This window comes from Brevibacillus sp. NPDC058079 (genome assembly GCF_042885155.1).
Taxonomy (GTDB): domain Bacteria; phylum Bacillota; class Bacilli; order Brevibacillales; family Brevibacillaceae; genus Brevibacillus.
The window spans coordinates 1-110019 of record NZ_JBHVSO010000010.1; the positions used below are offsets into that span (position 1 = coordinate 1).

At 37.3% G+C, this 110019-nt stretch carries 149 protein-coding genes and 1 pseudogene (1 of these 150 only partly in view); 122 read left to right on the forward strand and 28 right to left on the reverse strand.

Annotated features, from left to right (window positions below):
• Nucleotides 1-52 precede the first annotated feature (52 nt).
• The gene (locus tag ACFVS2_RS25015) at nucleotides 53-283 is read right to left on the reverse strand and encodes a hypothetical protein (protein ID WP_390238757.1); all 231 of its coding nucleotides are present in this window, start codon (nucleotides 281-283) and stop codon (nucleotides 53-55) included.
• Between the two features lie 172 nt (nucleotides 284-455).
• Here ACFVS2_RS25015 and ACFVS2_RS25020 point away from each other — a divergent pair, with 172 nt between their 5' ends.
• The 52 genes from ACFVS2_RS25020 (at nucleotide 456) to ACFVS2_RS25275 (ending at nucleotide 40231) form a co-directional block, all read left to right on the forward strand.
• A complete protein-coding gene (locus ACFVS2_RS25020; protein ID WP_390238759.1) occupies nucleotides 456-1439 on the forward strand; it encodes a thymidylate synthase in 984 nt (327 codons plus the stop codon).
• Between the two features lie 30 nt (nucleotides 1440-1469).
• Nucleotides 1470-2432, forward strand: coding sequence for a hypothetical protein (locus tag ACFVS2_RS25025; RefSeq protein ID WP_390238762.1), 963 nt, complete (start codon nucleotides 1470-1472; stop codon nucleotides 2430-2432).
• A 160-nt stretch (nucleotides 2433-2592) separates the two neighbouring features.
• Entirely contained in the window at nucleotides 2593-3600 is a 1008-nt protein-coding gene (locus ACFVS2_RS25030; protein ID WP_390238764.1) for a stalk domain-containing protein, read from the forward strand.
• Nucleotides 3601-3769: 169 nt separating this feature from the next.
• Nucleotides 3770-6313, forward strand: coding sequence for an AAA family ATPase (locus ACFVS2_RS25035; RefSeq protein WP_390238767.1), 2544 nt, complete (start codon nucleotides 3770-3772; stop codon nucleotides 6311-6313).
• A 57-nt stretch (nucleotides 6314-6370) separates the two neighbouring features.
• On the forward strand, nucleotides 6371-6928 hold the full coding sequence (locus tag ACFVS2_RS25040) for a hypothetical protein (RefSeq protein ID WP_390238768.1): 558 nt from the start codon (nucleotides 6371-6373) through the stop codon (nucleotides 6926-6928).
• 83 nt (nucleotides 6929-7011) lie between these two features.
• The gene (locus ACFVS2_RS25045) at nucleotides 7012-7989 is read left to right on the forward strand and encodes a DarT1-associated NADAR antitoxin family protein (protein ID WP_390238771.1); all 978 of its coding nucleotides are present in this window, start codon (nucleotides 7012-7014) and stop codon (nucleotides 7987-7989) included.
• A gap of 133 nt (nucleotides 7990-8122) precedes the next feature.
• On the forward strand, nucleotides 8123-8365 hold the full coding sequence (locus ACFVS2_RS25050; RefSeq protein WP_390238773.1) for a hypothetical protein: 243 nt from the start codon (nucleotides 8123-8125) through the stop codon (nucleotides 8363-8365).
• Nucleotides 8366-8477: 112 nt separating this feature from the next.
• On the forward strand, nucleotides 8478-9890 hold the full coding sequence (gene radA / locus ACFVS2_RS25055; protein ID WP_390238776.1) for a DNA repair protein RadA: 1413 nt from the start codon (nucleotides 8478-8480) through the stop codon (nucleotides 9888-9890).
• 241 nt (nucleotides 9891-10131) lie between these two features.
• Nucleotides 10132-10701, forward strand: a complete 570-nt coding sequence (locus ACFVS2_RS25060) for a hypothetical protein (RefSeq protein ID WP_390238779.1) — start codon at nucleotides 10132-10134, stop codon at nucleotides 10699-10701.
• A 429-nt stretch (nucleotides 10702-11130) separates the two neighbouring features.
• Nucleotides 11131-11391, forward strand: a complete 261-nt coding sequence (locus tag ACFVS2_RS25065) for a hypothetical protein (RefSeq protein WP_390238782.1) — start codon at nucleotides 11131-11133, stop codon at nucleotides 11389-11391.
• A 25-nt stretch (nucleotides 11392-11416) separates the two neighbouring features.
• Nucleotides 11417-11749 carry a MazG nucleotide pyrophosphohydrolase domain-containing protein gene (locus ACFVS2_RS25070; protein WP_390238785.1) on the forward strand — a complete coding sequence of 111 codons (333 nt, stop codon included), beginning with the start codon at nucleotides 11417-11419 and terminating at the stop codon, nucleotides 11747-11749.
• Nucleotides 11742-12359 (forward strand): nicotinate (nicotinamide) nucleotide adenylyltransferase, encoded by a 618-nt coding sequence (gene nadD / locus ACFVS2_RS25075; protein ID WP_390238788.1) that lies wholly within the window; start codon nucleotides 11742-11744, stop codon nucleotides 12357-12359. The genes ACFVS2_RS25070 and nadD overlap by 8 nt, the downstream gene beginning before the upstream one ends.
• A gap of 217 nt (nucleotides 12360-12576) precedes the next feature.
• Nucleotides 12577-13101 carry a phospholipase D-like domain-containing protein gene (locus tag ACFVS2_RS25080; RefSeq protein WP_390238790.1) on the forward strand — a complete coding sequence of 175 codons (525 nt, stop codon included), beginning with the start codon at nucleotides 12577-12579 and terminating at the stop codon, nucleotides 13099-13101.
• 17 nt (nucleotides 13102-13118) lie between these two features.
• On the forward strand, nucleotides 13119-13442 hold the full coding sequence (locus ACFVS2_RS25085; protein WP_390238793.1) for a hypothetical protein: 324 nt from the start codon (nucleotides 13119-13121) through the stop codon (nucleotides 13440-13442).
• Between the two features lie 59 nt (nucleotides 13443-13501).
• Complete coding sequence (locus ACFVS2_RS25090) at nucleotides 13502-14359, forward strand: hypothetical protein (RefSeq protein ID WP_390238795.1); 858 nt, start codon at nucleotides 13502-13504, stop codon at nucleotides 14357-14359.
• A 20-nt stretch (nucleotides 14360-14379) separates the two neighbouring features.
• Nucleotides 14380-14730: a hypothetical protein gene (locus tag ACFVS2_RS25095; protein WP_390238798.1), complete on the forward strand. Its 351-nt coding sequence runs from the start codon at nucleotides 14380-14382 to the stop codon at nucleotides 14728-14730.
• A 53-nt stretch (nucleotides 14731-14783) separates the two neighbouring features.
• Nucleotides 14784-14942 carry a hypothetical protein gene (locus ACFVS2_RS25100; protein WP_390238800.1) on the forward strand — a complete coding sequence of 53 codons (159 nt, stop codon included), beginning with the start codon at nucleotides 14784-14786 and terminating at the stop codon, nucleotides 14940-14942.
• Nucleotides 14943-15099: 157 nt separating this feature from the next.
• Complete coding sequence (locus tag ACFVS2_RS25105) at nucleotides 15100-15738, forward strand: regulatory protein RecX (RefSeq protein ID WP_390238803.1); 639 nt, start codon at nucleotides 15100-15102, stop codon at nucleotides 15736-15738.
• Nucleotides 15739-15971: 233 nt separating this feature from the next.
• Entirely contained in the window at nucleotides 15972-17282 is a 1311-nt protein-coding gene (locus tag ACFVS2_RS25110; RefSeq protein WP_390238805.1) for a hypothetical protein, read from the forward strand.
• Between the two features lie 168 nt (nucleotides 17283-17450).
• Complete coding sequence (locus tag ACFVS2_RS25115; protein ID WP_390238807.1) at nucleotides 17451-18299, forward strand: hypothetical protein; 849 nt, start codon at nucleotides 17451-17453, stop codon at nucleotides 18297-18299.
• 157 nt (nucleotides 18300-18456) lie between these two features.
• Nucleotides 18457-18816, forward strand: coding sequence for a hypothetical protein (locus ACFVS2_RS25120; RefSeq protein ID WP_390238810.1), 360 nt, complete (start codon nucleotides 18457-18459; stop codon nucleotides 18814-18816).
• Nucleotides 18817-18903: 87 nt separating this feature from the next.
• A complete protein-coding gene (locus ACFVS2_RS25125; protein WP_390238812.1) occupies nucleotides 18904-19905 on the forward strand; it encodes a nucleotidyltransferase family protein in 1002 nt (333 codons plus the stop codon).
• A 270-nt stretch (nucleotides 19906-20175) separates the two neighbouring features.
• The gene (locus ACFVS2_RS25130; RefSeq protein ID WP_390238815.1) at nucleotides 20176-20334 is read left to right on the forward strand and encodes a hypothetical protein; all 159 of its coding nucleotides are present in this window, start codon (nucleotides 20176-20178) and stop codon (nucleotides 20332-20334) included.
• Between the two features lie 50 nt (nucleotides 20335-20384).
• Nucleotides 20385-21023, forward strand: coding sequence for a hypothetical protein (locus tag ACFVS2_RS25135; RefSeq protein WP_390238818.1), 639 nt, complete (start codon nucleotides 20385-20387; stop codon nucleotides 21021-21023).
• Between the two features lie 43 nt (nucleotides 21024-21066).
• Nucleotides 21067-21360: a hypothetical protein gene (locus ACFVS2_RS25140; RefSeq protein WP_390238821.1), complete on the forward strand. Its 294-nt coding sequence runs from the start codon at nucleotides 21067-21069 to the stop codon at nucleotides 21358-21360.
• 62 nt (nucleotides 21361-21422) lie between these two features.
• Nucleotides 21423-21881: a hypothetical protein gene (locus tag ACFVS2_RS25145; RefSeq protein ID WP_390238824.1), complete on the forward strand. Its 459-nt coding sequence runs from the start codon at nucleotides 21423-21425 to the stop codon at nucleotides 21879-21881.
• An 87-nt stretch (nucleotides 21882-21968) separates the two neighbouring features.
• Nucleotides 21969-22223, forward strand: a complete 255-nt coding sequence (locus ACFVS2_RS25150) for a hypothetical protein (RefSeq protein ID WP_390238827.1) — start codon at nucleotides 21969-21971, stop codon at nucleotides 22221-22223.
• A 153-nt stretch (nucleotides 22224-22376) separates the two neighbouring features.
• Nucleotides 22377-22652 carry a hypothetical protein gene (locus tag ACFVS2_RS25155; RefSeq protein ID WP_390238830.1) on the forward strand — a complete coding sequence of 92 codons (276 nt, stop codon included), beginning with the start codon at nucleotides 22377-22379 and terminating at the stop codon, nucleotides 22650-22652.
• A 33-nt stretch (nucleotides 22653-22685) separates the two neighbouring features.
• On the forward strand, nucleotides 22686-23093 hold the full coding sequence (locus ACFVS2_RS25160) for a cyclic-phosphate processing receiver domain-containing protein (protein ID WP_390238832.1): 408 nt from the start codon (nucleotides 22686-22688) through the stop codon (nucleotides 23091-23093).
• Entirely contained in the window at nucleotides 23074-23367 is a 294-nt protein-coding gene (locus ACFVS2_RS25165; RefSeq protein WP_390238834.1) for a hypothetical protein, read from the forward strand. The genes ACFVS2_RS25160 and ACFVS2_RS25165 overlap by 20 nt, the downstream gene beginning before the upstream one ends.
• Nucleotides 23368-23521: 154 nt before the next feature.
• Nucleotides 23522-24019, forward strand: a complete 498-nt coding sequence (locus tag ACFVS2_RS25170) for a hypothetical protein (RefSeq protein WP_390238837.1) — start codon at nucleotides 23522-23524, stop codon at nucleotides 24017-24019.
• Between the two features lie 30 nt (nucleotides 24020-24049).
• Nucleotides 24050-25099, forward strand: a complete 1050-nt coding sequence (locus ACFVS2_RS25175; RefSeq protein WP_390238840.1) for a DUF262 domain-containing protein — start codon at nucleotides 24050-24052, stop codon at nucleotides 25097-25099.
• Between the two features lie 73 nt (nucleotides 25100-25172).
• The gene (locus ACFVS2_RS25180) at nucleotides 25173-25655 is read left to right on the forward strand and encodes a hypothetical protein (protein WP_390238842.1); all 483 of its coding nucleotides are present in this window, start codon (nucleotides 25173-25175) and stop codon (nucleotides 25653-25655) included.
• A gap of 27 nt (nucleotides 25656-25682) precedes the next feature.
• Nucleotides 25683-26126, forward strand: a complete 444-nt coding sequence (locus ACFVS2_RS25185; RefSeq protein ID WP_390238845.1) for a hypothetical protein — start codon at nucleotides 25683-25685, stop codon at nucleotides 26124-26126.
• A gap of 49 nt (nucleotides 26127-26175) precedes the next feature.
• A complete protein-coding gene (locus ACFVS2_RS25190) occupies nucleotides 26176-26568 on the forward strand; it encodes a hypothetical protein (RefSeq protein ID WP_390238847.1) in 393 nt (130 codons plus the stop codon).
• 220 nt (nucleotides 26569-26788) lie between these two features.
• Complete coding sequence (locus ACFVS2_RS25195; RefSeq protein ID WP_390238849.1) at nucleotides 26789-27130, forward strand: hypothetical protein; 342 nt, start codon at nucleotides 26789-26791, stop codon at nucleotides 27128-27130.
• 63 nt (nucleotides 27131-27193) lie between these two features.
• Nucleotides 27194-27880 (forward strand): hypothetical protein, encoded by a 687-nt coding sequence (locus tag ACFVS2_RS25200; RefSeq protein WP_390238852.1) that lies wholly within the window; start codon nucleotides 27194-27196, stop codon nucleotides 27878-27880.
• 4 nt (nucleotides 27881-27884) lie between these two features.
• Nucleotides 27885-28325 (forward strand): hypothetical protein, encoded by a 441-nt coding sequence (locus ACFVS2_RS25205; protein WP_390238854.1) that lies wholly within the window; start codon nucleotides 27885-27887, stop codon nucleotides 28323-28325.
• 180 nt (nucleotides 28326-28505) lie between these two features.
• A complete protein-coding gene (locus ACFVS2_RS25210) occupies nucleotides 28506-28958 on the forward strand; it encodes a ParB N-terminal domain-containing protein (RefSeq protein ID WP_390238857.1) in 453 nt (150 codons plus the stop codon).
• A 103-nt stretch (nucleotides 28959-29061) separates the two neighbouring features.
• On the forward strand, nucleotides 29062-29502 hold the full coding sequence (locus ACFVS2_RS25215; RefSeq protein WP_390238860.1) for a DUF488 family protein, N3 subclade: 441 nt from the start codon (nucleotides 29062-29064) through the stop codon (nucleotides 29500-29502).
• A gap of 119 nt (nucleotides 29503-29621) precedes the next feature.
• Nucleotides 29622-31262 (forward strand): ATP-binding protein, encoded by a 1641-nt coding sequence (locus ACFVS2_RS25220; RefSeq protein ID WP_390238863.1) that lies wholly within the window; start codon nucleotides 29622-29624, stop codon nucleotides 31260-31262.
• Entirely contained in the window at nucleotides 31263-31613 is a 351-nt protein-coding gene (locus ACFVS2_RS25225; protein WP_390238866.1) for a hypothetical protein, read from the forward strand. It begins immediately after the preceding gene.
• A 206-nt stretch (nucleotides 31614-31819) separates the two neighbouring features.
• Nucleotides 31820-32398 carry a hypothetical protein gene (locus tag ACFVS2_RS25230; RefSeq protein WP_390238869.1) on the forward strand — a complete coding sequence of 193 codons (579 nt, stop codon included), beginning with the start codon at nucleotides 31820-31822 and terminating at the stop codon, nucleotides 32396-32398.
• Between the two features lie 17 nt (nucleotides 32399-32415).
• Nucleotides 32416-32988 carry a hypothetical protein gene (locus tag ACFVS2_RS25235; protein ID WP_390238871.1) on the forward strand — a complete coding sequence of 191 codons (573 nt, stop codon included), beginning with the start codon at nucleotides 32416-32418 and terminating at the stop codon, nucleotides 32986-32988.
• Nucleotides 32989-33446: 458 nt separating this feature from the next.
• Complete coding sequence (gene tnpB / locus ACFVS2_RS25240) at nucleotides 33447-34586, forward strand: IS200/IS605 family element RNA-guided endonuclease TnpB (RefSeq protein ID WP_390238872.1); 1140 nt, start codon at nucleotides 33447-33449, stop codon at nucleotides 34584-34586.
• 537 nt (nucleotides 34587-35123) lie between these two features.
• Nucleotides 35124-36623 carry a DNA cytosine methyltransferase gene (locus tag ACFVS2_RS25245; protein ID WP_390238875.1) on the forward strand — a complete coding sequence of 500 codons (1500 nt, stop codon included), beginning with the start codon at nucleotides 35124-35126 and terminating at the stop codon, nucleotides 36621-36623.
• A 9-nt stretch (nucleotides 36624-36632) separates the two neighbouring features.
• Entirely contained in the window at nucleotides 36633-36974 is a 342-nt protein-coding gene (locus ACFVS2_RS25250; protein WP_390238877.1) for a hypothetical protein, read from the forward strand.
• A 187-nt stretch (nucleotides 36975-37161) separates the two neighbouring features.
• A complete protein-coding gene (locus ACFVS2_RS25255) occupies nucleotides 37162-38436 on the forward strand; it encodes a DHH family phosphoesterase (RefSeq protein WP_390238879.1) in 1275 nt (424 codons plus the stop codon).
• A 62-nt stretch (nucleotides 38437-38498) separates the two neighbouring features.
• Nucleotides 38499-38717 carry a hypothetical protein gene (locus ACFVS2_RS25260; protein WP_390238882.1) on the forward strand — a complete coding sequence of 73 codons (219 nt, stop codon included), beginning with the start codon at nucleotides 38499-38501 and terminating at the stop codon, nucleotides 38715-38717.
• Between the two features lie 75 nt (nucleotides 38718-38792).
• Complete coding sequence (locus ACFVS2_RS25265; RefSeq protein ID WP_390238884.1) at nucleotides 38793-38939, forward strand: hypothetical protein; 147 nt, start codon at nucleotides 38793-38795, stop codon at nucleotides 38937-38939.
• Between the two features lie 243 nt (nucleotides 38940-39182).
• Nucleotides 39183-39836 (forward strand): hypothetical protein, encoded by a 654-nt coding sequence (locus ACFVS2_RS25270; protein WP_390238887.1) that lies wholly within the window; start codon nucleotides 39183-39185, stop codon nucleotides 39834-39836.
• 179 nt (nucleotides 39837-40015) lie between these two features.
• Nucleotides 40016-40231, forward strand: a complete 216-nt coding sequence (locus ACFVS2_RS25275; protein WP_390238890.1) for a hypothetical protein — start codon at nucleotides 40016-40018, stop codon at nucleotides 40229-40231.
• A 53-nt stretch (nucleotides 40232-40284) separates the two neighbouring features.
• On the opposite strand, the gene ACFVS2_RS25280 is transcribed toward ACFVS2_RS25275, so the two are convergent.
• Nucleotides 40285-40746 carry a hypothetical protein gene (locus tag ACFVS2_RS25280; RefSeq protein WP_390238893.1) on the reverse strand — a complete coding sequence of 154 codons (462 nt, stop codon included), beginning with the start codon at nucleotides 40744-40746 and terminating at the stop codon, nucleotides 40285-40287.
• 242 nt (nucleotides 40747-40988) lie between these two features.
• Here ACFVS2_RS25280 and ACFVS2_RS25285 point away from each other — a divergent pair, with 242 nt between their 5' ends.
• Nucleotides 40989-42314, forward strand: a complete 1326-nt coding sequence (locus tag ACFVS2_RS25285; protein ID WP_390238895.1) for a hypothetical protein — start codon at nucleotides 40989-40991, stop codon at nucleotides 42312-42314.
• A 127-nt stretch (nucleotides 42315-42441) separates the two neighbouring features.
• Here the strand turns inward: ACFVS2_RS25285 and ACFVS2_RS25290 are convergent, their stop codons facing one another.
• Together ACFVS2_RS25290 and ACFVS2_RS25295 are read right to left on the reverse strand one after the other, a co-directional pair.
• On the reverse strand, nucleotides 42442-42714 hold the full coding sequence (locus ACFVS2_RS25290) for a hypothetical protein (protein ID WP_390238898.1): 273 nt from the start codon (nucleotides 42712-42714) through the stop codon (nucleotides 42442-42444).
• Between the two features lie 333 nt (nucleotides 42715-43047).
• Nucleotides 43048-43872: a TerC family protein gene (locus ACFVS2_RS25295; RefSeq protein WP_390238900.1), complete on the reverse strand. Its 825-nt coding sequence runs from the start codon at nucleotides 43870-43872 to the stop codon at nucleotides 43048-43050.
• A 160-nt stretch (nucleotides 43873-44032) separates the two neighbouring features.
• On the opposite strand from ACFVS2_RS25295, the gene ACFVS2_RS25300 reads away from it, so the two are divergent.
• Both ACFVS2_RS25300 and ACFVS2_RS25305 read left to right on the forward strand, forming a co-directional pair.
• On the forward strand, nucleotides 44033-44536 hold the full coding sequence (locus ACFVS2_RS25300) for a hypothetical protein (protein WP_390238902.1): 504 nt from the start codon (nucleotides 44033-44035) through the stop codon (nucleotides 44534-44536).
• Between the two features lie 72 nt (nucleotides 44537-44608).
• Nucleotides 44609-44959: a DUF5362 family protein gene (locus ACFVS2_RS25305; RefSeq protein WP_390238904.1), complete on the forward strand. Its 351-nt coding sequence runs from the start codon at nucleotides 44609-44611 to the stop codon at nucleotides 44957-44959.
• 47 nt (nucleotides 44960-45006) lie between these two features.
• Here ACFVS2_RS25305 and ACFVS2_RS25310 read toward each other — a convergent pair whose 3' ends face one another.
• Complete coding sequence (locus tag ACFVS2_RS25310; protein WP_390238905.1) at nucleotides 45007-45240, reverse strand: hypothetical protein; 234 nt, start codon at nucleotides 45238-45240, stop codon at nucleotides 45007-45009.
• Between the two features lie 11 nt (nucleotides 45241-45251).
• Entirely contained in the window at nucleotides 45252-45950 is a 699-nt protein-coding gene (locus ACFVS2_RS25315) for a metal-dependent phosphohydrolase (protein ID WP_390238907.1), read from the reverse strand.
• A 675-nt stretch (nucleotides 45951-46625) separates the two neighbouring features.
• Between ACFVS2_RS25315 and ACFVS2_RS25320 the strand changes: the two genes are divergently transcribed.
• The 29 genes from ACFVS2_RS25320 to ACFVS2_RS25460 all read left to right on the forward strand — a co-directional run bounded on the left by ACFVS2_RS25320 (nucleotide 46626) and on the right by ACFVS2_RS25460 (nucleotide 67345).
• A complete protein-coding gene (locus tag ACFVS2_RS25320) occupies nucleotides 46626-46946 on the forward strand; it encodes a hypothetical protein (RefSeq protein WP_390238910.1) in 321 nt (106 codons plus the stop codon).
• A 51-nt stretch (nucleotides 46947-46997) separates the two neighbouring features.
• Nucleotides 46998-47315, forward strand: coding sequence for a hypothetical protein (locus ACFVS2_RS25325; protein WP_390238912.1), 318 nt, complete (start codon nucleotides 46998-47000; stop codon nucleotides 47313-47315).
• Nucleotides 47316-48042: 727 nt separating this feature from the next.
• A complete protein-coding gene (ltrA, locus tag ACFVS2_RS25330) occupies nucleotides 48043-49911 on the forward strand; it encodes a group II intron reverse transcriptase/maturase (RefSeq protein ID WP_390238915.1) in 1869 nt (622 codons plus the stop codon).
• Nucleotides 49912-50119: 208 nt separating this feature from the next.
• On the forward strand, nucleotides 50120-50713 hold the full coding sequence (locus tag ACFVS2_RS25335) for a DNA methylase N-4/N-6 (RefSeq protein ID WP_390238917.1): 594 nt from the start codon (nucleotides 50120-50122) through the stop codon (nucleotides 50711-50713).
• Between the two features lie 139 nt (nucleotides 50714-50852).
• Nucleotides 50853-51179 (forward strand): hypothetical protein, encoded by a 327-nt coding sequence (locus tag ACFVS2_RS25340; RefSeq protein WP_390238920.1) that lies wholly within the window; start codon nucleotides 50853-50855, stop codon nucleotides 51177-51179.
• Between the two features lie 91 nt (nucleotides 51180-51270).
• Nucleotides 51271-51864: a hypothetical protein gene (locus ACFVS2_RS25345; RefSeq protein WP_390238923.1), complete on the forward strand. Its 594-nt coding sequence runs from the start codon at nucleotides 51271-51273 to the stop codon at nucleotides 51862-51864.
• 36 nt (nucleotides 51865-51900) lie between these two features.
• Nucleotides 51901-52374, forward strand: a complete 474-nt coding sequence (locus ACFVS2_RS25350; RefSeq protein ID WP_390238925.1) for a hypothetical protein — start codon at nucleotides 51901-51903, stop codon at nucleotides 52372-52374.
• 133 nt (nucleotides 52375-52507) lie between these two features.
• A complete protein-coding gene (locus ACFVS2_RS25355; protein ID WP_390238927.1) occupies nucleotides 52508-52981 on the forward strand; it encodes a GNAT family protein in 474 nt (157 codons plus the stop codon).
• A gap of 14 nt (nucleotides 52982-52995) precedes the next feature.
• Nucleotides 52996-53769, forward strand: coding sequence for a hypothetical protein (locus ACFVS2_RS25360; protein ID WP_390238929.1), 774 nt, complete (start codon nucleotides 52996-52998; stop codon nucleotides 53767-53769).
• A 319-nt stretch (nucleotides 53770-54088) separates the two neighbouring features.
• A complete protein-coding gene (locus ACFVS2_RS25365) occupies nucleotides 54089-54757 on the forward strand; it encodes a GTP pyrophosphokinase (protein ID WP_390238932.1) in 669 nt (222 codons plus the stop codon).
• Between the two features lie 27 nt (nucleotides 54758-54784).
• The gene (locus ACFVS2_RS25370; protein ID WP_390238934.1) at nucleotides 54785-55759 is read left to right on the forward strand and encodes a hypothetical protein; all 975 of its coding nucleotides are present in this window, start codon (nucleotides 54785-54787) and stop codon (nucleotides 55757-55759) included.
• A 197-nt stretch (nucleotides 55760-55956) separates the two neighbouring features.
• The gene (locus ACFVS2_RS25375) at nucleotides 55957-56583 is read left to right on the forward strand and encodes a hypothetical protein (protein ID WP_390238937.1); all 627 of its coding nucleotides are present in this window, start codon (nucleotides 55957-55959) and stop codon (nucleotides 56581-56583) included.
• A gap of 210 nt (nucleotides 56584-56793) precedes the next feature.
• On the forward strand, nucleotides 56794-57174 hold the full coding sequence (locus tag ACFVS2_RS25380; RefSeq protein WP_390238940.1) for a hypothetical protein: 381 nt from the start codon (nucleotides 56794-56796) through the stop codon (nucleotides 57172-57174).
• Nucleotides 57175-57586: 412 nt separating this feature from the next.
• Nucleotides 57587-58147 (forward strand): guanylate kinase, encoded by a 561-nt coding sequence (locus ACFVS2_RS25385; RefSeq protein WP_390238943.1) that lies wholly within the window; start codon nucleotides 57587-57589, stop codon nucleotides 58145-58147.
• 133 nt (nucleotides 58148-58280) lie between these two features.
• Nucleotides 58281-58535 carry a hypothetical protein gene (locus tag ACFVS2_RS25390; RefSeq protein WP_390238946.1) on the forward strand — a complete coding sequence of 85 codons (255 nt, stop codon included), beginning with the start codon at nucleotides 58281-58283 and terminating at the stop codon, nucleotides 58533-58535.
• A 185-nt stretch (nucleotides 58536-58720) separates the two neighbouring features.
• Entirely contained in the window at nucleotides 58721-58987 is a 267-nt protein-coding gene (locus tag ACFVS2_RS25395) for a hypothetical protein (RefSeq protein ID WP_390238949.1), read from the forward strand.
• Between the two features lie 270 nt (nucleotides 58988-59257).
• Nucleotides 59258-59485: a hypothetical protein gene (locus tag ACFVS2_RS25400; protein ID WP_390238951.1), complete on the forward strand. Its 228-nt coding sequence runs from the start codon at nucleotides 59258-59260 to the stop codon at nucleotides 59483-59485.
• Nucleotides 59486-59515: 30 nt separating this feature from the next.
• On the forward strand, nucleotides 59516-59731 hold the full coding sequence (locus tag ACFVS2_RS25405) for a hypothetical protein (RefSeq protein WP_390238954.1): 216 nt from the start codon (nucleotides 59516-59518) through the stop codon (nucleotides 59729-59731).
• A gap of 252 nt (nucleotides 59732-59983) precedes the next feature.
• Nucleotides 59984-60607 carry an iron-containing redox enzyme family protein gene (locus ACFVS2_RS25410; RefSeq protein WP_390238957.1) on the forward strand — a complete coding sequence of 208 codons (624 nt, stop codon included), beginning with the start codon at nucleotides 59984-59986 and terminating at the stop codon, nucleotides 60605-60607.
• Between the two features lie 64 nt (nucleotides 60608-60671).
• Nucleotides 60672-61100: a hypothetical protein gene (locus ACFVS2_RS25415; protein ID WP_390238959.1), complete on the forward strand. Its 429-nt coding sequence runs from the start codon at nucleotides 60672-60674 to the stop codon at nucleotides 61098-61100.
• Between the two features lie 144 nt (nucleotides 61101-61244).
• On the forward strand, nucleotides 61245-61946 hold the full coding sequence (locus tag ACFVS2_RS25420) for a metallophosphoesterase family protein (protein WP_390238961.1): 702 nt from the start codon (nucleotides 61245-61247) through the stop codon (nucleotides 61944-61946).
• Between the two features lie 271 nt (nucleotides 61947-62217).
• Nucleotides 62218-62715, forward strand: a complete 498-nt coding sequence (locus ACFVS2_RS25425; protein WP_390238963.1) for a PH domain-containing protein — start codon at nucleotides 62218-62220, stop codon at nucleotides 62713-62715.
• On the forward strand, nucleotides 62699-64153 hold the full coding sequence (locus ACFVS2_RS25430) for a PH domain-containing protein (protein ID WP_390238966.1): 1455 nt from the start codon (nucleotides 62699-62701) through the stop codon (nucleotides 64151-64153). The genes ACFVS2_RS25425 and ACFVS2_RS25430 overlap by 17 nt, the downstream gene beginning before the upstream one ends.
• A gap of 22 nt (nucleotides 64154-64175) precedes the next feature.
• On the forward strand, nucleotides 64176-64625 hold the full coding sequence (locus ACFVS2_RS25435; protein WP_390238969.1) for a hypothetical protein: 450 nt from the start codon (nucleotides 64176-64178) through the stop codon (nucleotides 64623-64625).
• Nucleotides 64626-64630: 5 nt separating this feature from the next.
• Nucleotides 64631-64966, forward strand: coding sequence for a hypothetical protein (locus tag ACFVS2_RS25440; protein ID WP_390238971.1), 336 nt, complete (start codon nucleotides 64631-64633; stop codon nucleotides 64964-64966).
• Nucleotides 64967-65104: 138 nt separating this feature from the next.
• Nucleotides 65105-66091: an LPD28 domain-containing protein gene (locus ACFVS2_RS25445; RefSeq protein WP_390238973.1), complete on the forward strand. Its 987-nt coding sequence runs from the start codon at nucleotides 65105-65107 to the stop codon at nucleotides 66089-66091.
• 259 nt (nucleotides 66092-66350) lie between these two features.
• Nucleotides 66351-66776 (forward strand): hypothetical protein, encoded by a 426-nt coding sequence (locus ACFVS2_RS25450; RefSeq protein WP_390238975.1) that lies wholly within the window; start codon nucleotides 66351-66353, stop codon nucleotides 66774-66776.
• 98 nt (nucleotides 66777-66874) lie between these two features.
• Nucleotides 66875-67060: a hypothetical protein gene (locus tag ACFVS2_RS25455; RefSeq protein ID WP_390238978.1), complete on the forward strand. Its 186-nt coding sequence runs from the start codon at nucleotides 66875-66877 to the stop codon at nucleotides 67058-67060.
• A 30-nt stretch (nucleotides 67061-67090) separates the two neighbouring features.
• On the forward strand, nucleotides 67091-67345 hold the full coding sequence (locus tag ACFVS2_RS25460) for a hypothetical protein (protein WP_390238980.1): 255 nt from the start codon (nucleotides 67091-67093) through the stop codon (nucleotides 67343-67345).
• A 77-nt stretch (nucleotides 67346-67422) separates the two neighbouring features.
• Here ACFVS2_RS25460 and ACFVS2_RS25465 read toward each other — a convergent pair whose 3' ends face one another.
• The 3 genes from ACFVS2_RS25465 to ACFVS2_RS25475 all read right to left on the reverse strand — a co-directional run bounded on the left by ACFVS2_RS25465 (nucleotide 67423) and on the right by ACFVS2_RS25475 (nucleotide 69957).
• A complete protein-coding gene (locus ACFVS2_RS25465) occupies nucleotides 67423-67722 on the reverse strand; it encodes a hypothetical protein (RefSeq protein ID WP_390238982.1) in 300 nt (99 codons plus the stop codon).
• 1028 nt (nucleotides 67723-68750) lie between these two features.
• A complete protein-coding gene (locus tag ACFVS2_RS25470) occupies nucleotides 68751-69452 on the reverse strand; it encodes a hypothetical protein (RefSeq protein ID WP_390238985.1) in 702 nt (233 codons plus the stop codon).
• Between the two features lie 109 nt (nucleotides 69453-69561).
• Nucleotides 69562-69957, reverse strand: coding sequence for a hypothetical protein (locus ACFVS2_RS25475; RefSeq protein ID WP_390238987.1), 396 nt, complete (start codon nucleotides 69955-69957; stop codon nucleotides 69562-69564).
• Between the two features lie 133 nt (nucleotides 69958-70090).
• On the opposite strand from ACFVS2_RS25475, the gene ACFVS2_RS25480 reads away from it, so the two are divergent.
• The 4 genes from ACFVS2_RS25480 (at nucleotide 70091) to ACFVS2_RS25495 (ending at nucleotide 72949) form a co-directional block, all read left to right on the forward strand.
• Nucleotides 70091-70558 carry a hypothetical protein gene (locus ACFVS2_RS25480; RefSeq protein WP_390238990.1) on the forward strand — a complete coding sequence of 156 codons (468 nt, stop codon included), beginning with the start codon at nucleotides 70091-70093 and terminating at the stop codon, nucleotides 70556-70558.
• Between the two features lie 194 nt (nucleotides 70559-70752).
• Nucleotides 70753-71520, forward strand: a complete 768-nt coding sequence (locus ACFVS2_RS25485) for a JAB domain-containing protein (RefSeq protein ID WP_390238992.1) — start codon at nucleotides 70753-70755, stop codon at nucleotides 71518-71520.
• 76 nt (nucleotides 71521-71596) lie between these two features.
• On the forward strand, nucleotides 71597-72361 hold the full coding sequence (locus ACFVS2_RS25490) for a hypothetical protein (RefSeq protein ID WP_390238994.1): 765 nt from the start codon (nucleotides 71597-71599) through the stop codon (nucleotides 72359-72361).
• Between the two features lie 30 nt (nucleotides 72362-72391).
• Nucleotides 72392-72949 (forward strand): hypothetical protein, encoded by a 558-nt coding sequence (locus ACFVS2_RS25495; protein WP_390238996.1) that lies wholly within the window; start codon nucleotides 72392-72394, stop codon nucleotides 72947-72949.
• Here the strand turns inward: ACFVS2_RS25495 and ACFVS2_RS25500 are convergent.
• Nucleotides 72940-73245, reverse strand: a pseudogene (locus tag ACFVS2_RS25500) (helix-turn-helix domain-containing protein); the annotation flags it as partial. The gene ACFVS2_RS25495 and the pseudogene ACFVS2_RS25500 sit on opposite strands and share 10 nt — an antisense overlap.
• Nucleotides 73246-73502: 257 nt before the next feature.
• On the opposite strand from ACFVS2_RS25500, the gene ACFVS2_RS25505 reads away from it, so the two are divergent.
• The 11 genes from ACFVS2_RS25505 (at nucleotide 73503) to ACFVS2_RS25555 (ending at nucleotide 80767) form a co-directional block, all read left to right on the forward strand.
• A complete protein-coding gene (locus tag ACFVS2_RS25505; protein ID WP_390238998.1) occupies nucleotides 73503-73784 on the forward strand; it encodes a hypothetical protein in 282 nt (93 codons plus the stop codon).
• Complete coding sequence (locus ACFVS2_RS25510) at nucleotides 73781-74059, forward strand: hypothetical protein (protein WP_390239001.1); 279 nt, start codon at nucleotides 73781-73783, stop codon at nucleotides 74057-74059. Before ACFVS2_RS25505 ends, ACFVS2_RS25510 begins: the two co-directional genes overlap by 4 nt.
• A 7-nt stretch (nucleotides 74060-74066) precedes the next feature.
• Nucleotides 74067-74333 (forward strand): hypothetical protein, encoded by a 267-nt coding sequence (locus ACFVS2_RS25515; protein WP_390239002.1) that lies wholly within the window; start codon nucleotides 74067-74069, stop codon nucleotides 74331-74333.
• Nucleotides 74333-74617: a hypothetical protein gene (locus tag ACFVS2_RS25520; protein ID WP_390239004.1), complete on the forward strand. Its 285-nt coding sequence runs from the start codon at nucleotides 74333-74335 to the stop codon at nucleotides 74615-74617. Before ACFVS2_RS25515 ends, ACFVS2_RS25520 begins: the two co-directional genes overlap by 1 nt.
• A 195-nt stretch (nucleotides 74618-74812) precedes the next feature.
• Nucleotides 74813-75091 carry a hypothetical protein gene (locus ACFVS2_RS25525; protein ID WP_390239006.1) on the forward strand — a complete coding sequence of 93 codons (279 nt, stop codon included), beginning with the start codon at nucleotides 74813-74815 and terminating at the stop codon, nucleotides 75089-75091.
• Nucleotides 75092-75200: 109 nt separating this feature from the next.
• A complete protein-coding gene (locus ACFVS2_RS25530) occupies nucleotides 75201-75587 on the forward strand; it encodes a hypothetical protein (protein WP_390239009.1) in 387 nt (128 codons plus the stop codon).
• Between the two features lie 197 nt (nucleotides 75588-75784).
• A complete protein-coding gene (locus ACFVS2_RS25535) occupies nucleotides 75785-76042 on the forward strand; it encodes a hypothetical protein (RefSeq protein ID WP_390239012.1) in 258 nt (85 codons plus the stop codon).
• A gap of 30 nt (nucleotides 76043-76072) precedes the next feature.
• A complete protein-coding gene (locus ACFVS2_RS25540; RefSeq protein ID WP_390239015.1) occupies nucleotides 76073-76801 on the forward strand; it encodes a hypothetical protein in 729 nt (242 codons plus the stop codon).
• Nucleotides 76802-77053: 252 nt separating this feature from the next.
• Nucleotides 77054-78106: an AI-2E family transporter gene (locus ACFVS2_RS25545; protein WP_390239018.1), complete on the forward strand. Its 1053-nt coding sequence runs from the start codon at nucleotides 77054-77056 to the stop codon at nucleotides 78104-78106.
• A 123-nt stretch (nucleotides 78107-78229) separates the two neighbouring features.
• A complete protein-coding gene (locus ACFVS2_RS25550) occupies nucleotides 78230-78745 on the forward strand; it encodes a hypothetical protein (protein ID WP_390239021.1) in 516 nt (171 codons plus the stop codon).
• Between the two features lie 447 nt (nucleotides 78746-79192).
• A complete protein-coding gene (locus ACFVS2_RS25555; RefSeq protein WP_390239023.1) occupies nucleotides 79193-80767 on the forward strand; it encodes a flagellin N-terminal helical domain-containing protein in 1575 nt (524 codons plus the stop codon).
• 36 nt (nucleotides 80768-80803) lie between these two features.
• Here the strand turns inward: ACFVS2_RS25555 and ACFVS2_RS25560 are convergent, their stop codons facing one another.
• Nucleotides 80804-80965 carry a hypothetical protein gene (locus ACFVS2_RS25560; RefSeq protein ID WP_390239025.1) on the reverse strand — a complete coding sequence of 54 codons (162 nt, stop codon included), beginning with the start codon at nucleotides 80963-80965 and terminating at the stop codon, nucleotides 80804-80806.
• 700 nt (nucleotides 80966-81665) lie between these two features.
• Here ACFVS2_RS25560 and ACFVS2_RS25565 point away from each other — a divergent pair.
• From ACFVS2_RS25565 to ACFVS2_RS25635, 15 genes are all read left to right on the forward strand, one after another.
• Nucleotides 81666-82136 (forward strand): chemotaxis protein CheX, encoded by a 471-nt coding sequence (locus tag ACFVS2_RS25565; RefSeq protein WP_390239028.1) that lies wholly within the window; start codon nucleotides 81666-81668, stop codon nucleotides 82134-82136.
• 76 nt (nucleotides 82137-82212) lie between these two features.
• Nucleotides 82213-82494 (forward strand): hypothetical protein, encoded by a 282-nt coding sequence (locus ACFVS2_RS25570; protein WP_390239031.1) that lies wholly within the window; start codon nucleotides 82213-82215, stop codon nucleotides 82492-82494.
• 255 nt (nucleotides 82495-82749) lie between these two features.
• On the forward strand, nucleotides 82750-83151 hold the full coding sequence (locus ACFVS2_RS25575; RefSeq protein WP_390239033.1) for a type II toxin-antitoxin system HicB family antitoxin: 402 nt from the start codon (nucleotides 82750-82752) through the stop codon (nucleotides 83149-83151).
• Between the two features lie 192 nt (nucleotides 83152-83343).
• Nucleotides 83344-83616, forward strand: a complete 273-nt coding sequence (locus ACFVS2_RS25580) for a hypothetical protein (RefSeq protein ID WP_390239035.1) — start codon at nucleotides 83344-83346, stop codon at nucleotides 83614-83616.
• 13 nt (nucleotides 83617-83629) lie between these two features.
• Nucleotides 83630-83887 (forward strand): hypothetical protein, encoded by a 258-nt coding sequence (locus ACFVS2_RS25585; RefSeq protein WP_390239038.1) that lies wholly within the window; start codon nucleotides 83630-83632, stop codon nucleotides 83885-83887.
• 36 nt (nucleotides 83888-83923) lie between these two features.
• Nucleotides 83924-84295, forward strand: coding sequence for a hypothetical protein (locus ACFVS2_RS25590; RefSeq protein WP_390239041.1), 372 nt, complete (start codon nucleotides 83924-83926; stop codon nucleotides 84293-84295).
• A gap of 27 nt (nucleotides 84296-84322) precedes the next feature.
• Nucleotides 84323-84739 (forward strand): hypothetical protein, encoded by a 417-nt coding sequence (locus ACFVS2_RS25595; RefSeq protein ID WP_390239043.1) that lies wholly within the window; start codon nucleotides 84323-84325, stop codon nucleotides 84737-84739.
• A 534-nt stretch (nucleotides 84740-85273) separates the two neighbouring features.
• Nucleotides 85274-86092: a metallophosphoesterase family protein gene (locus tag ACFVS2_RS25600; RefSeq protein WP_390239045.1), complete on the forward strand. Its 819-nt coding sequence runs from the start codon at nucleotides 85274-85276 to the stop codon at nucleotides 86090-86092.
• 141 nt (nucleotides 86093-86233) lie between these two features.
• On the forward strand, nucleotides 86234-86974 hold the full coding sequence (locus ACFVS2_RS25605) for a hypothetical protein (protein WP_390239046.1): 741 nt from the start codon (nucleotides 86234-86236) through the stop codon (nucleotides 86972-86974).
• A gap of 6 nt (nucleotides 86975-86980) precedes the next feature.
• On the forward strand, nucleotides 86981-87538 hold the full coding sequence (locus tag ACFVS2_RS25610) for a hypothetical protein (protein WP_390239049.1): 558 nt from the start codon (nucleotides 86981-86983) through the stop codon (nucleotides 87536-87538).
• Nucleotides 87535-87687 (forward strand): hypothetical protein, encoded by a 153-nt coding sequence (locus tag ACFVS2_RS25615; protein ID WP_390239052.1) that lies wholly within the window; start codon nucleotides 87535-87537, stop codon nucleotides 87685-87687. The genes ACFVS2_RS25610 and ACFVS2_RS25615 overlap by 4 nt, the downstream gene beginning before the upstream one ends.
• 63 nt (nucleotides 87688-87750) lie before the next feature.
• A complete protein-coding gene (locus ACFVS2_RS25620) occupies nucleotides 87751-87912 on the forward strand; it encodes a hypothetical protein (protein WP_390239055.1) in 162 nt (53 codons plus the stop codon).
• 245 nt (nucleotides 87913-88157) lie between these two features.
• On the forward strand, nucleotides 88158-88652 hold the full coding sequence (locus ACFVS2_RS25625) for a hypothetical protein (protein WP_390239058.1): 495 nt from the start codon (nucleotides 88158-88160) through the stop codon (nucleotides 88650-88652).
• Nucleotides 88653-88701: 49 nt separating this feature from the next.
• On the forward strand, nucleotides 88702-89160 hold the full coding sequence (locus ACFVS2_RS25630; RefSeq protein ID WP_390239060.1) for a DUF1281 family ferredoxin-like fold protein: 459 nt from the start codon (nucleotides 88702-88704) through the stop codon (nucleotides 89158-89160).
• A gap of 105 nt (nucleotides 89161-89265) precedes the next feature.
• Complete coding sequence (locus tag ACFVS2_RS25635; RefSeq protein WP_390239063.1) at nucleotides 89266-90366, forward strand: DUF262 domain-containing protein; 1101 nt, start codon at nucleotides 89266-89268, stop codon at nucleotides 90364-90366.
• Between the two features lie 225 nt (nucleotides 90367-90591).
• Here the strand turns inward: ACFVS2_RS25635 and ACFVS2_RS25640 are convergent, their stop codons facing one another.
• The 4 genes from ACFVS2_RS25640 to ACFVS2_RS25655 all read right to left on the reverse strand — a co-directional run bounded on the left by ACFVS2_RS25640 (nucleotide 90592) and on the right by ACFVS2_RS25655 (nucleotide 93751).
• Nucleotides 90592-91611, reverse strand: a complete 1020-nt coding sequence (locus ACFVS2_RS25640; RefSeq protein ID WP_390239066.1) for a DUF262 domain-containing protein — start codon at nucleotides 91609-91611, stop codon at nucleotides 90592-90594.
• A 132-nt stretch (nucleotides 91612-91743) separates the two neighbouring features.
• Nucleotides 91744-92367, reverse strand: coding sequence for a hypothetical protein (locus ACFVS2_RS25645; protein WP_390239068.1), 624 nt, complete (start codon nucleotides 92365-92367; stop codon nucleotides 91744-91746).
• Between the two features lie 252 nt (nucleotides 92368-92619).
• Nucleotides 92620-93090, reverse strand: coding sequence for a hypothetical protein (locus tag ACFVS2_RS25650; RefSeq protein WP_390239070.1), 471 nt, complete (start codon nucleotides 93088-93090; stop codon nucleotides 92620-92622).
• Between the two features lie 106 nt (nucleotides 93091-93196).
• Entirely contained in the window at nucleotides 93197-93751 is a 555-nt protein-coding gene (locus ACFVS2_RS25655) for a YwbE family protein (protein WP_390239071.1), read from the reverse strand.
• Nucleotides 93752-93917: 166 nt separating this feature from the next.
• Here ACFVS2_RS25655 and ACFVS2_RS25660 point away from each other — a divergent pair, with 166 nt between their 5' ends.
• From ACFVS2_RS25660 to ACFVS2_RS25670, 3 genes are all read left to right on the forward strand, one after another.
• Nucleotides 93918-94433, forward strand: coding sequence for a DUF6557 family protein (locus ACFVS2_RS25660; protein ID WP_390239073.1), 516 nt, complete (start codon nucleotides 93918-93920; stop codon nucleotides 94431-94433).
• A 111-nt stretch (nucleotides 94434-94544) separates the two neighbouring features.
• Nucleotides 94545-95621, forward strand: coding sequence for an LCP family protein (locus ACFVS2_RS25665; RefSeq protein WP_390239076.1), 1077 nt, complete (start codon nucleotides 94545-94547; stop codon nucleotides 95619-95621).
• A gap of 241 nt (nucleotides 95622-95862) precedes the next feature.
• Nucleotides 95863-96249, forward strand: coding sequence for a hypothetical protein (locus ACFVS2_RS25670; RefSeq protein ID WP_390239079.1), 387 nt, complete (start codon nucleotides 95863-95865; stop codon nucleotides 96247-96249).
• Between the two features lie 42 nt (nucleotides 96250-96291).
• On the opposite strand, the gene ACFVS2_RS25675 is transcribed toward ACFVS2_RS25670, so the two are convergent.
• The 9 genes from ACFVS2_RS25675 to ACFVS2_RS25715 all read right to left on the reverse strand — a co-directional run bounded on the left by ACFVS2_RS25675 (nucleotide 96292) and on the right by ACFVS2_RS25715 (nucleotide 103272).
• Nucleotides 96292-96921 carry a Bax inhibitor-1/YccA family protein gene (locus tag ACFVS2_RS25675; protein ID WP_390239082.1) on the reverse strand — a complete coding sequence of 210 codons (630 nt, stop codon included), beginning with the start codon at nucleotides 96919-96921 and terminating at the stop codon, nucleotides 96292-96294.
• Between the two features lie 101 nt (nucleotides 96922-97022).
• A complete protein-coding gene (locus tag ACFVS2_RS25680; RefSeq protein ID WP_390239085.1) occupies nucleotides 97023-97403 on the reverse strand; it encodes a hypothetical protein in 381 nt (126 codons plus the stop codon).
• A gap of 65 nt (nucleotides 97404-97468) precedes the next feature.
• The gene (locus tag ACFVS2_RS25685; protein ID WP_390239088.1) at nucleotides 97469-98182 is read right to left on the reverse strand and encodes an SLOG family protein; all 714 of its coding nucleotides are present in this window, start codon (nucleotides 98180-98182) and stop codon (nucleotides 97469-97471) included.
• A gap of 14 nt (nucleotides 98183-98196) precedes the next feature.
• On the reverse strand, nucleotides 98197-98484 hold the full coding sequence (locus ACFVS2_RS25690) for a hypothetical protein (protein WP_390239091.1): 288 nt from the start codon (nucleotides 98482-98484) through the stop codon (nucleotides 98197-98199).
• Between the two features lie 18 nt (nucleotides 98485-98502).
• On the reverse strand, nucleotides 98503-98724 hold the full coding sequence (locus ACFVS2_RS25695; RefSeq protein WP_390239094.1) for a hypothetical protein: 222 nt from the start codon (nucleotides 98722-98724) through the stop codon (nucleotides 98503-98505).
• 37 nt (nucleotides 98725-98761) lie between these two features.
• Nucleotides 98762-99157: a hypothetical protein gene (locus tag ACFVS2_RS25700; RefSeq protein WP_390239097.1), complete on the reverse strand. Its 396-nt coding sequence runs from the start codon at nucleotides 99155-99157 to the stop codon at nucleotides 98762-98764.
• A gap of 34 nt (nucleotides 99158-99191) precedes the next feature.
• Nucleotides 99192-100082 carry a ribonuclease H1 domain-containing protein gene (locus ACFVS2_RS25705; protein ID WP_390239099.1) on the reverse strand — a complete coding sequence of 297 codons (891 nt, stop codon included), beginning with the start codon at nucleotides 100080-100082 and terminating at the stop codon, nucleotides 99192-99194.
• Nucleotides 100083-100317: 235 nt separating this feature from the next.
• Complete coding sequence (locus ACFVS2_RS25710) at nucleotides 100318-101394, reverse strand: mechanosensitive ion channel family protein (protein WP_390239101.1); 1077 nt, start codon at nucleotides 101392-101394, stop codon at nucleotides 100318-100320.
• Between the two features lie 54 nt (nucleotides 101395-101448).
• Complete coding sequence (locus ACFVS2_RS25715) at nucleotides 101449-103272, reverse strand: ATP-dependent metallopeptidase FtsH/Yme1/Tma family protein (RefSeq protein ID WP_390239104.1); 1824 nt, start codon at nucleotides 103270-103272, stop codon at nucleotides 101449-101451.
• Nucleotides 103273-103464: 192 nt separating this feature from the next.
• Between ACFVS2_RS25715 and infC the strand changes: the two genes are divergently transcribed.
• The gene (gene infC / locus ACFVS2_RS25720; protein ID WP_390239107.1) at nucleotides 103465-103974 is read left to right on the forward strand and encodes a translation initiation factor IF-3; all 510 of its coding nucleotides are present in this window, start codon (nucleotides 103465-103467) and stop codon (nucleotides 103972-103974) included.
• A gap of 85 nt (nucleotides 103975-104059) precedes the next feature.
• Here infC and ACFVS2_RS25725 read toward each other — a convergent pair whose 3' ends face one another.
• The 4 genes from ACFVS2_RS25725 to ACFVS2_RS25740 all read right to left on the reverse strand — a co-directional run bounded on the left by ACFVS2_RS25725 (nucleotide 104060) and on the right by ACFVS2_RS25740 (nucleotide 107190).
• Nucleotides 104060-105022 carry a tyrosine-type recombinase/integrase gene (locus tag ACFVS2_RS25725; RefSeq protein WP_390239110.1) on the reverse strand — a complete coding sequence of 321 codons (963 nt, stop codon included), beginning with the start codon at nucleotides 105020-105022 and terminating at the stop codon, nucleotides 104060-104062.
• Nucleotides 105023-105216: 194 nt separating this feature from the next.
• On the reverse strand, nucleotides 105217-105528 hold the full coding sequence (locus ACFVS2_RS25730; RefSeq protein WP_390239112.1) for a hypothetical protein: 312 nt from the start codon (nucleotides 105526-105528) through the stop codon (nucleotides 105217-105219).
• Nucleotides 105529-105562: 34 nt separating this feature from the next.
• Nucleotides 105563-106141, reverse strand: coding sequence for a site-2 protease family protein (locus ACFVS2_RS25735; protein WP_390239115.1), 579 nt, complete (start codon nucleotides 106139-106141; stop codon nucleotides 105563-105565).
• A gap of 284 nt (nucleotides 106142-106425) precedes the next feature.
• Nucleotides 106426-107190 carry a hypothetical protein gene (locus tag ACFVS2_RS25740; RefSeq protein ID WP_390239118.1) on the reverse strand — a complete coding sequence of 255 codons (765 nt, stop codon included), beginning with the start codon at nucleotides 107188-107190 and terminating at the stop codon, nucleotides 106426-106428.
• Nucleotides 107191-107402: 212 nt separating this feature from the next.
• On the opposite strand from ACFVS2_RS25740, the gene ACFVS2_RS25745 reads away from it, so the two are divergent.
• The 4 genes from ACFVS2_RS25745 to ACFVS2_RS25760 all read left to right on the forward strand — a co-directional run.
• Nucleotides 107403-108044 carry a hypothetical protein gene (locus ACFVS2_RS25745; protein WP_390239121.1) on the forward strand — a complete coding sequence of 214 codons (642 nt, stop codon included), beginning with the start codon at nucleotides 107403-107405 and terminating at the stop codon, nucleotides 108042-108044.
• A gap of 164 nt (nucleotides 108045-108208) precedes the next feature.
• Nucleotides 108209-109186 (forward strand): NAD(+) synthase, encoded by a 978-nt coding sequence (gene nadE, locus ACFVS2_RS25750; protein ID WP_390239123.1) that lies wholly within the window; start codon nucleotides 108209-108211, stop codon nucleotides 109184-109186.
• A 67-nt stretch (nucleotides 109187-109253) separates the two neighbouring features.
• Entirely contained in the window at nucleotides 109254-109520 is a 267-nt protein-coding gene (locus tag ACFVS2_RS25755) for a hypothetical protein (RefSeq protein ID WP_390239126.1), read from the forward strand.
• Nucleotides 109521-110019: the 5' portion of a 2OG-Fe(II) oxygenase gene (locus tag ACFVS2_RS25760; protein ID WP_390239129.1), read on the forward strand. The gene runs 257 nt beyond the window's last position; only the first 499 of its 756 coding nucleotides appear in the window; it begins with the start codon at nucleotides 109521-109523; the stop codon falls past the right edge of the window.

Genomic DNA, 110019 nt, shown 5'->3' on the forward strand with positions numbered 1-110019 from the left:
GCCAGTTCATTGTGAGTTGCCCCCTACAAACAAATGTTCTGGGGATATTATATCACAGGCTCTCTAAGAGCAACAATATTACTGAAAAGAGCCTTATCTTTTGTAAATCGGCTTGTTGTTGCATCGCTGCTTGATTGTGGTTCTCTGATGCAGAAGTTTGCTCCGACTGTTGTGTTGGATTTTCAACTTTTTGTGTTTGCTTTTCCGTATCAGAAGGAGAGCATCCAGTAACCAGTAACAAGCCCGACCAAACTGCTAATATCGTTAGTACAACTCTTTTCATCGTATACCCTCCTCTCATTAGTGTAGTTACGTATATATTATATACAGACCACAGTTCGTTGACTAAAAAATACGAATTCTATATAATGACTATAGGCAACGATTAATTGAATTAATGGCGTTACCTTGCTGTAAAAAGCATAAAACATAACCTTATTCCAATAAAGGGGGTTATGTCCATGAAGCAATACCATGATTTATGCAAGCATGTTATACGAACAGCAAAAAAGAAAGGAAAATTGAAAAGAAAACATATAGAGGCGAGACAGGAGCGTACAGGGACAGGAACAATAAACGTTTTTGGTTATCAAATGAGGTTTGATTTGAAAAATGGCTTTCCACTACTTACGACCAAGAAGATTCCCTTTCATCTGATTGTTTCTGAATTGCTCTGGTTTTCAAAAGGGGATACAAATATTCGATTTTTGATTGAAAATAACAATAACATCTGGATTGAATGGGCTTTTAAAAAATGGGTAGAAAGCTCTGAATATACAGGACCTGACATGACAGACTTTGGCTTGCGCTCTCAGTATGACAAAGATTTCAATTTGTTGTATCAAGAGCAACTCCAAATCTTTAAGCAGTTAATTTTGGTGGATGATGAATTTGCAAAGCGATACGGTGATCTTGGTCCAATATATGGTAAACAGTGGCGTTCCTGGGAAGGAGCGAACCAAGAAATATTTGATCAATTACGTTGGGTCATTGAAGAAATTAGGAATAACCCTCAATCTCGAAGGCTGATCGTAAACGCGTGGAATGTTTCAGAGGTTCATAAAATGGCGTTACCGCCGTGCCATACAATGTTTCAATTTTATGTGGAGGATGGCAAACTGTCGTGTCAGCTATACCAAAGAAGTGGGGATATTTTCTTGGGGATTCCCTTTAACATTGCTTCTTACGCTTTGTTGACTCATATGGTGGCTCATGTAACGGGACTTGAAGTGGGAGAGTTTATTCATACTATCGGAGATGCTCACATTTATGTCAATCATATTGATCAGATCAATCTTCAGTTAAGGAGAGAGACTTACCCACTCCCGACACTATTCTTGAATCCAGATGTCCGGAATATCGAAGATTTTCAAATAAGTGACATCAAGATTACGGGATATCAGCATCATCCTTATATTGCAGGAGCGGTTGCTGTTTAAGAAATGAAAAAGAGAGGTAGGCGTTACGCGTTGAAAAAATCAATGATGACAATGCTTTGCATCATGGTTTCAATTTCTATTATAGGGTGTTCAGAACAACGGTTTACAAAGAATGAAGAGAAAGCTTTTATGGCGGATTATATGGCGTTGGTAACCAAACCTTCTGAACCTGATGTGTTAGAAAAGAAGATGGAGGGAAATCTGGAACGACTGAGTAAAGAAGAAGCTTCGAATGCTGTCGATGGGATGCTGTATGCCATGTATCAAAAATTGCCTACGTTGAATAAGAAGGCAGATGGCATGCAAGATGTAATTTCAGAACAGGTAGAAAAGAAGATTGATATCAATAAAATAGAAGATGTGAAGAAAATCGAAGATCCGACACTTAAAGCCTTCGTTAATGAAGTGTTAGAGGATCACTTCTTCTTTATTCGAGACAATGGACGTTTTGCTGTTCAGCCGAACATGTCATACATGTTAGAGAAATACGAACCATTTATGACAGATTCATTGAAAGCGATAGTTTCTTTTAGTAAAGAAGAATATGAAAATCCTTTCTTTAATGATAAGGATCAGCGATTTGATTTGGACAAGGTTGCGAGTCGAATTCTTCTGTTGGAGGATTACTTAAAAAAGTATGCTACGACATACTACAATGAGTCATTTGTAAAAAGTAAAGAATATTATTACCAAATCTATTTTGGACTGAATAACGAGTTGTTAGTTGACTCCAAAAAAGTTCTTTTAAAGGAAACAATAGATCATTACAAAAAGATTGTAGAAGAACATCCTGACAGCCAGCTTGCTAAAGACCTTACTGCTTACCTGGAACGATTGAAGGACACGAATAATACAATGACAGATGATATTCAGGTATTCTTGACAGACCTATCAAACATTCAAACGATTGATGTTAACAATGACAGCCATTCCAATACAAAAGAACAGATTTCCGATATTGGTAAAGATGTAATTCAACAGGAGAATAAATGAAATAAATGAAGAGAGGCGGGAAAACCCGCTTCTTTTCATTTTAAGAATGAATTTCTTAAACATGATTCATATTTAATTTCATTTTTCAATCTAAAAAGTTATCAGCACAATTAACAGTGTATATCATACAGGATTGAAGATTAGAAAGGGGAGTTTTGCTTTGAAAAAAATTATCAAACCAGTCCTAATGGCTGTACTTGCAACAACTGTCTTGGTAAGTGGATTTTCACCAGCCTATGCAAAGTCCCGCAATGATTTCGACATTTACCTTTCTTCTAACAAGGCATCAGAGAAAGCATCTATTGATTTTGAAATTAAGATCAAAAATGACGATCTTACTCTTGTTGGAGGAAAAGAAGTCAAAATTACATTTCCAAAAAAATGGGACATTCCAAGAAAAATCGATGAGGATTATGTGTATGTGAACGGAGAGGAACCGAAACGAGTCAAAGTGTCTGGACAAACCGTTACCCTTATTCTATCCAATCACAATGATGGAGATAAAGAGCTGGAAATTGAGTTTGAAAAAGATGCCGGGTTGACTAATCCTGATAAAGACGATGATGAATACACCATCAAGGTTTCAGGAGATTTTCAAAAGACTGAAAAAGATAAAGATGGAAATGAAGTCAAATCCATTGTAAGTAAATCTTACGAATCTGATGAATTTGAAATCAAAAAGAAAGATCCTCCAAAACCAGAACAGAAACCTGAACCTCAGTTTATTACGAAAACGCTTGAAGTATCCTTGCAAGTAGGTGCTACAACAGGATACCAAAAGAATATTGTAAATGGATCAGAAAGAGGTAATTTACTTGTGTTTGAATCAGCTCCATATATTCGCGGAGGATCAACATTGGTGCCCCTGCGTTTCGTAGCCGAAGGATTGGGATTACACGTCACATATGACAATTACAGCCGAAGCTCAACGGTAAATATTAATGGACGAAACATCAAGTTAACACAAGGATCCAAAACAGCCTTGATAGATGGTGTTGCGGTAACACTTCCTGTTGCACCTGAAGTAAATAATGGTCGTATGATGGTTCCACTTCGCTTCTTGTCTGAAAGCTTTGGCGCAAACGTTGGCTGGGATGCAACAACACAAAAGATCACCATTACAAAAACCACTGTGGACAAAGTAGACATTATCACATATGCGAGCTAAGGACAGATAAGCCACTTAATAAGTGGCTTTTTGTTATTTTGTATGGAATTAGAAAAAAATGAAGTCGGGATATGCATTTGAATGATTATTGCTTATAGTATACAATGTAAAATATTAGACTATATGCAACGTAAAATTTAACGGAGGATTGTAGGAAGGAGTGAGTAAGGTGTCAAGTTTTTCAAGTTTCTTTAACAATGAATCTACATTCGGAAACAACTATTTCAGCATTCCAGAATGGTTGGAAGAACATCAAATAAATGATGAAGTAAGTAGAGAAGTGGTCGTGATTAATCGAATTATTTTCATGGAAGAGACAGGGTATTCGGTATATATCTGTGAGGATGAAGAGGGACATACTTTTAAGTTAACAGGTACATTTCCACTTCCATTGTTAGATGGACAAACGTATTTCATCAAAGGAAAAGTCACTGTTTATCGGAAAGAAAAACAAATAAAATGTGAGTCGGCACGATTAGAAAAACCAACTTCTCGTCATGGCGTAATTTCTTTTTTAAAGACATTGAAAGGGTTAAACAAGAGAGCAGAACACCTATATGATATGTATGGTAGTGAGATCGTTGAAATCCTGATGAAAGACCCTATGCGTGTTGCCAATGAAATAAGTGGAATTGGTAAAAAAAGCGTGGAGAGTTGGAGCGTACAATTACAAGCATTGCAAGAAGATTATCGCATCCTAAGCACTCTTCTTGGGTGGGGAATTACGATGCGACAGGCGAAAAAATTGCTTGAGCGTTTCAAGGGATATGTCGTGGAAATGATTGAGAATAATCCTTATTTTCTCATTGATGAAGTAAAAGGCTTTGGATTTCTAAGATGTGATGAAATTGCTCGTCAAATTGGATATGATCCAAAAGGGGAAAGTAGGGTTCAACATGGATTGCTTCATGTGCTTAAAGAAGCAATGAATGAAGGTCATTGTTTCTTGCCAGAAAAAGATCTGTTGAAACGTGCAAAAGAATGTTTAGATTACAAATTAACCGCTAATGAAATGAAACAATTGGTAGAACAAAATCGTGGAAAATCGGATGTTGAATACGCGTTCGGAAATAAGATTCATACCGTTTCCTACCAAACACTTTTCGAGCACTGGAGTAACTATCAGAGAGAAAAAACTGTCAGAGGTCGAGAAAAATATCGTTATCGGTTGATCTCTCTTGATACAGTCGAAATCGAAAAGCAGCTTGTGACATTACAAGCAAATCTGAAAATTGTTGCAGACGGCGACTCGATGTATCTGGTGTATTTGCATCAGGCGGAATTAAAGGTAGCGGAAAAAGTCATCCGACTAATGCTTGAAAATCAAGGTGAATTTCCTGGTGTAAAAGAAGATGTTGAAAAGTATTTACTGGAAAATGGTTTACAACTTGAAGAGATGCAGCAAAAAGCAGTAGAAGAGTTTGCCAGTAAAACGGGCGGTATGTATATTTTAAATGGTAGTGCTGGCTGTGGAAAGACCTTTACGTTGAAAGTGATTTTAGCATTGTTGGAGCTTCAATTTAAAAAACGCCGTAAACCATTTCGAGTCAAAATATTTACACCGACAGGGAAAGCTTCTAAGGTTGCAAAGAAAGCAACTGGGCGCGAGTGTACCACCGTACATCGAGGTTTGGGATATCGACCTGATAATGGCTTTGAATTTAATGAAGACAATCCGTTAGAAGCGGATTGTGTAGTTATTGATGAAAGCTCTATGCTGGATATTCAACTTGCTAAAAGTTTGTTTGAAGCAATTCCACCAGGATGCAAAGTAATCTTTATGGGTGACACAAAACAACTTCCTTCTGTTGGAGCAGGAAATGTCCTTCATGACATGATCAATAGTGGAATGATACCCGTTATTACTCTAAATGTTGTAAAACGACAAGCGGAACATTCAGGAATTATTCGGAATGCAAACAAGATCATTAATGGTGAAATGATTTCTTCGTGTCAAGATACAGAAGATGCTTATGTCATTCGAAAGCAAAATGTTGAAGATGTTCATGACACAATGATCCGTTCTATTGAGAGATTGATGGAAGGCAAAGGATACTCGTTTGAAGATATACAAGTGCTTTGTCTTCAACGGATTGGAGAAGTCGGCACCTATGTCATGAATTGGATCATTCAACAAGCATTTAATCCAAATCCCGTAGGGGAAAAAGTGATAAATCGGAATATCAGAAAGAAACATCCATCTAAAGATGAAACCGTAGATGTTCCACTTTATTTCCAAGCTGGAGACAAAGTAATTCATATTGCTAATAACTATCAAATGCCTTGGTATCAAAAAGATGAACTTGGTAATTACATTGAGGATACCACCAATCTTGGAATAACAAACGGTGAATGTGGAATGATCGAAGAAATTCGAAAAGAACAAGTAATGGGCGTTAATCAGATGGTCATGATTGTTCGTTATGAAGATGGTTATGTGATGTATCACGACATTTTTGAGGAGTTAGATCACGCATACGCTATGACTGTGCACAAAAGCCAAGGATCTCAATGGCCTGCGGTCATCATGCCAATGATGATGGATAATTACAACATGTTGGATAATAGCATTTTCTATACGGGCTATACTCGATCAAAGGATTTCAATTGTATCATTGGACAACCCGAAGCAATTGCCCATGCGATTCGAACGTTCAAGCATCGACAACGTTATACCAGCCTGGAGGAAAAATTCCTTGCCGAAGCGAGTTGAGCATTTCTCAACTCGTTTTTGCATACCATGCTGGAAATTCTAAAAGGAGTGATCATAATGCAAATTGAAAAAACGGATATAGGTTATCGAGTGAAGGATTATACCCAGGGAGAACAAACGCGATTTCATCAAGTCGATTACTCATGGATCTCAGAATGGGATCATGAAATGAACATGATCTCTCTTTATATGAACGATGAAGATACAAGTGAGATCTTGAGAGATAAGGATCACTGGCATTACCATCGAGTTGTACGAGCGAAAAGTCGTCATCTTCGAAGTTTAAAGGAACATATAGGCATCATTCAGCCCAAAGAAAACCGTGAAAAACGCTTGTTTACACTGGACAAGTCTTTATCTTCACGTATCATGCCAATCCGTATTCAAAAAGGAATGATTCACAATAAGACGGTTGAAATATATGGATCAAGAAAGAAAAAAGAAAGCGTTTTTTGTGTGGAAGTAACACCTGAGAATGAAAGGAAGATGCGGGAATACAACGAGAAGCTAAAAGAATTTTTACAATATCAAAAAGAAATGATGATCGATATTTTTGGAGAGGAACAAATAAAAAGCTGGCAAGAACCGAGCCTGTTTTTGTATGAACAGGAATAACGCTCAATCTCAGTTTGATGACTATAAGAGATAAATTTTGTTTACAATATAACAATTTCGTTTAAGAAAAAAGGGTGATTGGGATGTCAAACATTTTAGAGTGTTCCTCACGAGGTGACAAAAGGTATTCCGCACTTTTTGCAAATGTTCTTGTCAACCTGGATGGAAAGGAACGATTCAACAGCATAGAGGCTCATTATCAGAATGCGAAAGAATTTCTTGATGATAGTGGGAATTACGTACAAGCTTCTGATTGGAAAGAGGCGAAGGCTTGGCAGAAAAGTGGTCGGAAGGCAGTTCGAGTCAACATTTATGGACGGATTTTGCCAATTGACTTTCTCACTTACTATTATAAGTTGCTGTGGGTAAAGTACCTGGATGCAAATCCTCAATTAGTTGAGTTCGCAAAGCAATTTGATGATTTCACGGATATGTTCAAAGGAAACTCGAAGAACTGTCAAGCTGATGTCATTCGTCAATATGTGAAGCAAGGTAGAGAATCTATCACAAATGAGTGCCAACCGCTTGCGATGGCACTGAGAGGTGTATTAGTCAGGGAGGTGATAGGTGATTTAATGGAAGCGCCTGAGCTTGTCATTGGTCACCAAGTCAATTGTCTCGGTGTAATGGGAGGCGGGTTAGCTAAGCTGATCAAAGAAGCATATCCCATTGTATTTAATGAATATGCAACACTATGTAAGATTGGACAGAAGACTCGTTCGCTTATGGGACATTGCCAATTCGTAGAGGTTCCAGATGAGTCGGTAGGAGAGTTGACTTTGTTTTCTGATCCTAATATTAAGCCAACTCTATTACGGATAGTGGCAAATCTATTTGGTCAGCACGAAATTGGTACAGATCAAAAAAGAACAGAAGAAACATATCTTCGCAAATCCATTGAAGTTATGAAGGAAACTGCTATGCAGAAAGGATATTCTGTGGCATTGCCTTATCAACTTGGCAGTAACCTTGGTGGAGGAAATTGGGAGGAAATCTTTGGTATCATTAAAGAGGTGTTTCATGATTATCCTGTAACGATATACCGTCTACCAAATGTTTGATATTTAGGATTGTGTATTCATAAAAGGAAGATTAAGAAGGGGCTAAGCCTCTTCTTTTTTATTTTTAATGAGATTTTCCCATAAGATAACATAACCACAGAAAGGGGTTGACAGAATGAGGAGGTGAGTATAAATGGTGTTAAAATCAACAATTTCGCTTCCAAAAGATCGTGTAGAGCTTAGAAATTGTTATCTTGGATATACTGTTGCCAAAGATGTATACAAGGATCGAGACATGTTGCTGTTAAGTGCGGGGCATGTATTAACAGAAGCCTATATCGAGAAGCTACGTTTAAACGGTGTAAAGTATATCTATGTCTATCCTGACAAGAAAAAGGAACACGAAGTGAGTCAAATAATTGCAGCAACATCATAAGAGGGAGGGATGATAAATCCCTTTCTTTTTTGTTTTGGTAAATAAATATTTACCAATTCGGTATATCATTATACAATTAAGTGAAATACATTGATAGGATTGGAGGATGAGTATGGCAAAAGCAAAAACACAGTTTAAATGTTCAACTTGTAATCATATAGAAATGAAGTGGGCAGGAAAATGCCCTTCGTGTCACTCATGGAACACACTCATAGAGGAAAATGTAAGCATCGTTAAAAGTGTAAACTCAGCTGCTAAAAGAACAATGGATACAAGGTACGATAAACCGAAAAGACTAAAAGATGTGAATGTAACGGCAGAATTGCGGATTATTCTCAATATCCCTGAATTTGATCGTGTAATGGGAGGGGGCATTGTTAGAGACAGTCTAAATGTACTTACAGCTCCTCCAGGGGCTGGGAAAACTACACTGTTGCTGAAGGTGTGTAATGTACTTGCAAAGCTTAATTACACAGTCCTCTATTTTTCAGGTGAGGAAAGTGATAAGCAAGTAAGGTTGCAAGCGGATCGAATTTGCGGTGATGATTTATCTGACAACTTTTGGTTCAAGGCTGAATCAAATATGAATGCCATCAAAGAACATATTCATGAAATTAATCCAGACATCATTATCATGGACTCAATTCAAATGGCATACATGGAAGATCTTCCACAATCACCTGGTTCACCCACACAAGTTTCAGAGTGTACAAAAGCCTTCAAACATATTGCGAAGCATTCAGAACGACCACGAGCTGTTTTCTTAGTAGGGCATATGACTAAGGAAGACGAATTGGCTGGAAGCCGAGGATTTGAGCATGAGGTCGATGCTGTTTTCTACCTGGACGGAGATCGTGGTGAACAACTTCGAATGTTAACGACCACAAAGAATCGATTTGGTAATACAGGGGAAATCGGATTGTTTCGTATGGAAGGACATGGACTGATTCCAATTGATAACCCATCAGAGTTTTTCATGACAAAACGAGAGGAACCTGTTGCGGGAAGCGCCTTGACTGTAACAAGAGAAGGAACTCGAAACATTATTGTTGAAATCGAGTCTCTTCTTGAGAAAACGATGTTCGGATATCCAACCAGAGTAGGTGAAGGAATTAATAAGCAACAGCTTCAAATCCTCACGGCAATATTGGAGAAACGCGGAGGTTTGATTACAAGTGACAAGGACGTATATGTAAAAGTGGTTGCTGGATTGAAGCTTCAAGAAACAGCCGTAAATTTAGGCGTTATGATGTCTATGGTGTCCAGCATCTACAACAAAGGTATTCCCACTGATACCGTCTTTATTGGGGAGGTAGGTCTAACAGGGGAAATTAAGTCTGTTCCGCATTTAGAATCACGTTTGAAAGAGGTTGATCGCCTTGGATTCAAGCGGGTTTATGTACCAAAGAACAACACGCGAAATCTAACAGGTTTCAAAAATGTAAAAGTCGTTGAAGTAGGCACACTAAACGAAGCCATCACTGCTTTGTATGGACAAATCATGAAGAAAGCATCGAACGAGTGAGTATATAATGCTCACTCTTTTTTATTGTTTACAGCTCAGATCATATATCAGCTTACCATCTCTATCATAGAACTAAGACGTGCATAAGATTAGGAAGACAACAACATTGAAATGGATTCAATTGTCTATCCTTTTTGTATCCAACATCGTTGTACGGTAAAAGCGTTGTTGAAAGGGTTGATTTTCATTACTATGGACACATAACGACCTAACAAAAACACCAAGAAAGGAGCGTTGAGTCGTGCTTTTGAATGGAAATACCATTATTCAAGGAACTACAGAAATTGGATTTAAACTATTGGAGGGAATTCGAGAGTTTGATACGATGTTACTTTCCTCGAAAACGTTAACAATAGATGGAACGAGAAATGCAAAAATCTTAAATAAGATGCTCACAAAACATGGGAAGGTAGCAGTAAGGATGGAGCCATCAGCATCTCTTTTGATGGTAAGTCATGTACTAATGGCGAACGAGATGAATTTGGTTGGAAAAAATGAGGATGAGTCTGGTCAATCGTGGGCTTTCTTTGAACGAAACAGAAAGCAGGTTGGGGTAACAGATGAAAGCATAACGGTATCCGATTATATAAAGTCAGCCATGTCAATCTTATGTATTGAAGAACAAATTGTGAAAACAGCAAGGACACTCTTAACGAAAAATTATAAAGACAATGGTTCCCGTACATTTGTTATGATGTATGACAAGGAAGATACAAGAACATATGAAGCCGTAAAAAAGCACTCATTTATTTATGAGACTTCGTTGTTGCGAGTTGTTTTAGAAGATAATGACTTAGTTGCCGTCGCATAAACCATGATAAGAGCGCCCAATCGTATCAAGAATGATATGGTTGGGCTTTTTACATTGCCAGATGGATGAGATGAGCAATAACTACACCTGCAACTACGAAAAACAGATCCACAGGGAGTTCTTTTGCAATGCGTTTCATCATATCAATCACATTCCTTTCGTTTCACGATATCTTGTGTTTGGTTTGCAAGATAGTTTCTATATCTTGTGTCCTTGATTGAAGCATACTACCAAATACAGGATAGTGTCAATTATTTTTTCGAATCATCATACAAAATATGGTTTTAAATTTTGAGAGGGATGTAAATTTGTAATTAAAATGTAAAAAATGTTTTACCAAATACATTAAACACGATATAATGATATTGAAGAGATAAAGCAAGCGCGGTGAAAAAACACATACGATAAATCAAAGGAGGATTTATATCTATGAATGAATTAGAGTTGTTGCTTTTACAAATGTGGGCAGATTTTGGCATTGAGGAAATTTATAAGTACAAAAATAGAATCAAGGCTTTTAGAGAGCCACTAACCAATATTGAATTATTTACTGATTTAACTCATCAGTTGTTCAAAGATGTAGAAGATATAGCGAACCATAAAGGTTCGGTTCCTGACGATTATAAGGTAAGTGTCAAAAGCTTAATAAAAGGCAGGAGTCGGGCGCAATCCCAAAACGCAACAAACTAATTTGCAAATAAAAGGAGTAGATCACATGGATACAAAGCAAATGGAACAAACAGTAATGGCAATATGTCACCGACACCAATGGATACTTAACCCGCAAAGTGATTTGAATAAAGTCACAGAAGAACTGGGCGAAGTATGTCGTGAAGTTCGACGAATCGAAGAAGGTCGAGAACGTCCTGATGAAATTGAACCTCATGACGAGGTTATCAAAGCTCATATCGCAGAAGAAATTGGAGATGTGTTGTTTCCGTTGATCAAAGTTCTTAAATACTACGGTCTTTCTTTAGAAGATGCGTTCCTGGCACATCAACAAAAAATGGCAGAGCGTTATCAAAAGGAGGAAAAAGAAGATGCGTAAAATTGGCTTCTTTGGAGCTTCGTTTGACCCTATTACCAATTCCCATCTTTGGACGGCTTCCAAAATGGCAGAACGATGTGGTTTGCAGAAAATCATCATGGGACCATGCTCGACGAAAAGACCTGATAAGACAATGAAGATCAGCGATGAGCATCGTTGGAACTTACTTCAACTGGCGATTGCTGACAATCCGCTTTTTATTGCAGATGATTATGAGATGCAAAAAGAAGCTTCAAAGGTCTTTACCTACTTTACGATGGAATATTACAAGCAAATGCATCCGAATGATGAAGTGTATTTCATGATGGGAGCTGATTTGCTTGTCAGTATTGCAAAGGGTGAATGGCAATACGGGCAAGAGCTGGTAGAAAATAATAAATTCATTGTTATGTCGCGAGACGGGATTGACATGCAAAAGACTCTTGCGGATTCCAAATTTTTAAAACCATATGTAGAACGATTCCAATTGCTTGAGAAGGGAATGGAAATGGAAATTAGTTCTTCTTATATTCGTAATGAATTAATCTCGAATGAAGATCCGAAATACTTACAGTACTTAATGCCAAGAGAATGCTATAAGTACATCATGCAGCATGGATTGTATCGTTGAAAACTTTTCAAAAAGAGAAAAGTAAAGAATAAGTAGTCTTCTACCTCGTGTTCACAATATCTATACTGTCAGGGTGTTCTGATTTTGGACACGTTGCTACACAAGAAGTCAAACAAATCGTCAGTGATTCGCTGAATTCAAATGCTAATGCGGCTGTATAAAAATAGTCGAAATGGCTGGCTCGAAACAAACTCTTCCAGTGGGGCGGAGGTGAAACTTGAGTGGGCATTTATGCTGGCTGGTCAAAACCCTGAGAAGCATACTTCACAACGAGGGTGTTCCGATCAAGATCGATAATCAGTCAGGATTAATGCACTTGAAAATAACCATTGTAGATCAGAAGGTGGCAACGAATGAATCATTTAACTATTCGAAAGCGCCAAGCACAACCAATGACGAAGTAATCATGATCATACGTGACGAACAAGTGGCACTTTCCTTTACGAAAGAGTTTGATCAAATGTGGCAAGATACTAAGAGAGTTGTTGATTGTGAAAAAGGGGGTATACCTATGCTTAAAACCTTCATGATTATTGGTGATCCATCTTGTGCGGGTTCTGACTGTATTTATGTTATTTGTCGTGAGGATCAACTTAAAGGATTTATGGAATCATGCAGATTTGGTTGCTCGGAATGTAGGAGCTATCAAGAAGTATCCATGATGAACATTGATGAGGTCAGTTACTTTGTTACCGAAAAGGGTAGTGTATTTTCGAGAGATAATTGGAAAGAGCAGATTTAAGAAGAGGAGGTCACATGATGAGTAAGTATGATTATTTGCAAGTGAACTGTGGATGTAATGGTCTTCATTCCTATACAGCATATGCCGACATTGAAGAATATCAGAAAGAGATGAAAGATGGTTGTGATACATGCGGACAAATCCCTATAATCAAGACATTTGATCAAGCAGATGATCCTGATTATTTCATCAACGTGGCGGAAGGCGAGCTGGAGATGTATAATCATCACAGTAAAGTGAATGACCCTGGCAAAGAATATCGGATGCGAATCAAAGATGTTGAGGATTCTGCTGAACGTCTTCAAATTGCGAAAGAGATTTGTGAACGGTATGTAAAATAGCCACTGTCAGCTAAGTGAATATCGCTTCTTTACACATGAACGATAGGAGGATGAAGGGATTGTCATCTGATTTAATTAACATAGAAAACTATAAAAATGAAGATGGATTTGAAGTGACTCGCTACTATAAAGATTTATATATTAAACAACTTGAAATGACGAATGTAGAAGAAGTCCGAAGAAATGCAGATATGAAGGATACAGTAACGCTGTTTCATGGCACGACAACCGCTCATCTAAACAGCATTTTGCAACATGGCCTTTTGCCACGAAAGGAAACAGAAATAGATAACTGGAAAGGAATTTATAGCTCCGCAAATACTGTTATCTATTTAACGAACAAATGGCACTATTTTTACGCTTATCAAGCAACAAGCAGTTGGATGGAAGAGAAGGCAAAAGAAAGAGGCGAAGAGATAAAGGATTTTTGGGTAACGTGGGAGACATTCCCTTGCTATATCGAATGTGAAGTCCCAAAAGCACTTCTTGTTACCGACGAAGACTTTTTTCATTCCACATATGTTTCACAAAAAATTAAGAGTGCAATAAAGAAGGAACGCGATTTTACAGTAACATGGGATGAATCTCTGGCTCATTATGCAACGGCTGGTGTTCTTGGAGGAGTGCCTGTCGAATTTATCAAGTCTTTTAGTATTCTTGGAGAACTGGAGCTTTACAAGGATCTAATGCTTGTAAACGGACAGTATCAACGTGATCTTTCAAAGTGGGGACACGGAAAAGGAAAAGGTGATTTAAAACTAATAGACATTCAGAAGAGAGAAGATCAATCCTTGTCGAATGGGACTTGGTTTATGGGAAGGGATGTTTTCCCTGGGGATATCATTGGTAAAATTGGCATGAATCCAAAATCAAATACAATTGCAATATCCATTAAAAGAGGATCCAAGTTTGAATAAGATAAGCGGGAGGGATATGCATGTTAACGTTGAGAGTATTGGTACCTAAACATAGCGGTTTTGAAATTGCCTATAGTGAGTTTAATCGACTACGGACAAAATTAGCAAAAGAAATCGGAATGGATCTAAGAAGCATGGAAGGATTTGATGGAGATGGAAAGTTTTCCGAATGGCAGGATGACTTACTCCCTCTCTTGGATCACGCTGATAATGAAGGGCAACTGTCTGTGGATGATTGCGCGATAGTATATCCGCGAATCTTGTCAGTGATTGAAAATTGGGAAGACGATAAGGATAAGCAAACAGCATATGAACTTGCTATGGTTCTCAAAGATTGTGCAGAAGAAGGGCGAAGCCTCCTTTTTGATTAAGATTTTAATTGAGTTGAGGATAAAACTCCTCCAGAGAAAGGAGAGGATCATTTATGCCTGATGATGAATTTGAGAAAATGAAAAACGAAGTATTAAAATTGGATAATGAAGGGGACAACATTCAGCAGATCTCCGAGAAATTGGTGATTCCAAGATATCTGGCTGAATCCGAATCCATCCTAATAAGAGAAAGAAACGTCCAGTTTAGATAAGGAACAGGTTTGTTAGAAAACAACAAGTGATTAAATAAGGAGGCTTCTAAAAGAGAAGTCTCTTTTGTTTTTTATAATTAGATCGGACATTTTGAGATATAAGTAGAAAATGCTGTCCACAAATGGTAAAATATATTTGACAAAAAGGAGTGGTGTCATGCCGAGAATATCAAAGATTGAGCAACAAAAACGAAATAACTCCCGCTACTCGTTATATTTGGATGATGTCTTCGCATTTGGGATTTCAGAGGATGTCTATATTCGTAATCGAAAAAAAATAGTGGTGGGAAATGAAATAGAGCAATCATTTGTTGATGAAGTTTTAATTGAAGAAGAAATGCAGAAAACCATGGATAGCGCTCTGAGACTTCTGTCCTTTCGAATCAGAAGCGAGTATGAATTGCGCATGCGATTGCGTCAAAAAGGTTATGAAGACAACTGGATTGACTTGGCTTTAGAAAAGCTGAGAAGTTATCAGTATGTAAATGATGAAACGTTTGCTAAGACTTTAGCAAAAGATCGTCAGAACATAAAAAAACTTGGAGAACGTGGATTGAAAGCAGAACTCAAACAAAAAGGGATCAGCCAGGAGATCATTACTCAAGTAGTAGACGAACTGTGCTCTGATGAGAAAGAGTTGGGACAAGCTATTGAGCTGTGCGAGAAAAAGCTAAGGTCAATTTCAGGAAAAGATCCTATACCAAAGACGAGGCAAAAGCTGATGCAGTTCTTAGTAAGGAAAGGATATTCTTTCGATATAGCTGGAAAAGCAATCGCATCAGTAATGACATCTTGAAAATGAAAAGATGGCTTCTGTCATTATACGAAACAAATACATTAGAGACTTCTTAGCGGAAGTCTCTTTTTTGTTCATCTACAAAAAAGAAGCTACCAAGGTGTTAATTAAAGAATAAAAAGATAGAATATTTTTAGAAGTAATGGTAAAATAAAATTGACATAATAAAAGATCGGTTGTGCAATTGAACCTTGAAGACAGACAAATTTTATATGAAATGAGGAATGTTATAAATGAATAATATTATCGACCAGGTGTTACATGAATCCATTCAATATGTAAAGAGAATGAATGTTCAAGAATACTTTACTCATCTGCTTGAACGTTACCTCTCTTATCACAAAAAGGGTATTTACGTTCACTTTAATTTTGCGTCATCTTCGAAAAGAGCTTGTTTTGAACACTATATTACAAGGTTTGGATTGAATAGAAGCCTTCTTGAAGGTGTGCCTGAAAAAGAAAAAAGAAATACTCGTTTAGAAATTCATTATGTAAGAGATAAACTGAATAGCAAAATGCGCTCTTTGCAAATGACGAATGATAAATGGAGAAAAGAGCTACGTGATTTGGAAAGCAAGATAAAGGAAAGCTATGCTTCGGAGAAAGCAGATGTGCAATATTCAAAAGTTCAAAAGGCACTTTTGTCAATCTATCAGGATCATGAGCAAATAGCGAACGCAGGATTGGAACGTGCAAACATGGAAGTCAATGCGATACATGCGATGGAAAACCGTTACATTCGTTTATCAAAAGATATACAGGAGAAAGAAATGATGATTCTTGTTTTAGTATTGAATTTTTATATGGATCGTCTACAAGAGCGAGTTCGTTTGATGTTTCCTGGAAAGGAAGTGTTTGTTCGTTTTTCTCGTCATGAAGTTTTGAAACGGTACAAAGAAAAAAAGGCACAACACAATAATTCTATTTCCTTGTATCCAGATCCAAATCATGAATACAGTATATTTGAACGTGAACTATTTGGTTTTATGGATATCGCTAAAAAAATGTTTGTCATTTATATTCATAAAGACGATGAGGTGTACAAGTTAAGATCATCGGAATCCCAAAGTCTATTCCAAGTTTCTATTGAGCCAAAAGGCTCAGAACGTTATGCACAATATGATCGATCATTTTATGAGCCACTCAATCAGTTTTTCAAAAAATACGAGGGATTTTCATTACTTCTCAATTCTTTGATTAAAGTTCAGAATATATTTGGTGAAGATGTACCAGCATGTGATGATATTGTTCAAGTCATTCAGATGGCTTATCCGAAAGAAGTGATTACAAAGTACGGAGATTTACAAAAAGAAATGGCTAAAAAACTTGAAGAGGAAAATGAAAAGAAACCAAATTGGATTAGCGGGGAACAGGCCATTGATAGAATGATTGAAACTTTTCCTGAACTTCTCTTTCATTCAGGAGTGAAAGAAGACGAGAACATGAATTTTGCGATGTCTCGTTTTGGTGGAAATGAAAAATATTACATCCACTACATTGATGAAATCTCAAGTCAAACAGATGTACTGAAATTAGCTATATAATTTTGCGGGGGCTGAAGAGTAGCCCCTTTTTACATAGAACACCTATGACAAATACTTATGATTTGATTGTAAATAGCTATAATAAAAGGATTTTGAAAAATAAGGAGATTGTTAATTAAATTTATTAAGAGAGATTATTAGAATGACAGAAGGGAGTGTAATGTGTATATGGAGGTTATCCATGTAGGATTGTATGGAGGAAAAGGCATTTTTAGTGGAAAAGAAGCACCCTTGGAAGCGAGTGTTGTATCCTGTGATCAATATATGAGTTGTTCATATTATCAGAACAACCAATGTCTTAAAGTTAGAAGTATTGGCGGGATGAATTGTAAATTTGGTGAAGTCAGTACAATGAGGGGTTACACGAGCAGATCACAGAAGTATCGTGAATTTAAAAGTAAATGGAAAAATCATGAGAAGTACAATAAATTAAATCATCCATCAAATAAATTAGGCTTAATCAAAGACTATGTTATATTTCCATATCCATTTATTCATATTGAGGTACAAGCGAAAGGGGATATTCAATTCAACAACCCTCTTTTGGGAGTTAATATAACAGCTTTTATTCCATCTGACAAGTTCACTGTTGATTTTATTCATCGACTTTGTTCTTTCAAACCACAAGCACTAATGGGTGGGGAAATCAGGGATTATCGTGAGAAAGTTGTTCCGATGTTTATCTCGCATTTAAAGGAGGTTATGCCTGAAAAATACCAGGAGTTAATTAAGAAATACGATGGATATAAAAAAATGATCGACTATGTGGGCAGAACGGTGTTGTTGCGCACCATCAATCCGTGTCTGGTTCATTACAAAAGTAGTAGATATTCTTCATTAGACGAAGAATGGTATTGGGATGGAGAATACCTGATTTATAAGGGGGGACATTTGCATAAATTCAATATCACGAATGATTATAGTGTTGAGGAGATCAAAATCAAGCCAAGTAACAAAGCGACAATAAAAATATCAAGCAACGATCAAGTTTCCTCTCAAACAGTATTCATTGATTAAAGGTCATTTGTAGCTGGGTGTATTTTAATGTCACATGCCAAGCTTGGTTAAATGGAGATATAAAAGCAGGCGTAAATATTGAATGACAACAACAAAATTAATAAAGGAAACAAAAGTCATTTGAAAAACTATTGAAAAGTGAAAGGGCGAAATGTATATGAAAAACAAGTTGACTGCAATTTTAGATTCGCTTACAAGCGAAGAGTTAAGTGAGGCATTTCTAAACATCAAAGAATTGCATGAGAATGCTCACTTGGGACGTGAAAATGTATTTCGAAGAACTCACGAACGAATTGAACAAGAACTTGGAACAAGCTATTCTATGCATACGTTGGAGATGGAGATTTTGTATCGGATTGCAGAGCGATCACACCTTCAATCAAATAGTCAAGAAGAGCTTAGAAATGCTCTTGCTTGGGTTGTCGATCAATTTGAAAAAGTTATGAGTGGTCAGAAGGCTGGAAATGTTGTAGAGTCATTATCATTTGCAAAATCTCTTCTCAATAATGAAGGCTAATTAACTCTTATTTTACAAATTGGAATGGAAACGCCAGGGATTCAACTTGGCGTTTCCATTCCTTATCGTAGAAAGGAAGGAAAAATAATGGGTGGAAATGCACTGAAAAATACATTTACTCGACGTTATGAAAAGGTTGAATATTTTGTCTTGGTAGAAGAAGTTCTCTTAGCACTCAAGAACCTATTTCCGAATATCAGAACAGAGGTAATCAAAGCTTATGGTGGGAAAGAATCTTTCGGAGATATGGATGTTTTGATTGAATTAGATCATTTGCCTAACAACTGGACAAAATACGTAATCGATTATTTTAAACCGAACGAAAACTTTAAAAACGGGGATGTATTCAGTTTTGATTATAAAGAATTCCAAATCGATTTGATTGGAACAAAATCGGAGTCGTTTGATTTTTCTGCAACCTACTTTTCCTATAACGACCTTGGGAACTTAATGGGACGAATTGCGCATAAGATGGGACTAAAATTTGGTCATCAGGGTTTACTCTATGTGCTACGAGAAGAGGATAAGGTTATTAAGGAAATCGTCCTTTCTACTTCTGCTGAGGAAGTCCTTGCTTTCCTTGGGTATGATTATGCGCGTCATCAGCAAGGTTTCGATGCACTTGAAGATGTATTCCACTTTGCAGTTTCGACTCCCTATTTCAACCCTGATATTTATCTTCTGGATAACTTGAATCACAAATCAAGGGTGCGGGATGCAAAGCGGAAAACCTATAATGAATTCCTTTTGTGGCTACAATCTGATGCTTACTTGAGGAAAGAAATCGTTCCTTATCCTTATAATCAAGATAAGCAGTTTTACAAGCCTTTCATATTGAATTTCTTTTCGAATGCTATTCCTTTTGTAGAACAAGCTCTTGCTGATCATCAGCAATTACTTGCTTTTCGTCAGCGTTTTAACGGAAATCTTGTAAAGGATCTTACGGGCCTGGATGGAAAGGAATTGGGTGGATTTTTGCAACGGATGATGAAGGAAGCTGGCGGAGAAACAGAGTTTAGAGCGAAAATTCTATCACTATCCGATTTGCAAATAAGAGAACTAATTTTAACAACTTTCTATGATTCATAATTTGAATGATTGATAAGTTACTAAGTTCGAAAGGTGAAATAAATGGAAAGAACAAGTGAATGTATAAGTTGATGATTTGCGTGATGTTCCTGATGGTTTCGTTGTTGCAATAACCGGAGGCAATAGAGTTGCTTTCAAAACATCATGTACACATCCTCACCATGGATCATGACTTAGGTGATGATGAAAATAGAAATCTGACCATTAATCTTTCGAGAATCAATTCAAGTCTCGTAAATATGAAGAAAGAAAAGACGGAGGGATTTTAACATGTGGGGAAGTCAAACGCCAAGCGTTTGTAACTGCGATCAGTGCAATGAAACGCCAGAGGAATTTGCTGAAGGTTATCTGAATTACTTGTATGAAGAGTACAAAGTAAAAACGAACAGTCCTTTATCCTTTTCAGAGTGGATCGAAACATTAAAGTAAGTGAATCAGATCGAGTAGTGGTAGCGAATCAAAATAATGGAGGGATTATCATGTCTTTGAAAAAAGGTGACAAGGTTGTCATGCATACATGTGGTGAAGCAACTTATTACAATGGGAAGATTTGGATTTGTAGTTCGGATGAATTTTCTACAGGTGAGGGAATTTATAAGCAAGATCTTGTCTTCTTAGAAGGGTATGACAGTAGCTTTTTAACCAAGTATCTCCAAAAGGTAGATATTGGAATGCCATATTCAGAAAGTATGAACTGGTTTGCACAAATGGAATTGGAGAGTCCAAAACTCGCTCAAATGATCCATTTTTGTCATGCCGCTTACAATCGAGGCCATGGAACATCTTACACTTTGTATGAGTTCTTGGATGAGATCTTAATTGAACCATTCATGGTGCACGGAATTGGTGGAGGCGAGAATCGAATTGATGTAGAAGAAATCGTCATTCAATTGAAATTGGATCAGTTGTATGAGGATTATAACATTGATCAAAGAAAAGTGATTGACGTTAAAACGGAAAATGAAATCATCGCATTATCAAACGGCTGGAAAAAGCTGAAAGAAGGCGAGTTTGGAATGGTTCATGACTTACATGGAAAATTCATTGGTGAAACTGACTGGGTTAACCCTGATGGTGACTACGCTTTTCTTCCCAATTTCACACGAAAAGAACCTTAAAGAGTTGATGATTCAGAATGATAGTTGAAGGGTGATTGTAAACATGCGTAGTGCGGAGGAAACCTTAATCTTGTTTAAACAGACCCTGGAAAAGAGGAGGGCATATATACGTCGACGATTAAAGAAACTTGAAGAGGCGGAGTCACAATACGTATCGAAGAATCGTAAAGGTGATCGTGGTCGTACTCCAACAAAATACAAAGGTCTTATTTCACTCAGAGGCGGCATGCTTTCCGAGCTTACAACAGTAACAGGAATTCTTACTGCCATCGAAAAAGGAGAATGGCACCCTGACGCTCTGTATAACGAAGTGGATGATCCAATTGATCCTTGTTAATTTAATTGTGTAATCGAGTGGTAGGAAGGAAACTGCTAAATCTATAGAGAGGGGGATAAAGAATGTCATTACCACGTTTATTTATGTCTTCATGCAGGGCGTTTCCTGTCATTGTTAGGGCTATTCATCGTTACAAAGACAAATATCCGACTTTATTTGCTGATCTAAAAGAGTCGCAAAGAACAGGCTATTGGGATACCTATCGGAAGATTAAGTTGTCAGATCTGGGACAAACGGAGTATCTTGCAATGGTCGAGAACGACTTGGCTGTTAAGAATGTTCCTAACAGCAATCGCAAGGTGTGGGTCACCACTCATAATGGCGGACGCTTTGTTGGCTTTTACGAAGATGGTAAGTGGCAATATCATACCGTAGATAAGAAGGCAATTATTGTCGATGCAGTCGTTATCAAGTGGGATTCTTATGAGAAAGGGAATAAGTTATTCAGCGGTGTCAAGAAATTCGGCAGCAAAAAGAGACGCGAAGCCTATGTAAATCGGGAAGTCCTAAAGACCAGTTAATTCTACCATTTACGTTTAGTCTAATTGTGGTTAGCTGATAAAGATTTTCGTGATAGAGCAGATGAATTATAGAAAGAGGGAATGAGTGTGAGTCTAATTGGTCTATTTCCGAAATGCATTTGCGGTAACAAAGGTGATTTTATTGTTCGAAAACGTTTCGTATGCAGGAAACATTTTGATGAGATGATTAAAGCAGGAAACGTAATTCCACCTTCGCATTATGTGACAGAAGATGGATACAAATTGGTTAGTGTAATGGGCAAAGAAGTAATGGAGGTTATTCATCCCAATGGTAAAAAGGGTTCTTGCAGGGAATTACATTATCAATTAGTAAAAGCATAGGAAGATGAAGAGAAAGGAAGTCCCTCAAAAAGGACATCCTTCTTTTTCTTTGTTATGAAATGGGTGAACAGTCCTTACAATAAAGAATGTTTTACAAAAGAGGGGATGTACAAACATCTATTTCAGAAGGATATGAAATAACGGAGGTGGCACATGCCAGAAAGAATTAGTTTTTATAAAAAGTTGACGGCACAATATCAAAGTAACGATCATATGGTCTGTTTGAAATTAGGAGAACATCTACATTCTAAATACCAGATAGATAGAAACAGCGAGGAAGAATTAGCTGTTGCTTACTATAATCGATGCGTTAACCATACCCAACATTCTACTCAACAACCAAGATTAAAAAATGCAGGTGAGATATTACTTGCAATTGAAGGTTCATATGCTCGGGATTATGGTTGTTCATTACAAGAGTTTAATTAAAAATCTGGAAGCATAGCTCAAGAGGGATGAGGCATGGAAAAGAGACAGATCAATCTATATGTTGACGATTTACGAGATTGTCCTAAAGGTTTTGTTGTTGCAAGAACAATGGAGGAAGCTATTGCACTTCTTTCACAGTATGATGTTCACATCCTTACTCTTGATCATGACTTAGGTGAAGATGAAAATGGGAATCTTCTATCAACTGGATATGATTTAGTTAAGTATTTTTGTGAACATGGTATGCGAGCAGACAAAATCTATCTGCATACGGATAACGGAGTGGGAAGAGAGAACATGTATCAAACACTACTCGCGGCACAGAGAAGGGGATTTATCGATAAAGATATTGAAATCCATCATTATGCAATAACGGAAAATAAGTATACAAGATATAATCAAGAGAAAGGAAATGATAGTAATGGAAGAGAAAATCATTGATAGGATCATCCTTAACGGAGAAATATATTTGAAAAAGACGGATGTAGATAGATACTACACGCAGAAAGACAAAATAAAAGTGGACAACATTGTATTGGAAGAGGCGATTAAAAAAATGCCACTATCTGATCTTGTCACTTTCGTAACATCTATTGCAAGGGATAAATTGAGAGAAGTCGGGAGTGCTGACTTATCTGAGATAATGGATACTGAAAATGGTCAGACATTCGCAATCAACCAGTTGTTAATGATTGCAAACGTAGGAAGGTTGTAAGCCACAAACGATATCAAGTTAGAAAAGAAGGGAGTCCTCTAAGAGAGATTTCCTTCTTTTTTCATTGTTATGAAAGAGGTTAAAAGTCCTTACAATAAAGAATGTTTTACAAAATAGGCGATGTACAAGCATCTATTTAAGGAGGGATTTTTATATGAACACAGTTCAAGCAGCAGGAATGATGGTCGAAGTTACAGATGGACTTACAAAAGAAGAAATCGTAGCTCTTTTGGAAAAAATTCCTGATGGGGAACAGTTTGTACCTTTTGAAGTATCAGAAAATAATAGCGCGATCATCGGATTCATGACAACAGAATGTGCTGAAATACATTTGGAGAAAATCACGGAGTTGGCAACAAAGTTGTGTAATGATTGGGACAATGAGCGTATAGACAAAATGTATCCAATTGCGGCTGGTGTTGATTTCTATGTGGATTGTGGTGTGGAAACATTGAAAGATGAGAAGGATTTACCAGAATTCACATCCTGGGGCAATTATGTCACCGTTAAGACAGAACCAAATACGTATGAACAAGTTCTTTTATGTCCAAAGCCTTATACACCTGCCATTCATTTACTTGAAGCAGTTAACGGAGATGTTTATGAAGTGAAAACAGTCGATATCATTTCTATTAACGGTCAAACAGTTTGAAATCAATTTTATATGAGGAGATGACCAGTTATGGCACATATTTTCAAAAGTTTTTTGCGAACAGATTGGGTGAATATGGATACCGTTTCGGTAGTTGTTGAGAAGAACACAAATAAAGCAGTAAAGGAAGTAATTCAACTACTGGATGAATTGTTTGCAGGTAATGAACATCGAGTCATTCAAGTAGACGCAAGAAACATACGGGATAATGAGAAGATGGGGATGTTGGTGGGGTATAGCCTGTATCGTTTCCGCAACATCGATTCATTTAGTTTCCGATCTGTAAAAATTGACCTACCGTTTCTGGGAAATGTTGAAATCAATGAGTCGTATCGCGAATTGTTTGCTAAGCTCCGGCGTAAAGGTGGCAATTGGGAAGTATATGCAAACTTAAAGGATATTGATTGGTCAATAATCAATTCAATTATAAATGAAGAAACAGATGCTATGGTATCTCGTCTACGTGTGATTCAGAAGAAATATGAGCTACATCAAGAAAAGATTGCGAATCCTCTACCGAAGTTAAAGGATTTTCGTCATAGATGGAACTTTCATATTCGGCAATATGACTTGCTTAGTCTGTACAAGTCATGTTTCAACGAAGTGGACCAAATTCTTGCTCCAGCATCTTGTTATAATCCGAATCCTTCTTTTCAAAGAGAGTTGGTTTGGAATGAAGAGAAGAAGCAAGCCTTTATTCATTCAATTCTGGATGAAATTCCAATTGGTTCATTTTACGTGAATAGAACGAAGACATATGATCCTGTTTTTACATTGGGAGAAGGTTTCGGAGGTCTGGTATGGGATGGAAAGCAGAGATTGCACGCTTTACATGACTTTATTTTAGGAAAGTATTCCGTGCTGGTAAATGGAAATCCGATGTATTATCACGATAATCCTGGTTTCTTTATGCTCAAGTTTAGTAGTTGTTCAATTACGACCTACGAATCCAATTTTGACACATTGAGAGAAATCATTGAAGCATATGTCGTAATTAACTCTGCTCAAGTGAAACATACGGACGAAGATTTAAAGAAGGCAATCAATTATTTGAAACAACAGGGTCAACCCTCTAATTGAGGGTTGTTCTTGTTCATGAAAAAGGAGAAAATATTTCCAGATGTGCTACCGATATCAGTAGGGGGATGTCATTGTGAAGCTAAAAAAGAAAGTGTTTAAGCGGACGATCATGGATGCCTTGTCAAAGGAATTTCAAATACGTATCGCTTTTAGTGGCTATGACGCACAACAACAAGAAATGGCACTCCGAGAAAGATTGGGCAAGGCTTTCAAGCGAAGCAAACATATGCCTTACGCGATAGAATGGACAGGGAATGCGATGGATGCGCTACTTCAAACGATTCAAGTCGTTGTGCAAAGAGCGATGCATCATAAGAACGCAGGATTTAAAGGGGGCACGAAGAAGCGTCTATGGGAGACGGAATTAGTATGTAAACAAGTGTTTGAGCGTTTGGGTTTGCCATATAAATCTAAAGCTGAAGTTTATGCCGAAGAATACCGTTCAAATTGTATACGGTTAGGATATGAAGCAACTGAACCTCGTTTTACATTCATCGAAAGGGTTTCAGATCGTATAGTGAATGTTCTACAGCAAGAAGAAGTCTGTAATGTTTAATCAAAAATGACCGAAAAGGAGATTGTCATGCAGAGATTACAAATGACTGAACTTCAACTGTTAATCGTATTGCCAGCTCTGATTACGATGATTTCAATTCAATTTTTTCATCTGATGACGATAAACTATTTCTTGATTCTAATGAGCATTATGGGAATTGGTGTTGTAGCGCCTTCGGTGATCATGGTTGGTAGCTATTTCATTCTTCGGAAAAAAGGGATTAAAAGCTTTTACAATCCACTTATTAAAATGATTGAGATTCATGTAGGTCGTACAACCTCTGAGAAAAAGATGTTGAAAATTTGTTTACAAGCAAAAAGAGATGCAAAAAAAATGAATGTGGATATTCTATTTTGTACGAACCATTATCCGAAAGTTCTCTTCTATATCCCATTTGTTATGACAACAATTGGCGTTCCTAAGAAGAAACCGTTTCGCCTATTGCGTTGCGTCTGGAGAGTTCAGTCATAGAAATACCTATACAGTTAAAAAGACAACAACATTAAAGGGGTTGGATATTATGGATTTTCAAGGATATGCAAGAATGGCGGCAACATCAATTATTCATAACAATGAACTACACATCAAAGTGCCAGGTTTTTATGGATGGGTATATGATTTGGTAATGGATGAAAAATTGGTGATGCCTTATCAAGAAGATGCAAAGAAACATTTTGAATCTTTTCCTTTCATTTATTTAGAAGGGACGGAAGTTGTTAAAGGAAAAAAACAAATGACTTTTATCTTCGATATGCCCAAATTTCACAAAAGTAACGAATTAAAAGTATACTCTAAGGAGTATGTAAAAGATATGAATCAACATGCAAAGAAAATTGAAAAGGACGCAGAGCGAAAGCGTCAAAAAGCTTTAGAAGTAGAAAAGATGTACTTGAGTGAAGACGTGCTCGTGTGAAACGAAAAGCAATTAGGGGATGAGAAATCATCCTCTTTTTAATTCATGCTTTTATGCATAAGATACTAAAGTTTTACACAAACAAGGATTTTTTTGGAAAATTTTCGCAGGAGAGTCCTTATATGATCAGTTTTTTCAGGAGTAGTAAAGAGAAGGAGACGATTCCATTAAGTAATTGAGATTAAAGTAAACCAAGATGTAAAAAGAAGGAGAGAAATTAATGAAAAAGGATGAAGCTGTTCAGTTATTGTTAGATGGTAAGGTAGATCGTGCAGGTGTAAGGCATGCTACATTCGTCGATATGCCAAAACATCCGCCAATCATTGGACAATGGTTAGACTTGAGTGATCAAGATCATCATGCACGAATGGAAGATGGGAACCTATACTTGGATTTGTGGTATATGGCTTATCGTTTTCCTAACGTTCCAAGCGAAGTCATCATCGATACAACCGATATTCAAACTGAGTATGGCAAAATCACAATGTACAAGTTTCGGATGAGTGTTGAAGTTGAATATATCTCATACGAAGGAAAACGTATTTGGATCGATAAAGAATAGACCTGACAATCTGTTCTTGTGCAGGTTAACTTACAATTATGTAAACAAAGGAGAGAATTTGCGATGAAAAAAATCGTATATCAAGTGGTTCGTGAAATTCACACTCTACCACTTGAAGGAGAAACGGTAGCCTATTGCGATGTCACTTCTATCGAAGGAAAAGCTGTTAGTAGTGTGGAAGGAATCAGTACCCAGGCAATGATTGATAATATTCAAAACGATCAAATCGTGCCGATATTAGAAGATGTGTATCTGTTTCATAAGGATGTAGTAGAATTTCATGCCAATAAAAATCTATTTCAACATCGTACGGAGGCAATTGAAAAGTATATGATTGAAAAGCCCTACACACATGTAAGTAGAAATGGGGCAGATGATTTTCTACTATTACGCACGGACTTTGCTGCTCTCGAACTATTTACGCTGAGCGGAGATAAGCTTTTACAGCCTATCTTTTTCAATGAGGCTTTCGGTTTGATTTCTGATAAATATTTCGACTTAGATAAAATCATAGAGAAATTGGAAAAACGTGATGATATTATTTGGACGAAAAACCAGAGGACTAACTCATGTCTGATATCGATTTATGATGGGTGGGGATTGGAATTCCGCTATATTCCATCGAAAGAGGTATGGGAGGTAATTAAGGAAATGAATAGCTCTTTTTTAATCAGGCAATACCTCATAAAAGAAGTTTTGGAAATCCATGATTGTAAAATTGTCGAAGATGATGAAGAAAAGGGGGAGTAATTGAATGTTTGAATATCTTCTCTGGATGGATGATGGAACCATGAATGGCTGGAACCGGAAATCGATCCTGGCTTCTACTCCTGGTAAAGCAAAATATGACTATTTTCAAGATTTAAAGGAAACATGGAGTGAGCTTGAGTTTAAGGATTTTGTTAAGAAAATTAAATGCAAAAAAATGGGTAAAGCCAATGCCAGATGTTTATTCACGAATAAAGAAGAGTTTGAACGCATGTGCAAATATCGCAATATCCCGTTTGCTTACCAAGGAATGAAAGTTGAAGTCGATGGGCGCATGGGTACAATCGTAGGAAATTATGGAATGAACCTGCTTGTATGGTTTGAAGAATATACGCGAGGTCAAAATTGTCATCCTTGGTGGAAAACGATATACTATGATGAAAAGGGAAGTGTCATTAAAGATTATTGTGAAGGAAAAATTGGTTGATTGCTACACCCAGTGCTAACCTTCCATAAGGTAATTGAAAACCTATACCAAAAGATATGAGTAACAAAAAACCCACTACCTACATAGTGGGTTTTTATTTATTTACTTGTAGTGCATAGAATAAATAAATCATGAAAAATAAGGCTGAATTCATTCAAAATAGAGAAGGGATGACTTCGTATGAAAAGGTTATTAGAACCATGGAGAATAAATGGTTACACCAAAGCAGGTATGGTTAAGGAATTGCCTATCTCGTGGGTTGAACAATTTATAGGAAAACCAATTCTAAAAACAGTACAGGCGAAAGAAACACTAAAGGAAGATATCGAAAGGAACGGATTGAAAAATCCAATCGTACTGTTGGTAGGTCAAAAAGATAGGAGATTGCGAATTAAAACGGGACACACACGCCTCGCCATATATAAGGAAATTGGATATGATTCCATTCCTGTGATATGTGAGGTCGTCAGTGAGATTCGAGACATGTATTGGGGATATACGCCTAACATTTATCCATTGATGTCGAGAATGAGAAAAGATGATGGTAGATTTTCACTGCATTATTTGCAAAACCCGAAGAATATTTTTGATGATTTTGTTTTGCTTTCAGAATTCCAAAAATGTGACTTTTAAAAGAGATTAGAAGAGAGATTTTCTCTCTTTTCTTTTTGTCTTTATGTAAGTGGGATTGATTTTACATATAATACGGAAAATATAAAAAAGGAGGGAAGCCTTATTGCTTATATTGAGTTATTTGGGAGAAGCGAAGCAGTTTGATTTAACGGTTGGAGTTAATCTGTTAGCCGTGAGAAATCCACCAACGGAAAAGGGGCGTATCAAAATACCACCTAACTTTATCCATGTTCCACAATTGAGTCCATCAAGAGAACTATTTATTGACACACAAACATGGAAAGAAGAATTTGACAAAAAAGAAGCTTGGTGGCATTTGTATGAGGCTCGTTTTCTAAAAGAGCTGCATGAACGGAAAGACATGGTTCGTGCGTTAAGTCGATTGGATCAGCGTTTACGAGCAGGAGAACTGATTCGGTTATTTTGCTATTGCAAAGATGTCTGTTATTGCCATCGTTCTTTTGTCGGTAGAGATATGGAGGGGCGTGGACATAGTGTAGACTTTAGGAGGATTCCAAAAAGTGAACAATTGAGTTTGTTTTAAAGTAAAAATCATGAAAGGACTTTCTATAACATTAAATGGTAAAAAATAATTTACAAATTAATTAATAAAAAGTATAATAACTGGTAGAACAAGGAAAGTTCTTACGGGAGAGATTAGTGATGAAACAGATAGATACTATTAAAGAAGCAAGATGGTTTACGACCTTACGAGATAAATATCAAGCAGGTATTTCCAATGTTTTTTTAATTTCTGGAAACATTGGTGACTATGTGGTTCCAGGCTTCATGCTTACAGAATATCTCATTCATCAACTCCGATCAATGGAAGTAAGTCGTGTCATCACGTTCAACTTTTCAGAAGGGAGTGTTTTCCAAGTAGGAGAAGCTCCAAAACAGGAAAAGAACGCAGATGGCACTGTATATCAAAGAACGGTAGATGATGATTGGAACAGCATGATATCGGACTTGAAAAATCCAGTAGGTCAAACGGTTTATGTTATCGAGTACCCTGAGTTCCTGATTCCAAAGGCGAACAATGGCTATGTAGAAGATGCGACAAAGAAACGACTCATCGATCTTCATAAAGTGTTGAATAGCAGAGAATTCTTAGAATCTGATCATATCTTGTTATTTGTTACGCAAGCTCAAGCAGATATTCATGAGATGTTTTTGAATTCAAATTCTCGAACTGTACCGATCATTATAGAGTTTCCTAATGTTAATGAGAGATTGGAAATGATTCAATTCTTAAAAGGATCAAGTGGAAAACATATGGAGTGGGAGTTAACGGAGAATCAATTTGCGAAGTTAACCGCAGGGTTATCCAGAGTGCATATAGAAGACTTGTATTTGCTTGCGGAGGATAAAGGCAAATTAGCAAAAACAATGGTAATGGAGCGCAAAGAAGAACTAATTCGTAAAGAATTTGGAGAAGTGATTGAGATCTTTGACACGGAAGGGTATTCTCTTGATCATTTTGCAGGACAGGAACAAATCAAAGAATATCACAGAGAAGCGGTTATTCACCCTATTTTGGATGGAGATACTTCCTTTGTTCCTAAAGGATTGCTCTATATGGGACCTCCTGGGACGGGAAAAACCTATTTCGCTCGCTGTTTAGCGGGTGAAGCCAATATTAACTTCGTTGAGTTCAAAATGAGTAAGATTTTGGATAAATACGTTGGGGAAGCAGAGAGGAACTTAGAAAAGGCATTTAACTGTTTTAAGTCTCTTGCACCTGTGGGCGTGTTTATTGATGAGATCGATCAAGCTTTGCAGCGTGGTGGAGATAATGATGGAAACCAAGTTAACAAAAATATGTTCGGCATGTTTCTTGCTTTTTTGTCTGATCCATCAAATCGAGGACAAATCTTGTGGGTTGGTGCAACCAACTACCCGAACAAGTTAGATGAAGCATTGAAACGGGCAGGTCGTTTTGATAAAAAAATTCCATTTTTTTCTCCTACAGAAGAAGAACGAGTAGCGGTATTTGAATATCACTTTCACAAAACTGGTTTCCCCTGCGAGATTCAAGATTTTCGCTCCTTTGGAAAGGAAACTGAGGGATATACGCAAGCGGAAATTGAAAATGTTGTGGTGAAAACGCTGGAGTTGGCAAAACGAAAGAAACGTAATGTGATTGATGATGCCTTAGTTGCACAGGCTATGGATTGTATCATTTCTACACAAAACGGTCGTATCCAAGAAATGATCGACATTGCGTTGGAAGAGTGCAATGATATGGAGTTTTTACCAGAAGAATATAAGGCGAAAGTAAAAGAAAAAAGGAGATTTGAATAAATGAGTACAAATATTTATTTTGTTGGAGCCAGAGCAGATTTATGGGGAGGATTGGAGACTTTTGAACGTAGAGTTTACAAACATGAAGTAAAAGAAACAGAAAAAAGTTATATATTTGACAATAAACGCATTGCCAAAGAAAAGTTGAGTAAAATTGAAATTGTGGGTGATTCTACTGTGGAAATTAGTTGTTCAACGTACACGCTTGAAACAAATCTTGATCAAGCAAAAGAAGACGTTGTTGAAGCTGTTCGTAATCATGCAAAGCTGAGGTTATCAGAAATGAAGAGACTATATCGATTAACTGAAAGCAGTCCAGTCGAAACATTCAAAGACAAAACGAGTTATTAATCGGAGGAACTATCATCAAATTCAAATTGTTGAATCGAACATTATATGGTGATCATGACAATTGGGTTGTTAAAATGATCAACGCCATTTAGGAATAACATTGAAACTATGGTCGTTACTCATTTGTCATGAAAACACCATATGGTGCTGTTTAAAAGAATCAAAAAGTCCATGAACGATCTGATCGGTAAAGGGGTTTAGGAATTATGAAAATCTTCCGAGTGCTTACTTGTTTAAGTAAGTTTCAGGAGCAAGCGATGTTTGAAATTACAGTCTATGAAATGAATGCAAAGGAAACGAAAACTGGATATACTTGGACAGGAAAGATACTTTTGAAAGATGAACTTGGAGTTGTTACCCAAGCATTTAGTGGAGAGAGTAACATCGGATTTCACATGTATGTAAGAGAGGAAGATGTGCAGGAAGCCAAGGTGAAAACGACATCAGCACTTACAGACTATGTGGAAAAACAACTTGATAGTTTTCAAACATATAAAGAAATGTTACGATCATTCCCTGCTGAGAAATATGAAGTATTAGAAGAGGATGGGATTTGGAAGACTGTCCGAAGTGTAAATACGAGGAATGAAAAAGAGAGAACATATCAACTGCAAATCCATCTTAGGAATGGAACAGTCTATGAAAATTGCCAAGTTTCATTCGCTGGTGGGGAAAGAGATTTGATTTCTATACTAAACTCCAATGACCGAAGAATTGAAGTTACAACCGAAGATGGGATGTTTGACGTAAAGACTGAGCAAATCCGTTTTTGGAAATGCCTGTAGATGAAAGGATGATTTGAATGGAACGATTAACTCCTGAACAAGCTGCTGAACGAATTGCCACAGAAGATCATATATCGATTGTGTTCGAAGACGGGTTTGAGGAAGGAAGTCAAACTGCCAAAGAGTTTAAATATAACGTATACAATGAATGTAACTTTGATGAAATCTGTGTTGGTGCCTTGCTTGGTGGTAGATTTATTTATGAAAACTTCTTGAATCATCTTGATCTATTGAAAAATGCGATTGTAGACATTGTGAAGTATGGTGATTGGAGTTATATCATTCTTCACGATCACAAACATCCGACAGACTCGCGTCTTCATGTTGGAATTGAAAATATCAATAAGGTGGAAGGGCAGGATGAAGAATCAGCTTCTCCCCAATACGAGGAAATTCACCTTCGTTTGAACCAAAAAGAGTCGTACACAGTTTTATCAATCGTTGATGGAAATATAAATGAAGGAAGAACAGACTCGGATTATGATGTAGAGAGGCTAAAAGAATTGTTTAAAGCAATAGAAAATCCTTTTGGTGAATTTGAAGAAGGATTGGAATTTGAAGTTCAAATTATGGTGAGAAGAAAAAAGTAATCTACGAATACCCCATCAAGAAAAGTAGTTACTCACTGTATTTCTCAATCTATTGACGATCATGATCAGTCTGATGCATTCAGACAACAGATTTAAATGATACCAGGCAATTTATTTGATCTGGTGTCATTTTCATATTTGATGGGAGGTTTTCATTTTGTTTAGTCCTAAGAATGTGGTGCATCACGTTAATGTGGAGTTGCCGAATCTAAACGCGAGTCATTGTTTTAATTTTTCAGCGAAACAATGAGAGTTAGAAGATGGATTTTTAATGATCGTTAAAGTTGAAGATGAGTGTATTGAATATGATCCTGACCACATCTTTCAACTGTTTATCTAAGTCAACCGAGAAGACCCCCTCTTCTCCAAGGGGGAGATGAATCGGTATTTTTTTACATACTGACGAACATATGTGCTATAATCGTTTTTAAAATCATCAAAAGGAGGTGAATTCGTAAGTGTTGTACCACAAAGCCTTTCGCTTTCGCATCTACCCTACGCAAGAGCAGATTGCGCTGATCCAGAAAACTATCGGATGCTCCCGCTTTGTCTTTAACCACTTTCTTGACAAGTGGAATCACACCTATCAAGAAACAGGCACAGGGTTATCCTACAACACTTGTACTACGGAGCTTCCTACGCTAAAAAAGATCTTTGCATGGCTCAAGGAAGTGGACAGCATTGCCTTGCAATCCGCCGTTCGAAACCTTGCGGATGCCTTTGGTCGTTTTCGCCAGAAACAAAATGAAAAGCCTCGTTTCAAAAACAAACGGAATCCTGTGCAGAGCTATACCACCAAATATACAAACGGCAATATTGCCGTTAAAGACAGCCGATTGAAACTACCAAAACTGGGATGGATACCCTTTGCCAAGTCCAGAGAAGTCGAAGGTCGTATCCTTTCGGCTACGATTCGCAAGAATCCGAGTGGCAAATACTTTGTTTCGATCCTTTGTGAAGTGGAGATACAACCCCTTCCACAAACGGATTCCGCCATTGGCGTTGACTTAGGCATCAAATCGTTTGCCGTTTGCAGTAATGGGGAAGTCGTTGCCAATCCGAAACATCTTCGCACCTACGAAAAGCAACTGGCTTTCTGGCAACGTCGCCTGTCTCACCGTACAAAAGGTGGTTCGAACTATCAAAAAGCGAAGCAAAAAGTTGCCCGTATTCATGAAAAGATCGCTAACTGTCGGCAGGACTTTTTACACCAACTCTCGACCAAGTGGATTCGCGAAAACCAAACGATCTGCCTGGAAGATTTGCAAGTCACTAACTTGATCAAAAATCACAAACTGGCAAAGTCAATCGCGGAAGTTAGTTGGGCAACGCTGCGTACCATGCTGACCTACAAAGCGGTTTGGTATGGGCGCACGATTAGCGTCATTGCTAAGAACTATCCGTCCAGCCAGCTTTGTCATGTATGCGGAACTCGCAACCCCGAAGTAAAGAAACTCAATTTACGGGAATGGATCTGTCCAGATTGCGGCACCCATCAAGACCGTGATCATAATGCCAGCCTGAACATTAAGCAAGAAGGACTACGCTTGTTGGGAATATCCAACTTAACTGCGGGAACCGCAGAGATCGCTTGCTAAAAAAGAGAAGGTTGCTTCTCTGTTCGCAAGAATCCCCCACCTCTATAGGTGGCGGGAGTGTTCAAGGGATAAATACCAGGCATTTATTATGATATCTAAATCGTGAAAAATGATTGAGGTGGAAGGAAGTAACTCTTATCAATCAAGATAAGAGGCAAGGAATTATACTTTGAAAGCTACAACACTAAGGAGTGATTATCCTATGAAAACCAATAGGGGTTTCACAATCATTTGCAATAAATGTGGACATGAAAATAATATCTCTATTAAAGGAGATATCGGAGAGTTTGAGTCGTTCTTTACCATGGAGTGCAAAAATCCAGATTGTGAAAACGAAGAGGAGTTCTATGGGCATTAATACGATAACTAAAAATCAATTTCGATGAATCAGAAGGGGATGAAAACATCCTCTTTTTATTTTGCAGTCAATGGATGCTTTCTTTTATTATCGATCTGTTGAAAAGCATATAAGAATAATGGTTTTACAAATTAGGCGTTCCTAAAAACCTTTTAACAGATCGAAAGGGTGAACAGTACATGAAAGAGGCAATCAAACGTAGATTATATAAATTGAAAGATCGTTTATATCTGGAGGCAAAATATTTAACTGATTATGGTTTTGGAATCGGTCAACCTATTCGTTATGAAATTGACAAGGCGAATCAAACCATTACCGTTGAATCTGTTAAAGACAACAAGAAGCGGGTAGCGAAGACAACACAAAAAACAGGAAAAACGGTTCCTGTGATCGACATCAAAGCATCAGATGTGAAAGAATTTTTTGCAAAGCATCAGCAAATCTTCGTAGAAATTGTAAAAGGAAAAATTATTTTTACAGTTGGAATGGCTGGCGAACAAATCAGCGCTTCTGACAAAATTGTGTTATTAGAAGAGGTTCGTGAAAGAAAGTCAAATATTGCACGTTACGCTGTTGAAGTTTCAGAGTTTGCTAAAGCGGTGAACTGCGAGCAAATTACGATTTTTGATCTATTCCAATCGGAGCGAAGCGACTCTCATACATCGTTCAGCCGAGAAAAAAACAAGGAAAAAGCAATCCGTTTACTGTCCTTGTTCTCTGGATGCGGAAGTATGGATAAAGCATTCTTCGATCAAGGATATCAAATCCAGTTCGCAAATGATCGGTATGAAAAGAAGGCGTTGAAGGATTATCACATTGAAACATATAAACACAACATTGGTGATCATATTCTCATTAAAGATGTGATGGAATTAACAGAAGCGGACATTCCTGAAACTGATCTCGTATGTGCAGGTATTCCGTGTGTATCATTTAGTTTGTTAAATACGATTAACAACTTTCGTGATAGCTCGAATATGCTTCATCCCATTGTGGAGAAGACGATGGATATTATCCGATGGAGTAAAGCGAAGGCGTTCTTATTCGAGAATGTTCCCAATTTTATAACCGTAAAGAATGGAATCATCTTAAAACGTATTCAAGAACGTTTTGCCGAATTTGGCATTGCCACAAAGGTAATTGATGCAACAGAGTTGGGTTCTGCTCAAAAAAGAAAACGTGCATTTATTTTCGGAATAAAAGAAGGCACACCATCAATTGAATTACCACCTGTACACGAAGTTAGAACAGTAAAGGACGCGTTTAAGAATATCGAATCAGCTCCACAACAGGATTTGCATTTCATTCCTACGCATAAGATTATGGAGCGAATGAAGCATGTTCCGCAAGGCGGAAACATGCTCGATGTGCCTGTAGAATTACGATCCCCGAATAAGAAATTTAGTAACTATTGTCAACGATTGGATGAGAATAATCAGGCTCCAACAATTGCTCACGTTCAGGATCACGTTATTTTTCATCCATCATTAGATCGCTATTTGACGGTACGAGAAACAGCTCGGTTGTTTAGTCTTCCAGATGATTTTTTGTTTAAAGGTAGTTTGACTGCGATGTTCGAGATGCTCAAAAATGCAGTTGACTATCGTGTTTCGAGTTTTCTTGCAAAAACGATTAAGAATCAACTGATCCCACTTCTTACAACTGTTCGAACGAATTAGGAGGGGAGAATGATCAAATACTATCACGTTACAAGGAAGGAAAACAAGGAATCCATTTTGAAACATGGATTGATCGCACAAAGAGGTGCAAATGTTGAATGGATGTATGATAAAAAAGGGGTGTACTTGTTTACTTCATTGGAAAATATGAGAGAGGCGCTTGGTGGATGGCTACACCTGCTATTCTGTGACGATTGGGATATAATCTCATTTGAAGTTGAATTACCACCGGATTTCGAACTGCATCGAACGAATAACGAATGGGAAATGCGATCGAACATAGATATTCCAGCTGAGTACATTCGTTATTTTAGTGAAGAAAAACTCTACGATGCTATAAACTTGACGTAGACATTAATAAGGACTCAAGGGGAGGCTGGATACGCCTTCCTTTTTCATTGTTTGTTCATTGACTATAAGCTAATATTATATATGTGTTGCATAAATGTTTTTTGTAATGGATTGCTAAATCGCATATAACATAGTGGTTTTGAGAAAATAGGTGTTTATATAACAGATTAATAAGGAGAGATGTTCTATGAAGCGTAATCCAGTTTATTTTTTCCATGAAGTAGCAGAAAAAGTGAAGGAAATAAAAAACTGTAATGAAGCTGAATTCAAACAGAAAGTCCTTGATGTATGTAGTGGGATGGAAGAAATGTTCGTTTCCGAAGAATATCTTGAGCCGACTGAGAAATACCGTACTTGTACAGTAAGTTCTTTGAAGAGAGAGGATGTCTACGTGAGCATGGGGATTATCAAAAAGGATGGCAAAATCTCCGTTGTTCGCTCCAAAGTTCATGCAAGTCTTGATGTTCTGTTAGATTCGGAGACTTTTACAAAAGTTATCCATGTCAGCCATGATGATTTGGACGGTGAATCTCCACAGATTTTAAGTCGATTTGCTTTTGCGGATAAGGAGTTAATTACCAGAGGATGTCATTATGACAAAGTAGATGAGATTGTCATGAATTTAATTCGTCATGAGATGGATAAGGAAAGGACTATTCTATTCATTACAGACATTAGTGTGAGTTCTGAAAATCTGGCTACCATTCACGAACTTGTTCAAGAAGGATACCGTATTTTGATGTTCGATCACCATGATGTTAAACCAGAAGTTCCTGTTAAAAAGTATCAGTCGTGGATGAGTATTGATCAAACTTATCCAGACGGGCGAGGAACAGCCGCAACAAGTATATATTATGAATTTCTTGTAAAGCAAGGGTTCTTGTCACGAACACCTATTATGGATGATTACGTAGAGTTAGTACGTCTATACGATACATGGGAATGGGAAGACGAAGTAAACTTGCGAGCAAAACGGTTGAACGATTATTTCTTTATGACGAATCGGGAGGAATTTAATCAACAAGTGTCTTCTCGCCTGGTACAAGGAGAAAATTCTGAACAATTCTTATTCGATTTCCACATTGAATATATGATGGATATGGAGCAAAAAAGAATTGACGACTATTGCAATAAAAAGAAACGGCAACTGCAAATCTTCAAAGGGTTAGTCGATGGCACAGATTATATGTATCGATATGGAGTTGTTTTTGCGGAAACCTATCAATCGGAACTTGAAAACTATCTTTGTAAGGAATTCATTGATGAAATGGATTTCGTTGTCATGATTGACTCGGGTGCTAAAAAAATGAGCTTGAGATGCAATAAGCATAAACCGATTGATGTCGGAGCCATTGCGAGAAGTGTTGGTGGAGGTGGTCGCCCAGCTACAGCAGGATGCCCACTGAATACTAAAACCAAATATCTATTTGTTGATCGAATAATGAGCCGTTTTTTCGAATAATCTGCTTTCGAATTTCATGAGCTTTAGAAGAGATTATGAAATATTCTGTAAGGGTGATGTTTGTGAAAAATATAAATGAGCTTATCAATGAACAGATTTCCATCATAGACAAAATAGAAAAGTTGGAGGAAGAAAAGTTTTCTATCGAAGCAAAAATTATGATAGAAGCAAAAAAACTTGATAGAGAGCAGTTGTTAGAGATATATCCTAAGATAAAGGATAGTGAAGTGAAATATCAATTGTTTTTAATGCTGAAGAAGGATAAAATCGTTACTTCTTAATCTTGGAACCAAAAAGAATTGTTGTTTATTATTCAATACTGTTTATTATCTAACTATATAAGGGGTGTATTTCATATGAATTTGGTTGCGAGGTTGTGTGAAAAAGGATATACAGTAGATGTCAGAAAACACGGCAGTTATGATTTCGCAATGGTTACAGGAAAGCATGTGACAGGTGGATTTTGCTCCGCACATGATATTTCAGATAAGGATGCATCTTAGAGGGATATAAATGGTAAGATTGCTGTAGATCATGTGGACTGCTTCGACAAGTGGAGTAAATGTCCATTGAAATTAACGATACCAGTAGATGAAAAACAAATGGAGTACCTGTTGCAACAATTGGAATATTGGGGTTCAGAAGAAGGAAATACAAATTCAAGCATTTATAAGTTTGAAAAATGGATTCAAGATTATTCCTAAATGTAGTGTAAACATAGATAAGTGGGAAAACAGGAGGCTACAATGAACCAATGTGAAGTATGCGACGGACATCTTCAACAGATTCATGCAACGCATTATGCTTGCGATACTTGCGAATTGAACATTCTGGATGGAGTTTACGTGGTTGAGAACGAAAACGGAATGGGCTATCATCAAGTGCAGGTGATCGACCGAAAAATTTTTGATTCAGAAAAAATCGGAGTACTAAAGGAAGATATCATATCCTTTTTGGATAAATGGTTGGTTGATTCTGGATCCTTAAAATTTCATGCTAACACTATTTCTTTCATCAAGAAGCTTACACCGTTTTTCTCCTATCAAGGGACAATGGTAAGGGGGTTATTCTCCCCATTTGTACAGATTAAAAGAAATGGAGTGGATGAATGTATTGAATCATGGTCAAAATCGACAAATGGCATTCATCAGTTTGAGCAATTTGCGAACTTTTCTTTTGGAAAAATTGTCAAGGAAGATGGATGTATTGTTCCATTTACACCGCAGGAATTTATAGATAAGAATGCTAATGTGCTTCCTGCAAAAGTTGATAAAGTGCTTATGGGAAACTACGCTGGACTTGATCTGTATTTGCTTGCACGTTATGTCGAATATCGCAAAGATTTCCTGGAAAAATTGAAGGTAGTAGAAGAGGTATTAGTTATACAGAAAACAAGCTAACGAGTCGATAGGGTCATGAATCAAAGAGGAATCTGGGAAGAAATATTCCAGGTTTCTTTTTTGTTTTGTAGTAAACATGTGATGCAGCCATATTATATAACAATAAGATTTAATGAATCAGTCATTGCTGGATGCAATATTTTTTGAAATTTAAACGTTTTATAGGAGGGGATTTTTATATGGTTCGGATTACTTTTTTAAATTATGGGGCATTAGAACAAATGTTCTTTACTACCACAGTTCAAGAAGCTGTTGCATCTTTTGGTCAAATTTTTGGTGGTGCTAATATCTTATCCAATACAGGGGGGATAAGTATTGTAAGCATTGGCGAAGCTCAGGATACGAAAGATCATGGGGGCTATTGTAAACACGGAAGTCTACAAAAAATAGCATAATAAACAAAATGGAAGAACCACTCCAATGAGAGTGGTTCAATTTCTATTGTTTATCAAGTTTTTCGTTTGTTTGTTGTCTTTATCACGTTTTCTTCGTCACGCATCAAAATGTAATGCTCCCATTTTTCCTGTGCTGTTTCAAATGGAAGTAATGTCCAGTGAGTGAGAACTCCTTCAATCGTTACATATGGCTTGATTCGTGGGTCGGAAAGGTAATCTTCGATGGATAGGAGAAACTGAACAAATTGAACATCTTTTTTTGTTGGTCTGCGATCAAACACTAATTCTATTTCTTCGTGGTCATCCTCATCAATGGGTTCATCAAAGATAGCTACCCAAGTATCCTCAATTGCTCCCTTTCCAATAAATATTCCTCCACTGTTTAAAATGGCATTGTACTGATCAGATTGAGTTGTCTTAACAAAATCCTTGAGGTTTGAATGAGGTATCACTTTTTGTGACAATCCAACCTGTAGTTTCAAGCAGTCTAAATAAAACATCGTACGTGAATCCATATAAAACCCCCCCCTCTATCATATTTGAAATTGCTATATGATAAGCAAGAAGGGTTCCGGTAACAACGATAGTGATGTTGAATTCGTTGTGATACTATGAAAATAGATAAATGAGTTTTTGAGCGAATTATGCTATGGAGAACCAGTTAATAATAATTCCTTCAGGAATCCTTATGATGATTGACTGTTTTATCAAAAATTGAATGTTGTAAAATGAATAATAATGAGGAGACAATAGGAAAATGAATAGAGAGGAACTTCGCAAATATCGTTGCGGCAATGGAGCTACAGGTATTATAGAGCGCTTAGTGAATTTCTCAGCAGAAGAAATTATCATCGGCTCATTCTTTCATACAGAAAATCAACAAGCAAAAGATTTGATGAGTCGCTATGAAAAAATGATGGTTTTGGCTAAGGTAAATCCAGATAGATATAAAAAAGAGCGTGACTCCCTACATATTGATGTAGCTTCCTATATACATGAAAACAAACTATATCGGGAATGGCTTGATTTTATTTATATTATTATGACTCACATGGAAGAGAATCTAATTCTGGATTCGTACAAATGTGAAGCAATGGAAACGTGGAATTACCTGACCAATTATGAAACTGTTAATATATATGGACTTACATCAAGTAACGAGCTTTTGATTTGCGATGAAGTGTATGGGGATTGGGATATTCCGTTAATGAAGGCAAGGAAGCTCTATGATCAAAAAAAGATAACTATGATAGAACTTCAAGAAAGATTTATCGCAGAAGACCGAAAGAATGGTCTGTTTCTAATCGAGCGCAATGAGAATATGATTGATATATCGATTTTTGAAACAATGCCATTCATAGATGAGCGTACACAAGCTATCATGCCGAAGAAATGGATGGAGATGGCTCGTGCGGAAAACTTGGTTTTGCCGAGACAATGGAAGAGTACAGATTTTTACAAAGAACAGTTAAAAAAGCGAAAGTACATAATCAATCGTAAGGGATGCAAAGCACATTTAAAGAATGCTGGTAATATCACAGAAGTATTCTTCATGGAAGGAATAACTAAGGATAAGAAAATTGTCATGCTGTATAGGGTAACGACTAAAAAAGGAAGCTTCATTGGATTTTATCATGTTGGAGATGATTTCTTTTTCTCTCCATATCGGGGATCCTCAGAGAAATCCATACATCATGATTTGGAAAATTTCGTCTTGGAGCTGTATACGGAAATTGTCAGTGGGTTAGAGAAAGATAGAAAAAGGGTATATGCTTTAAAAGAAGTAGATGACATCGAGCAAATTGAAGATTACAAGGCATCTTACGTATATGTCGAATTCGGAATCTATAATCCGAGCACAGATCAATCGAATTCAATGAACCGCCGAAGAGGTACGAAACAAAAACCGCACAAAAGGGACAAAGCCATTCGCAAATTAAGAGAGGGTCAGCAAGTAAGCGAAGAGGCAATTCATCGAGCAAGAGAAGAATACGGAATTGAATTACAAGAAGGATATACATTTGTGCGTCCTTATAAGGTTGGTGGAGTAAAGGACGTGAGGAAAGAGTTGCGGTCAAAATAAAAATAGAATATCACAATACCAAAAGAAGCTCTGTATCATCAAGAGCTTCTTTTCAACGTTTCCGAGAAAGTAAATTTTAAAAAACAAGGAGGATAATGGGTTAGTATAAGCTTGTACCTTTTGAATATTAGAAGAAGAATGCGAAACCTTCTCCAAAATCACCTACTTCGACAACATCGTAAGAAGTGATAGGTACATCTATATATTGACTGATTTGAGGAATGGTATCTGATATCGTCATTTCTGCAAGTTGCGCATCATTTTCACCATACAGGATTACTACGTCAGCCTTCAGATTTTCAGAGTATTCGACTTCACAACGAATTGCATCATTGTCCGTATTGAACATATTTTCAAAGATTTTTTTAAGCTCATCGATGCTGTAGAATGCCATTTTCATAAATAACACACACTCCCTGTACCTATATATGTTAAGTGCATTTTATACTTGTTGACTATAATCTCTTTCTTGCCTACAGATTCATTATAGAGTAAATGCAAAAAAATGCCTATACTCTTTTTTTGCAGTATGGGCACTTGTGCTTATGTAAAATTATTACACAGGACTAACGTGCGTTGGAAGTGGGACTATAGTCCCTGTTGCTATTTTCGGAGTAGAATTACTACTTTTTGAGGTCTGGAAGAATAGGCGCAGAATCCTTTGAGGAAAGGTCATTGGAATTAGAAAGACAAAGAACACCCTTTCCTTATTTGGATAGGGTGTTCACTTTTATTAGTTCACGGCATTGCGATTCTTTTTGAAGTGAACCAGGAAGGTTACAGCAAACGTAAGTGCTAAGAATATGAAGAATTGGAGGTGAGTAATATGAATTTCATGCATCGTAATGCCAGCGAACGCAACAATTTCATGAACCGTGCTCAACAGCATTTTCAAACCAATGAAACCGACAATCACATAAGCAGTTACTTCAAGCTCTGGAATTTTTTCGATTAGCTTTGTGAAGACTTGCGCTACACCACGCATCATAAGGATTCCAAGCATTCCACCAAGAAGAAGGATTCCCACCATATCAGAAATACCAAAGGCGGCAAGTACAGAGTCAACAGAGAAGGCAATATCCATCATTTCTACGGAGAACACCGTTGCCCAGAATACACCAAACATGCGAACAAGCAAGCCAGTTTTATTAAAGGTTGACTCTATTTCCTCTTCGCTTGCATCTTCCCCAAGTTCAGCCATTGCTTTTCGTTTTTGAACAAGTTTGATGAAGAAGCTGATCATCATCCAGAAAAGGTACGCTCCACCAAGTAGTTTGACCCACCATAGTTTCGTGAGTGCAGTTCCCATACCAATTGCGATGAAGCGAAACACGTAAGCTCCCCACAGTCCATACATTAAAGCTTTTTTACGCTGAGCACCTGGCAAGTGTCTTACCTGAACAGAGAGTGCAATTGCATTGTCTGCTGACAATAAACCTTCCATTAAAATAAGCGTGGCAATCAATCCCCAGTTTGTCGGGTTCGTAAATATATCCAACCACATTTGCCCATTAAAAAATTGAGCATAGGTATCTACGAACATTTTTAAGAACTCCATACTTCTTCCTCCCTGATTGGTTATAGACTATGGAACTTTTCAGCCATCGAACGAGATAGATTAATTCGTTGACAGTAGTCAGTATATAATAACATATAGACTATAGTCAACGTTTTGTTCGATCAAATAGTCAACCAAAGAAAGAAGGGAGGAAGAATACATGAAACATGAAGTTTTGAGGGTATTAGCGCGATGTCGCGTATTGGAGGAATCAATGATGGAGCCATTGATGAATATGTCTTCCTCTGTAGCAGAAGCGTTGGTCGATGAGTTGTTGGTGTCAAAGGTTTCGGTAAAGGAAGGTTTTCGTCTCCGAACTTTTTACGAACTGACCAGCAAAGGGGAGAGCTACATCAAACAAAACATGCCTGAGATTAAAGAATTTTATCGCGGGTTCAATTTGGAGCAAGATTTAACGCTATGTGATTTCTATCTGCGTAGAAGTGATAAAGAAAAGGATTCGTGGATTACAAGAGATGACTTCATCAAGAAATACAAATTGCCTGGTACTGTGGACGGAGCGTTTGTAAATGTAAATGGCAGACTCGAAGCTGTAAAGACGATTCATCAAAATTCAGATTTTTCTTCTGTAGAAAGAGTGGAATCGTTTCTCAGAGCCACAGAAATAGAAGATATTAGTTACATTCTATTTACTAAAACGTAATGCTTACACTGTTCGAATAAAGAGAGGAAACGAGGATAGAGCAGGAATAGAGTCGAAAGGGGGTGAGGTCAATTGGATGACAGATTGAGAAAAACAATCGATACGATATCCTTTTGGAGTAAATTTATGGGCTATACGATGATTGTTTCGGGTGTGATTCAAGTCCTTGCAGGATTGATTCCATTTATTTTTCCTGCATTGCTTGGGGTGTTTCTTATATTCTTGGGGATGAGTATGGTGAAAGCAGGAAAAAAAGCAGAGGAATATAATCAAAATGTATCCGAAGAAAGCCTGGGGGAAATGTTTGAATATCTTGCAAAGTCATTTAAACTTCAAGGAATCTACACCGTAATTAGCATTGTTTTTGCAGTTATTCTTCTGAGTGTCGCTATCGTATCAGGTATTACTGATTTACAACATTAAAAAAAGGGTGAGTTTAAAACTCACCCTTTTTTAATGTTGTATTCTATTTATCGTAAAATCTCTGTGTAATCCTCATCACTCTCATAATAAGAGGCTCCACTCTCAATATATTCATCATCTGAGAGAATGGAAGGGCTGTGAAAATCACTGCTATCTTCGGGTATCTCTCCTCGTTCTTTCTGTTCTTTCCAAGCTTCTTCATAACTACTTTTACCTAACTCATAAGCAGAGCAAACTCTCCCTGTATGGATATTTCGGAATAAGCGATCCTTATTATGCACAACATTTCCCCCTAAAACTCAGTGTCTACTTCGTATTTCCATACGTTTTTCTTTGCAACAATATCAACCTGTTTAGGGTGAACCAAAATTTCTTCTTCTTTACGATCTGGGATATAATCGGCAACATTTTTGGATAAAACCTTTGCTTGATAGATAATTCCTTTATCAGAGAAACGGGTTGCAAAAAAGTGAGCAATGGAATATGAAAGTGTCCATGACCAAGCATTTTCGATTCGAGTGGATTTTGAACTTTCCCCTCGATAGATCGTTAGATATCCTTCTGAATCCAAAACTTGATTTAGTTTTTTTCTTTCGTTTTTCCAATCTGAAGAGTATTTCGAATAAGCAAAAATAGTCTCCAGAAAATCTGGCGTTAAATGGTGAAAGTTGTATTCGGAACGCTGGTAGATGTTGCGAAAAACATCATATTTTTGTTCATCTGGAATGATTGAAAAGTTCTGAATAAAGAGCGGAAAAGATACCTTTTTTTCAATAAAAGAGAAGATTTCCTTGTACTTTTTTTCGTTTTGCCAATTATCCATTCGCTCATGAAGTTGTTCAATATGTTCAAGAACACGATGAAGATGTAATTGTTCTATATCTATTCCCCATATATCAATCCAGACAAAACCTTTGTGATAGTAGTAATTGGGCATTGTATGCGGAGAAAAGAATATATACGGATAGTGCTCCCTAAAGAAGTGTTTCAAAACCTCATTCTGCTCATTTGAGACGCTTTCCGAGACATGCAAAACAGATTGTGGATCAGGCGATGAATGTATTTGTTTAAACATCTGAGAGATCGACAAATGTACACACGTCCTTTTTATGCCTATTATAACACAGGGAAAAATATCATACAATAAAGTGTAAAAAATACTTTACAATAATTATTGTAGGATCTCAAATAAAATATCTTCGAAAGATAAAATTGTTCAGAATGTTGACTGTAGACAACAAAGCGATTTCAATAGGTGAATATGATGACATTGAATACAAATGCATATCCTTCACATTGAATAGTTGCGATTTTCCTACATAAAATAAAAGAGTTTTTATGAAATAGGCGTGTATTCAAACACATTTATTTAGAAGGAGCGATTTTTATATGGAAAAGAGCCAAGTACAAGCAAGGGGCTATGTTGGAGCCATTTCAAATACTGCGAAAGGTGATTGGTCTTCCAGAGGTTAAACAGATGAAGAAGAGAAACATTTTGCAATTTGAAATAGTTTCTCGATATCTGGATTTGGAAAGTATCGGATCTGATTGGAATTGCAACGGTTGCATGATTTTTGACCGTTTGAAAACGGCAATGATGGAGACTCGCTCTTATTAATAGGAGGATTCTCTCAATCAAATCATTTGGAAAAGGTGGGGATTGGGTATGGCATTGTACATTGTTTCTGATAGGGAACAGACGGAAAGAGTACCACAAGCTTTTATTGCATCCATTGCATATTCAGGAGAAATTTTCATTGATCTGGGCGTTAATCCGACTGTCTCTGTTGTAAAAGAAATTGAGAAAATTGCAAAGAGATACGAAAAGGAAAAAGAGACAGTGGTGTATCAGGTATCTTCAAACGATCATTTTATGTCGTTGTGGTTGCTTAGCGAAATCTTCTTGCATGTAGTCGTTATAGAATCTGACATTGGCAAGTTCAATGCAGGAAAACTGATGGCGATGAAAGTAGCTCAACGTGCGTAATCAGGTGATCTTATATCGATTCAATTACTATTCTAAGGAGCGATCTTTTCTATGGGAAACGGATTGTTTGGAAGTGTAGTATCTTATCCGGATCGAGGACATTGGGGTAATAAAAGATATCGTGGAAATTGCACAGGTCATATCATCAAAGACCTTATTGAATTTTATAAGCCGAAGTTATTTGTTGAAGTATTTGCTGGAGGCGGAACGGGATTTGAAGTGTGCAAAGAGATGGGGCAAAACTCCGTACACCTTGATCTTCGTCCTGAATTTGGAGGATGGAATGCACTTCGAGATGAAATACCTGTTGGCGGAGACTTGGTGTTTTCCCATCCCGCTTATGCGGATATGGTGCGTCCTGTTGCCTGACAATCTGGCTCCGAAAGGAACAATAAAACAGGCGGAATTACTCGTTCGAGTAATCTAACTTTATGACCAAATCGGCAGGGGAAGTTCCTGCTAAGGAATGAATGTTGGCATTCCTTCTCTAATCCTCCGACATGCGTCTTGGCTTTGCCGCCAAGGGGTATGAAGCTCGGTGAAGTAGCGAGAAAAGGAACCTGTGATGGGGACGAAGTATTGCTGGAGTCCATAAAATTGCTATGCGTACAGAACATCAGTAGAGATGTTGGAAGGAACTGTGGGAGGAAAGGCTCGTAACGTAGAGGGTTTCAAACAAAGAAGAAACTCGCCTCAGTATCGAGGTTCAGTCGTGGGAAAGTGTTTCATGTCGCACTGTCCTATACCATTCCCTTTGAGGTTTGGTGTTCTGAGTCCACCAACAACGGATAAAAGAATGGCTGACGGGCTATACACAGACGCTAAGGCAATATGTAAGGATAGGTCATAAGGAACAGGAGAAGCTCAGAAGATGGGTGTTAAGGATGGCAAAATCCAATACCACTAAACGGTAGGAAATGACCGTTGAATCTGAGTGACAGCAGGGCGTAGTAGTGTTGAAGCCATGGAAACATGGTGGAGCGAAGGCCCATAGACCAGTACAGAACTCTGTAGCTCAACCTGTTGAGGAAGCCGTTGAGCATACCTGACTAAAGCCATATGGCGGCTAAATACCTCGGAAATGGAGGTGATGCCTATGGAACAAGAATTCAACTATCCGAAATCAGAACAGGAATTTCAGACAATCAAAGATGCGTTCTATCAAAGAACCCAAGAATCCTTATCTAAAGGTGAACTCCCAAGATTCAAAGGGTTAATGGAGATAGCCGCATCTGAGGTGGTAATCCTAACTGCGATACACAAAATCAAAGCCAACAAGGGTAGCAATACCCCTGGTAGCGATGGGAAGGTCATGAGAGACGATTATCTCCATGGTGACTATGATAGTGTCATTCGAACAGTACAAGGTCACTTTAAGTTTTACAGACCAAACCCTGTGCGAAGGAAATGGATCGACAAACCTGGTAAGAAGGAACAAAGACCGCTCGGTATACCAGCAGTCATTGACAGAATCATTCAGGAATGTGTGAGATCTGTTATTGAACCTATTCTTGAAGCTCAGTTCTTCAAGCACTCTTACGGGTTTAGACCATGGAGAGACACTCATATGGCTATGGAGAGAGTTAAAGACCAAGTGCTTCGTGTCGGTTACCACTGGATCATCGAAGGTGACATCAGCAAGTTCTTCGATAACGTAAACCACAGAATCTTATTAAAGAAGCTCTGGAACATGGGAATACGAGATCAACGAATACTAATGATCATCAAAGAGATGCTCCAAGCGGGAGTGATGTATGAGATTAGGCGAACTACGGTAGGAACACCACAAGGAGGAATCATATCCCCTTTACTGGCTAACGTCTACCTACACAAATTAGACAAGTGGATCGTAAGAGAGTGGGAAGAAAAGAAGACTCAATACGAGTATTCTTCGGGTCGTAACAGATACCAATCGCTCCACAATCGCACGAATCTAAAGCCTGCTTATCTTATCCGATACGCTGACGATTGGGTTCTCATTACCAACACCAAAAGTAACGCAGAAAAGTGGAAACAACGTATTTCCAAATACCTTGAGACAAATCTCAAATTAAGATTGTCTGAGGAAAAGACTCTGATTACTAATATCAGAAGGAAACACATCCACTTCGTAGGATTCAAATACAAGGTAAAACAGGGGAAATCGAGAACGGGATTTGTACCTACGAGTTCTCCTAATATGGAACGATTTGAACCTAAAATGAAAAGCATTCACAGTGAAATCAGAGGTCTGAGAAGATTGAAGACCGTTGAGGATGTAATTCATAGGATCAATCGAATCAATTCACAAATCAGAGGCATCATCAACTACTACGATACAGCGAACAGAAGCTACCTTGTATTAACAAAATGGTCAAGTACATTGTATATGGCGGCTTGGAGATCACTGCGTAACTTCGACAGGCGAGTAATCCCTGCGAATCAAGTTTCGAATCTGCTGTCAGTCCATAGCGAGTACACTACCAAGATTGTTGCTATTAAGTACAAGGATATGTGGGTCGGAATAACCAATCCAGGCTTCTGTAAATATCGTAAGGTTTTCAACCGTAGTCCAGATGAAACACCGTTTACGGCAGTTGGTAGGGAAATTCATCAAAAACGTACTGGGAAAGTTCAACCTTTAGCAAGAGCAGATGAGATTTTCGAATCTAAAAATCTTTCGCTCCTCATTGCAATGGGAAAAACCAAATCACTGTACAATTTTGAATATTACCTTAACCGTCCGTATGCCTTCAATCGTGATAAAGGTAGATGTAGAGTCTGTAGAGAGACAATATGGGATGGTTATCAAGTTCACATGCATCATGTGAATCCGAAACTGCCCATACACCTCGTTAACAGAGTGCCGAACTTGGCTACAACACATCGAAGTTGTCACGAAATGATTCATAGTGAAGCTGATTACTCCCACCTTGGCAAAAAGGTCTGGAAGAAAATCCAAGATTTCAGAGAAAAGTTGAGATAACTACAGAGGGATGGATATCACTGGTTGGAACGCCGTATGCGGTGAAAGTCGCATGTACGGTGTGAAGCGGGGGAAAACAGACCTTACCATATAATGATGGAGGATACTGTTACCTATCGCACCCTGTAAAGGGCAAATGCTACCCTTGCTCCTTCACCACCTTTGATGGCAGGAGCTGGATGCATTATATATCGTATATTCAGGTGAAATGTGGGGAGAAGCTCATCCTGACGACTTGAGTCGTTGCGGGTCATATGATGAATTTATTACAAAGCTGAATTTGGTCAATGCGAAAATCTACAATTCTCTTCGTAACGGCGGAAGACATGCAATGTTGATTGGAGATATGAGACGAAACGGAAAGTATTATTGCATGATTAAGGACTTAGCATGGTATGGAGATTTGGAAGCTCCTGTCATTAAGGTTCAGCATAATACAGTAAGTGGACGGAAAACGTATGCAAATCGAAACTTTATTCCCATCGAGCATGAATACATGCTGATTTTCCGCAAGAACTCAGTTTGGGCTGTTCCTGTGAAAATCACAAGAACTGAACAGCGGAATCTGTTTCATAGTAAGCTGATTACCTGGCGTGATTTGGTACAAGCCGCATTAGAGCAGCTTGGTGGAAAAGGAAATCTTTCTGCGATCTATGAAGTGATTGCGAATGCAGAAAAGATAAAAGTAAATGAACACTGGCAAGCAAAAGTGCGCCAAACCCTTCAGCGAGGAGATGAGTTTGCACCTGTTGAGCGTGGTGTATGGGCGTTAAAGTATAGTCAAGATTTGAAATCAGCATAAGAATATGAAGCCAAGATGATTATGTGTAGGTATGGGGCTTGGAGAACAATCTAAGTCTCTTTATTTAATCTCTTATTTCACATTCGGGTTGTAAAGAATCTTTCAAATAAATCACAATACAAGGGGTGGAGGATTAATTATGAAGAAATTTTTCTTCGCTAACCTACCATTTTTCATTATTGGAGCGATACTGTTATTTGTGTTAGGTGCCTTTTTTTGGAAACAAAGTATGGCGACCTATTACACAATTGATAGATTGCAATATGAACGAGTTGAACCTGAAAAGGACTGGCGTTCATATGACTATGTAATCTTTGTTTCTGAAACAGGTCAGAAAATAAAATTTCTGTGTCCTGAGAACGTATATCAATCTATGGTGTATGAATCAAAATACGATGTAACTATCATTGAAGGTGACATTTCTTTACCTGATACAAAGGTTGTAAGAGTCGTACCAAGTAATTAGGCAACATAAGGGGAAGGATAGACGCTGTTTGTTCCTCCTGTTTCTAAGGTGACGACTAAATACGGAAATAAAATAGGGAGGCTATTTGACTATGAAAAAAATACTTGCGAGTGAATTGTTAAAAGCAACAATAGAGAGTGCAGAAGAGCGGTCAGGCATGTATCCTAAACCATTAATTGTTCAAGTTGCTATGTTAGTAGACTTAGATGAGCATGGACGTATTAGGGGATACAGCCCTCCATCCATAGATAATGTTCTATTCAATCAATTCGTCGATGACTCTAAATGGCCGTTTAAATCAGGTCAGCAAGTATATCACCGCACTTTAAAACAGGTAGGTACATTCATAGAAGTTGATCAGCTCGATCCGACCTCTGCTTCTGTCGAATTTACCGAGGAAGATGGGTTCAAAGAAGAGAAACGAGTATCGCTTGTGTTACTCACCGATCAAATTCCACAAAAAGAGATTCATATCAATGTTACTGTAAACAATATTATATTCACCGTGTTTGACAGGATTTCAGGAGATCAGCTACTAACGCACGTTATTGCAGAAGACACAAACATAGATGCGAGAGTGTCTGGAAGATTGACGGTGAGTGGACGGGGCGCGGTCAAGTATAAAAGTGAAATCCTAACAGCAGTATCCATGTATGATGATTTGAAAAGAGAACAAGAGAAATAAGAGAGAGTGTTCACTTAACAAGGAGGAAAAATGGATATGGGTTATTCAATTTTTACGAAAAAGGCATCCGCTATTAACAAGGAAAACTTAGCAGAGGCAATTCAGATGGTAAAGGGAAATCTTGAAGCCAACAAAAAAGGTTATAAGGTGTATAACATTTTGAATTTTGGTCGAGTCATTGAAGGATATGCATATTATCATGAAGTGGATCAGTATTACTATTGTGTAGGAGTTGAGATTGAAGTTGAATCCCAATTTGTATTTAAATATGGTGGATCCCCGGAAAAGGAAAGTGAACTAACCAAAGAAGTTGGATTCTATTCGATTTGGCGTGGAAAAGCTTCTCCTCATGCACCCATTACATTTGAAATGGGATGCGCTTCATTGGGAGAAGGTCATAAATTTGACAATGGGTGTGGAGATGAAATCACTGTAACGAAAACCATTTTTACGATGGAAGAGGTTCAGGAAGTTGTATCTCAATTAGGTTTATTGACAAATTCTAAGTAAACAAGATAGCGAGAATTTCCTCCACAATGGATGGGATTCTCGCTATTTATTTGATAGAACACCATATAATAATTTGAGATTATCAAGAACATTGGTTTTTTAGTCAAAAACATGTAAGAGGAGTGAGGTATGTATGGCGCTTGCGTGCGAAGCGGCTATGTCAGCAACTAATTCGGTTATTTTAGGATTTCTTCCAGGAACAAAAGAGTTGATAGAGATTCATGCTTCAAAGCTGGTGTACGCTTCCTTTGATCGTGAGAATCCAGAAAACATTCAGTTTTTAGTTACAGGCAACGATCAACTTGTTATTGGCTGTCTCATCACTAAAGAAAGACTCGGAGAAGAACTGTTCTCCTACGCAGATGGTGAAATGGATAAGGAAGAGTTGGAAGATTGGGTCGACCGCAAAGCAATTTATACGTTTATTTCAGCTTTGGAAATTTGGGAACAGTATCAAAATAAGGGGTTTGGAACAATTGCCGTAGAGCAAATAAAAGAGTCTTCAAGATTTCCTATTGCTTTGTATGCGGTTGCTGAAAGCGTTGAATTCTGGGACAGACATATAGAAAGTATGTCTGGATACTGGTATAGCGAAAAGAAAGCATAAGGGAGAGATAGGATATGGCAGGAATTGAAACTTACGGTGGTTGTTGTCCAAAATGCCTCAGAGGAATGGAGCAGAAATTCGAGTCATCATGGTCTGGATTCATGTTTGATGCATGTTCTTATTGTGGCTTTATTTATGCAGATGAAGGCAAAGTGATGACGATTGAAGAAAAGGAACAGGCTTGGGCTTCGATTCTGGATCATTTTCAGGTATCCAGCAGAGAAGAGCTGCGAACGCAGTATCCAGAAAAAGAATATCCTTCAGCGATGGAAAGTGAATTCTATCCTTCCTTGTTTGATTATTCGGATGAGGAAGATACGTTGGACATTTATCGTCTGATGTGGAAGAGATACGGCGCTAAAAATCCTACCTTTGCTATTAAAGGTCAACGTGTCTATTGGCATGAAGATCGTGATAAAGAAGGAGACTTATTAGAATTTGAAGAGGGGAAAATTTCAATTCAGTGGGATGAACAAAAAGAGTCAAACCTACCTTGCACTGTATATCCTGCCATCGAACTTGGTAAAACCGTTTTGCTTCTAAATCCGCTTGATTCTCCACCGCAAATCGGGGAAGATGATTGGGTGAATGAGGAAGTGTTTGCTGCGCTAAATTATCTCCAGCGCAAAGGCAATGAAGTTCGGGAATTAAGAGAGGAATTCATGTCAGCAGATACTGAGTTGTTTGTTGCTACTGAATCAAACAATGTAAAACGATTAAATAAAGCACAAGAAAACCTTGCCGAAATTGTTGATAAGATAAGGGAGCTTTGCAAATCGAAAAGTTAATACGAAATAGCTAAGGGAGCGGATATATTGTCTACTCCCTTTTCTTCCAACTATTATGTTCTCTTGTAGAGTGGTTGGTAGCTAATGATAAGCGAGTGACAAAGCGATTTTTTACGCAGTATGCGATTGTTAATAGTTAGGGTTGCAATAACAACTACATAAATGTAAACGATGTTAAACAAGGTAGAACGAGGGATTTCTTTTATGTCTCTCGTTTTTGTGTTTATCTATTAGAAATTAGAAAGGCGAATAAGATAAAAGACATAAAGTTTATAAAGCAGGCGAGTTGAACTTAAACATGATGAAGGAGTGTTTGGGCATGGAGAGTCGAGTTAGCTATTTGGAAAACATGTTGTCAAATTTAGGCTACAATGATTCGCTACGAGCAATGGATTGGATGATGGAAGAAATGTGTGCAGAAAAAGGCTATAAGCGACACAATGGATCTCATTACTATTATCATTTGATCGATGCGGCTCAAGATGCGCTAAATTTTGGAATTCGTGAAGAACCTGTTATTACAGGAATTCTCCTGCATGATTCTATAGAAGATATTCCTGGTGTGACTGCTAAGATGATTGAAAGTTTGTATGGAACAAGAGTCGCTATATCGGTTGATCTTGTTACGAAAAAGGAAGACGTCGATTATAAAATTGCTGAGAATGTGAAAGAGTATTTGTTTCAGATTCTCCAAAACCGTGACTCTTCATTGATGAAAACGGCAGATCGAAAACATAATTTTAGTACATTAAGGGACGCAACACCTGAGAAAAAACTAAAACAGGCAATTGAAACGGAAAAATTTTTTATTCCATTCTTCAAAGATTGCAGAAAGAAGTATGTTCGATACTCAAGCTACTTCTTCTCTGCAAAAACGGCTATTGAACCTCATTTATGGGAAATCAAAGAGCATTTTGAAGAGGTTAAATTATTGAAAGAGGAAATAGAGAGATTGAAATCGGGTTCAAAATCCAATGCCGCAGTTTAAAACAATGAATCATGGGAGGAAATGACGATGAGTACAAAAATCTATCATGGATACACGCTTCCTTTAATGACTGTGAAGGAACTAACGGAATTTACAAAGAGTTTTCGAAAGAAAGTAGAAGGAAAAGCAATCGAACTATTAACGAAATTTCTTGCAAACGAAGTTGCGGAAATGGTTGATGATTTAGGAATCTTAAACGAAAACGATTACTGTACAAGACATGTTTTATTCGAGAAAGAGATAGATTTGCTTATGCAAGAAAGAAAGCTTGAGGAAAAAGGAATTAAGCTTGAGGAAAAGGATAAGGTAAAGCTAAGTGTTGATGCATATACGTATCGATCTATCTATACTGTTACTTATCGTAAAGCCGAAGAGAGATATAAAAAAATTCAACGCACTCAACATCGAGATCCTGATGTAGATTTTGATTGCAGTGCTTGCTTTATTCCATTGGAGGATAAAATAGTAGCACTTTTCTATAGTGAGCAGAAAGAGTTGCAGGAATTATGGGAAGCTTGCGAAGAGGTATCCTATTATGGGTATTGGGATAATGGTATTCCTGATGAGGATGTATCAAAAGAGGAATGGAAGAAACGAGAGCAGGATTGGGAAGAAGCTCTTCCTGGCATCGGGATTCCATTGGAAAATGGACTGAATGCTGATTTCATTAAAGGGTTCCCAGGTCTTCATGTTGTTTCACTCGAAAATATAGTGAAGCAAATTCCTCCACTTGAACAACGTGCGAAACGAGTATCAGAGGAACTCGTCTTGGATCGAAAGTTTAAGGAGTTATTAGCATCCGATCCATCAGAAGAACCAAATAGAATGAGTGTATATCACGCAACACGTCGTTGGATGAGAACAGATCAAGGAAAGCAAGCGCTTCAAGATGAAATGAAAAATGTAAGACCACTTCTGGTTGAAACGATAACAAAGGCTCATCTATTGACCAAACTGAACAAATTAAAAACAGGAGAAATTTTAGGTATTTCAGAGGGATAAGTTGATCAAACTTGTTTAAAAAGAAACTTGATAACGAAAATAAAAACAAAAAAGAAAGTGATGAAGCGGATTGTTCGAATGGACAGTCCGCTTTTCTTTTTGATTATTATTGTTAGAATGTTCTCTGCATAAGATATATGAGTTTTATATAGCAGGGTGAAGTTTTTTCTTCAAATTTGAGGAGAGGAATGATAAAAATGAGCGAGTTCACTACACTATCGATTCATAAAAAACTGGAAAAAGGTAAAAAAGATGAATTGTACTGGAGTTTACATGCGGCACAAAAGAAGGATTTATCTCTTGACGCAATTTTGCAGAAAGCAGAAATCAACCCTAAAGATTTTGGTAAAGTTCGCTTCATTGAAAATCGTCATGGTATTTTCGTAGAACACATTTCTAATGTGGAAGAAGTAATGGATACACAACAAATGCGTTGTCAAATGGAAATTCCCTCGGAATGGCTGCTTTGTTTTTCCTATCAAGAAATGAGTGTTATTGGTCTTGACATGGGAGTCTTTCAGGCAGAAGCACAAGTAGGAGAAGTCATCGAACGTCTTTGTTGGCTTGATATTAATCACTCCAGTTACGACTTATTTCTCAAACGTGATGCACTCTTGAAATGGATACGTAAAAACGCTAATCCCGAAGACCGCATCCATTTATGTACCAATTGGATCTTTTATCACCCAGACGGAAAGTATGATTTTGATTTTGTTCGGCAACATATCAACAACAAAATTTTAGAACTACGAAAAATGGTGCATTGTAATCATTGGAGCAAGAATGCAGTGGTACGACCTGAACAGGTACAAATGACCGCTTAAAGCGGTCGTTTTTTATTTCCAATAGAAAATATCATTTAACATTGACAATAGGCAATTGAATATATAACATTGACTATAAAAAAGGAGCGACCGTAGTGACAAAGCCCAATGAAGTAGATTAAATACTAAATAAAATAGATGACAGACTTGCTCCAGATGAGCTGTCTGCCATTTTGATAATTGCGTGATGGATAGGAAAAGGGGGATACAGTGAGCGCGAAAGATAGTTCGTTTGAAAATAGGAAAGAAATAAAAGATACGAAAAAACAAATAAAAAAAATCGGCATTAGAATTTTAAAGATCATATTTGTGATTGCCCTTATCAAATGGGTTCGCATGGAAATTAAAACAGATCCAGCTTTACATGCAGGGCTAAACGCTCTCATTGAAACAGGAAAAGGACAAGAACTCATACAGCTGTCTGCTGTAACGATTATGGCTTTGGGATTGTTATGCCTGGGAGTTGGTTTTTGGATGAAAAAAGTGAGTTTCCTGGAAAGTAAACTCTTTTTGTTTGTGTTTACTTTTGTCATATTGGATGGCATTCTACTTTACTCATTTCCTGAATTGCCTTTGCTCCTCTTGAGATAATCAGAAGTATCCATAATGATAACGAATAAGGAGGCGATATGTCATCTGGAATCCATGGAAATTGAAAAAAGAAGAAGTAAAGGAATTGTTTTATGTAGTACCATTTCTACTATTAGCGCTATTAAAATGGATCATTCGATTGCCTAAGAGAATTTTCTTTCGTGTTATCATATGCCCTTTTATAAAACATGATTGGATTTGGTTGGGAAATGGTTTATTTGGATTTTTTGCACCTAAAAGACCATTTCGATGCAAAAGATGTTGGCGTGGGCATTCAGGAAAAACGGATAAACCAATGCCAGAAAGATTCTAATTGTATCAGTTTAGGATGCATATGATAAAGAATATATCAGATGATCAATCAAAGGGTCTATTCAATCGATAGAAGATTAAATGGAAGGGTGTACTACTTATGAGGAGAAAGATAGTTGTTCTAATGGGACCAAGCGGTTGTGGAAAATCTACGTTGGAAGCCTATTGTAAGGAATTGGGATTTCCCGTCAATATTTCTCACACAACTCGTAAACCAAGGACAGGAAAAACAAAAGAGGTTCATGGTGTGCATTATTATTTTGTATTAGAACAAGAATTTTTTCAAATTGATTTGGCTGAAAGCAATAAGTATGGATCAAACTATTACGGTATATCTAAAGCGGAAGTGGAGCGTAACTTTGCCATAAGTGATACTATTATAGCGGTTGCGGAACTTCATGGAGTGAAGCAGTTGAAGGAAGCTTATCCTAATGAATTAGAAATTGTATTTGTAACACTTCCACTGGATGAAATGGAAAAGAGGATGAGAGCGAGAGGGGACTCAGAAGAAGATATTCAATTTCGATTGCAACGTGCAATCGATGAGAAAGAACATGAACATGGTTGGATTGCGGATCATACAATTGAAAATTGGGATCTGGAAGAAAGCAAAGCTCAACTTCGCAAGATTTTGGGCATTACTGATGAACAACTTGTTTAGTAAAACAGATTGCGGCTACCTTACTGGTGGCTTTTTTTATTGGTATAAGTCGAAATTTCGTAAAATATAATTTACTATTTTGGGTGTGAGTGGTATAATTTATGGTAGGTATTTATTGTGGGAGGCGAAAGCAATGGAAATGACAGTTACGCTTAAAGGTGAATCATATCAGTTAACATATACAGATGAATTTGTAACGAAAGTAGAACAGTTAGGAACCAATTTTCAATCTATTATTAAAGAGTTACAAAACAGCGAATCTGAAATTTTGGATTCTCCAGAGGAAGAATCCTTTTTCTTGATTGGAGAAACGTTTTCTTTCGAAGGGATTCGCAGTAGCGGAACGATTTCGTTAACTCGGCTTTTATCATCCGAAAATGTATTGTAAGTCATTTCATAGTATCAGGGAGAAAGTGAATGAAGGAATTTCATAAAGATGAACTTCCCACAACTTAGCTTCGTTTGAAGCAAGGGTTTCTATTCAGAACGGTTAGTGTGTATCCAGAAGCGCAGATCGGACTCGCCTCTGAATAGACACTGCTCAGTTTGATAAATCGAAAAGGAATGATGAAGATGACTGAAAACACTTGGGGATTACAAATTGTGAAAGTAAATGTAGAAGAGGGTGGCTTTGATACTTTAATAGCGCTAAACATTGGTAACGAGGCGAAGACAAGGGATATGTTCAATCAAATAAAAAATGAATTTACGAAGAATAATGGTGAACCAGATTGCGTTTTAGACTTGTTAGATGATGAAGACAGTATTGTTGATGATTGGGCGATAACAAAAAAGCAAGCCGTTGAAATTGCTTCGCGGTTAGGGCACAACATCGACTAACAACTTTAAATGTGTATTAGATTAACTTGTAGTAAAACGCCTGTCATCCTTACAGCTTGTAGGGGTTAAATATGATGTGCCAACACGATAGACGGATTGACATGAAGCCTAATGCCAGTAATGGATTCGTTTGGCGTGGCAGCCTATCATGCTCTCCGCTCCATGTAAATCCTGTCGGTACATTATATACAATCGCTGTTATATCAAGGCTTTGACAGGCTTTAAGGTAGTTTTAATCTACTATGTATTGAGAAAAAGGAGCGATAGAAGATGGATCTTGAAAAGAAGCTTCGACAGCTTTGCAAAGGCGATATACAAATCGAGAGTATCAACCTCGAAGAAATGAATGTCAATGTGCTGGTTCCATACGAATCATCGGCAATCTCGGTAGAGTTGGAAGGCGAAAATGACAAGGAGATTATTGAGTCGTTCAAGGTCGAAGTAAACAAACGACTGGACGACATGATAGATCACCTCAATGACTGCAAATTGTACTAATTGACACAATAGGTAGGAGGACGGTGACATATGCGGAAAGAGGAAATTTCAGCGGTCTTGTTGCATCTATGGAATAACGTAGATCAAGCAGGGTTTGATGGATTAATCAAAGAGGCACTGCGGAATTGCCCCATAAGCGTCCAAAAGAAGTTAATTGGCGACCTATTGGCTGGGAGATCATGGGATGGAAACCCAGATGAGGAAACTCTCGAAACAGCCAAACGGCTTGTAGGGTATACAGATTAACTTATTAGTTACTTAATTATGAACAAACGATCATTAATTGTATAGAAGAAATGAAAGAGATTTGGTGCGAATCAGCGAGGCTTATAGCTTCGCTTTTTTTAATTCTTCAAAGTGGTTATAGTCTGTATGATGCGAGAAATTATTGATAAAAGATTTGTTTGTAGACGGAATGTTATCGTGTTTTCCGTCTAAAATAACAGTGTTCAAAATCTTTTTAATAAAAGAAAACATCAATTAGGGGAGGCATGTGCCTTGAGTACATTGACACTGCAAACAATCGAACAATTTATTGAAACAAAAAGAAAGGAAATGATTGATACAAATTCGTTCTACAAACGATTGGAATCCATGAAGTCTCCAGCAGATTTTCAGTGGTGCAACAGCCTGTATCATCTTTCTAAAGAGTTCGCCAACTTGTTGAAGCTTCGTTACGAACATTTTAACGATGTTCCACATGATGTATTTGTTTCCCATTATGAAGAAGAGAAGGATCACGCCGAAATGTTGCGTCAATGGATGCTGGCTAACGGTATGGACGATCCTGAGAACTACCTGCCAACACCTGAGACGGATGATTTCATCTCTCTTCAATATCGTGCGAGCGTTGGATTCGATCAGAATTTCTCTCTTCTTTCTATTAATAGTGTGGGAGAAGGCACAGCGTTTGATTTTTACAACCAGGTGAACAATCATCTGAAAGAGCTGACAGGATTTGCGACTACAGAATATTGGGCAGTTCATTGTGAAGCGGATGAAGAGCATAGCAATGTGTATCATCTGTTTACGGAAATGACAGAAGATGAATTGGAAAAGGCAAAACATTATGCTGTGTACACTTTTAATGTGGTAAACAGAATGATTGAAAGCTGGAAGTAAGTAGCCTATAACGTTTACGCCTGCAAAAACAGGCGTGAACTATTTAAAAAGGGGAGAATATGGGATGAAAAGTTTATTTGGTGGAAAAGTGATTTACTCTGTCGATTTGGCAAACAAAGTTTTGAGTTGGCAAGTTAATAGTGACATCACGATCAATGAAGCAAAAGAAGTCATTTCAACACTGAAAAACGAAGCGTCGAAAATGAAAGGTGACATTCGACTCTTTGTCGACAATTCAAACCTAAAGGCTGTATTTAAACCAGAAGTTGCTGATGCTTGGAAGGAAATGCAATTATGGATTTTTCCAATGTGCAATAAGATTGCACTAATTTGTAGTAATCATCTTATGAGAATGCAAATGAATCGCATTTCAAAAGATACAAACATATCGGATAAACAAGAGGCTTTTTTTGAGAAAGAAACAAAGGAATCTTATGAAAAAGGGCTTCAGTTCTTGGGAATTACGAAACGTAGCATCGATTTCATTCAATAATAAAGAAGAGAGATGGGGCGATAAATGCTCCATCTTTTTTTTAGTTTACATATTGACTATAAACAATTAAAATAATTGTGTAGCATAAAGTATACGATACAGATCGTAGATCTTTAAATAAATACGTATAAAGGAGGAATTTGGTTGAGAGAATTATTTGTCATTGGCGATACCCATGGTTGTCATACAAAATTGAAAGAACTACTTCAATACTGGAATGCAGACAACCAACAGTTGATTATTTTGGGTGATTTATTGGATAGAGGAGAGGATAGTTTATCTGTGATTCTTCGAGCGATGTCGCTTCAAGAAAACTACGGGGCAAAGATCATTGGGGGAAACCATGAGGATATGTTTCTGAATTGGTTGAAAGAACCTAATCGATATCCTTGGCACTACTTTAACCAGGGGGGAAAAGAAACATTACGTTCTCTTTTTGATGAACAGGATTACGTTGCAAAATATCCGTCTGAGGAAATAGCAAATATGGTAAAGGAACAATTCCAAAATGAAGTAAAATTCTTAGAATCATTGCCTGATTATCATGAAGAAGGAAAATATGTTTTTGTACATGCAGGAGTAGATTTAACCAAGGATGATTGGAAGCAGACATCGCAGGAAGACTTCCGTTGGATTCGTGAAGAGTTTCATCATGCGGATAATCGAACAGGTAAAATCTTTGTGTTTGGTCATACACCAACACCTCGGTTAAATCCCGATAAAACCTGTAATCCTTGGTTTTCCCCATGTGAAACGAAGATTGGAATTGATGGAGCGGCAGTATATGGTGGATTATTGTTGGGTCTTTTGATTAAAGAGGAATGCTATGAGGTATATGCGGCATAGTAGGACAATTCATCTTTCCGTAGAAGCTTAGTAGAAAGAGGCGGTTTCGTCTCTTTCTTGTTTTGAGAAATGAAAGGGTCTACTGATAATAAAGTTGCAAACACTACTACATAATTGAAAAATCGGTTTATTTTATGAAAAGTTGACTACAATATATCAGTTTTATAACACAGGAATTTTATGTAGGAATATTTGGAGTTTATGGAGGGATATGAAAAAGGATTTAGATCTGTACGATTGATGTCTTAACAAATGAAAAAGGAGACTAAGTATGAATCCAGAACAAAAGTTGCACACAGATGTCATTCCTTACTGGAGAGTTAAAAGAGTTGTTACATGCTTCATTTGGATTGCGGGTTTTAGTTTACCAATCATCCTATATTTTTTTTGGCTAAGTACATGGCACTGGTTGTTCTATGCGTCACTGAGCTTAATTGGATTTGTTCTCGCAAAAGACGTGTATTTCATTATTCATGGGGTAAAGATTAAATACTCACGTTATGGCTACACGATGGGAGAAGATGAGATTCAGATTCGCTGGGGAGACTTTTGGTCGGAATCTTCATCAATCATACCTATGAATCGCATACAACATGTAGATAAAGAACAGTCTGTGCTTGCGAAGAAATACAATTTAGCAGAATTGGAGTTTTATACAGCGGGAGAAGCTCATTTTATCCCAGGGTTAAAGATGGATGTTGCAGATGAAATACGTGCTCAGGTGATCAAACTCGCGAAGATAGGTGATACAGATGCTTACAACGACTAAGAGAGAAAATCAGCATCCTATCATCATGTTGAATGAGATGTATCGAGTCATACGCAATATGATCATTCCGATCGCACTGTATACCATTCAAGAGTTGAGGAACGGTTCAGAAAGTCAACCTTATTGGGTTTATGTAGTAACTGTTATTCTTTCCCTATGCATTTGTTTAAAGATTTTCCTCTCATGGAAATGCAACACTTTCATGATAGAGGGGAAGGAACTTGACTTGAAGAGTGGCGTATTCACAAAAACAGATAAGATTATCCCTCTCCATAAAATAAGTACCATAGATACGCATCAGGATTGGTTATACCGATTGTTAGGTGTTGTAAAGGTTGAAATTCGAACTTCCGATTCTGATCAACGCTCTGATGCAACCATTTCTTTGTCTGAAAGAAAGGCACGAATGCTGGAGCTACTATTAAAAGAAGGTGTTTCAGGGAAGGTAGAAAGCGAAGCTCACCCCACTGAGATGAAGCGAGTTATTTCAAACAAAGAGTTGTTTGTCATGTCATTATCTTCTACCAATTGGATGTTAGGTGTACCGATTATTGCGACAATACTTCAATTCCTAACGCCAGAATCACCTTCAACTCCAGGAGAAGCTACAATGAAAGTGATATCCAATCAACAGTTTTGGAGCAATGTATCGATTGGAAAACTAACGTTACAACTTATTCTTGCATGGGTAATCTTTTTAGCTTTGTCTTGGATTGTATCTTTGATTATTGTTCAGATCAAATATAAAGGGTGGACAGTAAGTAGAAACACTAATCATCTACTAATTCATTTCGGGATGTTTGAGAAAAAGAAAGTGCAGATTCAGGTAGACAAGATTCAGTCGATACGCATAAAAGAGCAGTGGCTTAATCGTCTGCTTGGCTATGGAGCCGTTTGGATTGATTGTGTGGGTTACCAAGGGGAGAACAAAATTAAGATTCTGGTTCCAGCAATAAAGCTATCCGAATTATCGCAAGTCTTACATCAAATTCTACCCGAGTTTTCATTACAGGATGAGTTGCAATCTTTATCGCCGAACGCGAAGAATTTATACACGGTTCCGTTCGTCACAGGTGCCCTCTTGTTAATAGGAATAGCATCCATCTTCTACCTACCTTGTTTGATTGCATTGCCTCTCTTATGGGCTGTCTATCGATATAGGTTGTACATTTATAAGGAAGCAAGATGGGGGATTCATGAGAATCAGTTGGTGCTGTCTAATCCAGGACTAACGAAAACCACCGTATATGTGTTGAGGAAAGCTGTTGAATCGGTAATGGTTACTCAAGATTTCCTGCATCGCAAGTGTAAGATAAAGCGAGTGGATATCGACATCGATTCACCTTCTCGAAGCAAGGAATATGTGATCAATGGAATCGAGGATACAGATGTTCAATTGATGATCAATTGGTACAAAAACGTAAAGATGAGTAGATAAATAATTTGAAGGAGATGTTTGTATGCTTCATCTGACAGATCAGGAAATGGAAAATATCTCAAATAAATTTGTAAAAGAGTATCAAAAGAAAGTAGAGGAACGGAATACATTCACGAAAACAAAACAGGATGAGGGCATCTACTTGCTGGCACGATACGTAAAAGAGCATCAGTTTTTAGATGGAGACTCTCGTGAGTTTGCGGAATTGAGTTCCAAAGAGTTCCACTTTCTTTTTGACAATGTAATGGATGTAGCTGAGGAGCTTGGAAAAGTAGGCGAGGATGAGAATGCCGAGTTTCCGAATAAGATGTCATTCCTAAAAGTGAACGATGTTCATTTGATTTTCTTTATCATGTGGGGACAGGGAACTTGCACGCAAGTCTACGTGAATCAAGAAGAGTGGCAAGACGAACTTAGCTTCACATACGAGCAAATGAAGGAAACACAAGTGAAGTTAAAGGAAACGGAATAAGAACGATGGATATTGTTGTGACGATTCCTAAAAGTGAATATGAAAACGATGAGAAAGAAACGGAGCGGTTCTTGTCTAATCCAAATGACTATGAACAGTTTTGGACGTTATCTCGCATTCCAAAGAAACTGGAAGTAGGAGATCGCGTTTACTTTGTACGTAATAACCAGATTGAAAGTTCGATGAGAGTGGATCGGATCAATCAGAACTCAGTAACAACTTGCGAAGTAACCGAGCGAGAATGGGCTGGTGTTCAGTTATTCCTGGATGATTTACGCATAGAGTCTATCGACATCTCAGTGAGAGGGTTCCAAGGTTTCCGATATCGTTGGTGGAAGTAAAGATAAATTGATTAAGACATTCGTGATAGATTGCGAGTGTCTTTTTTGTGCTGATATGCAATGAAAATAAAAGTCGCCCACTATAATGTAGGATTCAATATTGATCAGGTATCCAATAGGAGATATAGGAGTGACGAAATGGAAAATTACATTCTGTTTCAGTACGAGGGAACAATGATGGTTGCAAAGAAATCCCCCTTTACACAAGAGGAGTGTTTAACAGGATTCCATTTTTATGATTTGGAACACATGGAGGAAGATGAGTATTTTCCAGCAAAGATTGTAAAGAATAATGATTTTGTCATGGATTATTGGGGCAGCATTATGACGAGTAAACCAATACAAGAAGTAGAAAAGCATGGTTATATGGAAATTTGTGACTATCAAGAAGATGAATATGGAGAAATAGTTCCTGTTCCGAATGAGGGGTTCGTAACGAATGTGCATTTTTATGATCTGAGATTTTACCTCATTGAATCAGAATCATTTGTCTGGAGCAAATCTACGGATTTTGAGTCTCTATTAGCAGTGTGGCAGTGTATCGAACCACATACCTATCCTGCTGAAGCGATGCAAATGGATCGAGTTTGGTCAATGCCGAACAAGAATACCTTTGAGATGAAGCCTGTAGCTGAGCTATTACGAGAGGAACTTCAAGGGGGATTTATCATTGATCCCTTTGCAAATCGAAATCGGTATGCTCATATAACAAACGACTTAAACGAAAAATATGAGACGAACTATCATATGGATGCTTTGCAATTTCTGATGATGTTTGAAGATGAATCCGTTGATGTAGTTCTATTTGATCCTCCTTATTCCGCTCGACAAATCAAAGAAGCATATGAATCAGTTGGATTGGATACACAAGGAGGCGTGTTAACAAGGGCATCATATTGGTCAAATATGAAGAAGGAAATTGCACGCATATTACGGGTTGGTGGAAAAGCAATATCGATGGGATGGAATAGTGGAGGAATGAACAATAAAGAATTGTTTCATATCAATCGGATTCGCTTGGTTCCACATGGAGGTAATCATAATGATACGATTGTAACAGTATCAGTTAAAATACGTGAAATCAAAAAAGATGAAAACATTGAGCAATTAGCATTAACATTATAAAGGCAAGGGCTTTCCTTAATGGAAGGCTTTTTTCATTATAAAGGATAAAGATACCAGCCGACTGCGATTGATGTTCTTCGATAGGAAGATGTTCATGCACAACTCCAGGCACGTCTCGATGAAACAAAAGCAATGCTTCGTTTTGTTTTTTAACACTTTTTATATTAATACGATGGATATTGACTATAATATATCATCTTTTACAAATCAGGATTTCCATTTAAGGAAAATTTGTTTACGTAGGGAGGATATATGAGAGATGAAGAAAGTTACATGGGATTTTGATTTCAATCATGATTTCAAAGAAGTTCATGATCTGGTTATTAAAGAACAGTTAACAGAGGAAGAAATAGAAGAAGGATTAGATCCAGAAGAAATGGTTGTCAAAGTGTGTGTGACAGGACATGCGTATAAGCGAATTAATCATGATTATGGTCGCCAATGCGAGTGGAACGACGTTGAGGATTTGATTTTAGAAAAGGGTCACAAGTTATTCAATATGAAAACGGATGACGAATTTGCCATTGTAAATGACAACAAAACAATGGTGCTAATTTGTAAGTTGTATCCATACAAAGGTGAATTGGTATTGATTTTGGAAACAATCATTCGTAAAGTCATCATTGTAAATGACAGAGAAGTTGAAAAAAAGGTTTGGTTGAACAAAGAGACAAAACGAGTGTAAACCATTTATATCGGAACATTTACATTTATATAGGACGGGGAGACTCATTTTAGGAGAAGTCCCCTACAATTATTCGGATAAAAAGGGAGAAATAACTAATGGCAAAAGTAATTATTTCAGAGGATATTTTGAACAAGGGATTTAAAGGTGATATCGAAAAGGTGGTTCAAACAGAAGATATTCAAGAAGGGGAACCATTTGTAATTCTGCAAACAGTTGCTGTTGTTGGAAAGCGTATTGATGGAAACATTGTGATTGAAAAAATGTTGCCACAGGTACTATAAAAAGAAAATTATAAAATAGGAGAGAGTTTTATGAGCTATCATTGGATTAAAGTTCATGAAGGGCAATTTCTTCTGATTTTGATTGATATTGACGAGGACAGTAGAGAGAGCGTATTTGAAATCATACGTGAAAACGGCGCGAGGATACATGCGGGAGTCGAATCTACTGGAAGACATTGTTTTTATGGTGTTTATGAGGTGTATGGTAGGAGTTTGGGGGAAAGTCTGGAAAAGGCTGATGAATACCTTCGCCTCGTTTTAAACGATGATAAAAAAGTTGAATAGGGAAGGAAGGAGAGAGAAGAGAGGATTCTTCTCTCTTTTTATTTTGACACTCATCTTTATGGTAAGTGTCTTTTTTCTCATTTTCTCACAGAAGCAATTCCCCATTCAATTCCTTTCCGAAAATGAGGTTTTTCTTTAGGAGTAAATCCTTTTCGGATAAAAAACTGATTAAGTTGCCTTTTTAACAGTATAGAAGGTGCTTTTGGTAATTCACCAAGCAAATTCGTTTTAGAATCATGTTGATGTTGTTTTTTTGCAATTTCTACCCCAGCAACGTATCCGAAATAAAAAGCATCACGTTGTTTTTTAGTTGCACCAAGTGTTATATAGATGTAGTTTAGTTCACTTTCAAATTTATGTAAACGCAATTCATCCATGAAGAATCCCCCAAGGTATTTTACTTAGCATTCCCCTGAAAGAACCTATGTACAACCAGAACATTTTCCCATTTACAGAAAGGTTATAACTTCTAATGGTTAATGTTCACCAGGATAGGAGTAGATATTCAAGTGATAACAAGAGAGAACAGTAGAATCTTGCTAACCTAATAAGGTTGAGGTATAATAAGGTTACAGGAAAAACAGGTAGATTCAAAGGTTATGAAGATGAATGTGTATGATTTACAAAGATCTTGCTGATGATTGATGAAATACATATGTCTTTTTTATGTAGGGATTATGAAACATGTCAAAAGAGTTATGAATATCATTCATAACATTTAAGCATATGTTGCGAATATTATTATGAAATAATCGCTTAAATTTCGTTTAAAATAGAACACAAGAGGACAATGTATAGTTAGACAGCCCTCTTTATATAAACAAAAGCCACCGATGGATAACCGTCAGTGGCTTTTGTTTTGCTATAAATTCATATTGTAAACTCTGATCTGTGGCGTCAGCCGTGAAACCAAAATGAACTTTCTGTAATAAGGGGTCAGATTCCAAGTCAATTTTCTTTCCGCAAACTGGACAGTAGTTAATATCTACTGTAAAATAACTCGATTTAGCAGAGATTTGTAATACGGGAGGCTCAGATGAGTATTTTCTTTTCCTCCAAATATAAGGACGTAAAGACCATTCCTATCGAAACACGGGCATCTAAACCATACTTATGTGATTCGTGTGACATTCTCGTTGGCTAAATCAAATAAACAAGTACACCTGAATAGATCCTCCTTTAAACCAGAGGGGCGTAATACTCTACTCAATTATGAATGTAGGAATGTAGAATTTGATATATTTGCTCAAAAAGAGTATTTTTTTCTCAATATTACCCTCATTTGTCCCTTCACTTTACTTCAATTCTACTCGACAATCTGTTGGATTGTGAATAATTTCTACCGCGTAGTCATTTAAAAAGAAGGTTCCCTCTGGAAATGAAATTCCTTTGTATGTCTCAGATTCTAAAGAAATATACCCATCGATACCAGCTTTTCATTTAGGTTCGATTCGAGTTCAAAGAATTCTTGAAACGTTCCTAACCCTTTTCGAAGAGACTGATGTGGCTGGTTGGTTAGTTGATTGCGTAACTGATTGTATGTATACGACAAGTTGTACACAGAAAAATCAATGGTTTCCGTATGGAGTAGATCTTCATTGTGATCCCAATCTGGGTAATAGTGCTTAATACCGCGAAATAACTTGAAGGTATCTTTACACTTGAGAATCGTGTAGTCGTTGTTATCGTTTAACACATAGAAACCTTCATAATAATTGGGGTCATGTTCGATTCCCTTTTTCGAGGTTCCAACTAAAGAACGAGATTGAAGCATGGGTTGAATCTTGTACATTACAAGTCGCAGTTCTCGGAGGATATTTGTTTCTTCAAGAGTTTCGCATTGGTAATCATATCCTCCGTAATTTTTAAGATTCTCATCAGGTAAATATAAAAATTCTCGATACAATTCCAAACCTGTTAAGCGTGTACGAATCCGCTCATGAAGATGAAGTAAACCATTTGCTCTTTCATATATTTGATTGACAGTCATTTCACCGTCTGGAGTATACACGGCTGTTCGAGCAGGTTCTTTATATACACGTTCAACTGTCATCGGAAGGCATGTAGGAATGTGATAACCAAATTTGTATTTCGGTTCGATTGCCATCAAAAATTCACTTCCTTTTTTCTCGTTTTTTTATGTCAAGTTTATTCGAAGTGTTGTTTTACTCTCTTTTCCTTATTACAGCTTCTCAGAATAGCAGTGTATGTATTGACTACTCCACTGCATTAGATGTCTTTTGGTGGTGAACAACGAAGGTGTCAACTTGTTTCAACTCACTATACACCTTGCCTCGATGTACCCACACATAGCAGAAAGACGCAGTTACTTCACAAACTTGAGCTTGAGCCTTAAAACCAGGTGGATAAACACGATGATATTCCCCGATCAAAGCAGTATAAGTTAAATCGTGATAGAGGTGGTCTTTATTGTATAGGATTTCGTTTTCAGGACATCCGTATTGAATCAAAGCTTCTCGTCCTGCTCGAATTTTCTCATCTAAATCTTCTACGTCAAATTCAGGAATAACCAGGGATACCTTGTGATCCCCATTGGGAATTCCATAATGCCATTCAAGTGTGGCAAGCACCATAAGCGTTGGCTGAGCCATTGAAATCACTCCTTTTCTTTATCCAAGTGTACATCTTTATTCGGGATGTGTAAAGTAAAATTTACAAAAAAATATAGACGTTGTGTTTTTGTTCTCGTATAATATCTGAGAGAAAAGGAGATGAGAACGTGTTATGAAGTCGATAAATTTTATTGAAGAACATAAGGAGATGTTTTTTCATTGGTTGTTCAAAGTAGCATCTAAAAATTTCCCAAGGGTGTGTGAATACGCCTCTGACGTATTAGGGTGCTGGCTCTACGTGAATTTTCCCGATGACGATATTGAGATACAATCAGGGCTTTTCGACGGATGGAGTCACTCTTGGATTGAAATTGATGGAAAAGTCATTGATTTTACGATTACACAGTTCATAGGCGGTTTGAATCAAGATGAACAAACAGATCTGAGCGATGAAGCGTTTTATCAAGCCTATTTCCTAAAATACATTGAGTCTCCCTTTATTGCGAACGCGGAACTATTGAAGCAGTATAAAGTTGAAGAGGGACTTATTGTTTGTCAGTATGGTCTTGCTAAATGGCATAAAGAGAAAGGCTCAGATTTTCAAACCTACTTGAACTCTGTTGTTACAGGACGATGGTAATACAGGATTTTATAGAATGCTAATAAAGCGGATTTACAAGAAAACGTGAAGGATTTTCTGCACGATGATGATAGTCAGTCACAGACACTTTCTGAATAAATACAAGACATAAAACGATATAAAGCATGATGTCTATTTGCAATAATCATGCAATATGGCAAAATGCTTCTAACATGGATGAGGGGGTTTTTAGTATGGAGATTCCGATTTATCGAACGAAAATGGAGCAAATCAGATTTTTAGAAGTTCCGTTTCAAAATGTTGAGACAATGAAAAATGCGGCTGAAATTATCATGCCTTATATAAAAGATCAGGATAAAGAATATCTTATTGCCTTATATCTGGTTCCACCTAATAAAATGGTTGGCATCGAAGTTCTTGCGATTGGCTCCTCAAACGAAGCTACCACTTCTATTCGTGAGATGATACGAGGAGCCATTATGATAGGAGCAACAGGCGTTATATTAGCTCATAATCATCCATACGGTGATGTAAAGCCATCAAAAGCTGACATTCTTACAACGAGACAGTTCCAAAAGGCATCAAAGATTCACGGTATTGAGTTGGTGGGTAGCCTCATTGTCAATGAAAAAGGAGAATTCAATGACATGATGAGTGTTGTTAATTCTCGAAAAGAAACAATGACAAATGAACTGATGGATAAGATCAATCAAGAGAGTTTAATAGAACGTGTAAAGTTTTGGTTTCAAGCTTTGTCACGCATAGTCGTTGCTATCGCGGCTTTTCTTATTCTTGGAAACGTCATTCATACCATTTTAAATGACTTGAACGGCTTGAAGAGTCTTTCTCCGTTAGGGATGGCAGCTCTCCTTTTTGTCGGATATGCTGGCTTCGAAACGATTAAGTGGTCATTTTCTTTGAAGATGAAACGATTTCCTAAAGTGAGTCACATGTATGTGGAAGGAAATGAAGTTGTAAACAAATCTCTGCAAGAGAAATAAGAAGGAGACAACAATGACTTGGAAGATAGCGCCATGCATATAAGGTGAAATTAAAACAAGAAAGGCGATGGAGTAAATGAAACCAACACTATCATTTGAAGCAGGTTATGGAAGTATCAATTACAAGCTGAATCGACCTGGTTCAGATGAAGACAAGATGTTTTTCTATAATCCTCTGTTTACAGACATGTACGATGGAAAAATGGCTGAAAACAATGTTGAGGACAAATGTCCAGATCGCAAGCACCATGATGTGCGCAAATTACCGAAATTATTCTATAAGGCTAATGTGAACTATTTGGAAATTCTTTTTGCACATAGGGTAGTCAGATATGATGCACTGTTTGATCAACTTGCTGCCGTACGAGAAGACATTGCAACGATGAATATACCGTATTTATTTGATGCGTGTATGGGTATGTATGACCAGAGCTATCGGTATTTCCAACGAGATAACGCCTATGTAACTCTTGATGAACTAACCGATTCACTTGCACAACGGAAAAAGGTTGGGAAGCATGCGGCGGGAGCATTGCGCATCACGGATTTCATGAAGCGTTATGCCAACCAAGGATTTATGGATTTCGGCAGTGCGATTTCTTATGATTCGGAGAATGCTCAAGACAAGGTGTTCATCGATACCTATATGGCGATGAGAAACGGGGATTTGTCGTTTGGAGAACTTGATCCATTGCTTAAACAGGCAGAAATAGAAGCGAATGAGCTGAAAGGATTCTTCAAGGAGAAAACAATTAAGGAAGATGTAAACCAATATGTGATCGAAACAGTGCGAAAACATGTACGCGAGCAATTATTAGTTGAATTGCATCGTGCTCTGTGAATATAGCCAGATGTAAAGGGGAGAAGAAATGTGAATGAGGAATCATTTAAGAAGGCTAAGAAACTTGGTGAAAAACTTGGGATACAGGTAGAGAGAGCGAAAGAAGGAGAAAAAGGAGGAATTTTTCTTGATCAAACAGACGGTTCAAGTAGAGAGCTTTCAACTGATGACTTGATTGAAATGATGTTTCCAGGATCAATAGAGTTGCTTAATAAACCGAGTAGAGTTGACTTCCTAAGAAAAGCGATGGAAAAAGAAATATCCGATTATCGCGAAGCAGTAGCAGATGATGAATCTTACTCGCAAATGGAAGCCGATGAAGAGTTGCGGGAATCATTTGAACGAAGGCTCTTTCAAGAGAAGTTTACTCTTCTTCATAGGATTGGTGGAATTCCTCATGAGCATGCGAAAGAAATTAAATGGAATATGATTTGGAGAATACTCAAAGATATCAACGATTTGGACAATTATCTAATCGAGTGGGATGGAGTGTTTATTCCAGCTCCAAACGATCATCGAAGGCTTGAGCGTTTTAGTGATTTTACTCGCTATATTGCCAATCAATATGGGATTTCTTGTCAATTGTGAGGACTCTTGATGGGTACTGGGATAAAGGGGAGTGGATGCTTGTCAGTTCCCCTTTTTTCTTTATTCCACTCTCGAATGAACTGTAATTGCAACATGACTTGCTTTTCTACAAATGCCCGTTCTTCATTCGGTAGTTGCATTGGCCTATGAGATAAAGACAGTAGCCAATCAACTGAGCACTGATATCCTTGAGCAATTTTTACTAAAGTGTCAAGGTCAGTGGAGCGATATTCTCTTTCGTAATTGGACAAAGCTTGTGAGTGAATGCCAATGTGAGCTGCGGCTTCTTCTTGTGTCCACCGTTGCCTCTCTCAATAGTTTGAGTTTTTCACCGAAGTTCATAATAAAGCTCCTTTCCATATCTATATGTGTCCTATTTTAACAAATAAGAAGTGAAGACAATAAGTAGTTGGTGGGTAATCACCTACATATGATATGAAACACTACAAATATATAGGTGATTTTATCAATCAAGTCAATTTCTCCGTTTCTGTCAGAGAACGGAGAGGAGCGCGCATTACAATATATTTTCAGAAAGGTGGTTTAAAGATTTATGAGAGAAAAAACCTTTATTTATGTTCGAGAATCACATTTGGTTCAAGAAAAAGAGGTGAAAACTGCTGATATTGCATTTGATAATGGCAAACTACGGGTCAATAACAACTTGTTCTTAATTGCAATTAACGGAGATGAACGAAACATTCCAAAAGCATTTGTCCCTTCTTTTGAAGAAGACGGGTTTCCTCGTATACTTTGTGATTGGAATGGTCAAGAAACAAATTGGATGTTGGATGACGTCACGCTTTATCCTGTGAGGGAGAGCGTTGAGAAATGAAACGGTTTAAAGCATGGATGTCAAAAGATGGTTTTGAACAAGGGGTAGTATGTTGTATTTTTGGAATCGTATTACTGATTTTATATGGGATCGCTTTTTTAAAATTTGGCATAGCTGCTGTTCCTACAGGTGTCTTCTTGGAGGGTCAAAGTCTGGAATGTTGTAAGGTTGAATTGAGGATTACGATTGTTGGGAAGTGTTTGATAGCCTTTCCAGTTGCAACGGCATTATTTTTAGTGCTTGTTCGACCAGTTGAGAAAAAGAAAGAGGAATGATGAGAAGATGAGCATGATCCTGACAGAAAAAGAAATTGGGATTGAATTGATTCGAGCAACAAGTAAAATTGTAGAAAAGGTAGAGGTTGATCAAAGTGATAAAGAGTTAACACTGTACTACGGGGTTGTTCTTGGACTACTTATCGCATTAGGAAGGGCAGATAGCTTTTATGAAACAGATAGTCATCTTGGCTATATCAATAGCATATTAGTTGATATTTTTGGGGAGGATTTAGCGGAGCTGAAATCAATAGAAGGGAGAGAATATCAATAATGAAATCAAAAGATTTGGTTCATTTAGGTGTTTATCGTATGAAAGATGGTCATTTTCGGAAGATAATCAGTATCTTTTGGTTGATGAATAGCACGGGTAAAAGAGTTGAAGCAACAAGCCCTGCTGGTTCTGACATCGAATATGTGAAATGCGATGAAAACGGACATGATTTTGGGAACCAAACTCCTCGCATCTGTTCAAGTACCACATTCGCGAAAAATGCAAAGGAATGTATCGGTACTGGCTCAAAGATTGATGGTAAGTGGAAAAATGAGCGAGAGTGACTCGCCTAAAGTGATATTTCTTACCTGTATTTGTTCTTTACTTTTCCTTAATAAAAACGGCTTGAGTTTTTACGATGACTTTGCTCAAATAACAAGGATGCGAACAGGTATCATTTTCACACAGGAACAACTCGAATACTTGCCATGTTAGATGCCTCATTCTCAAATTCAAAATGTGTGGGGGAGAAAAAAACGATGACCAACTTGGAGAAGATCGAGCTATTAAATAGCATTCACAAAAAGATCAGAGACTGGGATTGTGATGGAGATACCTGCTACAATGTAATGATACGAGTGGATGAAGAGTCAAGACGTGTTCTGAACAAATTGGGTGTTAATGATCAATACATTCAGCTTAATCAGACACAAGGAGAAAACGATTCAAATGAGTTGAACATCGCTCCAATTGGCTTTGGTATTTGCGAGGCATCTTGGTGGGATCCGTTTATGGGATTTATGGATGAGCGACCTTAACAACGAGGTGCGTTTAGCAGAAGAATTTTGAGATTGCCTTCCGTGTCGATATCGTAGAATCTATTGCTTTTCAAAGTGATAAAAGCAGATGATAAGTGAGGTTCCATCAATGGGTTATAGTGTAGATTGTTTTAAGGAATTCAACATAAGAAACCAAATGGATTATTCCGGTGCCTTCACCTGTCATATGGTTGATTACGAAAATGGGGATTATATTTCCCCTTCTTCTATAACGAAAATAAATAAGTTAATGAAGTCTTACGGCTTGGACTTTGATTTAGTTCCAAACCTGGGCGAAGCCTATTTTGAAAATTTATCAGAAGAAGAAGCAAAGAGATTACAATCAAGAATGGTTAAACCGGAAGAGTGTCTTGAGTTTGCAAATGAACACCAATTATTAAATAAAGTTGAAGAAACCATCCCTGAGTGTTTGTTGACGATGCAAAATTTAATGAAAAGATGGAAAGACGGATACTATGTGATTTTAACATATTAGAAATCTAAGCAATTTGTCAAAAGGAGCAAACAGGTAAGCTGTTGTAGGTATCAATTGTAAGTAAACTTCAAACAGCTAATCATGCGGTTAGCTGGATTTCCTAAATATGGATTCATCCAGTTTGCAGATGGCGTATTTCGAAATCATTGAAAAGGCTTTTCTTCTTTACGGTTAAAATCAGATAAGGAGTGATTTGTATGATCCATATTGATTTTCCAAGAAAACAAATCATGAATTCAACACGCGTAAACCTTTTGCATCTGATTGCATCAAGAAAATGGGAGTCTACCATAATGTATTTGGTGAACAAATCAGGGAAAACGGAAAAGGTTGTCCAGCGAGCAGTTGAACGTTTTGCGGAATTCAAATTGATTCGATACACAGGTGGAGGAGAGTTTGAGATCACCGAGAAAGGTTTGTCTTATTTGAATTCCTTGGCAAAGGAAGCTGTATAAGTTGATTACTTGTATAAGAGGCGGGGTATTGTGAAAATTGGGGCGGCTGTGATCTGGATTCCGAAATATGAGAGTGGGTTGCGAGTAAAAGAGCGCATGGAGCTGCTTTCTCGTTTTACTGAGGAGGATGAGTTGGTTTCTATAGATTCCATTGGTCTTGAATCTTCTCATTATGCCGGGGCATTAGGTTATGCAACAACTTCCTTTGTTGAAAAGCTTGATTTTGATACTGATCGGTTTACTTATTTTCTCGAACGATTAGTTCAAAGCAGTGTATATTCAGTTGAGAATGCTCTCTATCGATTTGAAGGATCGAATGTCCTGGTGATAAATAGAGAAAACCTTGAAGCCATACCATTGAATGAAATCGCTGATGATTTGAAGGAAACGGAGGAGAATCCGAATGTAACATCCCTTGGTTATCGTAAATTATTAGATGAATTCTCATCCGAGTTTCTCGGTCAATATTACCAGGATTTTCTGCTAACAATGGCAGGGAATGAGGAACTAACGATAGAAGGATACCTTAAAGAAATTGAGTTTCGCCAACGCTTGGAGGAATATTTTGATTCTACAGATAGAGAACTTCTAATGTCGCTCGGATACAAAGGTGACTATGAGGATATAAACACTCGTGGAATCATGGTAGAGGTGAAACAGCGATTTAAAAAGGATGCAAAGGAGCATACTTTAAAGAAATTGAAACAACGATGCATAGAAGATAAATTAACTGAATTGGTTAAACAGTTAGCGCTGTAATAAAGGAAGGAGGCAGAGGATATATCTTTGTCTCCTTCCTTTTTGGTTCCATCAGGTAGATCCAAAGTCAAGTCCTTCGGGATAGGATTCAAAACCATTCCTTTTCGCTCGCACGCTTGGCGTTGTTATGGCAACCTCATTGTTTCTAAGATTTTTCTAATCGCTCAGGATAGAAGGTATCATGTGGCTTATATCCCTATTGATCTGTATAAGATGTAAAACTCGAAAAAAGATAAAAAGGAGGGAGATATCGTGGAAAAAGAACTAAATGGGCAAAGAGAAGAGGTAAAAAAGAAGATAGTTTCCTTACTTTTGTTAGCGGCAACGGTGTACCTGGTTTCTGACATGCTTAATCTACTGTTGCTCACTTTTATTTTTTCCTTCTTGTTGTATTCATTAACATCTTGGATTGTGAAAGTAGCAAGTAGATGGATTGACTTATCTGAAAAACTGGTGATTCTTGCTGTTTATGGAGGTTTGTTGGCTACAATTTGGATAGCAGGCTATTTGTATGTACCTATTATTGCAAATCAAATGATTGGGATTGTAAATGTCGTCATGAACTTCAATTTAGCTGAGTATAAGGATGTGTTGCATCCGAAGGTATTGCAAGTGATTCAAGAAGTCAACTTTGAATCTCAGTTTAAAGAAGCGGCTGGATCTATTTTTGAAGCATCAAAAAATGTGGGCACCTTTCTGATCAGTCTTATATTGTCCTTCATTTTGAGTTTCTTCATTCTTTGGGAAAAGAAAGAAATTCGTGCTTTCTTAAAACCGTATGAAGAGGGGAAGATATCTTTCATTTACCGATATTACTCGTATTTTGCTAAGAATTTTGCAAACACCTTTGGCAAAATGCTTCAAACGCAAATTCTTATCTCGCTAATGAATAGTGTCTTATCGGTAATTTGCCTCTACTTTATGGGATTTGAACAAGTGTGGGGACTTGCAGTGATGATCTTTGTATTAGGATTAGTTCCTGTAGCGGGAGTCATTATATCATTAATTCCATTATCGATCATTGCCTTTAAATTGGGAGGAATCATAAAAATCATTCATGTGCTCATCATGATTATCGTTCTACACGCATTTGAAAGTTATGTTCTAAACCCCAAACTCGTTTCTGCAAGAATGAAACTTCCCGTATTTTTTAGTTTTGCTGTGTTGATTATAGCAGAACATATATTGGGAGTGTGGGGACTTCTTGTTGGAATACCGTTGTTTATGTTTATTCTTGACCTTCTAAAAGAACCATCGATAAAGAAAGATGACAAGGATAAACCAGAAAGAAAAGAAGCTTCTTAGTAGACATCTAAATAGGGTGTCTTTTTTTGTATGTAACAATATTCCCCATCGACCATCCTGAAAATTATGAAAAAAGTTGGTTGTTTCTATAATAAGGTAACAACCAAGAGAAGGAGGGTGATTATGTTATCAGAGCTTTTTCGTCGAATATCCGAAGAAAAGAAAAATGAAAGAGCATACATGGGAATTCAACAAGATATTCTCCATATATTCGGAAATAACTTCTATAACGAAGATCAAACCAGGATGTTCTCATTTTGTGATTGCAGATTACATCCAAATAAAAATGTGATGAAGTTGCACATTCAGTTAACAGTAAAACCATCCGTTCAGCAAATAGAATTATACAAGGAACGATATCAAGAAGAGTGGTCGAATCGAGAAATTGACAGAGAAGAGTTCTTACATACTTGTTTTCAAGGAATCGAGAAACAAGTGTTACGCAATTTTTCTTATGCAACAAGAATTAAGGACGATATAACCATTGGAGAGAAAGAAGGAGTGGTAAAGCGAATTGATATCCATTTCTATATTGAAATTGAGTTATCAGGCAACTTAACGATTGTTTTATCGAAGAAGATAAGACGATCCTTGCAAAATATGAAAGAATCCTTTCTGCATAGTACATGGGATGCCTGACTTTATATATAGAACAAATATGAGGAGGTTTTTCATTTGAATCGAGGAAATAAAAATGATGACAATCAGGGTGATAAAACAGGTCATAGCGAAGTTTTTACTTGATTTTTTGTGGCGTGATAGATACTTTTGGAGAATTGTTAAAAATGAACTATCGAAATCCTATCCATATTAATCATGGATAAAAATCATTTGAACAATGTCCCACCGATTATGAAACGAGTATTATGTAAAGTAAAAAAGACGCTCATTCCTTTAAAGAATGGCGTTTTTTTTGTTTTGTTTAACGACGATGTGTTGACAATTGTCAAACCTATTGCAGCCACAAATCCGGAATTACTCATCAGTTCATTAACTATCATATTAGGAATGAAAAAGTCATACCTTTATATCACTATAACTATATTTTTTGAATAGACAATCCAAAATAGAAAGGATGAACAAACCGTGTTTATAAACAGTATTGGAAATTCTATCTTAAACGCGATGAACTATAATCAGCGTGAAATTAACAAATCTACAACTCGAATTTCAACAGGTAAGATGCTTCCATCAGACAATCCTGCTGACTTTGTTCGAAGTAGCCGCATCGAAGCGGAATCAAGAGTAAATAGAGTTGTTGAGCAAAATATTCAGGATGGGTTGGCTTTTTTAAGTGTAGCAGATGAAACTCTTTCTTACGTTGATCAGATGGGGAAACGCCTGCGCGAATTAGCTACTCAGTATCAAACAGGTACGTTATCTGATGATACAAAAACAGCCATAAAAAATGAAGCAAAGGCTCTCGTTAAAGAAATGGTGAGTGTGATTAAAAATGCAGAGTTCAATGGAAAGAAGGTTTTTGGGAGCGGATCTATCAAGATTCAAGTGGGGTCTAATCCAAATGATCAATTGGAAATTAAAATGCCTGATGCAAAAAGCAATATGCCAAATGCATTATCGACAACAAAAGACAACCAGATCATGATGCCTTCTCAAAAAGGGGTGCTTGAGCATTCCACATTGCCAATAAATCGAAGTATGATGTTAGCCGTATACGGTTCTCCTTCGCCTATGAGAGAACAGGGCAAGGTGGTTTCTGCAAATAAAGAGAGCGATACAATTCCTCGTTATACCATTTCTCCACCAACCGTCAATATTCCAGATCAAAAAGGATACACAGGATATAAGAAGATTGTGGATGAAAAAGGCAATCTTCTCTATGAAGGTAACTTGAAAGATGGGGAATTCGATGGATATGGAAAATTATATGATAGCAACGGTAAGTTAATGTATGAAGGGGATTGGAACGAAGGAGTAATTGATGGTTACGGAACGGTGTACAACAAAAACGGAAAAGTATCCTATCAAGGGAACAGTAAGAATGGTGTAGCAGACGGTTATGGAACCTTTTATGGTACAAACGGAAAGATTACTTATCAAGGTAGTTTGAAGGATGGATACCGTGAAGGATGGGGAACAACTTATGATACGAACGGAAAAGTGATAGAATCGAAACACTACACTGATTATCAGAAGCAAAGCGAAGACACTGGCAATAACGGCAATAACGGTAACGGTGGTACTGGCAACACGGGAGGCACAGGTAACAACGGTAATGGAGGTAGTGGTAACAATGGCAATGGTGGCACTGGCAATACTGGAGGTACTGGTAACAACGGTAATGCTGGTAATGGAGGAAACGGAGGGAGTATTCCTGGAAATATAGGAGACTGGGATAAGATAAATATAGATGACTTATTAAATGGAAAGGATATCATCGATAAGATATTGGATCAAGTTTCAGATTCCAGAGGGGATATCGGAATCATGGAGTCCATTATGGAAAGACGATTGCAATTCACAGAAAATATGCGTTCTATACAAGAAGACTGGTTGAATCGTTTACAAAGTACAAATATGACAAAAGAATTGATGAATAAAGCGAAGCATGAAATGCTACAACAAGTCAACGCTAATTTAATGAATACCATGATGGAACAATATCGTTCGATGGTTATGACTTTGCTCAAATCGATGTAAAAAGAGAAGGGATATTCCTTCTCTTTTTTATGCCAGTTATACTACTTGGATATTTGAATTGTTTTCAATTGGATAACAAGCACAGAGATGATCTGCTGTAATGAAAGGATTATGAATACGTAAAATGCCATTTTCTAATAAAAATACCGTTGCAAAGACAACTATAGATAGTAGGATTGTTCTTTTTTTGCTTTTCATGAAGAATCAACCTCCTTTTTGTGGAATTCCTATATTATCGCAAGAGGTTGATTGGATATTCACAAAACTAACGATAGTCAGTCTGATCATCGTAGCTATAAGGGGTTGGCTTGAAAAACAAAAAGAAGTTCGAAAACTCCTTTTTACATATCACTTCTTTGTTTGCTATTTGAGGATCTTCTTCATCACCTCTCAGAACACAGACTAAATAACGAACGTTTCTTCAGTTTTCGTGTTCAATGTTAATAAAAGCAATCTTATCTGTTATCGAAGTGAAAAAATATACGGGGGTTAGACTTTTGGGAATTTAGTTGTCAATTAGAAAAACCGAACAATACAAAACGCTTTATTCCAATGCTGCCTTATGTTGTGATATAGGAATTTTCTTATTACAAAGTTGTTAGTCCTTGTTTCCTTCAGGTTCTTTTTCGTTTTCATCCTTGTTTTGTGTTTTTTTCTTAACAATAGTCATCTTGTCAAGATCTGACCATGAAACGTAAGCTCAAAGCTCTCTACGCCTGTGCAATATCCTGCTGAGAAGATCGTTCATAAAAAACCTTGAAGGCTTTGAAAAAATGTTTGGGTCAAAAAATACTAATGGTAAGAGTATATTCGTGAAGAAACAAATCACATAGACTATAGGCAATTACTGTGATAAAATTGACTGTATGTAGTGAGCGTCGAACGAAGGGGTGTCATCATGAAAGCTGAATACATAAATCCTTTTATTTTTGAATTTCAACGCATTTTTGAGTCCGTAACAGGTATTTCACTTACTTTGACTAAAACTTTTAAAAGAGATCGACTTTCACCAAGTCAAAGCGTGAATATTGAACTCGAAGTTGTCGGAGAAGTGAACGGTAATATTTCGATGCAGTGCAATCAAGAAACGGCAAAAAGAATAGTGTCATCGATGATGGGCGGAATGACAATTTCGGAACTGGACGAGATTGCTCAAAGCGCAATTGCTGAGTTGGGAAATATGATTACGGGAAGAGCGTCATGTATTATTGCTAACAGTGGAAAATCTGTTGATATTACCCCACCAAAAGTGTATCTAAATGCAGAAATGAGATACGCTTACAATGATGATCGACCAACTTTGGCATTCTTGTTTACTACTGGCGATCAAAACATTGAATTGAATATCTCAATTAATGATGCAGCTTAATAGAGTGTCATGCTTTATAAACAGATAGAAGTCGACATATCATATAGAGTTCGAAAGTGAAAGGGGAGTGTTCAACGTGACATTCAAAGAAGCGGGGTTGAATAAACAGGTAGTAGGCTGGATTCCAATGCCAAGAATTACATCATCCCCTCTTGAAAAGGAAGGTAGATTTGATATTGAGTTAAGCGGAAGTCCGGTTGGAACTGTTGACGTTTCCCGTATGCCTCACGAAACATATGTTTCAGTGACTTTGGTAGATACAGTTTTAACTATCGAGCAGTTCACGGAACTGGTTACAGACTTGAAATTACAGTTCAGCTTGCCAAATGATCAAAAGGTTTCGATACAACAAATCTAAAAGTATAATCATTTCTCATAGGGGATGCATTTGCATCCTTGCGCAAAATTTATTCCTTCGTTTGAAAATGAGGAAAGCAAATTTCATTGATGAGGAAGAAATGAGCAGATAAGAAATCTAATTAATGTCAGACATATTCTTTATGAATGTGTCTGTTTTTGTTTGCACAGCTTTAAACCATTTGTACTTGTAAAATGGAAGATAAACGGTGTACAATGACGATACGTATAATTAACACGTACTGGTGGTGTGAAAATGGAGAAAGACTGGCTTACTTATCCAAGCGTCTTTCATTTTGCTGATGATGGAATCTCTGTCAGCTTCCCAGATTTTCCCGGATGCTTAACTTGTGGTGATAATCAGAGAGAAGCGATGACCAATGCAAAAGAAGCTCTGGGGCTTCATGTATACGGAATGGAAATCGACGAAGAAGATATACCATCTCCAACGAAAATAACAGAAATTTCTATCCATAGGGATGAAGTAGTTGTACTCGTAGAGGTTTATATGCCTGCTTTTAGACAGCATATGAAAAACAAAGCTGTAAAAAAGACACTAACGATCCCTGCCTGGTTAGACAAATTGGCGATGGAGAATAAGGTTAATTTTTCTCATATCCTTCAAGATGCGTTAAAAAAGCACTTAGGAGTTGACTAACGAAGGAGCAATCCGATCAATTCATAGTGATCCATAATTAAGATGAAAAACGCGAAGGGTTTCCCTTTTGCTAACCGTTTAATAGAGCGATTTTTTCGTTCTATTTTTTTTGAGGTGGAGTGCATATCATATAAGGTTTATAGAAGAAGACAGGGTTTTATATAAAATTTCATTTTGAAGGAGTCGATTTATTTGACAAAGGATCTGGTAATGGATGTAACTCAAAAAGTAATAGATGTGATTCAATGCTATCGCAACGATGTTGTTGTCATAACCTCACGCTCATTTGTGTCACCAAAGACGATCATGTATACGTATGGGTCAAAGGACGAATTTCGCGAAATGATCGCACAGCTGGAAGAAGATCTTCAAATTAACATTGAAAGTGATGATATCGGTGAAATGACTGTTCGCACCTTCATTGACCTGGTAATTAAAAAAGCTCAGGAATCAAGAAATAATTGAAGAGGGTGAAAAAATGAGGAGGATAGAGGCAACGAGAAAAGTAATTGTTCGCCACAGGGAGCATTTGTTTGCAAAAGAAATAACTTCTTTTGAACAGTTGAGTCAATTGGAGGAGAATGCCGAAATTGCCATAATGAATCATTGTGAAATGGTCATTGGACGTATTATAAGCAAGGAAAAAGAGTGGATTTTCATTGATGCTGTAACGAATACTGTAACTGTCCGACGAGATAGCTTTAAGTATGGGAATTTTATGTATGAACTGTTATAAAGAATGAAAACGCTGTGCAGAATGGAGGAGCTAATAATGCCAGCATTGGTAACATTTGAAGCAGATAATAAAATTTTTCTTATGACAACAAGCGATAATGTCGTTCAGGCTTTTGAAACTGTTCAGAAAGGGTTAAACTATTTTGAGGATGGATACAACAGAAATCATTCAAGGGGATATGAAGCAAGTATTTCTGCTTGCATTAACAATATGTCATTTTCTCCTTCTGTTCATGAATGGGAACATGAAGATATTGCACCGTTGATAGAAATGGGTGTGGTTGACATGAATTCCTTTCGAGGATATCGTTTAAGTAATACAAGCGGGTCTATGAACGGCGCACTATTAACAGGGGAACAAGCTAAGGAGTTTCATGATAGAGGTGTGAAGCCGCGATTAATTGGTTAATGATTTATTATTTAGGAGGATAGAGAAATGTGGGAAAAACGTGTTAATCGGAATAATGGATACGGCGACTATGGATTTGTGCGAATCATTTCAGAAGACTACACGGTTTGGCAGGATAATGCGGAGGTCATTCTTGTAGATCACTTTCCAATGGCAAAAGAGGGTGAGACGAAGGTCTTAATGACAAAATGGATCATCAGGTTTACAGAACATTTCGGTGATGGGGAGAAAGAGGAAGAATGGGGAGAGCTAAAAGAGGAGTATGTTTCTCATTATGGTGAACCTCCAAATAACATCACTGATATTGCTTTTTACTGTGCTGATGGATGGTCGAGGTGGAATGCAATTGAACGGATCGAAAATCCTACTGTAGATGAAATAAAACAATATCTAAATAAGCATGGTGTAGAAAGAGTTTGTGCAGGAGGTAGCGACTGTTTTTGAAAATAGCAGATGATGAAAAAAAGGTTGATATAAGGAGAACTCAGGCAAATTCACTGAGTTCTTTTTTATCTTTTGATTGTTTTTATCTCTTAAAGACTATGATAAATCAGTTCGATAGAAAGCAGGATTGGTTTATCCATTTTTATTGAGGAGGAAATTTATATATGACCATTAGAACCTTTTTTACAGGAACGACTTACGAATGCTCATGAAAGATTTTACAAGCAGGAAAAATTTCTACTTGTCCAGCCAATCTGGTGTGAAAAGAGTTCTCCGAGGATTATGTATATTTTTTTGACCCGAAGATGGTTGAGGATGAAATGGAATATGTTGCTCAAGATGCAATTGATCGCTCGATTATACTTGCCGCATAATGAGTAAATCTTGGGAAGATATCCAATTTCGATACGATGATTTGGTAGATTGGCAAGGAGCTTTATCGTTGTTTACGCATAAGCCTATACTTAGATTTCATCAACCAGGCGAATGTCGCATCATAACGAGCTGGGATAATATTTGTGATCAAAGGAGTGTATGAGAGTGCTTCGATCTTTTGACCTTATTTCAGATGTTCATATAGATTTTTGGGTGAATGTTGATTCGAATCCTTTTAAAATGCAGAAAAAAACAGATGCTTTTGTCGATTCTATTGTGCCTGATAGATGTAGCAAGGTGCTGGTTATTGCGGGTGATATGGGGCATTACAATAATCAAAATCAACTATTCTTAAAGAGTTTGAAGAGGTACTATCAATATATCATCGTCGTTCGAGGCAACCATGATCTCTACCTTGTATCGGGTCAGCAGAGAAAAAAATACAAATACTCATCTGATAATCGATGGAATGAAATGAAAGAATTCATAAAGGAGACTCCTGGAGCGTTTGTTCTCGAAGGAGATATTGTAACTTTGGATGGAATTACATTCGGAGGAACAGGTATGTGGTACGACTATTCATATGGGATTATCGAGTATGGTAAAACTAAGGAAGAAATCGTTCAATTGTGGAGGAAAGAAATGAACGATTCCAAGCTAATTCAAGGCTTGCCAGATTTTTCGGAAGAAGCATCTCGATTCAATGCAATTATTGAAAAAAGTGATGTTATTGTTACGCATGTGGGTGGAGATTGGTCAAGACTATCAAATAAATCACGGTATGTTCAGGGACTAACTTCCAGTTTTTACTTCTTTGACGGAAGCAAATGGATGGATAAGCTAAAAGGCAAAACGTGGTGCTTTGGACATGTACATGATCATTCTGATTACACACACAATGGCTGTCGTTTCATCAACAATGCAAAAGGTTATCCAAGAGATAATCCAGATGCAAGAATTAAGAATATCAGCATCTAATAACGTCGAATGAGAGCAGGCATTTCTTCCAGGAGTGCCTGTTTTCTTTTCTTATTTAAGGCTCTTGAGCATATCATATGTAAGCGATAAGAAAGAAGGTTTTCAATTGGAATCAATTTCAGAACAGGGGATGATATCGGAATGGGGTTCGATGAAAGTAAAGGTCTGGATACGATGCTTGATCAAGTAAAAATAATGGTTAAGGAAGTCCTTGCCAATAGCAATGAGTATACTGCTAAATTTTCCACAAAATACAAAGACTATTGGGAAAATGAAGGAAACCGGATCGATACTCAGCGAAGAGTTGGTTATTATGGAATTCAAGTTGAATATGCAGATGGTGAAGTCCATGTAAATGAATTGCCTGATGAGGAGTATTTGCGTAGAGTGAAATTAAAAGACTTTGCGCATCGAAAGTATTGTCTTTTATCGAAAGTAAAAGTGAAAAATAAAAAGATCGAGGCTTTCTTAGGGCAATTGGAGGGATTCAAAGAAGTACAAGCTCTTCTGCCATACGAGACAAAAGGGACAGATACAGTGATCTTTCTGTTTCCAAAAGACAATCAAACAAAGGATTGGGCAGGTTTTGCGCTTTGTGATGTATTAATCTATGACAGAGATTATAAAGAATACTTCAAATTGAAAACGCTTAGTAATGGGTTTACAGAAATCCTAAGTAACGGCATTGCTTGTCGTACAGGAATTTGCGACGGCGGATATATGGTACGACTTAGGGAACGATGCATCATTCATGAAACTGCGGAAGGTAGTTTGTTTTTGCTAAATGTAAATACTGAGTTCAAGCAGGAGTATACGGAAGAAGAGATGGAGCAAGCCTTGCAGGATTGTTTTGGTAAGACATTTACTAATTTGGAGGGATAAGCAGGAATGACTGAAACCTTAAACCATGTAGAGATTACACCCCAGTTACTTTATAAAGCGATTTGTACGTTAAGAGATCGATGGGTACAAAGAGGGAATGTAAAAGAGGTCTATCAGATAAATCGCGCATGGTGCTGGTCTTTCGCAGAAGATCTTTTCGACCTACTTGCTATCGAAGAGCGAGTCTCGAAAGATAAACTACTTGGAGATAGAGGTAACTTTGGAGATCAAGATGTACTGTTTTATTTAAGTAATGAATGTTTCCAAATGATTCATGATGCGAACGGTAAAGAAATTCCTATTTTTAGAGAAGATGGTGTTGATTACTTTGCATGGAATATCGATTTGTTAGAGAGATGGAATCTAAAACCACCCCAAGGAATGTCATGGGAGGAAGCGAATAGAGTTCCATTCGGATATCATGTGTTCCTGGTTTTCAATAACCGTTTCTATGATGCGGAATGTCCAGAAGGTGTTAATAGTTTCTTTGATTTACCTTTGTATAAAGAGACAATTCAAGAGTATCTGAATGAAAATCAGAAGAAAACGGAGGGAATGATATGAAAACAGTAATGTGGGCGACTACACCCTATGAAGATAAGCTTTATGTGAATGGAGAATACTTGGGAAGGATTGATACTTTAACGCAAGAAGAGCTGCTTGAATTACTTGCGAAACATGGCGTACTTGTTTTAGAAAAAAAGTATGAGTAATAGACTGTTTTAAATACATTCAGGGGGCTATTTGCTTCCTTCTAAAGATAAGGAGGAGTTTTTATGAATAAACTATCGCAAATTTGTAATGGTCAAGCGGAAGATTACCCTATTTCTAAAGATAAACTGGATAATTGTTATACGCCAAATGGAGAGACTTATCCGCTTTGCAAAGGGAAGATTGGAAAAAGTGAATGTAACGCATGCAATGTATATGAGGAATAACAGAAAATCGCATAATGGTTAGTTCCCAAATTCAATAGCGATACAAACGAAAGACACTCTTTAAAGAGTGTTTTTTCTTTACAGAATTTTTTTTGAACAACGTCTACCTATTATATGGGGTAAGAAAATAGACCTTTTAAGTTTTATCAGGTATTTTTATTTTTTATTGGACTTGCATATCATATAGGGTTTAGAACAAATCAGGCATTTTTTTAAAGACTTTATATGAAGGGGTGTCGTTTTATATGACGCAAATTGGTTTAGGGAACGAATTTTTGTATGGTCATGTAAATGGTAATCGGATACAAATCGCTAACAACGTGGAGCAAATTTGTGCCTTTATCATGAAGTATCAAACTGAATCAGTTGTGATTACTAACATCTTAGACATGCTGGAGATTGAAACGTCTATGGGATTCATCATGAAGTGTACGGATCAGGAATTTCTGCGTACTCAAATTATCCCGACTCTTGTTCCGATGCAGATGAGAGAAGTTAATCCTCCAGAGTTTTATCCTTATGTTACAGAAGGTGAAAGAATGATCGATAATGTTCGGTTTAAAACAGCGGCGGGACATTGCCTTTATACGCTTGATTTTTCAGAAGGTTTTCCAGGACCTTATGAGCGATTGTCAGGGTATTTTCCGTCGGAAGGTAAGGTCGAACAGGTATATCCAGATTCGATTTCATTTGGTGATGCCATTCAACAAGCAAGAGAAAAGGGATGGTTAGAAGAGTGAAGCCTTATCCATCCACACTTGAATGAAAACACCATAAAGGAGATTGTGTATGAGCAGTTATTATTTGAATACGTTGATCGTTAGAGGAGCTGATGTCCACTTATTTTTGGAAGCATGCAAAGGCGTGACTCCAAAGCATGAGGATATGAAAGAATCCCTTACAGAGAAGGAATTTACCTTTCAAGGTATAGTTCCTGTTCCTGTTATGGTAGACGGTCAGAAATGGCAAATGTTGCATTGGGGAACCATCAGCGATGCGAAATTTGTTTGTATACGAGAGGAGGAAGAGTCTACTGTTATTTTATTTGAAACAGACAGGAACCCTCCACTTATGTGGTTACGAAAAGCCATTGAATTATTCCCTCAATTAGACTTTGAGCTAAGCTATGTGGAAGATAGAGAGGGCATGGCAGGCGAGTTTTGTTGCAAAAAAGGTGTTTTGGAAGATATTTGTTATGAGCGTTGTAAAAATGAAATCCAATACCAGGAGTTTGCTTCTGGTTTATAATGGAAATGGGTTGCTTTTTAAACGTTCCGAAAATTTCATTTAGCTAACATACTTTATATCGATAGAGTTTTGAAAAAACTATATTTATAGGGAGCGGATTTATATATGACACAGGAAATGATGACAGTAAACGGCATGACAAAAGAAGAAGACATTCGTCCAATCTTGAAAGCAACAACGGAAATGGAACTTTCCCATTTTGAAATTCCTATTTCAACAGATACACGTTCGGTTGCTCAGTTTATGTCTATGCTGAAATTGTTTAAGTTCAATGATCCGATTCAGCGCAATGCAGATGCTTGGACGATTCATGGTAAATCATTGTTGATGATCTCAGTAATTGAGGGGATCTCGATTGGACATATCAAGGTACAGGTAATCCGAAAAAGCCAAATGAAGTACCGAAATGTGTTGGATGGGAAACAACGGTTGACTACTATTCGTGATTTCGTGAATGGGAAGTTTGCAATTGAATGCGACCGTTATGTAAGTGGCTTTGATGAGGAAGGAAACTTGATTTGGATTAATATCAATGGAATGTACTTCAATGATTTGCCTCAAAAATATAAAGACAAGATTATGGGTACGATCATTACAATTGAGGAATACGATATTAATGATGAAATGAAGTTTGAATTGTTCCAACGATGGAATAATGGTGTTGCGTTGAAGCCGTCTCAACTCAGAAAGGCAAAAATGTCCTATGAATTGCTAAGCTTGTTGGCAGAGCTGAAACAACTGGTAGTGTTTACTACTGGATTCTCTCCAAATGCGATTAACAATGATCAGCATGCAGATATGATTCTAAAAGCAATGGCAGTCATGGTAACAGATAATAACACAGCATTGGATAACAAATCGTTGAACAAAATGTTGGACGAAAATGTGTTTGTTTCTGGTATTTTAGAGGAAACAAAAGAAATTGCGGATTATCTAATGAATGTGCATCCGTTATTGGATGAAAAAGCACAGACGAAATCCTATGGTCAATCCAAAACTGTTTCGTTGTTTTATATGGCACGATTGGCGAAGCGGGAAGGGCGTAGTTTCGAAGAATTTGCAGGCTGGGTAACACAGTTTTTCGTAAAAGATTATGCGAAGAGCGGATTTGGATCTCAATCAGGAACAGCGAAGTTGGAAAGCGTCAGAAAGCGTAATGAAATCATCTTGAAGCACTATCTGAAACACTTCCAGGTTTCTGCTTAATAAGAAGTCTAAAAGAAAGCCAGGGGAAATTCTCTGGCTTTCTGCTTTTTGTTTTCATAAAAACTTAAAAGGAATTATAGGAACTGGACTTCCATAGGAGGAAGTCTTTTTTGGTTGGTCATTAGATAAAGTTACCCATAGATGGTTTCGATGAGGTGAAAAAGGGGAATATGAAGAACAAGAAAGCCCACCTCTTGTAGAGAGGTGAGCCTCCGTTCGGTCTATTTAGGATGCATCTTCAGAAATAGATCCTTCGGATACATTATCAGTTAGACGTTTTGCGAAATAAGCGTCAAAGTGAGCCTTCATTTCTCTGTAACGAGTCTGTACACTCTCTTTTTTCGCACTACCACTTTGGGTGGCAGCAATATAGGCTTCTGGCATATTTTCAAAGAAAGTGCGGCTCCACTCTTCAAATTCTGTAGGTGTAATCAAGAGAGCTTTCTCTTGAAGATCCAGGACGAGCTTGAAAAGTGTTGGAATGTGAATTTTGCGAAGGGATTTCTCCTTCTGCAAATAGGCTTGGTTGAGATAGAAGCTGGCATTTTGCATTTTACTCTTGAGTTCGTCTTGAATTCGTTGATTACGCAACTCTCGAACAAAGGCTTCCATTTCTTTGCCACTGAAACCCGTTTCTTCTTTGTGAATCATTGCCAAGATCTGAAGCACCAGTTCTTGGTGAGTAAAACGTTTTTTAGCGATATTCGAGATATTTGCTTTCGTTTGAAAGAATGGTGTGTTTGCAACGTCTTCAACCAGTTTCAAAACTTTCCCACCAAGAATTGCTCTGGTTGTTTCAATTTGACGCAATGGCATACCGTTATTCAAGCGGAAAAAGAATTCTTCCAGCTCCTCAGCTGTGGCTTCTTGAACGGTAGTGAGATCAAATTCATATTCAAGGATATTTTTTTGGAGTTCCTCTGGGAGTTCGGAAAACTTTTTGCCTTGAAGATCAAGATCATCAATAGGCGGAGTGGATTTGTCCAAAACAAATTTGTCAGAAATAAACGCAAGTGCGGTAGTAAGTCTTTGCTTTCCGTCAATGATATTCAGCACGTTGCCTTCTTTAGCTGCAAAGATCGAGTTTGTCGGCCATTTAATCATCATACTGTGAATCATTTTGGAGCGTCGCTTCTTGTCCCAAATATCCTCACTGCGTTGAATCTTCATGTCGAAACTCAGTTTTTTGGTTTTCTGATCTTTTAATACCTTTTCTACTTTAATTTTGCTGGTTGTAACTTTCATTTTATTGCCTCCTTTTATTGGATAACGTGTATATATAAAGGTGAACACTATAAAGGATGCGTTCATAGATGCTATCTATGTTCACTCAGTTTAAAATATATACATATATTCTGCAATGGCAATTTCTATAAATTACGATAGTGCCTTGGGGAGAAATGATAAATTCCACTCGATTAAACTTCGGGAAATTTTCTCGTGAAGTCCAGGGAGAATTTGATATAGCCTGGTTAGTTCAATCCCTTTTGTACGAGATAAATCCATATACCACCGATTCATAATACGTGAATAACCAATTTCAATAGATGGTTGCTTGAAAAACAAATCTGGAATGTTTAAAAATAGTTGTAAAACACCAGGTTCTTTGTGCTGTACACGATTAATGACTTCCGCAGAGTTTATCATCATTTCTTGTACGAATGACTCTACTGTTTTTAAACGAGAACAGATTAATTCTTTCTCTTTACCAAAAAAATCGAATTCCAAAAAGTTTAGTTGATCTAAGTAAATTTGAAGTTTCTCATAAAGATGAGTAGTTGCAGTGTTTTCTGGCAAATCAAAGGTTTTTGGTGATAAGAAAACACTCCACCCAATCATCTCACAACATTTAATGTAAAATATGTAGGGTAACTCTGGCACATCAATTTTAATGGCGTTTTCAAGTAAACTAATTCGACTGGTTGGGAGGGGAGAGAATGTCTGTTCGACAACTCTCAGTAAGCTGTCTCGTTGACTATTTGATGGGGGAAAATCCCTCACTTGACACCACGCTCCTGCCACACATTATACCATCAAATGTTGTTGTGTTGTTAACTTGATTAGAAAAAACCGCTAAATTTTCTGATTACAGTTCTCAAGATTTAGTGGATCTGTAGGCAACGGAGATGCATGTACTACATTCATCTCCAAGTAAGAGTGTAGATATACCTATTTTCAAGTATATGCGTGTTAATTGAAGAGATATGTATAAAAAAGAGGCTTATCATCGATAGCCTCTTTTCTTGTTTTGAATTATCGATTGTCAACGAATAATTCAAACTCATCGTTGCGAATCAACTCTTCTGCTAATCCGCTGATTTCCATTTGTTCGGGATCAAAACCTACTGGAATTGCCATGTATACATCCGTATCCTCGTTAACGAAAAGCAAGATGTATGCTTCATCATCACGATCTGCATAACCAAGTCGTGCTGAAAGAATCTCCTTACCCAGCAAATGTTCTTGATAGTATTCTGCAATAGGTGTGAAATGTTTATCCAGCTCTTTTCCTTGGCGATCTTCATCTTCACCAGACCATCGGTAGTGAACAGGGTACTCGCTGTTGTCAGAAAGGCGAACCGTTCCCTTCACGTAATAATTGACTTGAACTTCTTTTAGTTCCTTAATGTGAAGACCAACCAATTTTGCATAGTGTTTATTGAATTTCTCTCCAAATGTCTTGATAAAATCAAAAATCGCTTTCTCTCGACTTATACTACCCATCAACAATTCCTCCTCTTAATATGGCGTATGCCACCAAATTCTTAATGAATTTATCTATCATATGCAGATCATTGTAGAAATACAAAGCGCAACTTTGGCACGTTTCTTATCGCATATTTTTAAAATAGGATTCTCGTTCACGCAATTTATCAAGAGACAATTTACGCTCTACATTTATACGGATAAATTCTGTTCCGATCATAGAGAAATTGTCAGCAATTGGTTTATTTCGATTGATTTCTCTAATAAAGTAATCTTTGGAGTCGTATTTTGTTCCTTTGATAAAATGCTGAGCATCTTCCGCAGTGTCAAATAGAAAAGAAACTTTTTCTGTGGATTGATTGGAAGCATTGTAATGATCGACGATCAGATAATGCTTCTTTGCCGAATCCCAAATGGAGTATATCTTTTTGAGAAAGAAAAAGGTGTTATAAAACTTGAAGTTTTCAAGCTTTATTTCATCCCGCGTTACTATCCGCTGAGTTCTCCCGATGTCCCCGCTGGTTAATTCCACTTTTATGCCCCTATGATGTTGAGGCGAATTTGTTAGGATTCGTTTTACATAGCCCCTTGTGAGTTTTCCAGTAGGTTGATCCTTTTTTAGCACGATATCAACCAACATTCCAATCTTAATATTTCTTTTCACTGTTCCGTCTAACATGTAACCCACTCCTTTATATTTTTCCTTTTTAAATGATTGTTTATTATAGTCAATCAGGATTCGTCTGATTTCTCGTTCTATGCCGTATGAATAGGAATATATTTTTAGGACAATCCGACTACAATAAAGAAACATTTATTTTGAGGATAAAGAGGAGGGTTAAAGGGTGATAATCAAAGATTTGTTGGAACGAATGGAATATCAATATGTACATGAATCGATCATGAATTTATATCCAAAAGAATGTCAAAGAGTGATGGATGGTTTCTATAAATTACTGTGGGAGGAAATTCGAAATGTAGCCCCAATAGAAAATCAAAATAACATGACGATTCATGTTCAATATGTGAAAGAGCATGAAAAAGCAGAGCAATATATGTGGAATGTTTCGTACTCTGTAGATCGCAGATTTCATCATCAATATGGATTGCAGTTTGCAACACGAGAACAAATTGTATCGGCAATGGTTAAGGATGAGGATTTAGAAGTGCAATCAGCCGAGCAATATCTTGCTCATATTTTGTTTGATGTTGCGCGGGAGGGACAAATGGAGGAACAAGAAGACGGAATTCGATCCGTTGATCCTAAGAATCATTTGCCTCATTTTAGTGATACCGTCGAATATCGTTCTGTTGATGAGGTAATCAAAGAACTCGAAAATGACGAATTTATTGAGGAATAGGCATTCTGGCTTGCTCAAAAGGGTAAGCCAGTTTTTTATTGTCCTTATTGACTAATGTGCAAAAATGGTATTATATAGACTATAAACAATACAAAAAGAAGGAATTTAAGTATGAAGGAATTGATCAAACAAAAAAATAATAAACGTCGAAAAGAGAGAATTTGGATTGTAGTTGTTGTACTATTGCTTGCAAGTATTTTTGCTGGTTGTTATGCAATCAACAAATTAACTGCCTTTCAACATGTTTCCCTGGATCGTTCGGATGAGGCTCTGGGAATCGAAGATCAGAGAAACCCAATTGAGGAAACAAAGCCAACACCAACGAAAGAAGAACAAGTAAATGATGAGACAAACAAATGGAACGGGAAAATTGTAAACATTGCACTTTTTGGACTGGATCGTCGGAGTTCAAAAGAAGTTGCTCGATCTGATTCGATAATGATACTGACCATTGACTTTCAACACAACAAAATCAAACTGACATCGTTAATGAGGGATATGGATGTTCCTATCGAGGGACATGGAACTTCAAAATTGAATCATGCTTATGCCTATGGTGGTGCAAAGCTTGCAATAAAAACGATTAATCAAAACTTTGGTACGGATATTCGGGACTATATAGCTGTTGATTTCTTCACACTTGAAAAAATTATTGATTCGATTGGAGGAGTTCCCATCAATGTGAAGGAAAAAGAGATTAAATTAGTAAATGAATATATGAATGAAACAAGTCGGATTCAAAATAAAAAACCAACATACCTTAAATCCAGTGGGTTCCAAACACTGAATGGAATGCAGGCTGTTTCCTATGCTCGAATTCGTTATGTCGGCAACGGAGATTTTGAAAGAACTGAACGACAACGAACTGTTTTAATGGCGATGATTAATAAAGCGAAAGAGCAGGGGGTGTCTGCCGTACCGTCCCTTTTATTAGAGGTTACACCTTATGTAGAGACTACTCTTGAACGATCAGACATTCTTTCTCTTGCCTATAAGTACTTTAAAGAGGGGGATATGCAAATAGAACAAGAAAGATTTCCACTCGATGGAACATGGAAATCAGGTAGAAATCGTAGCGGAGGATGGGTGATGGATGTTGATATGACGAAAATGAAAGAAGTCATTCGAAATTACATTTATCGAGATATTGACCCTACTCCAGATACAGATGATTCAAAAACTAATTAGAGTAGAAATAAAAACGCGGTAGAGTAATGATTTGGAACAGACATAAAAAGAAGGGAGGGCAAGTCAACATGACTCACCGATCCCTTTAGAAAAGAAGATTCAATTGGTTGTTAGAATTGAAATTCCACAAAACAAAGAAATTGTATGGTCTGATTATACTATGAATCTTCGTTTTTTTCAACGAACCATGAGAAAAAAGAAGTGGGTGGTTCTTGGAATAATGGAATAGGAGTGGGATAGTATGAAAATCTATGTCGGTCATTCAAATTCCTTTGATTATCATAAGGAATTGTATATTCCGATTAGAAAATCAAACATTAATACGAAACACACGATCATCTTTCCACATGAATTTGATTCGAATCCTTTTGATTCAAAAACATTGTTTACAGAGGGATGCGACTTTTTTATCGCAGAGATCTCGTATCCCGCTACTGGTTTAGGAATAGAGCTTGCCTGGGCACAAATGATGGGGGTTCCAATTGTTAGCATATACAGAAAAGACAAGAAACCATCAGGCTCAGCTTGCATGATTTCCAATCAGGTATGCAGCTATGAATCAGTTGAGGAAATGATATGGTTATTTCAGTTAGTGACAAGACAAAAATTGAAGATTCAAGAAAGCTAAAAAGACTCCCATAAGGGAGCCTTTTCTATTTTGACACGACAACTAATCTTTTGATATGAGTCCAAAGAAGCGAAGGATGTTAATGAACAGGTTGAGGAAATCCAAATAAAGATTCAAGGCCATTAACGGAACATCTTCTTCGGTAAGAGGCTGTTGTTTCATCATATTAAAGTCATACATAACAAACCCAGAAAAAATTAAGATTCCCGCAATCGTCATTACCCATATGCCTGCGCTCCCTAAAGGGAAGAAAAGATTTAAGATGCTCAGAATGATAAGGGCAATTAAAGCTGCAAAGAGAATGCCACCTAAGTAGGAAAAATCTTTTTGTGAAATTGATCCATACACTGCTAATGCAGTAAATACGATGGCTGTTGTTAAAAAGGCAACTCCAACCATGATTCCGCCAATTTGATTGGTATAATGAGCTATGAGTGGATACGAAGTAACCCCGGTTAAAAATGTAAAGAAGTAGAGAAACGGATACCCGATTTGACCTTTTTTCTTTCGAAAGAATAAAGCGAAGATGAGTATGACTAACTCAAAAATAACCAGAGGAATAAACAGAGAGTCAGGTACAAATTGACCAATGAATGTTCCAATTGCTGCGAAAATCAATGAGATCGCAAAAGCGGATAGTATTTTCTGTTGAATGGCGTGACGTGTGTTCATTAGAATCCTCCTTGTTTTTGTATTTCATATATTTTAGTTACAAGGAAGAATGGTTATAACTCTACTCGAAATAGAAAAGGCCCGTCAAACGACGGACTTCTTTAATTGAGTTTCTTATTAGATGAATCTTCTTTATACGTATCCCATCCACGTTTTTCAGCTTCGATTCGTAGCATTTCTCTATAGTTTTTAGGTGGGGGAAAATCGCTGTCATTCCCGTCACCTTTGTAGAAGAGAAACATGTTCATCATTGGAAATGGTTTTATACTCCATTTCTGAGTTAATTTAAAAATGGAATCTATTGCTTCTTCTAATGTATCTGTGAAGTATCGAGTTTCGATTGTCCCTTGTAGCATCGTTGAATCAAATGTTTCTTTACCTTGCCAATCAAGTGTAGCTGCCCAACCATATCGTTCAACACCTTTATTGGTTCCAGCGTATCCATAGAAGACTGTAATACCTGCTGTGAATAGATTATCCATTGTTCCACCGCTCCTATTTATTATTTAATTTAAGTATATCAAGAAAAGAGAAGAGGATAGAATCATTAACAATACTTTGGCTCGCATCCAAATCGAGGATCCATTCGAATAATACGTGGTCGATTTGTATAATTTCGCTGAGCATAGCGAATGCATTGTCCTGTTCCACGAGGGGAGCCATCGTAATAAGCGAGTAAGTAACAACTCTGGTCTACCATAAATTCGTTTCGCTTATTCATTTTCTCTTTGCTATAGTAGTCCAGGTGAATCGGTTTTTGACCACGATCCTGATTAGTTGCATAATCAGAATGTCGTGCAACATCAATCACATGATCAGCCGTTTTTATCATTGTGTGATACCACTCAACAGCAATGGGCAATGTATCTATCCAAGCAATCCATTGATTCAAAAAAGGGATAGCAACTACATTTTCTATGTGGGGATACTTTTTCTTGAGATGATTTACACACCAAAAGAAAAGTGTATCGTAACCTAACGCCCCACCTGATACAAATCGAGTCATTCCTTCTTCGATGATCAATTTCTCCAAAACAGCGAGAGTGTGTTGCTTCGCTTGGATAACGAGTGGGTGATTGCGATTGTAGCCCCCAAGAGCGTTATGAAATCCTCCCATTTTGTCTGAGCGGTGTCCAGTAGCGCCAACAGTTCTTTTACGCCAATCCTCCATTTGTTTTTGTCGTGCATCTTTCTCAGCTTGTTTTTTTTTCATTTCTGCACGATATTCAGGATCATTAAACTTCGCAAAGCTGAATGTCATGAGATCAACTCCTATTAAGAAAAATCAATGTAGTACACTCCAAAGGCACCTTTTCCTGGCTCGCAGAATGTATAGCCGCTTTGAATATCAAAACCTTCTGGCAAGATTGGGTAAAATCTGCAATGCGATTCCTTGACATCATCTATTGTCGGTAAACACTCAGGATCAAGATCGGAAAAGTCATCCTCAAATTCAGATAGCACATTTTCAACAAACTCTTCTTTAGATGTAAATAGACTTTTCTTTCCTACAAAAGAGAGTATCGCTCCGTTCCCGTTATCTCTAAAAGGCATTAGTTCCATAGTAGTTCACTCCTTCACTTATTCTTTGCAGTACCCATTTTCATTTTCAGTAGGTAACCCTTTGTGTTTCTTTCTCCAGATTTCAATTGCTTCTTTCCAATGAGATATCCGCTGATTAATGGCAGAGAACGCTTCTGCATGTATCTTTTCGTTTAATAGAAGTTTCGCATCTTCCAGCTGTTGAATTCTCATTTGTGCATTTTTAATTTCTTGGAGAGTTCTCTTTTTTGTCCAAGACATTTGTCAATCACTCCATTTCATTTGATCCAACACATATCTAAATTTCCAAAAATGAATAGGGGTGGAACAACTGTGTCTGCTGGGATTTTAGATAACCGTCTACAATCTTTATTTTTTCTAAAATTGAATAGGATTCTTCTACTGATAATTCAAGACCAATGACTGGAATAAAGGGCGAAGACATCCATCTAATAGCTGTAATGCCTTTGAGAAAGTTAGAATGTATTCTTGTTCCTTCTTGAAAGCGAACCAGAAATAATTGATGATTATCGTCCTTTGCTTTAACTGGTTGATTTAAAAGAGAGAGTAAATTACCAAATGCATAATTTAAATAGAACTGTTGACAAGTACCTTTAGATGATAAGTTTTCGATACTCATTGCCATTATGTCATGCTTATATTTGTTTAGTCTTTCTAAGACCTTTGGATTCATTAAAATTCTCCTTTCAACTCCTCTGCTCGCCGTTCTACTCTTCAATGGTAACCGCGTGTTTTTCAAGCATCCGATAGAAGATAGGGTCGGGCTTAATGCCAACTGCTAATTTAGCCAATCCATCAGCAATTTCATTAAAGTCATTTCCTGCATGAGCAGTAACTTTCATAAAGTTCACAGTCATTCCGGGATTATTTTTGAAAAAGTTTTGCATCCAGTCGTAGTATGTTTTCGAGAAATCATTGACTCTCTTCCAAGTACCAGTTGCATGATTCGCCACACCATTATAGTCGTGGAGGATGACGACTTTGTTTAGAGAATGGCTCTTTGCATATAGTAGAGCAGTAATGGCTCCAAGAAGTTCTCCGCCGACTTGTTGCATTTCAATGGCATCAGGATTTTTTCCAATTCCGTTGTCCGTGTGGATGACTTTTTGGTTCAACACACAACAAAGCCCGAAGGAGTAGTTTGGGATGTCCTTGTTAAAGCTACCGTCCACATAGCAGTAGAGTACGTCAGGTTGCATCTCAAGATTAACAGCCACTGAGCTGCTTTCCCCTTGAAGATAGGCTTCTGCCTCTGGGCGATTCGTAAAGCTTTTATATTCAGCTCCTTTTACACCTTTGATAATAGGCTCCGCTTCTGCCCACGAAGACAGAATGATTCCACCAATCGATTTTTTCGTTACAGGATCTTGACCATATTTGATCGCGTAAAGCTTTTTGGTTTTACCTGCCGAAACACTATTGCCTTTTAAATAGTTTTGAGCTTCATCCCATGAACCAAAGCTTTTGTATTCCGCATCTTTCACACCCCTAATGAGAGGTTCTGCTTCTGCCCAGGTTTTACAAATTTGGTTTCTAACAAGACTTCCTGTTTTTGGGTTTACACCATTCTTGATTGCATAAAATTTAGCTTTTGCCATGTAAATCTCTCCTTTTTAAAATATACCTACTAAAAAACTTAAAATAAAAGCACCTGTCTTGTTTAAAATTATAATATTGTACGGATTTTCTCTTGAATTATAAGAACAAAAAGGAAGAGGAGGTGGTCTGTATAACAACATCATCTATTGTCATTATAAGGTATTCATTGACTATAAACAATAAACGGAACCATCTTTATCAGATGGTTCCATAAACTGTTTTTTATCCGGTTTGTTAGACAACTCGTTTCCACTGCATTTGCTGAATAACAGGGGTAAGCATTACTTTTTCTTCTTTTAGAATGCGGTGAATAGTGAAGTTTATTTCTTGTTTGATAGTCATCGCTTCCGAAAACTCTGCTGTATTCGTAAAGTAAATAACTTTCAGCATGAGTCCTGCCTCTGTTATTTCATCAATAAATACATTGATTCCATCATCTCTAACGCCAGCATGTTCGGTTAGAACTTGTGTAATTCGGAAGATCGCTCGTCGTATATGGCTTTCAGGAGTTGCAGGTTCAATAGCTAATTGAAATTTGACTCGTCTCACTTCTCGGCGTGTCCAGTTGATGATGGGCTGATTAGCAAGTACAGTATTCGGGACATAGAGAATAGCTTTATCGAAGGTTAAGATTTTTGTACTACGGAAATTGATTTCTTCCACCAAACCTTCAATTTTTCTGTCTTGTGTAGAGATCCAGTCACCTCTGGAAAACGGACGATCTAAGGCAACTGCCATACCACCAAACATATTAGATAGTACGTCTTTCATCCCCAAGGCAAGAGCAATCCCTCCGATTCCAAGACCAGCAATTAGCCCTGTTAGATTAAAACCCCATTGATAGCTAATGAAAACAAATGCTATTGCCATGAATCCGTATTTCGAGTATCGACAAAAGAGGGGGAGAAGGACGCTTTCAGAATTTACTTTTCTGGCTAAATTTAATTCAGAAGGGTGTTTTGCGTAAAAATCAAGCAAGCGGTACAAACCTAAAAACCCATAAAAAATTAAAATGGAAGCAAGGATGTTATTTAAGAATTCATGTTGAAGCGGGATTCCTAAACAGATAAAAAGGGAGACAAAGAACATCGCTACTATAATAGCGTGTCGCATAGCCTTTTCATAACATTCATAGATATGAACGTGAAAATGAGAATCTTTCTTGTTCAGGAATTGAATGATTTTTTGAAACATTGGTTTTACTAAATAGCGCTGGATGATCCAAGCTGACAGAAGTAATACGACAGCAAGAATCGTTTGTTTTATGTCAAACTGAACGAGTTTAATTAAGGCTTCAATTTGTTTCATCATTGAATGTCACTCCCTTCTATCGTGTGATGTGCAAAAAGAAGGGAAGAGAAGGCGTTAAGATGCCTTTTTCTCTTCCACGTTCATGTGCTGGTTGATAATTGTCATCAATTCTTCTTCGTTCAAGCTTTCTTTTAAGATTAGCTCTTCTGCAATCGCTTGAAGGCAATGCTTGTGTTTCTCCAGTAATTCAACGGTTTCCGTATATAGTTTCTTTGACATTTCCGTTGCTTCTTCGAGAATAGCATTATCGTCGGACTTGATTTGTTTCAGGTTAAGCATTCCAAATCTATCGCTCATACCCACTTGAGAGATCATTAATTTGATCTTATTCGTAGCATTTTCGATATCTGATGATGCACCAGTTGTAACCTTCATTTCACTTCCAAGAAGCAAATATTCAGCGGCTCGACCTGCGTATGAGATTTTGATGTCATTTAACAGCTCTTCTTTACTGTATAATCCCATCTTTTTCGGGATAATAAAAGCAACCCCACCTGCTCCAGATGTAGAAGGAACAATTGTCACTTTTGGAACTTCCAAGTCGGTTAAGAGTTTTGCTACGAGGGCATGACCTGCTTCATGCCATGCAACCAAACGAATCTCATCATCTTCCCGCGTATCTCCGCCTTTTTTCTTATGACCTTTCATCACAACCTTATAGTACGCATCATCAATATCGTATTTCGAAATTTTGCTTTGATTACGAGTTGTCGCCAAAATCGCCGCTTCATTCATGATGGATTCAAGAAAAGCTCCTGATAAGCCAACAGTCATTTTGGAAAGCTCCTCAAGATTTACATCTTCAGACAATGGCTTGTTTCGAGAATGCAATTTCAAGATATCAAAACGGCTTTTCTGGTCAGGTAAATCAATGGCAATATGCTTATCAAATCGACCAGGACGAATAAAAGCAGAGTCTAAATCACTCAGACGATTTGTCGCTCCAATAACAATGATCCCTTGATTGGAATCGAAGCCGTCCATTTCTTTTAGAATAGCATTCAATGTTTGGCGCTGTTCGGAATGAGACTCACGATCTCGACTTCCACCAATGGCATCAATTTCGTCAATAAAGATGATGGAAGGGGCTTTCTTACGTGCAGTTGCAAATAAGTCGCGAACTCGCTTCGCTCCAAGTCCTGCATACATTTCTACAAAGTCAGAACCACTAACTGAGAAGAAGGGGACTCCCGCTTCACCTGCAATTGCTCTGGCGAACAACGTCTTACCCGTACCAGGTGAACCATAGAAAATAACACCTTTAGGCAATTTAGCACCCATTGATGCATATTTTTTAGGGTTTTTTAGGAAGTCAACAAGGAATTGCATATCTTCTTTTGCTTCTTCATTTCCTGCTATTTGAGAAAATGTGGTTTTTGCTTTCGAAGATGACTTCGATTTAGATTTGGACTTGTCTTCTTCCGTGACCTCAAATTGTTGAGCGTTGGAATGCCCCATCCTTTTCTGGATAAAATGCATAGCAACAAAGAAGACCACAGTCCACATAACAATATTCAAAATACTACGCATCGTATCTTGAGTCGCTCGTGCATCTCTTGGATCGATCTCGTTTACATCAATCCCTTTTGTCAATAATTCATCTTTAAAATTTGATCGTTTTGGATTATCTGTTTTGTATTCCTTTCCTTCCTTATCCATAAATGTAAATGTAGGAGAAGAAAGATCGATTTTAACACTTTTCACCTTAGCTTCACCAATCATTTTAGTAAATCCGGTGTATTCTATCTTTTCCGATTCCGGGCCTTGTGCAAGCTGAAAAAAGAATGGGAGGAACATGATCGTCAACATTATTAAGAATGCTAATGTTTTTTGATTATTTTTAGCCCATTCCTTTGTTTTTTTCCAGAATTCTTTCACTTTCTATCCCTCTTTTCTGCAATCTCACTTGTAAAGTATAGTCATTGTACTATACAATATTGACTATAGGCAATACGGAAGTTGTTTGATCAGAAATGCTCTTAAACAAAGGAAGATTCATACTGATTAGACGGAGAGTAGGATGTATATAATGTTGAATAATAAAATTGAGAAAATAGGAGAGGATTCGTAGTGGATCATCAGATTAACAGTGACATTCGTGCAAAAGAAGTGCGTCTTATCAGTTCAGAAGGAGAGCAACTTGGTATTAAGCCGCTCAAAGAAGCATTGATGATCGCGGAGGAAGAAAACCTTGACCTTGTTAATGTGGCTCCAACTTCAACGCCCCCTGTTTGCCGTATTATGGATTATGGGAAGTTCTTATTTGAAAACAAGAAGAAAGCAAAAGAGGCTCGTAAGAATCAAAAGGTAGTTGAATTGAAAGAGATTCGATTTACTCCAAATACAGACGAGCATGACTATCAAACAAAGTCACGCAATATAAAGAGGTTTCTTCAAAATGGCAATAAGGTGAAAGTTGCTGTTCGTTTTCGTGGAAGAGAGATTATGCATACTGAAAATGGACGTAGAATTTTGGATCGATTAGCTCAGGAAGTTGGCGAATTTAGCTCCTTGGAGCGTCAACCTGCATTCGAAGGAAAGAACATGATCATGATTTTGAATCCGAAAGAAATCGCATAGCAGTACAAAAGGCAGGGGAACGATTGTTCACCCTGCTCTTTTGGTTTATTACATTTATAACGAAAGAATTCAATTGCATTAGGTTTCACGAATGTTTGCCGAATTGTTTCTTTTGTGAAGCTGGTCGAAGATACATATGTTTTGTAACTGAATTACGGCTATATCCAAGCAGTGGGGTTAATTCTTTTAGTCCTTTATTTAGCTGGAGGTGGTGATGCGCCATTGTGTGTCGCAAAGATTGTGAAGTAATGTTTTTATGTGTAATGCATGCTTCACTTACGATAGAATCGATCATTCTTTCAATTGTCTTCGGATTAATCGCATAGGTAGGTGTCTTCCCAGTACCAAAGAAGATGTAGCCGAGTAAAAACGAATCATCAAAATGTTCAAGCTTCTTCATATGATCCAAGTACATGCGGAACTCCAAAGCCAGCAAAGGAGAAAGATGAACAATCCGCGTATCTAATCCTTTTCTCTTCGGTACGACTATTTGGTTCTTCTCAAAATGGATGTTTGACCATTTTAATAGGAGGACTTCCCATACTTTGATACCTGTGTATAGAAGAGTGAGGAACGCCAATTTGTTTCTTCGATGCATAAATCGCAAATCTTCCGTCTTCCCATGACGTATGCGTTGGTCGTGAATGTGAGTGAGTGTCTGGATTTCTATTTGATTCAATAAGCAATGAGGAGGGGAAAGACTTTTTCTTGTGAATTCGATTAAATCCGAAAAATCTTCTGAAATATATTTACTTGTGAATAGAAACCGAACAAAGCTTCGTATACAAGATCGCTTACGATTAATAGATGCTTCATCATATTCCCTTTCTTTTTGTTGATCTTCATCATAAAAAGTGTGCAATGACTCGAAATATCGAATACAGGTTTTCTTAAAAGAATGCGTGTCCATCCTAAAGGAAAGCTTATTATTCCTTATGTACAACAAAAATTGCTCCAGGTCATATCCATATGTACGTATGGTGTTTGGTGATTTATTTAGGTGCTTCAAGTTAGAAAGGAATAAACGAATCCATTGTTTTACTGTCATTAACAATGCACCGCCCTCGAACATAAGTTTCTGTTATTATATCAAACATTTTTTGCAGCTTGTTAAAATTATCAAGTTTAGGATTTGGAGAAACTCTTCATAAGTGATTACGCATGATATACATATAGATTATGCATATATCATGAAAAGAAATAAGACATCTACGTTTGCAGATGTCTTTCCCTAAACTTTTTTCATGAGTTAACTTGCGTGAAATTGAGAAGAATGTTTTCGATTTTTTTCTTCATTTTATCTGAAATTGAGATACCATCAATTCTGGAATAGTAGTATTCTCCTACATATTCATCAAAGTGTATCCCGATTTGCTCTAATTCTTGCTGCAAGGCTCTGGGAAGTTCCCTGCTTCCGAACTTTTTGGTGTAGTAAGCCGAAGGGTAAATCTGTACATCTTCATCATTTTCTCCGTAGTAAATAACGAACCAATCCTCTTTCTTATAAACCAACCATTCTCCTTGCGTATGAATGGAAATCCGATCCATTTTCAAGGCTCATCACCTTCTCTTTTTATAATGTTTCCTCCTAAACAAGATGGAAGTATAAAAGTAATTCATAGAACAAAAAGAGCATTTCATAAGAGATGTATGCGATGGATACTACAATCAATAATAGGCAAACGAACCAACCTGGTTTACTTGTGTTCCAAATTTTATATCCATCGTGTTCTGACCACTCATCACTATTGGGTATTTTCTTCCTTATCAAAAACATATTCCATAATGCAGAGAAGTTGAACTTGAGGATCAGAATAATCAGGAATGCATACCAAAATGCAGGTAAAATGAATGGGGATATCAAAATGACGGAGTACGCTGCAAGAATATCCATGCTGGGTCCCGCAAATAAAACGGCTATCGGCTTCCATTTTGGTAGAGTAGGACTATTCTTTGTATACGAAATTACCATTCCCTCATATCGAAAACTTGGTTCTCCAATTCGAAACCATCCCCATGTAAATAGCGGTGGTTTATATGGATCTCCGATCACCAAAGCATCAGCAGACATTTTACATAACTTTCTCATCCAAAAATGACCAAGCTCGTGCGGTAATACAGAAGCAAATAACAAAATGGTTAATAAAGCTTTAAGCACTCGTTTCATGTAAGATGCTCCAATCTTCAATAATTAGAAGGCGAGTTATTTCAAGAGAAGGAATACCTTTCTTGTAAGTTACCTTGGTATTTCCATTACGTTTTGATAGGCTTCTTGGACATTCAATCCATAAGTATCCATCAAGTATTGAGCTGATGAATGCTCCGTTCAATTTTATACATAGCGGTTATATGTCCATGTTGGGTTCTGTAAGTCCAATGCTCATTATTATCATGTTCTTTTTTCGTAGGCAATAATTGAAACGATATTGACATCACGCAACCCATCCTTTCTTAATCTTTTTTGTAAAAGACAGCCACTGATGGATTCAGTAGCAAATAATAATCTCCATTTGCATAGCCAATATATTCAGAACTAAACCACGCACGGTAAACACCGTCATCGCACATTTTCCCCGACACTTTATAATGGCGTTTCGTATGTTTATTTCGCCAGCTATCATCCTTTGTAAAGCAAAACTCCTTCTTTTCTTGAAAAGCTTTTTGAATTTGATTCAGCGTGTACTCATCAAAAACCTTTTTGATGTAATAGAACCTGTGATTTGATTCGCAAAAGCTTTCTGACTTCAAGTTGCTCCAGGTCTGTTCATCAAATCGAGTATTCATAATGCGTTTATACAACTTTTCTTTCTTTTCATCCCTCATTTGAATTTTCGAAGGTTCTTTATCGTGAGCCAGAACAATTTTTTCAACGATTCTCCAAGGAAAATCCCACTGTACAAAATAACCTGTTCGTCCTGTTGGGGAATAACAAAGAGCCTTACTTTCATCACCAACAAAGAAAAAAGTGTCGTAATACTTCACATCTTTGTATTTTTTTCGATGATAGACTTTTGTTTCTTCCTTAAAAAAAACTCTTGGTTTGGTATTTCCATATTGTGGACGAAGGTTTTCAATAAGCATCGCAGCCGCCTGAAATTCTTCAAATGTAAAACCTATTTGCATAATAACCTCAACCTTACACTCTTCTTTCTTTACCAAAAAAGGTTCGGCAGAAACAACAATATGATTTGAAATGCTTCTCGCTAACATGCTCATATAAACATCCATCCTTTCTAAAAAGTTTGTTCAAACACCTGTTTTTTAAGTATCTATTGATCTTATGCAGTTTGGAAATAAACCATAAAGAATCGATTTATCTATTTAAAAATATCTGGTTAAATTAATGAAGGAAATTGTAATGGACTATAATATGGTAATTTTCATATTCAGGCAAACAATTGTTTGTTTTTTTAGGGAGGATATTATAAATGACGATTTATGATTTCATGATCAATGAGCTGACTAAACGGAGCATGCCTGCGCAAGATGCAAGAATTATTATGTATGTAATTGTAAATGATCAATCATTTGCATTTGGTACCATGGAAAATCGATGGGGCGAACCTGCTAATGCGTACCCTGATCTACAAACGACTTGGCATTCAGTAAGAGAAAAGGCGCTTGTGTACATCGAAGAAAATTATCCGATGGCTTTATTTAAGCCGATGTTTTTTGATCTTCAAGCATTAGAGCAATTTAAAAAGGAGTTTGGTTTTGATGAATGGCAAGAAAAAAGAAATAACCCTCCATCGAACACAATGACTGACGCAAAGCAAAACGAAGGTCATGAGAGTGGAAACAAGGTGGAAGAAACGGGAGTACAGTATACGATTATTAATTCCTCGGAGAGCTATTCAGCTCAATACATTAAAGAATGGTGTGAGTATCAAGTTTGGTATAAGACAGAACATGCTTTTGAAGCGGGAGAGATTTTTGATCAATTTTGGGGGATTGATACGGATTGTAATTTTACCCCGAACCCAAGAGTGTTCTATTTTGTTTGGTACGAGAAAAATCACAAAGGTTTCAAAGAAGCGAGATTGGAACGCGATCTTGAGAAAACTCCATGAAAAAGAAGACAATAACAAGAAGGAAGGGAGCATGTCCGTTGAAGGATGTGCTCTCTTTTCTTTGAAATGCACATGAAGAAAGATAGACTTTTTCAAATGAAGGTGGTAAATTAATTAAATAAACATTAACTATAGACAATAAAATAAAGGGAGTTGACTGTAAAATGAATTTCTTTGCAGATGACAAGATCTTTAATCTTCATACCGAGTTGAAGAAAGCTGTTGGAGAGTATAGAAATGTCAGAGGATTTAAACCAAGTGATTATATTGATGCAAAAATTGAGAAACTCACTCAATACATGAGGCATTATAGTTTAACTGCTTGCGTGATTGCCATTAGCGGAGGAATAGATTCTGCTGTTACATATGCGATTGCTTCGAAAGCTAAACAGGTAAAGGATTCACCAATTAAAAAAATTGTTCCGATTTTTTTACCTGTATATAAATCGGAGGGTGCTACGAACCAGGAAGAGGCAAGAAAAAAAGCGGAAGAGCTTATTGAGGAGTTTGGGGGAGAGTCCCTAACAGAAATTGATATCTCACCTATTCATCGACTACTGAAAGAAACGGTTGATGAAAGAATGGGGGTACACGGTCAGGCTTGGGCGGCAGGTCAATTAGTGTCTTATCTTCGAACACCAACCTATTACTACGTTACAAGCCTTCTTAGCGAACAGGGATTCCGACCTATCGTTTGCGGGACTACGAATCGAGATGAAGGTGCCTATCTTGGGTATTTTGGTAAAGCTTCCGATGGCATGGTTGATATTCAGATGATTTCTGATCTACACAAAAGTGAAACCTATCAGGTTGCTAAATATCTTGGTGTTCCTCAAAGCATCATTAAGGCAATCCCAACAGGAGATATGTATGATAACCGATCCGACGAGGAGGTCTTTGGCGCTCCTTATGATTTCGTAGAATTATATCTCCAGTATCTAAACATGAATCGTCTCCAACAGTACGAGTTTTATCAAAGCTTATCGAAGGATGCGGCAGAACAGTTTATTGTTTTAAAAAAGAACGTGGATGATCTTCATAACTATAACAAACATAAGTACCTGGGAGCATCTCCTGCCGTTCATCTGGATGTAATTGAAGGAAAAGTAAAGGGTGGATGGGTGTACAACAATTATGAATGAAGTCCCAGTTGTTCAAAGTGCATAGATGGATATTAACTACCAGTTTGATAAATGGAGGGTTATTCATATGAAAGGAACAGGTTTATTCTGTATCAATGGAGAGGAACAAGAACTGCCGCTTTTTGAAAAAGGAGATCGAGTAAAGTCTAAACAAAGCTCTACGACCGCTATCGATGCAAAGGGAACCGTTGAAAGCACAAGTGTGGGTGGATTATTTGTTTATGTCAAGTGGGACAAGGAAAGCTATTTGTCATCATTAGGAGGGGAAGTTAAGTTAGGACAATGTAGGATTGCAGATGGCTTGGAGTATATTGATGAAAAGGAGGTGGCATAGTTGAAAGGAAATAAAGGATTCGTGAATGAGTTCGATTTGCAAAAAAGCACAATTCGTGTGATTGCTAAAAATTCTCCGTTTGTCATTGCTAAACTTCTTTCTATTGGGGATTTATCCTTTCACTTCCGCAAGCTACTTACCGAAGATGAAGTAAATCTTATTGCGAATCAAGTTAATGCATTAAATTGGGTTCCAGTCGGAAAGGATGGAATCCTAAAAAACTACAATGAAAACGATGAGATTGGTTCATGGAGATTAACTTGTTATGAGCCAAATCTTGCGGAAGCAATCTGGAGTCGAATGAAGACTGCCTTTCCTTCAGTTCGCATTATGAACGATCTGTCTCCGACTGATTGGGATGGAAGCTATGAATGGGAACCGATTGGTATCAATCCCGCATTTCGATTCATTCGTTACAATAAGAATGAACACTTAATTCCACACTATGATGCCCCTTATATTCAAGATCATTCTGTGCGAAGCTTGAGTTCGCTTGTTA

What these genes read in the sequence shown, in the direction of transcription:
- ACFVS2_RS25015 (WP_390238757.1), bottom strand. Translation starts at nt 283, where the DNA reads ATGAAAAGAGTTGTACTAACGATATTAGCAGTTTGGTCGGGCTTGTTA.
- ACFVS2_RS25020 (WP_390238759.1), top strand. Translation starts at nt 456, where the DNA reads ATGTCCATGAAGCAATACCATGATTTATGCAAGCATGTTATACGAACA.
- ACFVS2_RS25040 (WP_390238768.1), top strand. Translation starts at nt 6,371, where the DNA reads ATGCAAATTGAAAAAACGGATATAGGTTATCGAGTGAAGGATTATACC.
- ACFVS2_RS25045 (WP_390238771.1), top strand. Translation starts at nt 7,012, where the DNA reads ATGTCAAACATTTTAGAGTGTTCCTCACGAGGTGACAAAAGGTATTCC.
- ACFVS2_RS25050 (WP_390238773.1), top strand. Translation starts at nt 8,123, where the DNA reads ATGGTGTTAAAATCAACAATTTCGCTTCCAAAAGATCGTGTAGAGCTT.
- radA (WP_390238776.1), top strand. Translation starts at nt 8,478, where the DNA reads ATGGCAAAAGCAAAAACACAGTTTAAATGTTCAACTTGTAATCATATA.
- ACFVS2_RS25065 (WP_390238782.1), top strand. Translation starts at nt 11,131, where the DNA reads ATGAATGAATTAGAGTTGTTGCTTTTACAAATGTGGGCAGATTTTGGC.
- ACFVS2_RS25070 (WP_390238785.1), top strand. Translation starts at nt 11,417, where the DNA reads ATGGATACAAAGCAAATGGAACAAACAGTAATGGCAATATGTCACCGA.
- nadD (WP_390238788.1), top strand. Translation starts at nt 11,742, where the DNA reads ATGCGTAAAATTGGCTTCTTTGGAGCTTCGTTTGACCCTATTACCAAT.
- ACFVS2_RS25085 (WP_390238793.1), top strand. Translation starts at nt 13,119, where the DNA reads ATGAGTAAGTATGATTATTTGCAAGTGAACTGTGGATGTAATGGTCTT.
- ACFVS2_RS25095 (WP_390238798.1), top strand. Translation starts at nt 14,380, where the DNA reads ATGTTAACGTTGAGAGTATTGGTACCTAAACATAGCGGTTTTGAAATT.
- ACFVS2_RS25100 (WP_390238800.1), top strand. Translation starts at nt 14,784, where the DNA reads ATGCCTGATGATGAATTTGAGAAAATGAAAAACGAAGTATTAAAATTG.
- ACFVS2_RS25105 (WP_390238803.1), top strand. Translation starts at nt 15,100, where the DNA reads ATGCCGAGAATATCAAAGATTGAGCAACAAAAACGAAATAACTCCCGC.
- ACFVS2_RS25110 (WP_390238805.1), top strand. Translation starts at nt 15,972, where the DNA reads ATGAATAATATTATCGACCAGGTGTTACATGAATCCATTCAATATGTA.
- ACFVS2_RS25115 (WP_390238807.1), top strand. Translation starts at nt 17,451, where the DNA reads ATGGAGGTTATCCATGTAGGATTGTATGGAGGAAAAGGCATTTTTAGT.
- ACFVS2_RS25120 (WP_390238810.1), top strand. Translation starts at nt 18,457, where the DNA reads ATGAAAAACAAGTTGACTGCAATTTTAGATTCGCTTACAAGCGAAGAG.
- ACFVS2_RS25125 (WP_390238812.1), top strand. Translation starts at nt 18,904, where the DNA reads ATGGGTGGAAATGCACTGAAAAATACATTTACTCGACGTTATGAAAAG.
- ACFVS2_RS25130 (WP_390238815.1), top strand. Translation starts at nt 20,176, where the DNA reads ATGTGGGGAAGTCAAACGCCAAGCGTTTGTAACTGCGATCAGTGCAAT.
- ACFVS2_RS25135 (WP_390238818.1), top strand. Translation starts at nt 20,385, where the DNA reads ATGTCTTTGAAAAAAGGTGACAAGGTTGTCATGCATACATGTGGTGAA.
- ACFVS2_RS25140 (WP_390238821.1), top strand. Translation starts at nt 21,067, where the DNA reads ATGCGTAGTGCGGAGGAAACCTTAATCTTGTTTAAACAGACCCTGGAA.
- ACFVS2_RS25145 (WP_390238824.1), top strand. Translation starts at nt 21,423, where the DNA reads ATGTCATTACCACGTTTATTTATGTCTTCATGCAGGGCGTTTCCTGTC.
- ACFVS2_RS25155 (WP_390238830.1), top strand. Translation starts at nt 22,377, where the DNA reads ATGCCAGAAAGAATTAGTTTTTATAAAAAGTTGACGGCACAATATCAA.
- ACFVS2_RS25160 (WP_390238832.1), top strand. Translation starts at nt 22,686, where the DNA reads ATGGAAAAGAGACAGATCAATCTATATGTTGACGATTTACGAGATTGT.
- ACFVS2_RS25165 (WP_390238834.1), top strand. Translation starts at nt 23,074, where the DNA reads ATGGAAGAGAAAATCATTGATAGGATCATCCTTAACGGAGAAATATAT.
- ACFVS2_RS25170 (WP_390238837.1), top strand. Translation starts at nt 23,522, where the DNA reads ATGAACACAGTTCAAGCAGCAGGAATGATGGTCGAAGTTACAGATGGA.
- ACFVS2_RS25175 (WP_390238840.1), top strand. Translation starts at nt 24,050, where the DNA reads ATGGCACATATTTTCAAAAGTTTTTTGCGAACAGATTGGGTGAATATG.
- ACFVS2_RS25185 (WP_390238845.1), top strand. Translation starts at nt 25,683, where the DNA reads ATGCAGAGATTACAAATGACTGAACTTCAACTGTTAATCGTATTGCCA.
- ACFVS2_RS25190 (WP_390238847.1), top strand. Translation starts at nt 26,176, where the DNA reads ATGGATTTTCAAGGATATGCAAGAATGGCGGCAACATCAATTATTCAT.
- ACFVS2_RS25195 (WP_390238849.1), top strand. Translation starts at nt 26,789, where the DNA reads ATGAAAAAGGATGAAGCTGTTCAGTTATTGTTAGATGGTAAGGTAGAT.
- ACFVS2_RS25200 (WP_390238852.1), top strand. Translation starts at nt 27,194, where the DNA reads ATGAAAAAAATCGTATATCAAGTGGTTCGTGAAATTCACACTCTACCA.
- ACFVS2_RS25205 (WP_390238854.1), top strand. Translation starts at nt 27,885, where the DNA reads ATGTTTGAATATCTTCTCTGGATGGATGATGGAACCATGAATGGCTGG.
- ACFVS2_RS25210 (WP_390238857.1), top strand. Translation starts at nt 28,506, where the DNA reads ATGAAAAGGTTATTAGAACCATGGAGAATAAATGGTTACACCAAAGCA.
- ACFVS2_RS25220 (WP_390238863.1), top strand. Translation starts at nt 29,622, where the DNA reads ATGAAACAGATAGATACTATTAAAGAAGCAAGATGGTTTACGACCTTA.
- ACFVS2_RS25225 (WP_390238866.1), top strand. Translation starts at nt 31,263, where the DNA reads ATGAGTACAAATATTTATTTTGTTGGAGCCAGAGCAGATTTATGGGGA.
- ACFVS2_RS25230 (WP_390238869.1), top strand. Translation starts at nt 31,820, where the DNA reads ATGAAAATCTTCCGAGTGCTTACTTGTTTAAGTAAGTTTCAGGAGCAA.
- ACFVS2_RS25235 (WP_390238871.1), top strand. Translation starts at nt 32,416, where the DNA reads ATGGAACGATTAACTCCTGAACAAGCTGCTGAACGAATTGCCACAGAA.
- ACFVS2_RS25245 (WP_390238875.1), top strand. Translation starts at nt 35,124, where the DNA reads ATGAAAGAGGCAATCAAACGTAGATTATATAAATTGAAAGATCGTTTA.
- ACFVS2_RS25250 (WP_390238877.1), top strand. Translation starts at nt 36,633, where the DNA reads ATGATCAAATACTATCACGTTACAAGGAAGGAAAACAAGGAATCCATT.
- ACFVS2_RS25255 (WP_390238879.1), top strand. Translation starts at nt 37,162, where the DNA reads ATGAAGCGTAATCCAGTTTATTTTTTCCATGAAGTAGCAGAAAAAGTG.
- ACFVS2_RS25265 (WP_390238884.1), top strand. Translation starts at nt 38,793, where the DNA reads ATGAATTTGGTTGCGAGGTTGTGTGAAAAAGGATATACAGTAGATGTC.
- ACFVS2_RS25270 (WP_390238887.1), top strand. Translation starts at nt 39,183, where the DNA reads ATGAACCAATGTGAAGTATGCGACGGACATCTTCAACAGATTCATGCA.
- ACFVS2_RS25275 (WP_390238890.1), top strand. Translation starts at nt 40,016, where the DNA reads ATGGTTCGGATTACTTTTTTAAATTATGGGGCATTAGAACAAATGTTC.
- ACFVS2_RS25280 (WP_390238893.1), bottom strand. Translation starts at nt 40,746, where the DNA reads ATGGATTCACGTACGATGTTTTATTTAGACTGCTTGAAACTACAGGTT.
- ACFVS2_RS25285 (WP_390238895.1), top strand. Translation starts at nt 40,989, where the DNA reads ATGAATAGAGAGGAACTTCGCAAATATCGTTGCGGCAATGGAGCTACA.
- ACFVS2_RS25290 (WP_390238898.1), bottom strand. Translation starts at nt 42,714, where the DNA reads ATGAAAATGGCATTCTACAGCATCGATGAGCTTAAAAAAATCTTTGAA.
- ACFVS2_RS25295 (WP_390238900.1), bottom strand. Translation starts at nt 43,872, where the DNA reads ATGGAGTTCTTAAAAATGTTCGTAGATACCTATGCTCAATTTTTTAAT.
- ACFVS2_RS25300 (WP_390238902.1), top strand. Translation starts at nt 44,033, where the DNA reads ATGAAACATGAAGTTTTGAGGGTATTAGCGCGATGTCGCGTATTGGAG.
- ACFVS2_RS25320 (WP_390238910.1), top strand. Translation starts at nt 46,626, where the DNA reads ATGGCATTGTACATTGTTTCTGATAGGGAACAGACGGAAAGAGTACCA.
- ACFVS2_RS25325 (WP_390238912.1), top strand. Translation starts at nt 46,998, where the DNA reads ATGGGAAACGGATTGTTTGGAAGTGTAGTATCTTATCCGGATCGAGGA.
- ltrA (WP_390238915.1), top strand. Translation starts at nt 48,043, where the DNA reads ATGGAACAAGAATTCAACTATCCGAAATCAGAACAGGAATTTCAGACA.
- ACFVS2_RS25335 (WP_390238917.1), top strand. Translation starts at nt 50,120, where the DNA reads ATGTGGGGAGAAGCTCATCCTGACGACTTGAGTCGTTGCGGGTCATAT.
- ACFVS2_RS25340 (WP_390238920.1), top strand. Translation starts at nt 50,853, where the DNA reads ATGAAGAAATTTTTCTTCGCTAACCTACCATTTTTCATTATTGGAGCG.
- ACFVS2_RS25345 (WP_390238923.1), top strand. Translation starts at nt 51,271, where the DNA reads ATGAAAAAAATACTTGCGAGTGAATTGTTAAAAGCAACAATAGAGAGT.
- ACFVS2_RS25350 (WP_390238925.1), top strand. Translation starts at nt 51,901, where the DNA reads ATGGGTTATTCAATTTTTACGAAAAAGGCATCCGCTATTAACAAGGAA.
- ACFVS2_RS25355 (WP_390238927.1), top strand. Translation starts at nt 52,508, where the DNA reads ATGGCGCTTGCGTGCGAAGCGGCTATGTCAGCAACTAATTCGGTTATT.
- ACFVS2_RS25360 (WP_390238929.1), top strand. Translation starts at nt 52,996, where the DNA reads ATGGCAGGAATTGAAACTTACGGTGGTTGTTGTCCAAAATGCCTCAGA.
- ACFVS2_RS25365 (WP_390238932.1), top strand. Translation starts at nt 54,089, where the DNA reads ATGGAGAGTCGAGTTAGCTATTTGGAAAACATGTTGTCAAATTTAGGC.
- ACFVS2_RS25370 (WP_390238934.1), top strand. Translation starts at nt 54,785, where the DNA reads ATGAGTACAAAAATCTATCATGGATACACGCTTCCTTTAATGACTGTG.
- ACFVS2_RS25375 (WP_390238937.1), top strand. Translation starts at nt 55,957, where the DNA reads ATGAGCGAGTTCACTACACTATCGATTCATAAAAAACTGGAAAAAGGT.
- ACFVS2_RS25385 (WP_390238943.1), top strand. Translation starts at nt 57,587, where the DNA reads ATGAGGAGAAAGATAGTTGTTCTAATGGGACCAAGCGGTTGTGGAAAA.
- ACFVS2_RS25390 (WP_390238946.1), top strand. Translation starts at nt 58,281, where the DNA reads ATGGAAATGACAGTTACGCTTAAAGGTGAATCATATCAGTTAACATAT.
- ACFVS2_RS25395 (WP_390238949.1), top strand. Translation starts at nt 58,721, where the DNA reads ATGACTGAAAACACTTGGGGATTACAAATTGTGAAAGTAAATGTAGAA.
- ACFVS2_RS25400 (WP_390238951.1), top strand. Translation starts at nt 59,258, where the DNA reads ATGGATCTTGAAAAGAAGCTTCGACAGCTTTGCAAAGGCGATATACAA.
- ACFVS2_RS25405 (WP_390238954.1), top strand. Translation starts at nt 59,516, where the DNA reads ATGCGGAAAGAGGAAATTTCAGCGGTCTTGTTGCATCTATGGAATAAC.
- ACFVS2_RS25415 (WP_390238959.1), top strand. Translation starts at nt 60,672, where the DNA reads ATGAAAAGTTTATTTGGTGGAAAAGTGATTTACTCTGTCGATTTGGCA.
- ACFVS2_RS25425 (WP_390238963.1), top strand. Translation starts at nt 62,218, where the DNA reads ATGAATCCAGAACAAAAGTTGCACACAGATGTCATTCCTTACTGGAGA.
- ACFVS2_RS25430 (WP_390238966.1), top strand. Translation starts at nt 62,699, where the DNA reads ATGCTTACAACGACTAAGAGAGAAAATCAGCATCCTATCATCATGTTG.
- ACFVS2_RS25435 (WP_390238969.1), top strand. Translation starts at nt 64,176, where the DNA reads ATGCTTCATCTGACAGATCAGGAAATGGAAAATATCTCAAATAAATTT.
- ACFVS2_RS25440 (WP_390238971.1), top strand. Translation starts at nt 64,631, where the DNA reads ATGGATATTGTTGTGACGATTCCTAAAAGTGAATATGAAAACGATGAG.
- ACFVS2_RS25445 (WP_390238973.1), top strand. Translation starts at nt 65,105, where the DNA reads ATGGAAAATTACATTCTGTTTCAGTACGAGGGAACAATGATGGTTGCA.
- ACFVS2_RS25450 (WP_390238975.1), top strand. Translation starts at nt 66,351, where the DNA reads ATGAAGAAAGTTACATGGGATTTTGATTTCAATCATGATTTCAAAGAA.
- ACFVS2_RS25455 (WP_390238978.1), top strand. Translation starts at nt 66,875, where the DNA reads ATGGCAAAAGTAATTATTTCAGAGGATATTTTGAACAAGGGATTTAAA.
- ACFVS2_RS25460 (WP_390238980.1), top strand. Translation starts at nt 67,091, where the DNA reads ATGAGCTATCATTGGATTAAAGTTCATGAAGGGCAATTTCTTCTGATT.
- ACFVS2_RS25465 (WP_390238982.1), bottom strand. Translation starts at nt 67,722, where the DNA reads ATGGATGAATTGCGTTTACATAAATTTGAAAGTGAACTAAACTACATC.
- ACFVS2_RS25470 (WP_390238985.1), bottom strand. Translation starts at nt 69,452, where the DNA reads ATGGCAATCGAACCGAAATACAAATTTGGTTATCACATTCCTACATGC.
- ACFVS2_RS25475 (WP_390238987.1), bottom strand. Translation starts at nt 69,957, where the DNA reads ATGGCTCAGCCAACGCTTATGGTGCTTGCCACACTTGAATGGCATTAT.
- ACFVS2_RS25480 (WP_390238990.1), top strand. Translation starts at nt 70,091, where the DNA reads ATGAAGTCGATAAATTTTATTGAAGAACATAAGGAGATGTTTTTTCAT.
- ACFVS2_RS25485 (WP_390238992.1), top strand. Translation starts at nt 70,753, where the DNA reads ATGGAGATTCCGATTTATCGAACGAAAATGGAGCAAATCAGATTTTTA.
- ACFVS2_RS25490 (WP_390238994.1), top strand. Translation starts at nt 71,597, where the DNA reads ATGAAACCAACACTATCATTTGAAGCAGGTTATGGAAGTATCAATTAC.
- ACFVS2_RS25505 (WP_390238998.1), top strand. Translation starts at nt 73,503, where the DNA reads ATGAGAGAAAAAACCTTTATTTATGTTCGAGAATCACATTTGGTTCAA.
- ACFVS2_RS25510 (WP_390239001.1), top strand. Translation starts at nt 73,781, where the DNA reads ATGAAACGGTTTAAAGCATGGATGTCAAAAGATGGTTTTGAACAAGGG.
- ACFVS2_RS25515 (WP_390239002.1), top strand. Translation starts at nt 74,067, where the DNA reads ATGAGCATGATCCTGACAGAAAAAGAAATTGGGATTGAATTGATTCGA.
- ACFVS2_RS25520 (WP_390239004.1), top strand. Translation starts at nt 74,333, where the DNA reads ATGAAATCAAAAGATTTGGTTCATTTAGGTGTTTATCGTATGAAAGAT.
- ACFVS2_RS25525 (WP_390239006.1), top strand. Translation starts at nt 74,813, where the DNA reads ATGACCAACTTGGAGAAGATCGAGCTATTAAATAGCATTCACAAAAAG.
- ACFVS2_RS25530 (WP_390239009.1), top strand. Translation starts at nt 75,201, where the DNA reads ATGGGTTATAGTGTAGATTGTTTTAAGGAATTCAACATAAGAAACCAA.
- ACFVS2_RS25535 (WP_390239012.1), top strand. Translation starts at nt 75,785, where the DNA reads ATGATCCATATTGATTTTCCAAGAAAACAAATCATGAATTCAACACGC.
- ACFVS2_RS25550 (WP_390239021.1), top strand. Translation starts at nt 78,230, where the DNA reads ATGTTATCAGAGCTTTTTCGTCGAATATCCGAAGAAAAGAAAAATGAA.
- ACFVS2_RS25560 (WP_390239025.1), bottom strand. Translation starts at nt 80,965, where the DNA reads ATGAAAAGCAAAAAAAGAACAATCCTACTATCTATAGTTGTCTTTGCA.
- ACFVS2_RS25565 (WP_390239028.1), top strand. Translation starts at nt 81,666, where the DNA reads ATGAAAGCTGAATACATAAATCCTTTTATTTTTGAATTTCAACGCATT.
- ACFVS2_RS25575 (WP_390239033.1), top strand. Translation starts at nt 82,750, where the DNA reads ATGGAGAAAGACTGGCTTACTTATCCAAGCGTCTTTCATTTTGCTGAT.
- ACFVS2_RS25585 (WP_390239038.1), top strand. Translation starts at nt 83,630, where the DNA reads ATGAGGAGGATAGAGGCAACGAGAAAAGTAATTGTTCGCCACAGGGAG.
- ACFVS2_RS25590 (WP_390239041.1), top strand. Translation starts at nt 83,924, where the DNA reads ATGCCAGCATTGGTAACATTTGAAGCAGATAATAAAATTTTTCTTATG.
- ACFVS2_RS25595 (WP_390239043.1), top strand. Translation starts at nt 84,323, where the DNA reads ATGTGGGAAAAACGTGTTAATCGGAATAATGGATACGGCGACTATGGA.
- ACFVS2_RS25600 (WP_390239045.1), top strand. Translation starts at nt 85,274, where the DNA reads ATGAGAGTGCTTCGATCTTTTGACCTTATTTCAGATGTTCATATAGAT.
- ACFVS2_RS25605 (WP_390239046.1), top strand. Translation starts at nt 86,234, where the DNA reads ATGGGGTTCGATGAAAGTAAAGGTCTGGATACGATGCTTGATCAAGTA.
- ACFVS2_RS25610 (WP_390239049.1), top strand. Translation starts at nt 86,981, where the DNA reads ATGACTGAAACCTTAAACCATGTAGAGATTACACCCCAGTTACTTTAT.
- ACFVS2_RS25615 (WP_390239052.1), top strand. Translation starts at nt 87,535, where the DNA reads ATGAAAACAGTAATGTGGGCGACTACACCCTATGAAGATAAGCTTTAT.
- ACFVS2_RS25620 (WP_390239055.1), top strand. Translation starts at nt 87,751, where the DNA reads ATGAATAAACTATCGCAAATTTGTAATGGTCAAGCGGAAGATTACCCT.
- ACFVS2_RS25625 (WP_390239058.1), top strand. Translation starts at nt 88,158, where the DNA reads ATGACGCAAATTGGTTTAGGGAACGAATTTTTGTATGGTCATGTAAAT.
- ACFVS2_RS25630 (WP_390239060.1), top strand. Translation starts at nt 88,702, where the DNA reads ATGAGCAGTTATTATTTGAATACGTTGATCGTTAGAGGAGCTGATGTC.
- ACFVS2_RS25635 (WP_390239063.1), top strand. Translation starts at nt 89,266, where the DNA reads ATGACACAGGAAATGATGACAGTAAACGGCATGACAAAAGAAGAAGAC.
- ACFVS2_RS25640 (WP_390239066.1), bottom strand. Translation starts at nt 91,611, where the DNA reads ATGAAAGTTACAACCAGCAAAATTAAAGTAGAAAAGGTATTAAAAGAT.
- ACFVS2_RS25650 (WP_390239070.1), bottom strand. Translation starts at nt 93,090, where the DNA reads ATGGGTAGTATAAGTCGAGAGAAAGCGATTTTTGATTTTATCAAGACA.
- ACFVS2_RS25655 (WP_390239071.1), bottom strand. Translation starts at nt 93,751, where the DNA reads ATGTTAGACGGAACAGTGAAAAGAAATATTAAGATTGGAATGTTGGTT.
- ACFVS2_RS25665 (WP_390239076.1), top strand. Translation starts at nt 94,545, where the DNA reads ATGAAGGAATTGATCAAACAAAAAAATAATAAACGTCGAAAAGAGAGA.
- ACFVS2_RS25670 (WP_390239079.1), top strand. Translation starts at nt 95,863, where the DNA reads ATGAAAATCTATGTCGGTCATTCAAATTCCTTTGATTATCATAAGGAA.
- ACFVS2_RS25675 (WP_390239082.1), bottom strand. Translation starts at nt 96,921, where the DNA reads ATGAACACACGTCACGCCATTCAACAGAAAATACTATCCGCTTTTGCG.
- ACFVS2_RS25680 (WP_390239085.1), bottom strand. Translation starts at nt 97,403, where the DNA reads ATGGATAATCTATTCACAGCAGGTATTACAGTCTTCTATGGATACGCT.
- ACFVS2_RS25685 (WP_390239088.1), bottom strand. Translation starts at nt 98,182, where the DNA reads ATGACATTCAGCTTTGCGAAGTTTAATGATCCTGAATATCGTGCAGAA.
- ACFVS2_RS25690 (WP_390239091.1), bottom strand. Translation starts at nt 98,484, where the DNA reads ATGGAACTAATGCCTTTTAGAGATAACGGGAACGGAGCGATACTCTCT.
- ACFVS2_RS25695 (WP_390239094.1), bottom strand. Translation starts at nt 98,724, where the DNA reads ATGTCTTGGACAAAAAAGAGAACTCTCCAAGAAATTAAAAATGCACAA.
- ACFVS2_RS25700 (WP_390239097.1), bottom strand. Translation starts at nt 99,157, where the DNA reads ATGAATCCAAAGGTCTTAGAAAGACTAAACAAATATAAGCATGACATA.
- ACFVS2_RS25705 (WP_390239099.1), bottom strand. Translation starts at nt 100,082, where the DNA reads ATGGCAAAAGCTAAATTTTATGCAATCAAGAATGGTGTAAACCCAAAA.
- ACFVS2_RS25710 (WP_390239101.1), bottom strand. Translation starts at nt 101,394, where the DNA reads ATGATGAAACAAATTGAAGCCTTAATTAAACTCGTTCAGTTTGACATA.
- ACFVS2_RS25725 (WP_390239110.1), bottom strand. Translation starts at nt 105,022, where the DNA reads ATGACAGTAAAACAATGGATTCGTTTATTCCTTTCTAACTTGAAGCAC.
- ACFVS2_RS25735 (WP_390239115.1), bottom strand. Translation starts at nt 106,141, where the DNA reads ATGAAACGAGTGCTTAAAGCTTTATTAACCATTTTGTTATTTGCTTCT.
- ACFVS2_RS25740 (WP_390239118.1), bottom strand. Translation starts at nt 107,190, where the DNA reads ATGAGCATGTTAGCGAGAAGCATTTCAAATCATATTGTTGTTTCTGCC.
- ACFVS2_RS25745 (WP_390239121.1), top strand. Translation starts at nt 107,403, where the DNA reads ATGACGATTTATGATTTCATGATCAATGAGCTGACTAAACGGAGCATG.
- nadE (WP_390239123.1), top strand. Translation starts at nt 108,209, where the DNA reads ATGAATTTCTTTGCAGATGACAAGATCTTTAATCTTCATACCGAGTTG.
- ACFVS2_RS25755 (WP_390239126.1), top strand. Translation starts at nt 109,254, where the DNA reads ATGAAAGGAACAGGTTTATTCTGTATCAATGGAGAGGAACAAGAACTG.